This is a genomic window from Treponema sp. OMZ 803 (assembly GCF_024181165.1).
Taxonomy (GTDB): Bacteria; Spirochaetota; Spirochaetia; order Treponematales; family Treponemataceae; genus Treponema.
The window spans coordinates 1,959,992-2,075,334 of sequence record NZ_CP051195.1; the positions used below are offsets into that span (position 1 = coordinate 1,959,992).

General features: G+C 45.0%; 97 protein-coding genes, 2 tRNA genes and 3 rRNA genes (2 of these 102 running past the window's edge). 43 read left to right on the plus strand and 59 right to left on the minus strand.

Features of this window, described 5'->3' with window-relative positions; translation table 11 throughout:
- The 5 genes from ABH09_RS08920 to ABH09_RS08940 form a co-directional block, all read right to left on the minus strand.
- On the minus strand, positions 1-81 hold the 5' portion of the coding sequence (locus tag ABH09_RS08920) for a DUF5312 domain-containing protein (RefSeq protein WP_253714126.1). Its footprint begins 1,626 nt before the window's first position; 81 of the gene's 1,707 nt are visible here — the first part of the coding sequence; the start codon lies at positions 79-81; its stop codon lies beyond the left edge, outside the window.
- Between the two features lie 75 nt (positions 82-156).
- Positions 157-271: ribosomal RNA gene (rrf, locus tag ABH09_RS08925) — 5S ribosomal RNA — on the minus strand.
- 115 nt (positions 272-386) lie between these two features.
- Positions 387-3,354 (minus strand): 23S ribosomal RNA (locus ABH09_RS08930).
- A gap of 219 nt (positions 3,355-3,573) precedes the next feature.
- A tRNA-Ile gene (locus ABH09_RS08935) sits at positions 3,574-3,647 on the minus strand.
- Between the two features lie 86 nt (positions 3,648-3,733).
- Positions 3,734-5,284: ribosomal RNA gene (locus ABH09_RS08940) — 16S ribosomal RNA — on the minus strand.
- Together the 16S, 23S and 5S rRNA genes with 1 tRNA gene alongside form the textbook arrangement of a ribosomal RNA operon.
- A gap of 848 nt (positions 5,285-6,132) precedes the next feature.
- Between ABH09_RS08940 and ABH09_RS08945 the strand changes: the two genes are divergently transcribed.
- The 3 genes from ABH09_RS08945 (at position 6,133) to ABH09_RS08955 (ending at position 8,678) form a co-directional block, all read left to right on the plus strand.
- The gene (locus ABH09_RS08945; protein WP_253714127.1) at positions 6,133-6,744 is read left to right on the plus strand and encodes an HAD family hydrolase; all 612 of its coding nucleotides are present in this window, start codon (positions 6,133-6,135) and stop codon (positions 6,742-6,744) included.
- A 303-nt stretch (positions 6,745-7,047) separates the two neighbouring features.
- Positions 7,048-8,304, plus strand: a complete 1,257-nt coding sequence (gene pgk, locus ABH09_RS08950; protein ID WP_253714128.1) for a phosphoglycerate kinase — start codon at positions 7,048-7,050, stop codon at positions 8,302-8,304.
- Between the two features lie 11 nt (positions 8,305-8,315).
- Positions 8,316-8,678, plus strand: a complete 363-nt coding sequence (locus tag ABH09_RS08955) for a DUF1667 domain-containing protein (RefSeq protein WP_253714129.1) — start codon at positions 8,316-8,318, stop codon at positions 8,676-8,678.
- Between the two features lie 222 nt (positions 8,679-8,900).
- Here the strand turns inward: ABH09_RS08955 and thrS are convergent, their stop codons facing one another.
- Positions 8,901-10,661, minus strand: coding sequence for a threonine--tRNA ligase (gene thrS, locus ABH09_RS08960; RefSeq protein ID WP_253714130.1), 1,761 nt, complete (start codon positions 10,659-10,661; stop codon positions 8,901-8,903).
- A gap of 148 nt (positions 10,662-10,809) precedes the next feature.
- On the opposite strand from thrS, the gene ABH09_RS08965 reads away from it, so the two are divergent.
- Positions 10,810-11,853 carry a threonine aldolase family protein gene (locus ABH09_RS08965; RefSeq protein WP_253714131.1) on the plus strand — a complete coding sequence of 348 codons (1,044 nt, stop codon included), beginning with the start codon at positions 10,810-10,812 and terminating at the stop codon, positions 11,851-11,853.
- A 246-nt stretch (positions 11,854-12,099) separates the two neighbouring features.
- On the opposite strand, the gene ABH09_RS08970 is transcribed toward ABH09_RS08965, so the two are convergent.
- Positions 12,100-12,585, minus strand: coding sequence for a hypothetical protein (locus ABH09_RS08970; RefSeq protein WP_253714132.1), 486 nt, complete (start codon positions 12,583-12,585; stop codon positions 12,100-12,102).
- A gap of 320 nt (positions 12,586-12,905) precedes the next feature.
- Between ABH09_RS08970 and ABH09_RS08975 the strand changes: the two genes are divergently transcribed.
- The 14 genes from ABH09_RS08975 to ABH09_RS09040 all read left to right on the plus strand — a co-directional run bounded on the left by ABH09_RS08975 (position 12,906) and on the right by ABH09_RS09040 (position 23,184).
- Complete coding sequence (locus tag ABH09_RS08975; RefSeq protein ID WP_253714133.1) at positions 12,906-13,820, plus strand: DUF4349 domain-containing protein; 915 nt, start codon at positions 12,906-12,908, stop codon at positions 13,818-13,820.
- Between the two features lie 23 nt (positions 13,821-13,843).
- A complete protein-coding gene (locus tag ABH09_RS08980; protein ID WP_253714134.1) occupies positions 13,844-14,482 on the plus strand; it encodes a HEAT repeat domain-containing protein in 639 nt (212 codons plus the stop codon).
- Entirely contained in the window at positions 14,466-14,930 is a 465-nt protein-coding gene (locus tag ABH09_RS08985; protein WP_253714135.1) for a hypothetical protein, read from the plus strand. The genes ABH09_RS08980 and ABH09_RS08985 overlap by 17 nt, the downstream gene beginning before the upstream one ends.
- A gap of 33 nt (positions 14,931-14,963) precedes the next feature.
- The gene (locus tag ABH09_RS08990; protein WP_253714136.1) at positions 14,964-15,998 is read left to right on the plus strand and encodes a S66 family peptidase; all 1,035 of its coding nucleotides are present in this window, start codon (positions 14,964-14,966) and stop codon (positions 15,996-15,998) included.
- Positions 15,999-16,013: 15 nt separating this feature from the next.
- A complete protein-coding gene (locus ABH09_RS08995; protein WP_253714137.1) occupies positions 16,014-16,613 on the plus strand; it encodes a histidine phosphatase family protein in 600 nt (199 codons plus the stop codon).
- Between the two features lie 34 nt (positions 16,614-16,647).
- Entirely contained in the window at positions 16,648-17,721 is a 1,074-nt protein-coding gene (locus ABH09_RS09000) for a hypothetical protein (RefSeq protein WP_253714138.1), read from the plus strand.
- 139 nt (positions 17,722-17,860) lie between these two features.
- Positions 17,861-18,238, plus strand: a complete 378-nt coding sequence (locus ABH09_RS09005; protein WP_253714139.1) for a hypothetical protein — start codon at positions 17,861-17,863, stop codon at positions 18,236-18,238.
- A gap of 29 nt (positions 18,239-18,267) precedes the next feature.
- Complete coding sequence (locus tag ABH09_RS09010; protein WP_253714140.1) at positions 18,268-18,558, plus strand: transposase; 291 nt, start codon at positions 18,268-18,270, stop codon at positions 18,556-18,558.
- Positions 18,555-19,418, plus strand: a complete 864-nt coding sequence (locus ABH09_RS09015; protein ID WP_253714141.1) for an IS3 family transposase — start codon at positions 18,555-18,557, stop codon at positions 19,416-19,418. The genes ABH09_RS09010 and ABH09_RS09015 overlap by 4 nt, the downstream gene beginning before the upstream one ends.
- 103 nt (positions 19,419-19,521) lie before the next feature.
- Positions 19,522-20,805, plus strand: a complete 1,284-nt coding sequence (locus ABH09_RS09020) for an McrB family protein (RefSeq protein WP_371922108.1) — start codon at positions 19,522-19,524, stop codon at positions 20,803-20,805.
- The gene (locus ABH09_RS09025) at positions 20,792-21,136 is read left to right on the plus strand and encodes a hypothetical protein (RefSeq protein ID WP_253714143.1); all 345 of its coding nucleotides are present in this window, start codon (positions 20,792-20,794) and stop codon (positions 21,134-21,136) included. Before ABH09_RS09020 ends, ABH09_RS09025 begins: the two co-directional genes overlap by 14 nt.
- A 33-nt stretch (positions 21,137-21,169) precedes the next feature.
- Positions 21,170-22,189 carry a 5-methylcytosine restriction system specificity protein McrC gene (locus ABH09_RS09030; protein ID WP_371922155.1) on the plus strand — a complete coding sequence of 340 codons (1,020 nt, stop codon included), beginning with the start codon at positions 21,170-21,172 and terminating at the stop codon, positions 22,187-22,189.
- A gap of 10 nt (positions 22,190-22,199) precedes the next feature.
- Entirely contained in the window at positions 22,200-22,496 is a 297-nt protein-coding gene (locus ABH09_RS09035; RefSeq protein WP_253714144.1) for a hypothetical protein, read from the plus strand.
- A 331-nt stretch (positions 22,497-22,827) separates the two neighbouring features.
- Complete coding sequence (locus ABH09_RS09040) at positions 22,828-23,184, plus strand: hypothetical protein (protein ID WP_253714145.1); 357 nt, start codon at positions 22,828-22,830, stop codon at positions 23,182-23,184.
- A 4-nt stretch (positions 23,185-23,188) separates the two neighbouring features.
- Here the strand turns inward: ABH09_RS09040 and ABH09_RS09045 are convergent, their stop codons facing one another.
- A complete protein-coding gene (locus tag ABH09_RS09045) occupies positions 23,189-24,190 on the minus strand; it encodes a PDC sensor domain-containing protein (RefSeq protein ID WP_253714146.1) in 1,002 nt (333 codons plus the stop codon).
- 198 nt (positions 24,191-24,388) lie between these two features.
- The gene (gene ppdK, locus ABH09_RS09050) at positions 24,389-27,151 is read right to left on the minus strand and encodes a pyruvate, phosphate dikinase (protein WP_253714147.1); all 2,763 of its coding nucleotides are present in this window, start codon (positions 27,149-27,151) and stop codon (positions 24,389-24,391) included.
- 202 nt (positions 27,152-27,353) lie between these two features.
- On the opposite strand from ppdK, the gene ABH09_RS09055 reads away from it, so the two are divergent.
- Positions 27,354-29,018 carry a Na/Pi cotransporter family protein gene (locus ABH09_RS09055; RefSeq protein WP_253714148.1) on the plus strand — a complete coding sequence of 555 codons (1,665 nt, stop codon included), beginning with the start codon at positions 27,354-27,356 and terminating at the stop codon, positions 29,016-29,018.
- 55 nt (positions 29,019-29,073) lie between these two features.
- Positions 29,074-30,498, plus strand: coding sequence for an AMP-binding protein (locus tag ABH09_RS09060; RefSeq protein ID WP_253714149.1), 1,425 nt, complete (start codon positions 29,074-29,076; stop codon positions 30,496-30,498).
- A gap of 115 nt (positions 30,499-30,613) precedes the next feature.
- On the opposite strand, the gene ABH09_RS09065 is transcribed toward ABH09_RS09060, so the two are convergent.
- Entirely contained in the window at positions 30,614-30,997 is a 384-nt protein-coding gene (locus ABH09_RS09065; RefSeq protein ID WP_253714150.1) for a hypothetical protein, read from the minus strand.
- 222 nt (positions 30,998-31,219) lie between these two features.
- Here ABH09_RS09065 and metG point away from each other — a divergent pair, with 222 nt between their 5' ends.
- The 4 genes from metG to ABH09_RS09085 are packed head-to-tail and all read left to right on the plus strand — an operon-like array spanning position 31,220 to position 34,509.
- Positions 31,220-31,570, plus strand: coding sequence for a methionine--tRNA ligase subunit beta (gene metG, locus ABH09_RS09070; RefSeq protein WP_253714151.1), 351 nt, complete (start codon positions 31,220-31,222; stop codon positions 31,568-31,570).
- A gap of 57 nt (positions 31,571-31,627) precedes the next feature.
- Complete coding sequence (locus tag ABH09_RS09075; protein ID WP_253714152.1) at positions 31,628-32,857, plus strand: FprA family A-type flavoprotein; 1,230 nt, start codon at positions 31,628-31,630, stop codon at positions 32,855-32,857.
- Positions 32,858-32,893: 36 nt separating this feature from the next.
- A complete protein-coding gene (locus tag ABH09_RS09080; RefSeq protein WP_253714153.1) occupies positions 32,894-33,487 on the plus strand; it encodes a CYTH domain-containing protein in 594 nt (197 codons plus the stop codon).
- Positions 33,484-34,509: an alpha/beta hydrolase family protein gene (locus ABH09_RS09085; RefSeq protein ID WP_253714154.1), complete on the plus strand. Its 1,026-nt coding sequence runs from the start codon at positions 33,484-33,486 to the stop codon at positions 34,507-34,509. Before ABH09_RS09080 ends, ABH09_RS09085 begins: the two co-directional genes overlap by 4 nt.
- A 15-nt stretch (positions 34,510-34,524) precedes the next feature.
- Here the strand turns inward: ABH09_RS09085 and radC are convergent, their stop codons facing one another.
- From radC to ABH09_RS09125, 8 genes are all read right to left on the minus strand, one after another.
- Complete coding sequence (radC, locus tag ABH09_RS09090) at positions 34,525-35,193, minus strand: RadC family protein (protein WP_162664006.1); 669 nt, start codon at positions 35,191-35,193, stop codon at positions 34,525-34,527.
- 436 nt (positions 35,194-35,629) lie between these two features.
- The gene (locus ABH09_RS09095) at positions 35,630-37,624 is read right to left on the minus strand and encodes a tetratricopeptide repeat protein (RefSeq protein ID WP_253714155.1); all 1,995 of its coding nucleotides are present in this window, start codon (positions 37,622-37,624) and stop codon (positions 35,630-35,632) included.
- 11 nt (positions 37,625-37,635) lie between these two features.
- Positions 37,636-38,406 carry a hemolysin family protein gene (locus tag ABH09_RS09100; protein ID WP_162664008.1) on the minus strand — a complete coding sequence of 257 codons (771 nt, stop codon included), beginning with the start codon at positions 38,404-38,406 and terminating at the stop codon, positions 37,636-37,638.
- 2 nt (positions 38,407-38,408) lie between these two features.
- The gene (gene ybeY, locus ABH09_RS09105; protein WP_162664009.1) at positions 38,409-38,870 is read right to left on the minus strand and encodes an rRNA maturation RNase YbeY; all 462 of its coding nucleotides are present in this window, start codon (positions 38,868-38,870) and stop codon (positions 38,409-38,411) included.
- Between the two features lies 1 nt (position 38,871).
- Positions 38,872-41,304, minus strand: a complete 2,433-nt coding sequence (locus ABH09_RS09110; protein ID WP_253714156.1) for an HD family phosphohydrolase — start codon at positions 41,302-41,304, stop codon at positions 38,872-38,874.
- Between the two features lie 54 nt (positions 41,305-41,358).
- Complete coding sequence (locus tag ABH09_RS09115; protein ID WP_253714157.1) at positions 41,359-42,297, minus strand: PhoH family protein; 939 nt, start codon at positions 42,295-42,297, stop codon at positions 41,359-41,361.
- A 52-nt stretch (positions 42,298-42,349) separates the two neighbouring features.
- Positions 42,350-42,838 (minus strand): ferritin, encoded by a 489-nt coding sequence (locus ABH09_RS09120; RefSeq protein ID WP_230977663.1) that lies wholly within the window; start codon positions 42,836-42,838, stop codon positions 42,350-42,352.
- A 111-nt stretch (positions 42,839-42,949) separates the two neighbouring features.
- Positions 42,950-43,771, minus strand: coding sequence for a cytidylate kinase-like family protein (locus tag ABH09_RS09125; protein ID WP_162664012.1), 822 nt, complete (start codon positions 43,769-43,771; stop codon positions 42,950-42,952).
- A gap of 63 nt (positions 43,772-43,834) precedes the next feature.
- On the opposite strand from ABH09_RS09125, the gene ABH09_RS09130 reads away from it, so the two are divergent.
- Both ABH09_RS09130 and ABH09_RS09135 read left to right on the plus strand, forming a co-directional pair.
- Positions 43,835-44,410 carry an NUDIX hydrolase gene (locus ABH09_RS09130; protein WP_253714158.1) on the plus strand — a complete coding sequence of 192 codons (576 nt, stop codon included), beginning with the start codon at positions 43,835-43,837 and terminating at the stop codon, positions 44,408-44,410.
- Between the two features lie 523 nt (positions 44,411-44,933).
- A complete protein-coding gene (locus tag ABH09_RS09135) occupies positions 44,934-47,030 on the plus strand; it encodes a methyl-accepting chemotaxis protein (RefSeq protein WP_253714159.1) in 2,097 nt (698 codons plus the stop codon).
- Between the two features lie 123 nt (positions 47,031-47,153).
- Here the strand turns inward: ABH09_RS09135 and ABH09_RS09140 are convergent, their stop codons facing one another.
- The 3 genes from ABH09_RS09140 to ABH09_RS09150 form a co-directional block, all read right to left on the minus strand.
- Positions 47,154-47,870: a DUF4398 domain-containing protein gene (locus ABH09_RS09140; protein WP_162664015.1), complete on the minus strand. Its 717-nt coding sequence runs from the start codon at positions 47,868-47,870 to the stop codon at positions 47,154-47,156.
- A 3-nt stretch (positions 47,871-47,873) separates the two neighbouring features.
- Entirely contained in the window at positions 47,874-48,833 is a 960-nt protein-coding gene (locus ABH09_RS09145) for a hypothetical protein (protein WP_162664016.1), read from the minus strand.
- Positions 48,834-48,942: 109 nt separating this feature from the next.
- Positions 48,943-49,347 (minus strand): Fur family transcriptional regulator, encoded by a 405-nt coding sequence (locus tag ABH09_RS09150; RefSeq protein ID WP_253714160.1) that lies wholly within the window; start codon positions 49,345-49,347, stop codon positions 48,943-48,945.
- 157 nt (positions 49,348-49,504) lie between these two features.
- Here ABH09_RS09150 and ABH09_RS09155 point away from each other — a divergent pair, with 157 nt between their 5' ends.
- Positions 49,505-50,323, plus strand: a complete 819-nt coding sequence (locus tag ABH09_RS09155) for an Rpn family recombination-promoting nuclease/putative transposase (RefSeq protein ID WP_253714161.1) — start codon at positions 49,505-49,507, stop codon at positions 50,321-50,323.
- Between the two features lie 154 nt (positions 50,324-50,477).
- Here ABH09_RS09155 and ABH09_RS09160 read toward each other — a convergent pair whose 3' ends face one another.
- From ABH09_RS09160 to ABH09_RS09220, 13 genes are all read right to left on the minus strand, one after another.
- Entirely contained in the window at positions 50,478-51,071 is a 594-nt protein-coding gene (locus ABH09_RS09160) for a leucine-rich repeat domain-containing protein (protein WP_253714162.1), read from the minus strand.
- A 12-nt stretch (positions 51,072-51,083) separates the two neighbouring features.
- Positions 51,084-52,232 carry a 2-hydroxyacyl-CoA dehydratase subunit D gene (locus tag ABH09_RS09165; RefSeq protein ID WP_162664018.1) on the minus strand — a complete coding sequence of 383 codons (1,149 nt, stop codon included), beginning with the start codon at positions 52,230-52,232 and terminating at the stop codon, positions 51,084-51,086.
- 11 nt (positions 52,233-52,243) lie between these two features.
- Positions 52,244-53,569 carry a 2-hydroxyacyl-CoA dehydratase subunit D gene (locus ABH09_RS09170; protein ID WP_162664019.1) on the minus strand — a complete coding sequence of 442 codons (1,326 nt, stop codon included), beginning with the start codon at positions 53,567-53,569 and terminating at the stop codon, positions 52,244-52,246.
- A gap of 109 nt (positions 53,570-53,678) precedes the next feature.
- Positions 53,679-54,473: an acyl-CoA dehydratase activase gene (locus ABH09_RS09175; RefSeq protein WP_162664020.1), complete on the minus strand. Its 795-nt coding sequence runs from the start codon at positions 54,471-54,473 to the stop codon at positions 53,679-53,681.
- Between the two features lie 79 nt (positions 54,474-54,552).
- On the minus strand, positions 54,553-55,803 hold the full coding sequence (locus ABH09_RS09180) for a sodium/glutamate symporter (protein ID WP_253714163.1): 1,251 nt from the start codon (positions 55,801-55,803) through the stop codon (positions 54,553-54,555).
- Positions 55,804-55,911: 108 nt separating this feature from the next.
- Positions 55,912-57,669: an acyl-CoA carboxylase subunit beta gene (locus ABH09_RS09185; RefSeq protein ID WP_253714164.1), complete on the minus strand. Its 1,758-nt coding sequence runs from the start codon at positions 57,667-57,669 to the stop codon at positions 55,912-55,914.
- A gap of 20 nt (positions 57,670-57,689) precedes the next feature.
- The gene (gctB, locus tag ABH09_RS09190) at positions 57,690-58,487 is read right to left on the minus strand and encodes a glutaconate CoA-transferase subunit B (protein WP_253714165.1); all 798 of its coding nucleotides are present in this window, start codon (positions 58,485-58,487) and stop codon (positions 57,690-57,692) included.
- Position 58,488: 1 nt separating this feature from the next.
- Positions 58,489-59,454: a glutaconate CoA-transferase subunit A gene (gene gctA, locus ABH09_RS09195; RefSeq protein WP_253714166.1), complete on the minus strand. Its 966-nt coding sequence runs from the start codon at positions 59,452-59,454 to the stop codon at positions 58,489-58,491.
- Positions 59,455-59,582: 128 nt separating this feature from the next.
- The gene (locus ABH09_RS09200) at positions 59,583-60,725 is read right to left on the minus strand and encodes a sodium ion-translocating decarboxylase subunit beta (RefSeq protein ID WP_253714167.1); all 1,143 of its coding nucleotides are present in this window, start codon (positions 60,723-60,725) and stop codon (positions 59,583-59,585) included.
- Positions 60,726-60,735: 10 nt separating this feature from the next.
- The gene (locus ABH09_RS09205) at positions 60,736-61,131 is read right to left on the minus strand and encodes a biotin/lipoyl-containing protein (RefSeq protein WP_162664024.1); all 396 of its coding nucleotides are present in this window, start codon (positions 61,129-61,131) and stop codon (positions 60,736-60,738) included.
- Positions 61,132-61,156: 25 nt separating this feature from the next.
- Positions 61,157-61,468 carry an OadG family transporter subunit gene (locus ABH09_RS09210; protein ID WP_162664025.1) on the minus strand — a complete coding sequence of 104 codons (312 nt, stop codon included), beginning with the start codon at positions 61,466-61,468 and terminating at the stop codon, positions 61,157-61,159.
- Positions 61,469-61,653: 185 nt separating this feature from the next.
- A complete protein-coding gene (gene gltS, locus ABH09_RS09215; RefSeq protein WP_253714168.1) occupies positions 61,654-62,862 on the minus strand; it encodes a sodium/glutamate symporter in 1,209 nt (402 codons plus the stop codon).
- 52 nt (positions 62,863-62,914) lie between these two features.
- Positions 62,915-63,910, minus strand: coding sequence for a 2-hydroxyacid dehydrogenase (locus ABH09_RS09220; RefSeq protein WP_253714169.1), 996 nt, complete (start codon positions 63,908-63,910; stop codon positions 62,915-62,917).
- Between the two features lie 380 nt (positions 63,911-64,290).
- Between ABH09_RS09220 and ABH09_RS09225 the strand changes: the two genes are divergently transcribed.
- The 3 genes from ABH09_RS09225 to msrB all read left to right on the plus strand — a co-directional run bounded on the left by ABH09_RS09225 (position 64,291) and on the right by msrB (position 68,496).
- A complete protein-coding gene (locus tag ABH09_RS09225; RefSeq protein WP_253714170.1) occupies positions 64,291-66,393 on the plus strand; it encodes a methyl-accepting chemotaxis protein in 2,103 nt (700 codons plus the stop codon).
- A gap of 19 nt (positions 66,394-66,412) precedes the next feature.
- Entirely contained in the window at positions 66,413-67,270 is an 858-nt protein-coding gene (locus tag ABH09_RS09230) for an SPFH domain-containing protein (RefSeq protein ID WP_162664029.1), read from the plus strand.
- 119 nt (positions 67,271-67,389) lie between these two features.
- Complete coding sequence (gene msrB / locus ABH09_RS09235; protein WP_253714171.1) at positions 67,390-68,496, plus strand: peptide-methionine (R)-S-oxide reductase MsrB; 1,107 nt, start codon at positions 67,390-67,392, stop codon at positions 68,494-68,496.
- Here the strand turns inward: msrB and ABH09_RS09240 are convergent.
- The 8 genes from ABH09_RS09240 to ABH09_RS09275 form a co-directional block, all read right to left on the minus strand.
- Positions 68,493-70,385: a S1C family serine protease gene (locus tag ABH09_RS09240; RefSeq protein ID WP_253714172.1), complete on the minus strand. Its 1,893-nt coding sequence runs from the start codon at positions 70,383-70,385 to the stop codon at positions 68,493-68,495. The two genes, msrB and ABH09_RS09240, sit on opposite strands and share 4 nt — an antisense overlap.
- The gene (locus ABH09_RS09245; RefSeq protein WP_253714173.1) at positions 70,382-72,463 is read right to left on the minus strand and encodes a tetratricopeptide repeat protein; all 2,082 of its coding nucleotides are present in this window, start codon (positions 72,461-72,463) and stop codon (positions 70,382-70,384) included. The genes ABH09_RS09240 and ABH09_RS09245 overlap by 4 nt, the downstream gene beginning before the upstream one ends.
- Before the next feature lies 1 nt (position 72,464).
- Positions 72,465-73,916 (minus strand): tRNA lysidine(34) synthetase TilS, encoded by a 1,452-nt coding sequence (gene tilS, locus ABH09_RS09250; protein ID WP_253714174.1) that lies wholly within the window; start codon positions 73,914-73,916, stop codon positions 72,465-72,467.
- A gap of 84 nt (positions 73,917-74,000) precedes the next feature.
- Positions 74,001-74,639 carry a 50S ribosomal protein L25 gene (locus tag ABH09_RS09255; RefSeq protein ID WP_253714175.1) on the minus strand — a complete coding sequence of 213 codons (639 nt, stop codon included), beginning with the start codon at positions 74,637-74,639 and terminating at the stop codon, positions 74,001-74,003.
- A gap of 132 nt (positions 74,640-74,771) precedes the next feature.
- Positions 74,772-74,844: transfer RNA gene (locus ABH09_RS09260), tRNA-Gln, on the minus strand.
- A gap of 71 nt (positions 74,845-74,915) precedes the next feature.
- Positions 74,916-75,176: a septation regulator SpoVG gene (gene spoVG, locus ABH09_RS09265; protein ID WP_162664035.1), complete on the minus strand. Its 261-nt coding sequence runs from the start codon at positions 75,174-75,176 to the stop codon at positions 74,916-74,918.
- 47 nt (positions 75,177-75,223) lie between these two features.
- On the minus strand, positions 75,224-76,108 hold the full coding sequence (gene ispE / locus ABH09_RS09270; RefSeq protein ID WP_253714176.1) for a 4-(cytidine 5'-diphospho)-2-C-methyl-D-erythritol kinase: 885 nt from the start codon (positions 76,106-76,108) through the stop codon (positions 75,224-75,226).
- 273 nt (positions 76,109-76,381) lie between these two features.
- A complete protein-coding gene (locus ABH09_RS09275; protein WP_253714177.1) occupies positions 76,382-76,783 on the minus strand; it encodes an HIT family protein in 402 nt (133 codons plus the stop codon).
- Positions 76,784-77,184: 401 nt separating this feature from the next.
- On the opposite strand from ABH09_RS09275, the gene ABH09_RS09280 reads away from it, so the two are divergent.
- Positions 77,185-79,107: an AMP-dependent synthetase/ligase gene (locus tag ABH09_RS09280; protein ID WP_253714178.1), complete on the plus strand. Its 1,923-nt coding sequence runs from the start codon at positions 77,185-77,187 to the stop codon at positions 79,105-79,107.
- A gap of 506 nt (positions 79,108-79,613) precedes the next feature.
- On the opposite strand, the gene ABH09_RS12870 is transcribed toward ABH09_RS09280, so the two are convergent.
- Positions 79,614-79,742, minus strand: a complete 129-nt coding sequence (locus ABH09_RS12870) for a hypothetical protein (protein ID WP_256478588.1) — start codon at positions 79,740-79,742, stop codon at positions 79,614-79,616.
- 198 nt (positions 79,743-79,940) lie between these two features.
- Here ABH09_RS12870 and ABH09_RS09285 point away from each other — a divergent pair, with 198 nt between their 5' ends.
- Both ABH09_RS09285 and ABH09_RS09290 read left to right on the plus strand, forming a co-directional pair.
- The gene (locus ABH09_RS09285) at positions 79,941-81,503 is read left to right on the plus strand and encodes a 5'-nucleotidase C-terminal domain-containing protein (RefSeq protein WP_315442735.1); all 1,563 of its coding nucleotides are present in this window, start codon (positions 79,941-79,943) and stop codon (positions 81,501-81,503) included.
- An 88-nt stretch (positions 81,504-81,591) separates the two neighbouring features.
- A complete protein-coding gene (locus ABH09_RS09290) occupies positions 81,592-82,764 on the plus strand; it encodes a YibE/F family protein (protein WP_371922156.1) in 1,173 nt (390 codons plus the stop codon).
- Between the two features lie 127 nt (positions 82,765-82,891).
- Here ABH09_RS09290 and ABH09_RS09295 read toward each other — a convergent pair whose 3' ends face one another.
- The 3 genes from ABH09_RS09295 to ABH09_RS09305 form a co-directional block, all read right to left on the minus strand.
- On the minus strand, positions 82,892-83,284 hold the full coding sequence (locus ABH09_RS09295) for a type II toxin-antitoxin system HicB family antitoxin (RefSeq protein ID WP_253714181.1): 393 nt from the start codon (positions 83,282-83,284) through the stop codon (positions 82,892-82,894).
- Between the two features lie 16 nt (positions 83,285-83,300).
- Entirely contained in the window at positions 83,301-83,480 is a 180-nt protein-coding gene (locus ABH09_RS09300) for a type II toxin-antitoxin system HicA family toxin (RefSeq protein WP_253714182.1), read from the minus strand.
- Between the two features lie 177 nt (positions 83,481-83,657).
- A complete protein-coding gene (locus ABH09_RS09305; protein ID WP_253714183.1) occupies positions 83,658-85,625 on the minus strand; it encodes a RecQ family ATP-dependent DNA helicase in 1,968 nt (655 codons plus the stop codon).
- 151 nt (positions 85,626-85,776) lie between these two features.
- On the opposite strand from ABH09_RS09305, the gene ABH09_RS09310 reads away from it, so the two are divergent.
- A complete protein-coding gene (locus ABH09_RS09310; RefSeq protein ID WP_253714184.1) occupies positions 85,777-87,414 on the plus strand; it encodes a PAS domain-containing protein in 1,638 nt (545 codons plus the stop codon).
- 112 nt (positions 87,415-87,526) lie between these two features.
- Here ABH09_RS09310 and ABH09_RS09315 read toward each other — a convergent pair whose 3' ends face one another.
- Positions 87,527-89,626, minus strand: a complete 2,100-nt coding sequence (locus ABH09_RS09315) for a methyl-accepting chemotaxis protein (protein WP_253714185.1) — start codon at positions 89,624-89,626, stop codon at positions 87,527-87,529.
- 439 nt (positions 89,627-90,065) lie between these two features.
- On the opposite strand from ABH09_RS09315, the gene ABH09_RS09320 reads away from it, so the two are divergent.
- The 3 genes from ABH09_RS09320 (at position 90,066) to ABH09_RS09330 (ending at position 93,228) form a co-directional block, all read left to right on the plus strand.
- Positions 90,066-91,286 carry an alanyl-tRNA editing protein gene (locus tag ABH09_RS09320; RefSeq protein WP_253714186.1) on the plus strand — a complete coding sequence of 407 codons (1,221 nt, stop codon included), beginning with the start codon at positions 90,066-90,068 and terminating at the stop codon, positions 91,284-91,286.
- A gap of 138 nt (positions 91,287-91,424) precedes the next feature.
- Positions 91,425-92,255 carry a CPBP family intramembrane glutamic endopeptidase gene (locus ABH09_RS09325; RefSeq protein ID WP_253714187.1) on the plus strand — a complete coding sequence of 277 codons (831 nt, stop codon included), beginning with the start codon at positions 91,425-91,427 and terminating at the stop codon, positions 92,253-92,255.
- 385 nt (positions 92,256-92,640) lie between these two features.
- Positions 92,641-93,228 carry a histidine phosphatase family protein gene (locus tag ABH09_RS09330; protein ID WP_253714188.1) on the plus strand — a complete coding sequence of 196 codons (588 nt, stop codon included), beginning with the start codon at positions 92,641-92,643 and terminating at the stop codon, positions 93,226-93,228.
- A gap of 629 nt (positions 93,229-93,857) precedes the next feature.
- Here the strand turns inward: ABH09_RS09330 and ABH09_RS09335 are convergent.
- Together ABH09_RS09335 and ABH09_RS09340 are read right to left on the minus strand one after the other, a co-directional pair.
- Positions 93,858-95,204: an MATE family efflux transporter gene (locus ABH09_RS09335; RefSeq protein ID WP_253714189.1), complete on the minus strand. Its 1,347-nt coding sequence runs from the start codon at positions 95,202-95,204 to the stop codon at positions 93,858-93,860.
- Positions 95,205-95,391: 187 nt separating this feature from the next.
- Positions 95,392-95,985: a TetR/AcrR family transcriptional regulator gene (locus ABH09_RS09340; RefSeq protein WP_253714190.1), complete on the minus strand. Its 594-nt coding sequence runs from the start codon at positions 95,983-95,985 to the stop codon at positions 95,392-95,394.
- A gap of 157 nt (positions 95,986-96,142) precedes the next feature.
- Here ABH09_RS09340 and ABH09_RS09345 point away from each other — a divergent pair, with 157 nt between their 5' ends.
- The 3 genes from ABH09_RS09345 to ABH09_RS09355 all read left to right on the plus strand — a co-directional run bounded on the left by ABH09_RS09345 (position 96,143) and on the right by ABH09_RS09355 (position 98,654).
- Positions 96,143-96,463, plus strand: a complete 321-nt coding sequence (locus tag ABH09_RS09345; RefSeq protein ID WP_006189650.1) for a TfoX/Sxy family protein — start codon at positions 96,143-96,145, stop codon at positions 96,461-96,463.
- 168 nt (positions 96,464-96,631) lie between these two features.
- Positions 96,632-96,892 carry a type II toxin-antitoxin system RelB/DinJ family antitoxin gene (locus ABH09_RS09350; protein ID WP_206182024.1) on the plus strand — a complete coding sequence of 87 codons (261 nt, stop codon included), beginning with the start codon at positions 96,632-96,634 and terminating at the stop codon, positions 96,890-96,892.
- A 136-nt stretch (positions 96,893-97,028) separates the two neighbouring features.
- A complete protein-coding gene (locus ABH09_RS09355; protein ID WP_253714191.1) occupies positions 97,029-98,654 on the plus strand; it encodes an ATP-binding cassette domain-containing protein in 1,626 nt (541 codons plus the stop codon).
- On the opposite strand, the gene ABH09_RS09360 is transcribed toward ABH09_RS09355, so the two are convergent.
- Positions 98,609-99,826 carry an ABC transporter permease gene (locus ABH09_RS09360; protein WP_253714192.1) on the minus strand — a complete coding sequence of 406 codons (1,218 nt, stop codon included), beginning with the start codon at positions 99,824-99,826 and terminating at the stop codon, positions 98,609-98,611. The genes ABH09_RS09355 and ABH09_RS09360 overlap by 46 nt on opposite strands.
- Positions 99,827-99,831: 5 nt before the next feature.
- Positions 99,832-100,317: an FMN-binding protein gene (locus ABH09_RS09365; RefSeq protein ID WP_253714193.1), complete on the minus strand. Its 486-nt coding sequence runs from the start codon at positions 100,315-100,317 to the stop codon at positions 99,832-99,834.
- Between the two features lie 353 nt (positions 100,318-100,670).
- Here ABH09_RS09365 and ABH09_RS09370 point away from each other — a divergent pair, with 353 nt between their 5' ends.
- Together ABH09_RS09370 and ABH09_RS09375 are read left to right on the plus strand one after the other, a co-directional pair.
- Complete coding sequence (locus tag ABH09_RS09370; RefSeq protein WP_162664060.1) at positions 100,671-101,486, plus strand: transporter substrate-binding domain-containing protein; 816 nt, start codon at positions 100,671-100,673, stop codon at positions 101,484-101,486.
- A 16-nt stretch (positions 101,487-101,502) separates the two neighbouring features.
- Complete coding sequence (locus tag ABH09_RS09375) at positions 101,503-102,330, plus strand: substrate-binding periplasmic protein (protein WP_162664061.1); 828 nt, start codon at positions 101,503-101,505, stop codon at positions 102,328-102,330.
- Between the two features lie 46 nt (positions 102,331-102,376).
- Here the strand turns inward: ABH09_RS09375 and ABH09_RS09380 are convergent, their stop codons facing one another.
- Positions 102,377-103,660: an MFS transporter gene (locus ABH09_RS09380; protein WP_253714194.1), complete on the minus strand. Its 1,284-nt coding sequence runs from the start codon at positions 103,658-103,660 to the stop codon at positions 102,377-102,379.
- A 126-nt stretch (positions 103,661-103,786) separates the two neighbouring features.
- On the opposite strand from ABH09_RS09380, the gene ABH09_RS09385 reads away from it, so the two are divergent.
- Positions 103,787-104,473, plus strand: a complete 687-nt coding sequence (locus ABH09_RS09385) for a class II aldolase/adducin family protein (RefSeq protein WP_253714195.1) — start codon at positions 103,787-103,789, stop codon at positions 104,471-104,473.
- Between the two features lie 82 nt (positions 104,474-104,555).
- On the opposite strand, the gene rpsG is transcribed toward ABH09_RS09385, so the two are convergent.
- The 7 genes from rpsG to rplA form a co-directional block, all read right to left on the minus strand.
- Entirely contained in the window at positions 104,556-105,026 is a 471-nt protein-coding gene (gene rpsG / locus ABH09_RS09390; protein ID WP_044013319.1) for a 30S ribosomal protein S7, read from the minus strand.
- A 12-nt stretch (positions 105,027-105,038) separates the two neighbouring features.
- Entirely contained in the window at positions 105,039-105,413 is a 375-nt protein-coding gene (gene rpsL / locus ABH09_RS09395; RefSeq protein ID WP_016518396.1) for a 30S ribosomal protein S12, read from the minus strand.
- Positions 105,414-105,500: 87 nt separating this feature from the next.
- Positions 105,501-109,844 (minus strand): DNA-directed RNA polymerase subunit beta', encoded by a 4,344-nt coding sequence (rpoC, locus tag ABH09_RS09400; protein ID WP_162664064.1) that lies wholly within the window; start codon positions 109,842-109,844, stop codon positions 105,501-105,503.
- Positions 109,845-109,862: 18 nt separating this feature from the next.
- Positions 109,863-113,360: a DNA-directed RNA polymerase subunit beta gene (rpoB, locus tag ABH09_RS09405; protein ID WP_253715762.1), complete on the minus strand. Its 3,498-nt coding sequence runs from the start codon at positions 113,358-113,360 to the stop codon at positions 109,863-109,865.
- A 282-nt stretch (positions 113,361-113,642) separates the two neighbouring features.
- Positions 113,643-114,032: a 50S ribosomal protein L7/L12 gene (gene rplL / locus ABH09_RS09410; RefSeq protein ID WP_162664065.1), complete on the minus strand. Its 390-nt coding sequence runs from the start codon at positions 114,030-114,032 to the stop codon at positions 113,643-113,645.
- Between the two features lie 142 nt (positions 114,033-114,174).
- A complete protein-coding gene (gene rplJ / locus ABH09_RS09415) occupies positions 114,175-114,708 on the minus strand; it encodes a 50S ribosomal protein L10 (protein WP_253714196.1) in 534 nt (177 codons plus the stop codon).
- A 1-nt stretch (position 114,709) separates the two neighbouring features.
- Positions 114,710-115,343: the 3' portion of a 50S ribosomal protein L1 gene (rplA, locus tag ABH09_RS09420; protein ID WP_253714197.1), read on the minus strand. The gene runs 47 nt beyond the window's last position; 634 of the gene's 681 nt are visible here — the last part of the coding sequence; its start codon lies off the right edge, out of view; its stop codon occupies positions 114,710-114,712.

Below are 115,343 nucleotides of genomic sequence, written 5' to 3' on the forward strand. Positions count from 1 at the left end.
AATATGAGTGAGCATTGCCTGTGCTTCTTCCGTCGAAAGAGAATCAACCAACTTATCAAATGTAGAAACTTGAGGATTCATAAAGGAAATTATATACAAAACAGATAAAAAAAACTATAGGTTAGTTCCAAAATTTTGAGAGTTAAGTAAAAAAAAGCCCGGCAGCTACCTACTTTCCCACTCTGGATGAGCAGTATCATCGGCGTAATGAGAGCTTGACTTCCGTGTTCGGGATGGGAACGGGTATGACCTCTCCACTATGGCAACCGGGCAATAAAAGACGAAACAAAAAAGAAACGAAATTTATTAAATAAAGGGAAGCGCTTTATTATTGATAAGCGACAGGAAAGAAAGTAAATAAAAGAGAATAAAGAAGAGAAGATAATATGGTCAAGCCTCACGACTTATTAGTATTGCTCGGCTAGAACACATTACTGTGCTTAGACCTGCAACCTATCAACCTTGTAGTGTGCAAGGAGTCTTTAGCGGGGTTAAACCCCGAGGGATATGTAATCTTGAGGTGGGCTTCCCGCTTAGATGCCTTCAGCGGTTATCCCTTCCGAACGATAGCTACCCAGCACTTACCCTTGGCAGGATAACTGGTACACCAGAGGTTCGTCCACTTCGGTCCTCTCGTACTAAAAGCAGCCCCTCTCACATATCCAACGCCCATAGCAGATAGGGACCGAACTGTCTCGCGACGTTCTGAACCCAGCTCACGTACCGCTTTAATTGGCGAACAGCCAAACCCTTGGGACCTACTTCAGCCCCAGGATGCGATGAGCCGACATCGAGGTGCCAAACTTTCCCGTCGATGTGAACTCTTGGGGAAAATCAGCCTGTTATCCCCGGAGTACCTTTTATCCGTTAAGTGACGGCGCTTCCACTCGCGACCGCCAGATCACTAAGACCTACTTTCGTATCTGCTTGAGCTGTCACTCTTGCAGTTAAGCCTCCTTGTGCCTTTACACTCACTGCGTCGATTTCCAACCGACGTGAGGAGACCTTCGCGCACCTCCGTTACATTTTAGGAGGCGACCGCCCCAGTCAAACCGCCTGCCTACCACTGTTCCCATTCCGGCTTCACGGAACGGGTTAGAAACCTAATTCATCAAGGGTGGTATTTCACTTGGCAACTCCACTCACCCTAACGAGCAAGTTTCACTGTTTCCCACCTATTCTACACATGATAAACCAAGTCCCAATAGTAAGTTACGGTGAAGGTTCACGGGGTCTTTCCGTCTAACTATGGGTAACCGGCTTCTTTACCGGTATATAAATTTCACCGAGCCTCGCGTTGAGACAGCGCCCAGATACGTTACACCATTCGTGCGGGTCGGAACTTACCCGACAAGGAATTTCGCTACCTTAGGACCGTTATAGTTACGGCCGCCGTTTACCGGGGCTTCAATTAACAGCTTCGCATTACTGCTCACCGCTCCTCTTAACCTTCCGGCACCGGGCAGGTGTCACCACCTATACGTCTCATTACTGATTCGCAGATGGCTGTGTTTTTGATAAACAGTCGCCTGGGCCTGCTTTATGCTACCTCCACTCATTACTAAACAGAGGCCACACTTTTCCCTAAGTTACGTGTGCATTTTGCCGAGTTCCTTAACGCGAGTTCTCTCGAGCGCCTTAGATTTCTCATCCTACCTACCTGTGTCGGTTTACGGTACGGTCTTTTATAACCTAGCCTTAGACAGTATTTCCCGGCACCATGACTTACCCCGCTTCGCTTCTCTCATCGATCCACTCGCTGTCGCCTCTCACCTTGGATAGCGGATTTACCTACTATCCTTTATAACGGCTTGAAAGCTTCGACCGGAACAACCGTTCTCCGGCCGGGGTTCGCCTCATGCGTCCTGCCATCGAAATTATAAAAGGTATCGGAATATGAACCGATTTCCCATCGACTACGGCTTTCGCCCTCGCCTTAGGGGCCGACTAACCCTGGGCAGATGACCTTTACCCAGGAAACCTGAGGTTTTCGGCGGAAAGGAATCTCACCTTTCTTTTCGTGTACTTATACCTGCATTCTCTCTTCCATCCCCTCCAGTGCCCCTGTCAGGTACACCTTCATCAGTCCATGGAATGCTCCCCTACCGCCTTATGCTTTTAATACATAAGACCCGTAGCTTCGGTATACTGCTTAGCCCCGTTACATTATCTGCGCATGTATACTCGACCAGTGAGCTATTACGCACTCTTTTAAGGAATGGCTGCTTCTAAGCCAACCTCCTGGCTGTCTAGGTATCCACACTTCATTTCACACTCAAGCAGTATTTCGGGACCTTAGCTGACGGTCTGGGCTGTTTCCCTTTTGACTACGAACCTTGTCGCACGCAGTCTCACTCCTATACGTTGATTACCGGCATTCAGAGTTTGATTGGGTTTGGTAGGCGGTGAAGCCCCCTAGTCCATCCAGTGCTTTACCTCCGGTAATTTTGTATAAGGCTGTCCCTAAAGGCATTTCGGGGAGAACCAGCTATTTCCAGGTTTGTTTAGCCTTTCACTCCTAGTCACAAGTCATCCAAACCTTTTTTAACAGATTGTAGTTCGGTCCTCCACAGCGTTTTACCGCTGCTTCAACCTGCTCATGACTAGATCACTCTGGCTTCGGGTCTACGACATGCAACTCTTACTTCGCCCTTTTCAGACTCGGTTTCCCTCCGGCTCCGGAACTTCTATTCCTTAACCTCGCTGCATACCGTAACTCGCAGGCTCATTCTACAAAAGGCACGCTACCACCCATAAAGGGCTGTAACATCTTGTTGGTTTATGGTTTCAGGTTCTATTTCACTCCCCTCACCGGGGTTCTTTTCATCTTTCCCTCACGGTACTTGTCCGCTATCGGTAGCCAACTCGTATTTAGCCTTGGATCGTGGTCGACCCGGATTCCGACAGGATTTCTCGTGTCCCGCCGTACTCAGGTACTGCACCGGCAAGGCGACTGTATTTCGCGTACGGGGATTTCACCCTCTCTGTCAGGCTTTCCCAAAACCTTTCCGCTATACATTCGCTTTATCACTTGCTGTACGTAAGCCCGTGCAGCCCTACAACCCCCCGTTTAACGGGTTTGGGCTCTTCCAATTTCGCTCGCCACTACTTTCGGAATCTCTTTTTGATGTCTTTTCCTTGAGTTACTTAGATGGTTCAGTTCACTCAGTATTGCTTTACCTCTCTATTTTATTCAAGAGTGTAATGATAGAATCACTCCTATCGGGTTACCCCATTCGGCTATCTCCGGATCACAGGATATGTGCTCCTCCCCGAAGCTTTTCGCAGCTTATCACGGCCTTCTTCGCCGGTTGGCTCCAAGACATCCACCATAAACCTATTCTTCGCTTGACCATATTATGTTCTCTTCTTAAAACGATCATCTATTCAATAACCGTCAAGAATTCTTCTTTTCACCTTATTTTTCACTCTCCAGTTCATCCCTTTACTTTAAATAAAGAAAATTCACCTTCAAGCATTCTTTCTTTCCCTTCCCTAGCTTTTCAAAGATCTCTTCGTAATATCATACTTTAACAATATTACCATCAGCCGGCTATTCACTCAGCTGTAAAATGGGCCTGATTAGAGTTGAACTAATGACCCCTTCCTTATCAGAGAAGTGCTCTAACCAACTGAGCTACAGGCCCGTATAAAAAAGGGAGAGAAAGAAGAGGAGATAAGCGGACGCTTTGTGTACAACCTACAAAGCATTTAGTATTTACCTTTCTCTAAGAAAGGAGGTGATCCAGCCGCACCTTCCGGTACGGCTACCTTGTTACGACTTCACCCTCCTTACCAAGCGTACCTTCGGCACCGTCCTCCTTTGCAGGTTAGACAAGCGACTTCGGGTACCCCCAACTCGGATGGTGTGACGGGCGGTGTGTACAAGGCCCGGGAACGTATTCACCGCGCCGTGCTGATGCGCGATTACTAGCGATTCCAACTTCATGAAGTCGAGTTTCAGACTTCAATCCGAACTACGATTGCTTTTTTGCGGTTTGCTCCACCTTACGGTCTCGCTTCGCTTTGTAGCAACCATTGTAGCACGTGTGTAGCCCTGGACATAAGGGCCATGATGACTTGACGTCATCCCCACCTTCCTCCGATTTGTCATCGGCAGTTCCGCCAGAGTCCTCAAGCTTTACCTGTTAGTAACTGGCAGTAGGGGTTGCGCTCGTTGCGGGACTTAACCCAACACCTCACGGCACGAGCTGACGACAGCCATGCAGCACCTGTCTAGCAGGGTATTGCTACCCGGCCTTATCTCTAAGACCTTCTACTAGATGTCAAACCCAGGTAAGGTTCCTCGCGTACCATCGAATTAAACCACATGCTCCACCGCTTGTGCGGGCCCCCGTCAATTCCTTTGAGTTTCACCCTTGCGGGCATACTCCCCAGGCGGTACACTTATCGCGTTTGCTTTGGCACTGAAGCTCTTGCCCCAACACCTAGTGTACATCGTTTACAGTGTGGACTACCAGGGTATCTAATCCTGTTCGATCCCCACACTTTCGCATCTCAGCGTCAATTATCGGCCAGAAACCCGCCTTCGCCACCGGTGTTCTTCCAAATATCTACAGATTCCACCCCTACACTTGGAATTCCAGTTTCCCTTCCGTAATTCAAGCTATACAGTACCCAATGCTATTCTAGGGTTAAGCCCCAGGATTTCACATCAGGCTTACATAGCCGCCTACATGCCCTTTACGCCCAATAATTCCGAACAACGCTCGCCCCTTACGTGTTACCGCGGCTGCTGGCACGTAATTAGCCGGGGCTTATTCGTCGATTACCGTCATCAGATGAGCATTCCCTCTCACCCTTATTCTTCATCAACAAAAGGATTTTACAACTTTTCAGCCTTCTTCATCCACGCGGCGTCGCTCCGTCAGACTTCCGTCCATTGCGGAATATTCTTAGCTGCTGCCTCCCGTAGGAGTTTGGGGCCGTATCTCAGTCCCAATGTGTCCGTTCACCCTCTCAGGCCGGATACCCATCGTCGCCTTGGTGGGCCTTTACCTCACCAACTAGCTAATGGGACGCAAGCTCATCCTCAAGCGAAGCCGTAGCTTCCTTTCCTCAACATCTCTTGTGATATGCCGAGTGTATTCGGTATTACCTGCTATTTCTAGCAGCTATCCCCATCTTAAGGGTAGATTACCCACGTGTTCCTCACCAGTCCGCCACTCTAGGAGAGAAGCAAGCTCCTCTCTTGCCGTTCGACTTGCATGCTTAAGACGCGCCGCCAGCGTTCGTTCTGAGCCAGGATCAAACTCTCCATTATTTTATTTCAAACACCCCGAAGGGCGTCTGATCTCAATAATTTTGAAAGCAAGTCCCGTTTCTTTTATTTTAGGAACGTTGACCTTTAAGAGAAAGAAAAATAACAATGCAAAGCAATTATTCATCACCCCGCACACTCTCTTTCTCTCTCAATTCTTTGTTCTACGCTTATTTCCTTACCAAAGATTTTTCACTCTTTGGCTTTTTCTTCTTTCCCTTCCCTTTAATTTCAAAGACCAGTTTGCTTAACTGCGCTTCGCCTTGGCATCGCAGCAAGCGAAAAAGAATATATCAAAAAACCATTCGTTTTGTCAAGCACCTTTTGTTCTTTTTTATTTTTATTTTTTTAAGTTTTTTTCATACATCAAAACCGGAAAAATAAAAAACATCAACAACGCTTACCGTCTTTATACCGAAACATCAAAAAGAATAATCAACTTTTGCTGTTTTAAATACTGTTCGGTATCATCAACACCTACCTATAACAAACAGGTCTATTAGGTTGATAATAGAAGGAATTGGTAAACCCAAAGGCTTTTCATTCTTGCTACACTGCTTAGCTGCCCGACAGTCATGAAGTGCAACGGAAGAGATAGTATCACATATTACCTCACACTGTCAACTATCTCATGCTACTTTTTTTGATAAAATCTACTTTCTTTCTCTTTGCATTCTATTTCTGCGATTCACTTCGCTTTTCCACCCTTTCATGGTTATTGAAATAGTGAACATCGCTCAAGGCAAATGTGTTTTGAGGAGGAACAATTACATCTGAAAGATTGCATCTTCTACTATTCACATCATCATATTTCAGTATATTGTTGTACTCAATATCGCAAGGAGTCTCTTATGATTAAAGCACTGATTTTAGATTACGGCAATGTGATTTCTTTAACCGACACGAAAGCTATCGATGAAGCAATGGCTGCTGAAACCGGTATTCCGGTGGAAGCATTTGGAAATCTTTACAGCACGCACCGCAGCGATTTTGATCGGGGAGTCATCAACGGTGAGGAAATGTACAGACGCTTGCTGCAAAATAACGGCTATGAAGAAGCCGCTAAAGATACCGGACTACTGAAGAAGATGGTAGATATTGATTTAGCCGGTTGGCGAACTTTAAATGATGCGGTATGTGATTGGGCTTTAAATATTCAAAAACAAGGTTTCAAACTGGGGATTCTTTCCAATATGCCGTATCAATTTTTAGATCGATATGAAAAAGAAATACCTCCCTTTGTGGCCGCCGATTACGCATGCTTTTCATGCCGATTGCATCTAATAAAACCCGAACCTGAAATTTACCTCAATTGTCTTGAAGGTTTAGGTATCAGTGCAGATGAAGCTGTTTTTTTCGATGACATGGAACGGAATATCGAGGCAGCTCAAAAACTTGGATTTCACGCTTTTGTATGGACGGGATTGGCGCAAGCGCAAAAAGATTGGCTTTCTTGTCTGTAAACGACGAAAGATAAAAAATTGAATGTCAAGGAGGACTATGCTGCCTACAAGAATAAAAGCAATGAAATTGTTGGAGGAAGGATATAGGCGAAATCCGGACACATTGAAAGATTATACTCTGTTGCATTTTTTTATACAATAGAGTATATTTTTATCGGATATAAAGCTAATAGAGGGCATGCGGCGTTTCGAAAGATACAAAACAAACCTGTTCGGAAACTTTCGTTTCTGAACAGGTTACCTTGAAATGCTTCGAGCGCAGCAGGAGTATGAACACCGCCCCTAATATAATGGAGGAATGCAATGGTTAAAACGGTAAGAGATGTAGATCTTCACGGCAAGCGTGTTATCATGCGGGTTGATTTTAATGTTCCGATGAAGGACGGGGTTGTGCAGGACGATACGCGAATCGTTGCAGCATTACCGACTATCAAATATATTTTAGAGCAAAAGCCGCGTTCGTTGGTGTTGATGAGCCACCTCGGCGATCCTGCCAAAGATTCAAAGAAAGCTGAGGAAAAAGCGGCTAAGGACGGCAAGCCGTTTGACAAAGAGGCCTACATCGCCGGTAAGCATAAGATGAAGCCGATAGCGGCATATTTGGAAAAACTGTTAGGTATGCCCGTTCGGCTTGCCGATTCCTGCAAAGGACAAAAGGCGGTAGTCGATGCACTTCCCGAAGGCGGTATCTTGATGCTTGAGAATACGCGCTTCCATCCCGAAGAAACCTCGAAGGACACTGCAGAACAGGAAACACTTGCCAAAGAGCTTGCCTCCTACGGCGATGTATACGTCAACGACGCATTCGGAACTGCACACCGTGCTCATGCTTCTACGGCAACCATCGCGAAATTTATGAAGGTAAAAGTTGCCGGTTTTTTAATGGAGAAAGAAGTTAAATATATTGAACCGATGGTAAAAAATCCGCCCAAACCGATGGTCGCCATCATCGGCGGCGCAAAAGTTTCTTCAAAAATTGCCGTACTGGATAGTCTTTTGAAAAATGCCGCTGCGCTGATTATCGGCGGCGGCATGGCCTATACCTTCCTTAAAGCGCAAGGCCATTCAATCGGGAAGTCCTTAGTCGAAGATGATTTTATCGACACAGCAAAAAAACTTTTAACCGATGCAAAGGCAAAGGGCGTTAAAATAATCCTGCCGGTAGATCATATTTGCGCCGCTTCTTTTGCCGCCGATGCAAAACCGGAAAGCGTGGACGGCTGCGACATCCCCGATTCGCTTATGGGAATGGATGTCGGACCTAAAACCATCGAATTGTACAAGACGGAAATCTTAAACGCGAAGTCTATCGTGTGGAACGGCCCGGTCGGCGTGTTTGAATTTGAAGCTTTCTCCCACGGAACGGAAGCGGTTGCCCGCCTTGTGGCCGAAGCAACCGGAAAAGGCGCAGTAACGGTAGTCGGCGGCGGCGACTCCGTTGCAGCCGTCAACAAGTTCCATCTTGCCGATAAGATGAGCCATGTATCTACCGGCGGCGGCGCCTCACTCGAATTCTTGGAAGGGAAAACCCTACCGGGAATCGCCTGCCTCGATGCATAAACGAAGGCATCATGAAAGAATTTACCTGTGTTTCCTGCCCTATGGGCTGTAGACTCCGAGCAATTGAAAAAGACGGCGCCTACACAATAGAAGGATATAGCTGTAAGCGAGGGCTTGAGTACGGCTTGCAGGAAATGAAAGATCCTCGAAGAAATATCAGCTCGACGGTGCGCATTGAAAACGGCTTTTTAGCGGCACTTCCCGTCAAAACAGCAGCGCCTATTCCGAAAGGCATGATTTTTCAGGTGATGAAAGAGATCAACAAAATCAGGGTAACGGCGCCGGTGAAGACAGGAGCAGTCATTATTCCCGATGTGCTTCATACGGGCATCGACATTGTCGCAACCCGCGATATGCCATGCCGCGCTGAGTAGTTTATGATGCGGCGCCGGTTTTAACGTGCCGCTCAATCACGAACCTATAACAAAACGGCCGGTAATTCTTGCTGAACTACCGGCCGTTGTCATTTATACATACTAGACCTGTTCAGAAACGGAAGTTTCCGAACAGGTTTATTTTCGGTCGAACATCTCTAGGGCATCTGAAAAAAAACTCAGGTATAGCCTTTAGAGATGCTTCATCACTATATCTTTCCGTTAAAATTCTGCGCTTGTTGCAACAGTGTCGGTCTTGAGTTTTAAGAAAGCGGTAAATTCATCGACGGACATCGTTTTTTGCGCTCCTTTCAAAAGCCGGACGGTAACACTGTTGTTCTGCTTTTCCTTTTCCCCGACAACAAGCTGATATGGAATTTTTTGTTCCTGATACTTCCGTATCTTTGCATTCATACGGTCGGTATCAATATCAGCCTTTACGCGAAAGCCGGCTTTTGAAAGAGAGGCGGCGATACTTTCGGCATATTCGTTAAATACGGGCGCAACGGGAATAACCATTGCCTGCACCGGAGAGAGCCACGGGGGCAGCGCACCGCCGAATTGTTCAATCAAAATACCGATAAACCGCTCCAGCGAACCGAGCGCCGCGCGGTGCAGCATGACGGGCTGATGCTTTTGGTTGTCCTCTCCGATATACTCGGCATTCAATCGGTCTTTAGAGGGCAGTTGATAGTCCGCCTGTATGGTGCCGCATTGCCATTCACGACCGAGCGCATCGACAAGCGTAAACTCCAGCTTCGGCCCGTAAAATGCTCCTTCTCCGGGGGCAATCTCGTATTCAAGACCGGCGGCTTTACACGCTTCCGCAAGCGCATTCTCTGCCCTATCCCACGTTGCATCATCACCGACCCGTTTTTCAGGCCGCGTAGAAAACTTGACGAGTATAGCTTTATCGTCAAAGCCGAAATCTCGATAGAGCGATTTAAGCAGGTTACAGAACTTGCACACTTCGGAGGAAATTTGTTCTTCCGTACAGAAAATATGCGCGTCATCCTGCACAAAACCACGCACCCGCATAATCCCATGCAGCGAACCGGACGGTTCATTCCGCGTACAGGAGCCGAACTCCGCAATACGCAGCGGCAAATCGCGGTAGCTTTTAATTCCCTGTTTAAAGATTTCAACGTGCCCGGGACAGTTCATCGGTTTAAGCGCAAACACCCGTTTCTCGCTTTCGGTGATAAACATATTTTCCTTGTATTTTTCCCAGTGCCCCGACCGAAGCCAGAGACTCTGCGGCATAACAAAGGGGGTATTTACCTCAACATAGCCGTCTTCTTTAATCTTCTGGCGTACATGCTGCTGCACGGTTAAATAGAGCGTCCAGCCGTTCGGGTGCCAGAATACTTCGCCGGGATTGTCTTCTTCGATATGGAATAAATCGAGTTCCCGTCCTATTTTGCGGTGATCGTTTTTCTCCGCTTCCGCCTGCATCGTCAGATAGGTTTTAAGGTCATTGGGCGTTTCCCATGCCGTACCATAGATACGGGTCAGCATCGGACGTTTTTCATCGCCGCGCCAATAGGCTCCCGCAATTTTTTGCAGCTTAAAACTTTGAGCGTTAATTTCTTTTGAATTGGCAACATGCGGCCCTCTGCATAAATCAACAAAATTACCCGACCGGTAAATCGAGATTTCCGCATCTTGCGGTAAATCATTGATAAGTTCGCACTTATACGGTTGATCCTTAAAAAGCTCAAGCGCTTGTTGCCTACTGACGATTTCTTTTACAAAGTTCTGCGGAGTTGATAAAAGACGGCGCATTTCTTTTTCGATACGAGCAAGATCATCCTGCGTGATCGATGTCGGAAGGTCAAAATCATAATAAAATCCATGTTCAACGGCAGGCCCAATAGCGACCTTTGTGCCGGGGAATAAATTCATAACAGCTTCTGCCATTATGTGCGCAATACTGTGCCGTAGTAACGGTAATTTTTCTGATTTCGGTAATGAATACTTCATACACCCTCCCTTTTATATCTTCCATTATATAAATATAAGTAAAAGCATACCGCCGAATTTTTAGGCTGTCAAGATACCATAAAACTGTCTGCATAAATGCTAGTCAAAAAATCTTGCGCAAAAATCTGTTATCCGATAATCTTACGGTATGGAAACTCAGTATAAACTTTCTTTCGCTTCGGATTATATGGAAGGAGCACACCCTGCGATTATTCAGCGCCTCGTACAGACAAATATGGAACAAACGGCAGGCTACGGAACCGATGAATACTGCGAACGGGCTCGCTCCCTTATCAAAAAAGCGTGCGAATGCCCTGAGGCCGCTGTGCATTTTCTTGTCGGCGGTACTCAGACAAATGCAACGGTTATCGATGCACTCCTCAATCGGTATGAAGGCGTAATCGCGGCACAGACAGGGCATGTTGCCGTACACGAAGCGGGCGCGATAGAGTTCGGCGGGCATAAAGTGCTTTCTATTGCCTGCGACAAAGGTAAAATCACGGCCGCTTCGGTTAAGCGGTATCTACTGGATTTTTATGCGGATGGAAACTATGAGCACATGGTATATCCGGGGATGGTATATATCTCGCAGCCGACGGAATACGGAACGCTCTACAGCAAGCAGGAGATGACCGCAATCAGTGCAGTGTGCCGCGAGTATCATATTCCGCTGTATGTTGACGGAGCGCGGCTTGCGTATGCGCTTGCCTGCAAAGAAAACGATGTAACGCTTGCCGACCTTGCAACGCTCTGCGATGCTTTTTATATCGGCGGCACCAAATGCGGAGCCCTCTTCGGCGAAGCGGTTGTTATTCCCGATCCGAAACGCAGCCCGCATTTTTTTACCATTATGAAACAACACGGCGCCTTACTCGCAAAAGGAAGGCTACTCGGCATTCAGTTTGAAATGCTTTTTACCGATGACCTGTATCTTCATATCGGGGAAAATGCAATCCGTGCCGCCGATACTATCCGCGCTTTTCTTGCTTCACACGGGTATGAACAATATTTTACCGCCCCGACAAATCAGATTTTTATCGTCCTTGACAATACACGCTATGCAGAACTTTCAAAAAAAATCACATTCGGTTTTTGGGAAAAGAAAGACGATTCGCATACCGTTGTCCGCATCGCAACCGACTGGGCAACCACGCCTGAGAACGTAGAAAAGCTCTTACAAGCGCTTGCATAAACGACAAAGGTCTATGTAAAAAAGTCGATTAGATTTTTACTGCCGCCGCTTTGAATTGGATCGATTTTATCCTTGCCGCAACGGGAAAAATGAAAGATGGGGAGAAAAAATACATAAGCGAATGGTAAGGTGAATGTGCCTATGTTTAGAATTCAGTCATTGTTATACAAAAACTTAATTTTAAAGCCGCGGGGATGACGAAAAAGCAATCGACTTTTAAGACATCCCTGCGCGCTCACTCTAACTCTAATGTTTTATAATATCAAACTTAGCTGACGTTATTTTTATGTCGAAGTGCGCATTATCGAATGTTTTTAAATCACCTTTCTGCAGCCAACCGCTGGTATAATCGCTTGGGAAATGTGCGCCGCCATCGGAAGCTACTATTTTAATCAAATGGATATAATCACGACTCGACTTATTTGTTGTCCCACTTAAAAGGATACCGTTAATTGTGACTGTCTTTTTTTCTCCGACGTTTAAAGAAATGACACCGGATGTAGCGGTATCTTCTTTAGCTAATTTAGAATCGTTTGAAATACTGTTGGAGGCAATGATACTTACAACAACGCTGCATTGCACCCCGCTTTTATTCTCAAGTTCAAAAGTCATATCGGTTCGCTTATAAACAGGTTCGGTTTCATCAGCCTGACCTTTACAACTCGACATAAAAAAAACCATGCCGATCAGCGCAACGAATGCACCGATAATAGATACGTTCTTCCGTTTCATAAAAAACTCCTTTCCGCATATTTGTGCGGATTATCACAGAAATGTATGTAAACGAACCTCTGACATATAGAACAAATTGCTAACCCGCTCTAATATATGAGGGCGTTCACATTGTAAAATATCTTCTATATTACCCCCCCCCCCATAAATGTCAATACCCACAGCATAAAATACAGGGCTTCCGTATAGGAGCAGATTAGCTACTTACAAAAAAAATTGTCGAAAGAACATATCCATGCTATACTCGGCGTATGGATTTTTTACGGCGGACATTACCAACCGACACGAAACCGATATAAACCCAAAAGGAGTACCATTATATGAATCGTCATTGTATTTTTCTATCTTTTTTTATTATCTTTTCAGGAACTGTTGTCTTCAGCTCATGTGCTAAAAAAAGCGATTCGGTTTCAACTAGACAGGTATATGCCGAAGCTGAACATCCCGCAGGAGCGGTAAAAAATGCGGCATACGCAAAAGATGCAACCACAACTGATGTAGATACCGCCGATATGCAGCGTCCCTTAGACGGCACAGAGACTGCAAATACCGCTGCAATGCTCGAACGGCAGCTCATAAAAGAAGGCTCGATCAATTTTGAAACGCACGATATAGCGGAAACCCGTCAGCACATCGAATCACTCGTTCAAAAATACGGCGCGTATATCAGTCAAGAAGATGAGCGAGCAAGCTCTTCACGGATATATCAGAATATGACCGTCAGAATACCTAAGGCTCATTTTGATGTATTCGTAACGGAACTTTCCGGCGGCGTTAAAAAAATTGATGAAAAATCCATTACCGTACAGGATGTAACGGAAGAATTTATCGATAGTACCGCACGCCTTGCCGTCAAAAAAGAAACGGAACAAGGATACCTGCGGCTGCTCAACCAAGCAAAAACAATAAAAGATATCCTCGATATTCAAAATGAACTGCAGGATATACGGTCGGATATAGAATCGATAGAAGGCAGACTGCGGTATCTGAAAAATTCCGTTAATTTCAGTACGCTGCATATCAGCATGTACCAACAGATAGAAGTCGCATCGGAAACCGGTTCACTTTTTATGCCGGTATGGGATGCAATAAAAGGCGGAGTACAGGCCTTTGCCGCGGTCTGTATCGCACTGTTGTACGCCTGGGTATTTATCGCGTTGGGAATAGCCGCAATTATCATCATACTGCGTCTACGGAAACGGCGGCGGAAGGATAAGGCTGAGAAAGTACAATAGAAAATTTTATGTGACTAGGTATAATGATAGACAAAGAGATACTGAAAGAATTAAGCGTAATCACAAAAGACAAGGTGCATTGGAACACAGCGATTAATGATGTCGCAGCAAAACTCGGCGAACAGTATTCAGCGGATGTACAAGCAAAAGCGTTGTGGCTTCTCGGTGAAATGGGATTACAATATCCGTTATCGGTGCAGCCGTATATTGAACAAATTGCTGGCTATTTAAAAGACGGTAATCCGAAACTGCGGGAGCGCTCGATAAACGCATTGGGACGAATAGGCAGGGCAAACAAGGATTTGATTCTCCCTTATTTTGACACAATGATGAATATGCGCTCCGACACAGCAGAAGCGGTACGGCTTGCGTTTGTATGGGCTTGTGAAAATATTGCAACAGGCGCACCGGAACTTTTTTGCGACACATTGGATTTGTTCTATGAGTTGATATCGGATAAGGGAGAGCGCGTACGAATTGAGGCGCCTGAAATGTTTCGGGTAATGGGAAAACGGCTGCCGCATTCTGTAGAACCGTACTTGGAAAAACTGGAATGGTTTGCACAACATGATCCGCATCCTGTTGTCCGTATTCACAGCAGCGGCGCAATTCGCATAACGAAAAAAGCATTGGAGGAAAGTAAACATGCCGCAGATGAGTAAAGGTGGAAAATATATTTTCGGCTGGTCTGAGATACGGGAAGATGGAGCGCTCATCTTTCCGGTACCGGCAGTGGAAGAATATAAATTACACCAAGAGCAATATATTTACATCGTTTCCGGCAGTAAGCAGACGGGCGGATTTTGTGTGATGAGCGAGACTCTGCTTTCCCGCTCAACACTCAATCACATCTTAAAAGAAAACCCTCGTTTGGCGGATAGGACACTCAAAGAGGGTGAGTTAATTTCATATAAGGGAAGAAAATACGGCTGGCTTACCTTGAAAGATAATGGAGTTCACCTTTCAGAATCTTTAATGCAGATGTTGGATATAAAGACGGGAGATAAACTATTGGCAATTCGAAGCAGTAATATTGCTTTTACTATGGGTGCAAAAGGTTCATTAATACAAAAAGCAAATGAATATACTGGAGAAATAGAAGTCTTCTGAAAATATAGTAAGAAGCTACTGAGGAGAAAAACTATGACGGTAAAAAAGATAGCGATTATCAGCCTTTCACGGGGTTTGCTCGGCGAGCCGTTTATTAAGCACGGGGAAGAATTGGGTTTTAGGCGTTTACGCTCGTATGGAATAGAAGTTGTTACTACCGCGAATGCCTGTAAAGGAATTGATTTTCTTCAAAGTCATCCCGAAGCCCGTGCGCAGGATTTATTGGATGCTTTCTCCGATCCGTCTATTGATATGATTCTGTGTGCAATCGGCGGAGAGGACACATACAAGCTGCTGCCGTATTTATTTGAACATGATGAATTACGGAAGGCGGTACAGCATAGCAAAAAGATTTTTCTCGGATTCTCTGATACGACGATGAATCATTTTATGCTGCATAACGTAGGCGTGAATACTTTTTACGGTCAATCGTTTGTTGCGGATATCTGCGAACTTGAAGATGAAATGCTGTCGTATTCAAAAAAGTATTTTGAAGAATTGATTACAACCGGCACAATAAAAGAAATCCGCCCGAGCGATATGTGGTATAGTGAGCGTACGGCATTTGATGAATCACAGATCGGTGTAAAAAGAGTGCGGCACCAGAACAATGGATTTGAATTGTCGCAAGGGAAGTCCGTATTCTCCGGCGCTATTCTCGGAGGCTGCATTGAAACACTGTATGATATGTTTGACAACGCCCGTCATAATGACAGCCCTGCTTTGTGCCGCCGGTATAATCTTTTCCCGAGCATTGACGATTGGCAGGGTAAAATACTGCTTTTGGAATCGAGCGAAGAGCGTACAAAACCAGAGCTCTATCAAAAGATGTTACAAGCCTTAAAAGCAACCGGCATTTTTGAAGTTATAAACGGTATCCTTGTCGGCAAGCCTATGGACGAAGTATATTACGAAGACTACAAACGCCTTTTAATCAGCGAAATCAACAAACCGGATTTGCCGATTGTGTACAACGTTAATATCGGACACGCAACACCGCGGTGTATTATTCCCCTCGGCATTGAGGCAACAGTTGATGCGGATGAACAGGTTATACGGTTTGCATGAAAGAGGAGCTAAAAAATGACATATATTTATTTTGTGAGGCATTGTCAATCGGATCATACGAAAAGCGGCGATGAACAATTTCGGCCTCTGACGAAGGAAGGACTTGAGGACTCCCACGCAGTGTTGCATTATCTTAAAGATAAAAACATTGATGTGTTCATTTCAAGTCCATATAAACGAAGCTATGACACGATCGCAAAGGCTGCCGAATATTATCATCTACAAATAAAAACCGATGAAAGATTGCGGGAACGAAAATCAGGCAAAAACGGGAATACGTTTGAACTGTTTAAAAAGCGATGGGCGGATAAAAATTACGCGGAATCGGATGGGGAATCGCTTTATTCCGTGCAAAAAAGAAATATCGAAGCGCTTAAGGAAATAATAGAAATCTATCGGGATAAAAATATCGTAATAGGAACCCATGGTACCGCTTTAAGCACCATTCTCAATTATTATAATCCGGCATTTGGCTGCGATAGTTTTATGAGAATAATTGACTATATGCCGTATATTGTAAAAATTGAATTTGACGGAGCGCAGTACGCCGGAATGTCTGAGGAACTTATTATCAAAAAAGAATATAAACTACACACAGCACATGATAAAAATTGATATGAATTTTCAAAGACATAAAGGATTGAAGAAAATGATGAAAATACGAATTGCGATTGTTCTATTCCTCTACTGTGCTGCAACAACTGTTGTATATGCACACGGTAAGGCTGATGCAGATGCTGCACGCAATACTAATTATACCGGTACGATATATTTATACGGTGAACAGCACGGCGTTAAGAAAATAACGGATAAAGAACTGACACTATGGCGTGCATATTATACCAAAGGCTTGAGGCATTTATTTCTTGAACTACCCTCTTATACGGCAGAATATCTTAATATGTGGTTAAGAGAAAAAGATAATACCATCTTAGGAGAAGTATTCAATGATTGGAAAGGAACAGCTTTTCATAATCAACATACATATAACTTTTTTATGCAGATAAAAGAGCTGTGTCCGCAAACTGTTTTCCACGGTACCGATGTAGGGCATCAATACGGTACAACCGGAGAACGTTTCCTGCGCTACCTCGAAAGCAAACAGCAGCAGAACATTCCCGCATATCTCCGAGCGCAAGAGATCATACAACAAGGTATTGCCTATTATAACAGCAGCAATGCAAAGGCTATGGCATACCGTGAAAATATGATGGTTCAGAATTTTATTTATGAACTCAAACAAATTCAAAATGCCGATATAATGGGAATATACGGTTCTGCGCATACGGATACAGCTGCACTTGATTCTACCGGAGCCGTTCCCTGTATGGCGAATCAATTAAAATCAATCTACGGAACGAATCTCAACACAGAGAATTTAAGTCCGCTCGCTAAGGACATAGAACCTATCCGCATAGATATCATAACGGTAGCGCATACCGACTATCGTGCGTATTATTACGGCAAACAAGATTTGACCGGATTTAAAGACTTTGCATACCGCGAATTTTGGCAACTTGACGGCGCATATAAGGCGCTCAAGAATTCCGGCAAAACCGGTGATTGGCTCCCGGAATCAAATTACCCTATGAAGGTTGAACCCAATCAGGTTTATGTAATTGATTATACAAAAACCGATAATACAAAGATGAGACTGTATTATATTTCGGAAGGGGAGATACGGAACGGGCAGCTTATAACGGAAAATATTACGATGGAATGACGAACAAACGGGATGCGGTACAATAGCATATTTTGTACGGTTAGGTATATAATATATGCGAATGGATATGTACTATTCTAAATCTTCAAGTGTCCAATAAAGATATGCGATTATTATATGCAAAATAGGGAGAATAAATATGGATATTTTAAAAGATAACAACACGAACCCACACTTTTGGTCAGGCGGTATTTATTGGGGAGAAAAAGATAAAAAACTCGACGAATTTAAAAGGGACAGCTATTGGCAAATAGGATGGGATCAAGGTGCTGAGACAAGAGGCGCTAAACAAGCGTGGAATAATATTAAAGAAGTCGAAATTGGTGATTATCTTGCTTTTCATGGACACGGCGGAAAAAATATCCTAAAAATCTATCAAATTTCAAGAATTATAGACAAAAATGAAAATGAGGGAAAAATATTCATAGAACAACTGAATGATGATGAGGATGAACTCTTCCATGGAAAAGCTCCTAAAATGGGAAAAGGAAATTGGAAAGGTACGAAACTTGTATAATAAAAGTAGACAGGTAAAATGGAGAATATATGAGACGTGTTTACAAGAATTATACGAAGGAATTAAAAGAGCAGGCATGTAAGCTGGTTGTTGAAAAAAACATACCCGTGCGTATTGTGGCAGAGAAATTAAGTGTACGAGTACAGCTTTTATACAAATGGTTAAACCAATATGAAAGCTATGGACAGGAAGCTTTTGTCGGTTCAGGACGAGTAAGAAGTGCAGATGCGCAACTGAAGAAACTGCAAAAGGAAAACGAGTACTTAAAACTGGAGAATGAAGTACTAAAAAAAGTAGCGGCATACTTTGCGGAAAAGTGAGCGAATGCGTCAAAATAGCAAAAAAGTATTTTTCTCAAAGAAAAATAAGCACTGTATGCCGGATACTTGGCGTATCGCGTAGCAGCTACTATAGGCAAGCAAAGGAGCAGAAAGAAGAAGAAAAACAGCTTGAGCAGCGTATCATTTCTACATTTGCCAAACATAAGGGAAATTATGGGCGGATACGGATCAAAAAAGCGCTTGAGCGAGAGCATATCAAAGTGAGTGAATGGAAAATTGCTCGAATTATGAAAGAGAACGGATTAATAGCGAAAGGAGGCAGGAAAAAAGGGCGAGGAAAAAGGAGCAAAATAGTGCAACAGGAAAAAATAATTAAACAAAATGTGATTAAGGACAAATTTGCCGTGAAGGAAGTAAATAAGCTTTGGAGTTCGGATATCAGTGAATTTAAGATAACAGGAGGCAAGGTGTATGTTTGTGGGATAATAGATATTGCAAGCAGGGTGATTGTTGGTTGGTCAATCCAATTACATATGAGAGAAGTCATTGTACATCAAGCTCTGAAAATGGCTTGCGGCCGCCATGTGAATGTACCAGCTGAACGCTATATGCACACTGATGGCGGTAGCCAGTTTTGCTCAAAAAAGACAACGGAGCTGATTGAGAAAGCAGGTTTTATCAAAAGTATGTCAAGACCCGGAGTTCCGCAAGACAATCAGCCAATTGAAAGTTTCTGGAAGACCATGAAACGAGAGATGCCGAGTATTCGTCATATGAAATTTGAACAGGCGAAAGCAACGATAGTGGAATATATAGAGTTGTATTATAACAGTGAAAGACTTCATTCGAGTATTAATTATCGAATACCGAATGAAGCTTACCAACAATTATCAATTTAATGTGTCTACTAATACTTGACAAGTTTCTACTTTATTACAGGTAACGGGAACCGAGGCCATACAAACAATTTTCGGGAAATATATTACTGAGGACAATAAAACGATGGGAAATAATGAACTAAAAAAATATACGGATATTCTCCGTATGAAGAAAAATATCATTCTACAGGGTGCTCCCGGAACAGGAAAAACCTACACCACTGCAGCATTGGCGCTCAGCCTTATTGATGAAAATATCAGCTATTTCAATCATGATGTAGTCATGGAAAAATATCAAGAATATGTTGAAAAGGGACAAATAGCTTTTATAACTTTTCATCAGTCAATGGATTATGAAGACTTTGTTGAAGGATTAAAACCTCAACTCGTGGAAAACTCCGACGGAAATACAGCCGGTATTGCGTACCGTGTTGAAGACGGTATATTTAAGCGCCTCTGTAAACAAGCGATTAAAGATTCCGCCCTTGTATCAATGCAAGATAATTTTGAGTCCGTTTGGGGCAAACTTGTGGATGAACTAGATGAAAAAGATTTTATAGAAATACCTTTATTAAGTGGAAAAAACACATTTCGGATTGAATTAAATGAATACGGAACAGGACTAGCAACTCGCACGTATGAAGATGATAGTTTTCAAAAAGATCGATGGATAAGCGGGAAATCAAAGTTTTTCAGTAAAGAACAACTGTATAATGTATATCGCGGATTGCCCGGCACTCCAGCACGAGGCCACGATAACTATCGAAAAGCGATTATCCGATACTGCAAGGAAAATTTAGGTCTTATTGAATACGCTTTACCTTTAAACAATACACAATCCAACACTAATCCTTTCATTCTCATTATCGACGAAATAAACCGCGGGAATGTTTCGAAGATATTCGGCGAGTTGATTACCTTGCTTGAATCGGATAAACGCATAGGAAGTATGCATCCGATAAACGTACGGCTTCCCTATTCAAGAGAACTTTTTTCCGTGCCGCCGAATATCTATCTTATCGGAACAATGAATACAACCGACCGCAGTGTAGGAACCATTGATTACGCAGTCCGCCGCCGTTTTGCGTTTATTACATTAAAATCCGAAAAGTCAGCTATTGAAAAATTTTATGACAATGTACCGGGAGGTACAGATGCAGCATTAAAAAATAAAGCACTTGAATTATTCTCTTCAGTAAAACGCTTTATCGAAGAGAATAAAATAGAAGAGGATTTTGATGATTTAATGCCCGGACACAGCTATTTTATGGCAAAAAGCGATGCCGAATTGGAACAAAAGTTTATCTATGAGGTATTACCGCTTCTTCACGAATATCATAAAGATGGATTGCTTAAAGCCATTTTCGATGAAACGAAAATAAATAATCAAATTCATGACAACCAATAAGCAGCAGCAAGTTATATACTTTACAGAACATCAACAACCGGAACCGCACGATAGACAAGTGTTGGAACAGCTTACGCAAGATATTAATAATCCGATTGTGTTTTCAGGAAATCCCGACATGAACAAAGCTCCTGTCTATCTCGGAATTAACAAAGATTTTACGGCAAGTTACTATATAGGAACATGCTGGCTGCAGGAAGGTGAAATTGCCGCAGCAGTAATGCCGAAAATGGAATTGGACTATTTTGAGATGTTGAGGGCAGCACTTGCCGTTGATACCGAATATGAGCTGCAATATTTTTCAAAATGCTATGGTATTGATTTTGACTAGCCTGCAATACCGCTTAAACAAGATATCAATTATCTGACACCGCTTTTAATTGTACATTTTATTACTTTAACCGAAAAAATAATACGGAACGGTCTTAAAAAAGGATATGTGTATCGAGAAGAAAACTTAAAAAATAAAATCAAAGGAAAAGTATGGGTTTCAAAAACGATTAAAGAGAATCTTAGTAAATACGGATTGAACAAAAATATCTGCGCATTTCAAGAATTTACGACGGATATTCCCGAAAATCGGCTCTTGAAAAAAGCCTTGTTGTTTTGCAAAAAAATGATGAGCACATCTGAAAGCTTTACAAGGCATAGCGCCGGTCAAACGCTGGTGCAGAAACTCCCTCGTATATTACTCAGCTTTGAAACGGTTTCGGAATATATTCAGCCTTCCGAAATAAAACAATTCCGTGCAAGTAAATTATTTCCTCATTATCGTTCAGCATTGGAGCTTGCAAAATTCATTTTACGGCGATACGATTATTCGATAAACTCTATTTCGGCATTGGAACAGGAGACTGTACCGTATTGGATTAATATGTCCGGCCTATATGAATTATATGTATACGCTCAGCTCATTAAGAATTATGGGAAAGAGAATATCGGATTTCAAGTAAGCGGATATGAAAAAACTGCGGTTGATTTTATTAAAAAAGATGAACAGCTGATTATCGATGCAAAATATAAACCGCAATATGCTCATTCAGATGCAGGGATGCTTGATGATATACGGCAAATCAGCGGATATGCCAGAGATAAAAAAATATTGAAAGCGCTTGGTATCAGTGAGCATTCCCATGATGAAATAAAATGCCTCATCATCTATCCTGAACCACAAAACAAAACAGAGAGTAATAATAACCCTAGTCCGAATGAAAATAAGCTGAACGAACGATGCAATATTTTTATTGATGGTAACGATCAAACACTTATAGAGCAAGCCGTTGAAATTAAATATTTTAGAAACTTTTATAAGATCGGTATTCCACTGCCGTATAATCTATCTCAGATTATGATGCCGTCGATAATTAATGACTTACACTATTGAAAATGAGCGTATGAAATTAATCCAAAAAGCTTTTTTATACAAACTTGAAGCGGAAATACACAACGGAAAATTAATATATACACAAAAGAGGTTGCTTTCAAAAATTTCAAAGGAATGCAACCTCTATGATTTAGATGATGAAATATATGAATCGGTATATAAAGATTGGCGCATTGGAATTATTGCTGCTATACTTTTTTTCTTGGCAGGATTTATCATAATAACCATCTATGTTAATTCAAACACAATCGATAATTTCTTGTTTTATTCGTGCGGAGGGTTTAATACCCCGACGCTTGCGTCGTAACAAAGGGTATTAAAGCCGACTGCAACCACCTTATAGAACATACAGTGCGAAACGTTGAGCACTGTACCCCGACGCTTGCGTCGGGGTATGTTGATTTTATCCCTGCCGTAATTCTGACCATTCTCTTTTTTATTACGATGAGAAAAACAGTTTATATCAATTCAAGAGCCGGTATATTTGAATTTCTCTATACTGAAGAAGCTCTCTATTTTCTCAGCGGACTGATAAGTGAGTATGATACATTGTATAAAAATATAATATAAAAGAGTTTACCGGAAAATATCTTTCCGAACAATTAGAAGAGATAAAAAATGCAGTCGATTTAAAAAGTATGTCTAAAAAAGAAATAAAAGAAATTATTAATACTCATGCAGAACAGTTATTAGATTGTTTTTGTCCGCTATGCAATAAAAGAAAAGGTATAAATGCATTAACCATAAATACCGTCTTCAGTATATTGATTTTGACGTTCCGCCATACGAACATTGAAATCGGCTGCAAAGAGTGTTTAAAAGAAAAAGTAAAAAAAGCAAATATCATGTCTTTATGCTGCGGAATCTGGAGCCTTCCATTCGGCATTCCCGTAACGCTGTTTGCAATTTTTAAAAATATACATTCTTTGAAATATCTAAACATGGATATACCGACAAAGACATTAAAAAAATATGTATTAAAAGCGATAAAATAGCGAATTATACCATTTTCCGTATTGCTACACCAACAATAGTTATTGCAACTACGAGGAAAAGGACACTTGTCACAACGACCATACTAGTAAACTTTTTTGTAGCTCCAGTTAATTCCAACTCAGGAGCGTTAAGGACGACCGTCCATCCGGTAGTCTGCATGGTAGAGTATGCAGCTATACAAGGAAGATCCATAAACGTGTAGTGCCCAACCCCTGTTTGACCGGTTAACGCAGTCTCTATAAAAACCTTAAAAGATGCAAGACTTTCATCTGCTGCTGCTTCCGATATGATATTGTACTTATTTTCTACAAAATGTAGATCCCTATCAGCGATTATTATTCCCGTTGAACCGAGTACGGAACAATAGCCGGTATGTCCTACTGTTATGGATTCGATTTTTTTCGAGAAAAAATCCGATGAAACAATCATGCTGAGTACACCGGTAATTTTATCACCCATGTGGATAGGAACCGCAAAGATAAATGATACGGTATCTATAGACGAAAACACAGTTGGTTCTGAAACGAAATATTTCCCGCTTGCTGCTGCGCTAAACCATTCTTCATTTAAAGTAGATACTCGTTCACCGCTATTTATAAAGCCGTGCCCATCCATATCACAGAACATTATTCCACGGATTGCATCGTTAAAAGCAGCTTGTTCATACACGATCTTTGCTTTCTTACTATTGGGAATAGATCGATCATTAAGCACCGGCGCATGGGCCAGTACTTCGGCATATTGAAAACAAGCGGCCGTTTCTTTATCTAACATATCAGCGACCGCTTCCGTTTTATCAACCAGAGCTGTTTCGGCTTGTTCACGAACCATTCTTTTTACGGCTTTGACTGCAAACCGGCTTTGTACGGCAATACCTATAATCAGCATACAACTAACTACGGCTATCAGTTTTCTGCGCAGCCGTATTTTTTCCGTTTTACTTTTTTCAGCCTCATATCCGTCAGAATGTTGATTTTCGGGATATATTGTTCTATATCTTCCCATAATAATTACCTTGCTCGTATAACTACATCCGACTCTATTTCTACAATACTGGGCATCTCTAAAAAACTAACCGAGTTTTAGAGATGCCCTATCGATATATTATAATATCCGATATCAAACTATAAAGTAAAAAGGCTGCCCAAAAACTCATAGCTTCGGACAGCCTTCCGGTCGCAAGTTATATCAACTAACGATTATTTACTTCTTTTTTGTTGCGGTTTTAGCAGATTTTGCCGTTTTAGCTGTCTTTGCAGTTTTAGCCGCTTTCTTAGCTCCGGCCTTTTTATCCTCTATTGCAGCCTGTGCAGCAGCAAGGCGGGCAATCGGGACGCGGAAGGGTGATGCCGAAACATACGACATACCGGCGCGGCAGCAGAACTTGACAGATTCCAAATCACCGCCGTGCTCACCGCAGATACCGACCTTTAATTCGGGGCGGGTAGAGCGGCCTTTTGCAATACCGTCTTTCACCAGTAAGCCGACTCCAACCTGATCCAAAGACTGGAACGGATCGGCAGGGAATACTCCCGCTTTTTGTTCATCGACATAGGCAGGCAAGAATTTCGCAGCATCGTCGCGGCTGATGCCAAGCGTCATCTGCGTCAAGTCGTTGGTTCCAAACGAGAAGAACTCTGCCCGTTCTGCGATTTTATCAGCCAACAAGGCTGCGCGCGGAGTTTCGATCATCGTACCAACCGCGTATTTAATCTTAGCATCGTGTTTTTTAAGGATTGCATCGGCAACATTGCGGACTCTCGCTTCAAGGATCGCAAATTCTTTCGGATCGATGGTAAGCGGGATCATGATTTCCGGCAGTACCGTGATGCCTTTTTTATGCACATTGCATGCCGCAGTAATAATAGCGGTTACCTGCATTTCGAGGATTTCGGGATAGGTAATTGCCAAGCGGCAGCCACGGTGTCCGAGCATCGGGTTCGCTTCATGAAGCTGTTCAACCCGTTCCTTTACGCTTGCGAAACTGATATTGAGCGCTTCGGCCAATTTCTGCTGTCCTTCTTTATCATGCGGCACGAACTCGTGCAGCGGCGGGTCGATTAAGCGGATGGTAACGCCCTTTCCGTCCATCACTTTAAAGATGCCTTCAAAGTCCTTTGTTTGAATCGGGAGCAGCTTAGCCAAGGCTTTTTTGCGTCCTTCGGTGCTGTCTGCAACAATCATCTCACGAATCGCAAGGATACGCTTTTCGTCGTTGAAGAACATGTGCTCGGTGCGGCACAAACCGATACCTTCGGCGCCGTGTTCAAGGGCGACCTTTGCATCTTCGGGACGATCCGCGTTGGTGCGTACTTTGATAGCACGTGTCTCATCAACCCACTTCATCAAGGTCTTATATGATTCCGGCTGTTTTGCCTGTACCAATTTCAGCTCGCCGACATATACGTCGCCTTTAGTTCCGTCAAGGGTGATAAAATCGCCTTCTTTAAGAACCTTACCGTTATAGCTGCATTCGCCTTTTTCGTAATCGATGACAAGTTTTTCGCATCCGACGATACAGCATTTTCCCCAACCTCGCGCAACAACAGCTGCGTGGCTCGTTTTTCCGCCGGTCGCAGTTAAAATACCCTGTGCGGCATGCATACCGCCGACATCTTCGGGGCTGGTTTCCTTACGTACGAGAATTGCTTTTTCTTTCTTTGCAGCCAGCGCCTCTGCCTTAGCGGCGGAAAAACAGATTTTTCCGGCGGCTGCACCCGGGACTGCGGCAATTCCGCTGACAAGCAAGGCGGATTTCAAATTAGGCTGCTTATAGTCAATGGCAGGATAGAAGATACCTTCAATATCGCTCGCCTTAATACGCATAATCGCTTCTTCTTTGGTGATAAGCCCTTCATTTACCATATCGACGGCCATTCTGAACGCAGCGGCAGGAGAACGCTTACCGGTACGGCACTGGAGCATATAGAGTTTACCTTCTTCTACGGTGAACTCCATATCCTGCATATCTTTGTAGTGGTTTTCCAAAAGAGCGCGGACTTTACAGAGCTGATCGTAGGCTTTTTTATCTTCTTTTTCAAACTCGGAGAGTTTAATCGGCGTACGGATACCCGCAACGACGTCTTCACCCTGCGCATTAAAGAGATAATCGCCGTAGAATATGTTTTCACCGCTATTGGGATCGCGCGTAAAGCAGACGCCGGTACCGGAGGTATCCCCCTTGTTACCGAATACCATCTGCATAACGTTGACTGCAGTACCCTTAATCCCGACGAGATTTTCTACGCGGCGATAGGTAACGGCTTTTTCAGCCATCCAAGAATTGAACACTGCTCCGATAGCACCCCAAAGCTGTTCGATCGGATCCTGCGGGAAGTCTTTTTTAATTTCTTTTTTATACAGTGCCTTAAACTTTGTGATAACTTCTGCAAGCTCATCTTCATTTACATCGGTATCGCCGACTTTCTTACCCGCTGCAATGTTCAAGCGTCCGCGGGTATGCTTTTCTTTTATCTCATCAAAAAGGTCATCGAACTTTATGCGATCGATGCCCATTGCCGTTGAGCCGTACATCATAATAAAGCGGCGATATGCATCCAAGGCGAAACGGCGGTTAGACGTCTTTTTCGCCAAGCCTTCGACCGACTTATCGGTTAAACCGAGGTTCAAAATCGTTTCCATCATACCGGGCATCGAAACCGGAGCGCCTGAACGAACGGAAACCAAAAGCGGATCATTGGGATCACCGAGCTTCTTACCGGCACTTTTTTCCAGCTTTGCCAAGTTTTCTTTTACAGACTGCTCCAGACCGGCAGGATATTTTTTATTGTTCGAATAATACAACTGACAAACTTCAGTAGTAATCGTAAAACCTGCGGGAACGGGCAACTTTGCGCGAGTCATTTCGGCCAAGCCGGCGCCTTTACCACCCAGCAGCTGCTTCATTTCGCCGTTGCCTTCCGCCTTGCCGTTTCCGAAGAAATAGACGTACTTTTCTTCTGCCATGATTTCCTTCCTTAATTAAAGTAGATAAAAATAGATTAAATACCTATCATATAAATAATACAATTATTGTATAATGTACGATAGTTTATGTCAACGGTTCGATCATAGGCTCAATCAGAGCTGCGGGCAACATCATCAAACCGGTTTGATAAAAACCGTGGATATCATTGCAAAATACATGACCTTTTGCTATGCTGTCGGCATGAAAATAGTTGTAATCTTCCTGCAGGCTCTGGGGAGTCTTGGCTTCATTCTGTACGGCATGAAATTGATGAGCGAAGGAATTCAAAAAAGTGCCGGCGGAAGCCTTCACCGAATCCTCAATATGATGACCGGCAATCGGATCCTTGCCGTAATTACCGGTTTTGCAGTTACCGCTATTGTTCAATCATCAGGCGCAACCACCGTTATGACCGTTTCTTTCGTCAATGCGGGCCTACTCTCGCTCACGCAGGCAATCGGCGTAATTTTCGGCGCCAATATCGGTACGACAGTTACCGCATGGATTGTCGCGTTGGTCGGCTTTCAACTTAAACTCGCCGAAATCGCAATACCGGCATTCGGTATCGGCTTCTTCCTTACCTTCTTCAAAAGAATCCGTCAGGAAAGCCTTGGCGAGGGCATTATGGGGTTTGGGCTCCTTTTTACGGGACTCGGTATTCTCTCTTCCCTGATGCCGGATATCTCCGCCGATAACCTTCCATTTTTATCATTAGCTGCGGACGGCGGTATCTACAGCATTGCCATCGGTTTTATTGCAGGCTTCCTTTTAACGGTTATTCTGCACTCCTCATCGGCAACCACCGCTATTATTCTAACTATGGCGTACGGCAAGGTTATCGGCATTGAATTTGCTGCGGCAAGCGTACTCGGCAGTAACGTCGGTTCGACAATCGACGCAGTTATTGCGGCCATCGGCAGTAAACTCAACGCACGTAGGACGGCCATGGTACACGTACTGTTTAACGTATGCGGCGCGCTTTTGTTCTTAATCTTTTTTAAACCGTCGCTTGCGTTGTTGTATCGCCTAACGCCGGAAGGCAGCAGACTTGCAAACATAACCATCCGGCTGGCACTTTTCCACTCATTGTTCAATATCATAAATACCTTGATTGCACTCCCGTTTGTTTCGTATATTGCGCGTTTCGTAGAATGGCTTGTTAAAGATAAAGGAAATGAATCGCCGGAACGGTATCAGCTGGTTATGCCGAACGAAACGGCAATTAAAGAGAACATCGAAGCGTACATCCTACAGGCGGAACGGGAAATCAGCATGATGTCAACGGTCGTACGAAAGATGTTCGATACGATTCGCCCCTTATTGGAAGATGATTACAAAGGATCTGTTGAAGCCGTCATTGAACAGCTTGTACAGCAAGAAGACTATGCAGACCAAATGCAAGAAGAATTATCCCGTTTCTTAATTGCAACCTCCCGTTTGTCGCTCAGCGTTAAAGCGGAACATAATGTACGGCTGATGCTGACCATCGTCGATAACCTCGAAAATATGACCGATCATATCTATGAATTGGGGCTACACATCGAAAAGAGCAAGAAGAAAAAGCTCAATATTCCGAAAGAGGATATGGATAAACTGTTGCCTTATCTCGGCGTCGTCAATCAGTTTATTCACTTTGTACACGATCACTTGAATAAGCCACTAGCACAAGATCAATTGGCTCTTGCCGATGAAATGGAACAAACAATCGATGCAATGCGCAGCAATCTGAAAAAGCTCGCACGAAACCGTTTGGAAGAAGGCGGCAATGTTAAGGCGGAGCTTTTGTATATCGATATGGTACGGACAATTGAAAAGGTCGGAGACTGCGCGTTCAGTATTTCCGAAACACTCAGCAAAACGATGTAACAGTTTACCGGCAAGGTAATCCAATACAGTCATCCTATGGGTAATGAGGTGAAATATGGAATTGTTGAGATATGCTGAAGAAGATCCGCAGCGGGTATTGGCGATAACCGATAGCGGTAAAACATTACATTACAGCGAAATCAATACAGCTGCAGCAGCACTCCCGAAAGAAGCAGCCCATCAGCTGGTGTTCCTTCTCTGTAGAAATTCGCCCGGGACGCTGCTCGGATACCTCGGTTGCTTAAAGGCAGGCGTCGTACCGCTCTTGCTGGATGCACACATTGCACCCGATCTTTTACAACACTTAATTCAAACCTATACGCCCGCCTTTTATTATATCCCGCAAGACTTACCGGAAGAAACAAAAAAGATACTCCCGATGAATAAACCCGTTACAACAATAGCAGACAGCATACTGCTCCGTTCGGATAAAAAAGGGCCGGAGCTTTTTCAAGATTTAGCGCTGCTCCTCACCACATCAGGAAGTACCGGCAGCCCCAAACTCGTACGCTTAACGTACCGCAACATCTGTGAAAACGCACGGTCAATCGCAGAATACCTGCACATTACCGACAAGGAGCGGCCGGTAACTATGCTGCCGATGAGCTATTCATACGGAATGTCCATTATCAATAGCCATGTCCTTATGGGCGCAACCGTCATATTGACCGGGCACGATATCTTAACCGCTGCGTTCTGGGAACGGGTTAAACAAGAGAACGTCAGTTCGCTTGTGGGAATCCCCTATACCTATCAAATGTTCTCCCGTCTACGGTTGACCGAAATGGAGCTGCCGGCGCTCCAAACGCTGACGCAAGCGGGGGGAAAATTGCCGTATGAGCTACATCAAAAATTCGGCGAATGGAGCCTGAACACCGGACGGCGCTTTTTTGTGATGTATGGGCAAACCGAAGCCGCACCGCGCATGGCATATCTGCCGCCTGATAAGACAATGGAAAAATGCGGCAGTATGGGCATTGCAATCCCCGGCGGAGAATTAAAACTAATTGACGAAGCCGGTGCGGAAATTACCGCGTCCGATACTGTCGGTGAATTGGTGTACCACGGACAAAATGTTTCGATGGGATATGCGGAATGCGCTGCCGATTTAGCGAAAGGCGACGAGTGGCAGGGAACGCTGCATACCGGGGATATGGCAAAACGGGATTCGGACGGGTATTTTTTTATCGTCGGGAGGAAAAAGCGGTTTATCAAGATATTCGGTAATCGGGTTAATTTAGACGATACCGAACGGCTGCTGTCTGCCGCCTTTGCCGATACCGAATTCGCCTGTATCGGGCAAGACGACCTTCTCTGTGTTTATACAACGCTTAAAACTAAAGAACAGCATCGCGCAGTATCGGAGTATCTCGCACAAACGACACGGCTTCCGGCAAAGGTGTTCCATGTCTTTTTTATCGAGGCTATCCCTAAGAATCCCGCGGGCAAAACGCTCTATTCGCAGCTGGAGATACGCTAGGGCATCTCTAAAAACTCGCATAGCTTTTAAAGATGCCCTGTACAGTTGTCCGTACATACAAAAAACGGCTGCCTACCTGCACGGTAAGCAGCCGTTGTATTGCCCAGTCTATTTTTTAAAGGTCTTTCATCTGTTTTGCCGTAGGACTAGAAACCTTCTTTAATTTAAACGTCATTGCACCACCCTTTGATATTGTCATCGTTTCGCCGCTAATTTTATAATTACATTCAACAGCAGCTATATACGGAGCTTTAATTTTTCCGTTTTTTGCAGTATAGTCGCCTGAGGTTACCTTCGAAAGTGTACCCAACATCTTCTGGGCGACAATCATTTTGCCATTCGCACCAAAGTAAACATACTGTTCGAAAACTGGCGAGCCAGCAGCAGTGTCTGTCACCTGCCAAACAGAATCAGCCTGTACCTTTCCGCCGCAGCTGGTAACAAACAGGGCGCTTCCGATAAGAAGGGTGAGCATTGCAAGTAATGAAAGTTTTTTCATCTTTTGTTCCTTTACATAATGCAATAATACATTACGTTTCTGAAAATGCGTCCGCCATACGGCGAACGTAAGTTACACATTGCGCATAACTTCTTTTCTATATTGCTCTCCCTCTCCCCTTAAAGTCAAGCACAAATATTAAAAAAATGAAAAAAACCAGTCCGATGCAATTGCTATCTTCTCGGCTTGCAGTTTTCGGCTCTTTCTCATATACTGGACAGCATGAGTGAGAAAACAACTGAAATAATTACCTATGATGATTTTGCAAAACTGCAGCTGAAAGTCGGCAAAGTTTTGGAATGTGTAAAAGCTGAAAATGCGGAAAAACTCTACATTTTACAGGTAGACCTTGGCGAAGAAAAGCCGCGCCAAATCGTTTCGAGCCTCGTTGACTACTACACTGCCGAAGAATTGGTCGGCAAAGAGATTATCGTGCTTGCAAACCTCAAGCCTGCTAAAATGCGCGGGCATATTTCCGAAGGTATGCTGCTCTGCGCGGAAACTACGGATTCTTCGGTCTGCGTTCTGCTCAAACCTGAAGCACCGGTACCTGCCGGTACTAATATCACCTAACGCTCACCGAGCCGCAATTCAAATGAGAGTTTTTCCTTAGACGTTATGGAGGACACTATGAAAGCGCAAGAAATAAGTGCAGGCATCTATTGTATCCATGCGGATATTTGTGCACGCACGAGCCGTTTTGAAGGTTTGTGGATGCTTCCTCAAGGAGTAAGCATCAATTCATATATTGTAAAAGGTGAAAAGACCGCTTTGATCGATATTGTCCGTGATTGGGACGGCTCGTTAAAAAGCTATACGGAACAACTGGAATCCATCGGGCTTTCGTTCAAAGACATCGATTATCTTATTCTGAATCACCTGGAACCCGACCATTGCGATCTGATTGAATATGTCCATTCCTGTAATCCGCAGGCGGAAGTTATCAGTACGTCAAAAGGGCTGGCGATAGTCGAAAAGTTTTTTAAGGTGCAGGGAAATCTCCGCGCGGTTAAGACGGGAGATTGTCTTGACCTCGGCGGCGGAAAAGTTCTCCAATTTTACGAAACACCGAATGTACACTGGCCCGAAACAATGATGACCTATGACCCTGCCGCCAAAGTCCTTTTTTCCTGCGATGCTTTCGGCTCGTACGGCGCTATCGGCGAAAAGATCTTTGACGATCAGCATTCGGAGGAAGAACTGAAGTTTTACGAAGCGGAAGCGCTGCGCTATTATTCCAACATCGTCGCGAGCTTCAGTACCTTTGTCTTAAAGGCTTTGGACAAACTTGCAGCGCTGGATATCAAATGCATTGCGCCGAGTCACGGTCTTATTTGGCGTTCCCATCCCGACCGTATTTCTGCCCTGTACAAACGGTTTGCAGGTTACAACACCGGCGGCGAATGCGAAAAAGAAATCTGTATTATTTGGGGTTCTATGTACGGATATACCAAACAAGGGCTTGATGCCGTTATCAAAGGAATTGAAGCCGAACAAGTCCCCTACACTATCCACGACATACCCGACACGGACGTATCCTACATACTCGGTGATGCATACAAAGCGGCAGGCTTGGTGCTTGCGATGCCGACCTATGAATACAAGATGTTCCCGCCGATGGCGTACGTATTGGATTTATTTGAACGCAAGCACATTACCGATAAAACAGTACTGCGTATCGGAAACTGGGGATGGTCGGGCGGCGCAAAGAAAGAATACGAGCAAAAAATAGCCGCTCTGAAATGGAACCAGCTGGAGCAATATGAATGGCAGGGCAAGCTGCTCGACGCAGACATTCGGCTGCTTGAAGAACGAGGCGCCGAACTTGCTCGTGCAGTTAAAACAGGTACTCAAGAGTAACGTCAACCCGCTTTCCATATTGGCACAGATGAGCGTATGCACGAAATCGAATTAAAAGCGCATCTTGAACATCCCAAAAAAACCGAGGCGCTGTTATCCCGTATCGCAGATTTCTCACTCCGCTGCACCAAGACCGACCGGTACTGGACACTCGGAGAAAAAACGATACGGATACGGCGGGAACTGATTGGGGACAAGGAAACGGTTTTCATAACGCATAAGCAGAAACACTATACCGATACGATAGAAACCAACCGCGAACTCGAATTTGAGCTTGCAGCTGTGTCCGTACCGGTATTTACCGAAATGCTCAAAAGCCTCGGTATGACCTGTACCGCAGAGAAGCAAAAGGAGACAAAAGTTTTTGTTCCATACACAGATTTGTTCCCGGCTGGTATACTCGAAGGCACCTGTTCCGTATCGGTAGAGCTTTCAACAATACATCCGATCGGACATTTTTTAGAAATCGAAGTCCTCTCCCCCGATGAAGGTTCCGATACTGCCGCTTACGAACAGCATATCCGTAATGCGCAGGTTATTTTCGATACGCTGCTCACCGCTTTAGAGATACCGCAATCGGCTATCGAAGTGCGCCCGTATAATGAACTACTCGCTTGTAGGTGTTTATGAAAACATATAAAAAGATATTTTTATCGCGTATATTCTTCTTTTTTACTTTACTGCTTCTGTCGGACAAAACAGCCGCGCTATATGCACAAACCGTTGACGCGCTGCTTGAATACGAAGTTGCTGTCTTGAATCCTGAAACTTTAAAAAAATATAACCGCATATACAGCTATGAACCCAATCACGCTTTTGAAGCGCCGGACTTAACTGACGCGGTTATTTTAGATAGTCCTCTCACTGTTTTTTATCCGGTACTTGAGGGAACCTACCCACTCGTTATTATCAGCCATGGCTGGCAGGTTTCAAAAAAACCGAATGCAAGCCTTGCCCGTTATCTTGCCTCTCAGGGATATGTCGCAGCGATTCTGTCGGCAAAAGAGAAAAGTTATCCCGAAGAGTTTATCGCTGCGTTTGAGTCGGCCTATACACTTTTAAAAACGGCAAACGAAAATACTGAAAGCCGTTTATTTAAGCGGATGGATATGCAAAAAACGGCAGTCATCGGCCACTCGATGGGTGGGACGGCGGCACTGCACTTTTCGAAATCAAGTCCCGATATCAGTGCCGTTATTGCATTGAACCCGTATAATGGAGCCTCGTTCCTTATAGAACGAGTCGGCGGTAAAAATGAGGTACTCGGTACCGATCTCACCACTCTACAAATCCCTGTCCTTATTGTTACCGGAAGCAAAGATAATGTCGCGTATCCCGAAAAAACTTTTGAATTTTACAAACACTGCAATACATCCGCTCCGACAGCTTTTTTATCTATTAAAAACGGTGTCCACGGCAGCGGACTCGATAGCAAAGGCAATATGCTTTCAGGCTGGTTCGATATTGAACTCTATACACGTTACAGGCTTTTAATACTTGGCTGGCTTGACCTATTCTTAAAGCAGGAAATATCGGAGGCCTCTATGCCGTATTTACAACCGGCAGCGTTTGAAGCCATAAAAGACTGGTTTTACTCCGGCAACATAAAACGATACCCTGCTTACGCTTTTCGTAACTTTTTGCGCCGGTAAGTGCCAAGCATAACCCTAAATAAGAGGAAAACCAGCCTCAATAAAGCTCATGTACTCGCCGTTCGGCGACAGAATGATGTGATCCAACACCTCAATTCCTAAGAGCCGTCCGGCCTCACAGAGTCGCTTTGTCAAGTTTAAATCCTCAGCAGAAGGCGCCAAAGCTCCCGACGGATGGTTGTGGGCAAGAATAACTGCGGCAGCTCTATCTGCAAGCGAATCGGCGAATACCTCACGAGGATGAACCAGGGTATGAGTCAACGTTCCTACGGAAACCACACGGATCGCTAAAATTTCGTGAGCGCCGTTCAGCGATACACAGATAAACTGCTCTTGTTTACGCACCGAGTAGTGCCGCAAGAATGGAACAATATCACTGGGGTGCCGAACTTTTTCGCCTCCGACACCGTAATATCGCCTACCAAGCTCGAACGCCGCGAGAATAGTTGACAGCTTTGCTGCACCTATCCCATTCACAGTTCGTAACGCTGCTTCGATACTTTCCGCTTTGCGCGTATCGATATGCCGGACAATTTCTTCGGCAAGTTTTGTTACCGGCTTATTCGCAATACCGGTGTGTAAAAGAACTGCAAGCAAATCCGTATCGCTCAACCGTTCCACTCCACACTCTAAAAGGCGTTCCCGTATATCCGGTTTTTTACGCATATTCTGATGTATAGTCATACCTCGTATATAGCGCATGAGCAGGCATTTTGGCAAGAAAAATGAGAAAAATACGTCGAGGATTTTCAGTAGCGGTTTAGTAAAAACGCTTCGCCAGCGCCTTTTGAAATAGACGATGTAGATGCTAGGAGCGTACAAAAAACACCCGCAGGCACGCCAAAGAATGTACATCCTGTACATTCTTTGGCTGCGAGTTCGCATCGCGAACTCGATTCTGCGCGGAACCACGGACATCCCTGTCCGCTCTGATACGTTGAGGACACTTTTTTACCGTATGACGCAGTAGATGTGTCGTATATTTTTGAACCAGCGCCTTTTGAAAATAGACGGCGTAGATACGAGGCGCGAGCACAAATTAACCGCAGGCGTATCTTTGATACGTTGAGGACACTTTTTTACCGTATGACGCAGTAGATGTGTCGTATATTTCAAAAGGTTAGCGGATGCTTCGTAAGAGCGACAACAATTGCGACATCTGCTGCCCGCGCGGGTCGGTACCGTCGACGGTTTTTTCCGCCTTACTGCCGGTCTTTGCCGGATCGGTGTAAATGAGTACCGCCATATCGCCTTTCGTCATCCTATCGTAGTACCCCTTCCGCGTAAGCGTTCCTTCGGTAAGGTCTTCCGAAATGCGCCCTATCGTGAACGTCCCGAGTACGTCTTTTTCGTTGTACAAGAGCCCGATACCTTCATTCGCAATGGTGAGCGTTCCCTTCTTGACGATTTCGATAGTATAATCGGTAAAATCGCAGTCGCCCGAACCGATATCGATAACCGCTTCCGCCTGAGAACGTCCGGCGATGCTGCCGATAACCGGCATTGCTTGATTAAATAGACCGATGATGCGGCGGACAGCGTTGCCGAACCGGTCATTACCCGATCGGTACACCGTTAAAGTTTCCGCTTTTGAACCGGTACGCCCGACATAGAGATCAAGCGTAATCTGTATATCCCGCTCATTTTCCTGCAAATTGACAATACCGAAATAATCGTTTCCGGCAGTGCGCGCCTGTCTGAACGCCTCCGTATACGAACTGGGGCTATCCAAATGAGCGGAAACCGCAAAACGGCGATTGTAAGAAAGAATATCGTTTATCAGCGCCGCGGTGAGTTTTTCCGCTTCGGGGTGAAACACATTGGCCGCATTTACCTGATAAAAAAGCCCGACGGAAAGGTGCGCTTTGTTCAAATACAGCGGATCGATCTTCCAGCGGTTCCGCACCGAGTGGTCAAGCATCTTGCTGTAGGCCTCTACCGTGTCGTTGATCCGGGCGGTACTCTTTTCGATGGACTGAATAAATTCAAGCTGCTGTACAGCGCGCTCGTAAAAGCCCTGCCGCATCAGGATATTGGCATACGCTTGACGGCTTTCCGTGTCATACGGGTACACCTTGAGGGCGCGCCGGTATTCATATAAAGCTTGGTCAGTCATGTTGCGGTTTAAGAAAGCATCGCCCTTTATGCGGTGCGCACCGGCGAGTGTTTTTCGCTGCGTATCTTCAAACTCAAAGGTCTGAACGGCGATATCCTCAAGCAGGGTGCGCATCAGTTCGTTTTCGGTATCGACGGAAAGCCCGATTTGCGCAGCTTCAAAGGCTTGTTTTTTTTGCGCAAGCTTCATTAAGCAGAGCGCTTTTACATACCACGCATCGGCACGCTTACGGTCCCCCGCAATGCGCAAATCGGCTACGGACATTGCCTCGCGGTAACGGCCGGAGCTGTATAACAGCGAGCAGAGCAGCGCCCGTGCCTTGTCGTAGTCTTCGTCAATGGTAAGCGCCGCACGGATACGCCCTTCCGCTTCGCTCAGGTTGCCTGCAAGAGCGGAAAGGTAACCGGCAAAGTAATGCACCTGCGCGTTATCTCCGTGGTATTGCAGGGCGCGGCTGATGTAACTCTGCGCCGCTTTGTTATTACCCGTTTCGTGGCTGAGCAGTGCAAGCGACAGAAGCGCTTTGCGGTTCTCACTCTGGCGGCGAAGCGCGGCGGTGTACAGTTCCGAAGCATTGGTTAAGCGGCCGCCCGTTACCTCGATTTCCGCCATGCCGAAGCGGGCGTCGAGGTTGTTCGGGTAACGGTTCAGAATACTCGAAAAAATCTTTTGCGCGTCTTCGATACGCCCGATACCGATTAGGATAAACGCATAGAGGTTTTCGATATCGACATCCTGCGGGGAGTAACGGCGCGCCTTTTCCGCGTAGACAATAGCCTGATCGTATTCGCCCAGCGCGTAAAAACATTCGGCTAATCCCCGATACACGGCATTATAGGCGGGATTTTCTTTTAAGGCTTGTTGATAGAGTTCTATAGCGCCGTACCAGTTTTCATGGTATTGCAGCTCTTTTCCTTTCTCAAAGAGTTGGATAGGAGAAGCCAAAAGAGGCAGCGCGACGCAGAGCAGAAACACACTAAACAGACTATTTTTACGCATAAATCTTCCTTTTATTGATCCTCATCTTTAACCGCAGCGATCTTTACCGTGTTTATTTTATGCCCGTCCATATCCTGAACGATAAAATCAAAGTCCTTCCAACGCACCTTTTCGTAACGGACGGGAATTTTTCCGAATAAATCAAATACAAAGCCGCCGAGCGTTTCAAACTCATCGGAGGGAAGCTCCGTATGCAGAGCCTCCGCCAGATCATCCATATCGACACGGGCATCGCAGAGCCAAAGCCCATCGCCGATGGAAACGATATCTTCATCTTCATTATCGAACTCATCTTGAATGTCGCCGACAATCTCTTCGATAATATCTTCCATACACACGATACCCGAAATGCCGCCGTACTCATCGACCGCAATAGCAATATGCACATGACGGCGTTTAAATTCCCGTAATAGGCCGTCGATACGCTTGGATTCGGGCACAAAGAACGGCTTTCTGATAATTTTTTCCAAATCGATCGGCTCCTTTTTTGCGAATGAATTGATCAAATCCTTCACATACAGAACGCCCACTACATTATCGATTGATTCGGCATAGACGGGAAATCGAGAATGTCCGCTTTCAGCCACCCGTTTCAGTAATTCCTCCGTTTCCATATCCAACGGAATAAAGTCAACGTCAATACGCGGTATCATCACTTCTTTTACTGCGGTGTCGGATAAGTCGACCACCCCACGTATCATATCTTCTTTTTCTTCATTGAGCGCCTCCTGCAAAATCTCGGAAACCGCCCGCTTTTTTTTCAGTTTATCAAATATCCCCATATTTATTCCTGATAGACAACCGTATTACTATATTCCTTGAGTATTTTTTCCTGTAATTGCAGCATTTCCTGCTGCGGATCGTTATCACTGTGATCCATCCCACTCAGGTGTAAAATACCGTGTATCAGTAGTCGTTTCAATTCTTCATTCATCGTTACATTAAAAGTTTCGGCATTTGAGCGCAAACTATCGAGGCTAATTACGATATCTCCGGCATTAAAACGAAGATTCCCGTCTTCATCATCGTATTCATCGCCCTGCTCAAACGAAAGTACATCAGTCGGGGCATCAATCCGACGGTAGGTTTTATTCAGCTCATGGATAAACGCATCACGGCAAAACACGACGGATAAATCCCAATTTGTATGCTCAAGTTGTGCAAGTACCGCGTCTAAAAAGGGTAAAACCGCCCTCCCCCATTCGGGTTCGGGGACATCCTGCCATGTAATCGCAATAGTATTCATTTTATTCTTCCTTACTTTCCTTCCCGTCCGCGTTTTCGGATGCCGTTAATCCGAGGTCTATTTGCAGATAGTTTTTTACATCGGGAGAAATGCTTTTCTCAAGCGGCATTTCAGGCTGCGCCGATTTTTCGTCGGGAGTCTTTTCCGGCGAAGCATCCTGCGGTGCAGCTTTTTCGTCGGAAGTATTGCCGGTCGTACCGTCTTTTTCGTCAGGGTCTTTTTGATTCGGGTACTTGATACGCGAATGATAATATCCGGCGAGTGTAGTAACAAACGACTCTTGAATAATGTGCAGTTCCCGCAGCGTTAAATCGCAGTTATCCAGCTGTCCCGATTCCATTTTAGCCTTAACGAGCTTTGCAATAAACTTTTCGAGCCGCGGAACCGACGGGTGATCCAACGTCCGGCAAGCCGCTTCGCTCACGTCGGCAAGCATAACCACGGCGGCCTCTTTGGTACGCGGCGGCGGCCCCGGATACGAAAAGTCCTTGGGGCTGACATTGGGGTCAAGCTCTTTGGCCTTTGCATAAAAGTATTGTACCAAAGAATTACCGTGGTGCTGCCCGATAATATCGATCACTTCACGGGGTAACCGCATACTTTCCGCCTTTTCTACGCCGATTTTTACATGACTGCGGATGATGGCCGCCGAAAGCCGCGGGTTTAAATCCAAGTGCTTGTTATACGATGTCTGGTTTTCGACAAAGTATTCGCTGTTTGCCATCTTACCGATGTCGTGATAATACGCGCCGACCCGCGCTAACAGCGCGTCTGCCCCGATTTCGCGGCAGGCTGCTTCCGCCAATGTTGCAACCATCATCGTATGGTTATAGGTACCGGAAGCCGTCAATAACAGCTGCTTCATCGTCGGGGAGTTAAGGTCGGAAAGTTCCATCAAGCGGAAGCAGGTCGGCGTATTCAGCCGGTCTTCCAAGATGGGCAAAAAGCCGAGTACGAAGATACCGCTGATAAAGCCGTTAATGACTGAGCCGAGCAATACAAATACAAAGTCGCCATAAGAATTGGGGAATACCGTGCAGAGCACAAACGTGATAATCGGATGAATAACCGCAAGTTGGCACGCCGTTTTAATCAAATCCATCCGCCGTCCGGTCAGCTTCATCAACGAAACAGCCGATAAGCCGGAAAACAGTGCAAAGAGCGCCGGTTCAAGCTTAAATCCGGTCGCAGTCAGCACAATCAGCATAACAAGAAATACAATCCGTATTGCAACCCGTGTGGAAATAAGCGTTGAAACCAGCATAGCGGTCAGCGCGGCGGGAATAAACGGGATAATGTCGAGCGCTTGTACGAGGGGCAATGCCTTTGTCGTAAAAAGTACGATAAGATACACGGCAAGCGAAATCAGCAGCAAAAAGACCTTCCGGCTTTCTTTTAACTGATCGCTGATTGTCTGCGGCGACAGCATAAAAACACCGATTATATAGAGGCACAGAATAAAGGCGGAAAGACCGAAAAATTTATTCAGATCAAGATAGTTCCCCGCATCGGAATAGGCTTGCAGCTGCCGGTAATTTTCCGTAGTAATAATAAAGCCGCGCTTAATAATCTTTTGATTTTTTTGAATGGTTACGATAACCGGCTGAACCTGCTTCAGCGCTTCCTGTGCCCGCATTTCCGTTTCTTTTTCATCATAAATGACGGTCGGCTGCAAAAACGGCCGAATGAGCGCAGCCGTAATATCGATATCGAGACTTGCATCGAGCGACCGTATTGCGTTTTTAATGTATGAATCCAGACTCTCTTTTTTGATAACTGCAGTTCGCTGAATGTTAGTATATTCTCGGTTATTTCCTCGCCGCATCACCAGCGTGATTTCGGCTTGATTGAAACCTTCGAGCCCTTTTTCGGGAAATTCCGCAATACCGACCGCCATCATCTGTTTAACGATTGCCTGAGCAGCGGCTAGGATGCCGTCAAATTGTTTTGACTTTTTTAAATTTTTCAAAATCTGCACATCGAATAGCCCCGGATATTGTTCCTGCACACGCGCGTCAAAGGTTGCCTCCGCATCGTTATGCAAAGCGAGCATAAACGAAACAAACTCATCATATTTTTTGAGTGTCTCGGATACAAGCTCCGTATCCTGCATAAAGATAGGGGCAATTGTCTGTAAGCGGGCAGCTTTTCTGATCTCTGTCGCCGCTTGATCCGTATAAGAAATATCCCGACCCGCAACCACATCGCGCTCGGCTACCCGTCCCACAGGAAATTCATCAAGGTTGAAATAGGCAAGACCGCCGCGGTCAAGCGTCGTAAACAGCATCGCTGCGATAACGATAAAAAAACTTACAATAAAGAGAATAAAAAAAACTTTTTCAGCGCAAAAGCTGTCTTTCATCTTACGGAAAAAGCCCGCTACGGGCGGCAAAATAACCGATTTAATATATCCTGAATTGTTTTCGCCTTTCATTCGATGGCTCCGCTATTATCCGCAAGGATTGCATTATTCTTTAAAAATACGGTGTTATTGTTTTTCATACGCATTAATAATCTTTTGTACGAGAGAGTGGCGGACTACTTCATCCGCAGAAAATTCAACGGTTCCGATCCCGTCAATAGTACGGATTAAAGAAACGGCATGGACAAGCCCCGATTCCGATCTTCCGCGGATATCCGATTGGGACGGGTCTCCGGTAATAATCAATTTTGAACCTTCGCCCATCCGCGTTAAAAACATCTTCATCTGTTCTTTTGTGGTATTCTGCGCTTCATCCAAAATCACAACGGCATTGTGGAGTGTCCGTCCGCGCATATAGGCAAGCGGCGCCACTTCGATGGTATTGGACTCTTCCATACCGCGCAGTACATCGGCGGGCAGCAATGTTTCCATAATATCGAACAGCGGGCGCAGATAGGGATTTATTTTTTGGACAAGATCGCCGGGTAAAAAGCCGAGGCTCTCTCCGGCTTCCACCACCGGACGGGTTAAAATCAATTTACGTACCGTATGGGACAGCAACATTTTTAACGCAAGCGCCACTGCAATATAGGTTTTTCCCGTACCGGCGGGGCCGAGCCCGAATGTTATATCGTTTGCATAGATGGAATCGATCAGCGCCGCCTGTTTCCTGTTCTTAGGATAAACCGATTTTATGCCGCGTGGAATATGGATACACTGCGGGCAAAAAGCCCCCTGTTGCGGCGCACTGTTGGCGACGCAGGAGGCAATAAAATCGGCCGAACCGTCCGATGTAATTTCGGGGCTTTCCAAAAGAGTGTCAATGAGTTTTTGAAACCTTTTGCAAATCGCTTGATCGGAAGTTACAACCGTTACTTCGTTCCCCCTGCAGATAACGGGAACACCCAAATACGTTTCAAAAACATGCAAATTCTCATCATTCGCGCCGCATAGCGAAGACAGCACCGTTTGATCTTCCAACACGATTGTATATGAGGTATCCAAAAACACTCCTCTCTAACTTTTCAAATGTAACAACAGGATACTCACTGCAAGGTTATTCCCGTTTTCCGAGTTCTTTATCCAAAATAAGAAGCCCGGCATTGCCGTTGATATGTTTGAAGACATCGAGGATATTGCGATCGTTCTCCTCTTCTTCCACCTGCTCATTGATGAACCACTGCAGGAATACTTGAGTTTTATAGTCCTTTTCCGCAAGCGCAAGTTCATACAAGCTGTTAATCGAAGCCGTTACAAACTGTTCATGCTTGAGCACATCCTGAATAACTTCTACAGGATGCTTTGCGTAATGTACCGGCGCTTCTTCAATCGGTTTTAATACGGGCTTTGCATCAACTGAAAAGAGATAGTCATATATCCTCATCGCATGCCCTTGTTCCTCAAGCGCCTGCACCCGCATCCACTTGGCAAAGCCTTTAAGCCCTTCCGATTCAAAATGGGCTGCCATGCCGAGATACAAATAAGCAGAATAGAATTCTTTATTGATCTGCTCGTTTAACGCATCTTCCAATTTCTTGCTAATCATAGTTTGTCCCCTTCTATCCGGCGTTAGGTATTTTAGATATATATTCCCGCATCCGGCTATAATGGAATAAGTCTACAATGAAGATAGGGGATAGTCAAGAACCGCATCCGACTACGGATAAGGCTTATATTCGTTGACGATGCTGATCTGCGTAGATACCGAACGCCCCTGCGCCAAGCCTTCGGCTATTTTAATCGCTCTATCGATACACGCAACGGAGTCTGCAACCCCATGCAGTATAATCTGCGTATCGGACACTTCCGCATCCAAAAAATAAATGGGCAGCTCTTCTTTAAAAGCGATCACATTGACAATCCGCTGCCCCAATAACAGTTCGGCAATGCGCTTGAGTCCTTCTTGTTCTTCCGCTGGTAAAATAGCTTCCTTGCAAGCATGCGTGATAATACTCGCGGCAAGCGGCGCCGTAGCAAAATCGGTATTAATAACGAGGTGATAATGAGTAGGATCTTCCGGTTTCATATCAAAAAAACATCTGTGAAAGCCTTCGCGGTTGGCATCGCTCTCCGCCATCAGAGCGCGGGCTTTTTTTTCGGACCAATCGAACTCCTTCATTAACCGCCCGATTCGCACATCATCGGAAGCTACCAGCCGCACCGCATAGCAGCCGGGGATGCCGCGCAGTAATGCAAAACCGCCGCGCCCGATAAAGATGCTGTTTCCTTTCAGCGCATATCCGTAAACGATCTCCCGTAAATAATCAAAATAAGAATCTCGGTTGCGGGAAAGCGATGCCCAAAAGCCGGGTTTTCGTTCGTCATAGTGAGCAAGGCTCTCTTTCGAAATTCCCTTGTCAAGCAGATCTTTCTCTAGGTCTTTTTTATCGATAAACTCATAGCCGAGCGATTTTGCCAACTCTAAAGCCGTTTCATCGCCGTAAGAAGCTATTTGCCGTGAAATAGTGATAATTGCCATAAAGCCTCCTCTTCTATAGAATAAGGCTAAATACTCATTATGTCAAAGGAAGGTTCTCTTTTTATGCAAAAAAATTCTAATCTTTCATGGAAGCCCATCGCTGCAAAAGAAATATGCACCACACGGGTATTTACCGTTAACGAAATCACCAGTCTTTCGCCTGACAACGAAACAAAGACATTTTCTACATTGTCCGCACCGGAATGGGTTATCGTTATTCCCCGCATTACCGATGCAAACGGTCGGCATTATTTTTTGATGGTAAAACAATGGCGGCATGGATCGGCGCACCTGTCGATCGAATTTCCCGGCGGCGTAGTCGACGAGGGGGAAACGCCGGAGCAGGCGGCACGGCGGGAGCTGCTGGAAGAAACGGGGAAAACGGGACAGAACTTAACGCTGCTCGGTGAGGTATATCCCAACCCTGCGATTATGGGAAATAAAAGCCATATTTATTTTGCAGATTGTGAGGCAAATACGCAGGCGCAGCATCTTGATGAAGATGAATTTTTAGAAGCCGAGGCGGTACCCGTTGAAGAAGTGTTAAACAAGATGGGAACGGACCCCTACGACCATGCGCTTATGTGCACTGCGCTCTTTTTTTATTTACGGGAAGTTGCTAAAGACGTCAAATGTTAGAAACAACAGACATTTTTGTAAGCGATCCTGTGCGGCTGGAGATTTTGAAATTTATCGAAAAAAGTATTTGCAAAAAATATAAAGTTGTTGTAATATGGGCGAATATCTCTAAAAGTTTCAGCTTTTAGAGGTGCCTAAACCATATTCATTCTGATCCGGATCTAAATTGGGTCAGTAAGAATAAAAATATTTTGTAAAAAGTATTTAATGTCTTTTGTAAAAAAAGAGGTCTTAACAAAATGAAAAATGTTTATACTCACCCGCCAATTGATTAATAATTGTCAATTCATAATCAACAACCCCGACGCAGAGCATCGGGGTACAGTGCTCAACGTTTCGCACTGTATGTTCTATAAGGTGGTTGCAGTCGGCTTTAATACCCTTTGTTACGACGCAAGGGTCGGGTATTAAACCCTCCGCACGAATCAAAAATAAGATACGGAAACCACCTTTTTCTAATTGATAATCAACACATACAACGATAATTCATGATTTTTAATTATGAATTATATGGAGGTTCACAATGAAAAAACGTTTTTTTCTTCGCTATAAGCTCATGATTATTTTCGGTGCGTTAATTGCAGCAGCTTCTTTGGCTGAAATCATACTTGCCGTACATACGGCTCGTCTGGCTGTAACCAAAGGGATCGAAGATCATCTTATCGATAAAGCATCCGATACAGCTGGAATTATCGACAAGCAAGTTACCGCTTTTTGGCAATTATTTGAAGGTCTCGCTCGTACACCGATATTGCGGGATCCCGCTGTTTCGTATCAAGAAAAAACGGCATTTTTGGCAAAAGAAGCTGCATTCAACGATAATATTCACAGAATGGATTTATGCGACATGAGCGGCCGACGCCATACAAACACGGGGAAAATAATCGATGTTTCCGACAGAGCTTATTTCCAAGTTGCTGCACAAGGTAAACCATTTGTCGAAGAACCGGTTATATCCCGTTTGGATGAAGAACTGGTATTTGTATTTACAGTTCCCATCTATGACGATAACCGGACGGTGGTCGGCGTTCTTCTCGCAACGGTAAAAGCCGGTGTACTGTCAAACCAAATAAATGATATTACCATCGGTAAAAACGGTTACTGTTGTATACTCGGCACTACGGGAAACATTATCGCGCATCCTGATTTCAGTTTTGTAGAACAGATGACCAATCATAGCGAAAAAGCGAAGTCCGATGATAGTCTGAGTTCTATCGCTGCGTTTGAAAAAATGGCGCTGGAAACCAACCAATCTTCCGTCGGCTTCTATGAATTCAAAGGGATAAGCAAAATAGGTTCTTATGCCGTAATGAAGACAACCGGTTGGATTGTTATTATTTCAGCTCCGGTCGAGGAATTTATGGGGGTTGTTCAAACGTTGCGTATAACCATGCTCGGTCTCGGCATACTCATATTGATTCTCGCGGTTGTTATCATTTATTTTGTTACCCGTACGATTATAAAGCCGATACAAAGAGCAGTATACGCTTTAAAAAATATCGCCCAGGGCGAAGGCGATCTAACAGTAAGATTGCCGGTTATCGGTAATGACGAGATTACCGATATGTCAGAATACTTTAATGAAACGATCGCAAAGATCGGTGCTTCAATACAGGTTGTCGGTACAAATAGTAAAATAATGGAAGGAGTCGGCAATGAGCTTGCCTCCAATATGACCGAAACGGCCAGCGCCGTAAATGAAATCAGTGTAAATATCGACGGAGTAAAACAGCAAGCCCTTACACAGGCAGCGAGTGTTACCGAAACTGCAGCAACGGTAGAAGAAATTGTCCGCACCATTAAACAGCTTAATACCAGCATCGAAATGCAGACAGCCAGCGTCGCACAATCGTCTTCTTCCGTAGAAGAGATGGTTGCAAATATCGCTTCCATCGGGCAGACACTCAGCAAAACCGATGATGTTATCAACAATCTTACCGTTGCAACCGGTGACGGCAAAGCAACACTCGTAACCTCGAACACCGTAACACAGAAAATAGCCGAAGAATCGGGTTCATTGATGGAAGCGAGCAGTGTTATTCAGCATATTGCATCACAGACGAATTTGCTCGCAATGAACGCTGCAATCGAAGCCGCTCATGCAGGAGAATCGGGGAAAGGTTTTGCTGTTGTTGCCGATGAAATCAGAAAGTTGGCCGAAGAATCTTCCGTACAAGGAAAGACCATTACAACAACACTGAAAACCTTATCCGGTGAAATCGATACGTTATCCACTTCTTCTAAAACGGTGGAAGAGAAATTCAACATCATCTTTAACCTTGCTGAACAGGTAAAGGAGATGAGCAACCGCCTTACCGAATCGATGAGGGAGCAGGAACACGGCAGCAAGGAAGTACTTACGGCTATCAAAAATATCAATATGATTACAACAGAAGTACAAGCCGGTTCGGAGGAAATGCTCAAAGGAGGTGAGGGCGTCGCCGAAGAAATGCGGAAACTGGATAATTTAACCCGTGTGATCACTGATAGTATGAATGAGATGGCGTCCGGGGTAATGCAAATTAACAATACGGTACAAGATGTCCGCGAAATAACGCAGAAGAATAAGCGGAGTATTGAGAATCTGGCGAACGAGGTTTCCAAATTCAAAACCAATTAACAATTAAATAAAAGAAAACCTCTAAAAACTGTTTTGCAACTCGCATTAGTGGATATAATAGCTATCCCCTACAGAAAAAGCCGATAAGCTTGCAGTTTTTAGAGGTTCCTATCTGATTATTTTTTACTTTTTGCCGGATGGTAGCTTTTCATACGTTACCGCGGGATCGTACATACCGTCGCGTTTTTCACCGCGGAGACTCGGGATTGTCAAAATAATACCGGGCTCAACCCAATCAGGGTTATTGGGGTCAGGCAATTTATTCTTGTTTGCTTCATACAGTTTTCGCCACAGATACGGATTGTCATAAATAGCCTTATCTTTCGCAATATTCCATAAACAATCCCGTTCGCCGCGCCATGTGCGGATACGGTATTGAGCCGGAAGGGTTGCAAACGAAGATTCATCACCCGTAACCACAGCAAGCGCATCCAAAACTTTTTTCGCACAGACAACCGCAACATCAAAGTCTTTATTCCCAAATGCGGTATTTCCTGCCTGTAAAGCTTCGGTTGCCGTCTTAAATGCCTCAGGGTATTTCTCTTCAGCCTTGTTATTCTTCGCCCATGTATAGCGGGTACGTGCCCTATTCATTGCTTGTTCAGCTTCGACACGGGCGAGCATATACTGAATATAATCGGCTGATTTTTGGGCATTCTCTTCAGCGAGCCGTGAATACTCTATCGAAGCATCATAATCACCTTCACTATATGCCCGCCGCGCCAATTCGGAATAAGCTCGGCTTTTTCGTTGATATTCATTATTATCATAGGATACGGCAAACAGTAACACAGCTCCTAATACAAAGAATACGGTACAGAGAATAGCTGTCTTTTTCATAGGTTACCTCCCGTTACCGGATGACGCTGCATTGCCGGTATCTGTAGAACGCTGTAATTCATCAAGGTTAACCGGTTCTTCGGAAAAACCTTCCGCATTTTCCGGCAATGGCGCTTCGCGGTCGGCTTCTTTTGCAAGCTTGCTGCTGGCTTCCTGGCGAGCTTTTGCTCGTTCCATAGCGTCATTTGCTTGCGCACGTTTAACCTTTACCTTTTCATAGATATCGTTAAACTCATCGGAAGCAGTCATATACCCTGTATATGCTTGTTCGTATTTCTTATTGCCGGCAGCGATTCCTGCTGCACGATAACGATTCACCGTTTTTGCATACGGATCTTTCATCGCCACGGCTGCTTTAACCGAATCGGCACGGGAACGCGCTTCATCTGCCTTCTTTTTTGCATCGTTCATCATCGAAGCAAAACCGGCTTCTTTTACCTTTTCATAGTAACCCAGTGCTTCCTCAGAGGTTTCAAAAGCTTTTGCCGGATCGGGCTCATAAAGACCGGGTATCTTTGCAGATAAATCCTGCGCTTTTTTATAGCTGTCTGCATCATAGGCCGCAAAGTTATTTTTATCGATCTTCGACTTTAACTCGGATATCTTCATTCGATTAGTCAAAGTACGATACTGATCAGTAGCTCTCTGAGCCTTTTCCTGTGCTTCAGCAAGGTTATTTGATTCATAACTCTTTCTTGCTTCAGCCGCCGTATCGTCGGCTGATTTAAACTGCGTAGGATAAGTCGTATCTGCTTTGACGTTAACCGCTTCAGCGCGAGCCTTTGCCATCTCATCCAGTAGACGAGCTGTCTTTACCTGTTCTTCGTTTTTCTCCGAGTCAGCAGGCTTTACCGATTCAGGTTTTTGCTCCGGCTTAGGTTTGTTAGATGCACATGCACCGAAACCGAATAATAGAACACAAACACCAAGAATATAAAACAATGTTTTCAGTGTTTTATTCATTATAACCTCCATTTCTAAACGGATATTCAGACATTTAAAAAACTCATAGAGCTCTTAAAGAAGTTTGTCTAGTGCGAAAGCTTTTCGCATAGATAAATTACTATAGAACTCAATCATGTTCAAGACACTGGCACTCAGGGCAAAGTCCAAAAAAATCAAAACGATGTGAATCAATACGATAACCGCTAATCTCCGCAGCTTTTTGATCACAGTGTTCATCGGACGGCATAAAAGCATCTTCCACCTTGCCGCACCGTGTACAGATAACATGATTATGCACACTCATATCCGCATCAAAATGAGCAAAGGTGCCGTCAACATTGATGACCTTAATCCGTTTCTGTTCGGCAAGAATATTCAAATTGCGATACACGGTTCCTTGACTCAGATGTGGAAAATCCTTTCGCAGCTGATCATACAGCCATGCCGCCGTAGGATGCGTATTAGTAGAACTTAAAAGGTTGAACAGTGCTTCCCGCTGTTTTGAATGCTTGTATGACACAGCTTTTTTCATATACAACTCCTCACATCAAAGTATAGCGCCTAAAATTGATAATCAATATTACAATTTTAAAAGCGGTACTGTCAATATTCCGCGTATGATGAGTAATTATCCCCATTTTTCAAGCCAAAAATCTCCGAAAGTCATATAAGGATTGTAGGAGAAGTAAATGACACAAAAACCTTTTGAAGACTTAACTATTTCCGATGATTTCATGTTCTGTAAGGTTATGGAGTATGCGCCTATCTGTAAAGAATTTCTTGAGATTCTGTTTAGTGTTAAAATTGAGAAAATAACCTATCTATCGCCTCAGAATACCGTTACAACTAATTCCGAAGCAAAAACCGTTCGGCTAGACGTGCTGGTAAAAGACAAAGCGGGTACATCTTACGACATTGAGATGCAAGTTGGGAATGAATACAATATACCGAAACGGATGCGGTATTATCAGTCTGTGCTGGATGTCGCCTTTTTAGATAAAGGCTATTCTTATAAAGCGTTAAACGATAGCTTTATTATCTTTATTTGCCTATTTGATCCTATCGGTAGTAACAAAGCAATCTACACCTTTGAAAATATCTGTATTGAGGATAAAAGCGTCCCCTTACAAGATGGAACTAAAAAGATTATACTGAATGCGGGTGCATTTAAAGAAACAGGTAATGAAGAATTACGAGGTTTTTTACAGTACGTAAAAACAGGGAAAGTAACGACAGCATATACAGGGAGGATAGAACAGATGATACAGGCAGTAAAACGCAATGAGCAGCTGAGGAAAGAATACCACATATTACCCGCAGCACTGATGGATGCCTTTGATGAAGGCGAGGCACGAGGGAAATCGATTGGTCTTGCCGAAGGAGAAATACGCGGTTCTCGCCGGAAAGCGCTCGAAACGGCTCGATTGATGAAGCAAGCCGATTGTGACATATCATTTATCGAAAAAATGACCGGATTGAGTAAAGAAGATATCGAAGCTATCAACTAATTTACACCATTTGTGTACATCCCTCTTTTAGCACATAGAGCAGATAGTTAATACCGACGAAAAATCATAGTCCGGCAGAAAAATATGAAGATTGTCTTTTTCCCGACATACACGGATGCATATCGGGAAAAAGACATTGAAAGTAGAGTGCTTTTTATTTTTTTACTTCGGTAGTCGGTTCAAATGCATGTGCATGCAAAAATTCCACCGATTTGGGGATTTTCACTTCTTTGATGTTGTTCTTCAAAAAAGCATACATATTGATTTTCTTCACCGATGCAGGAATCTTGACTGCCGTCAGCTCATTCTTGTAGAAAGACGAAGTATCAATCAGCTCAAGGGTTGCAGGCAAGTTGAGTTCCGTCAACGCATTCAATGCAAATGCACTCGGCTCAATCTTTGTTTCCTTACCACCGAAGGTAACTTCTTTAAGACCGTTCCGGTAAAAAGCAAAGCCTTCGATATCCTTCAACGCGCTCGGCAGTTTAACCGAAGTTAATTTACACACGCCGAACGCATCATAGCCGATGCTCTCTACCGTGTCGGGGATAACAACGGAGGTTAAGCCCCTGCGGTAAAATGCATTGTCGCCAATCCGCGTAATAGGAGTTCCGTCCGGAGCAACCGCAGGGATAGTCAAATCGGTAAGCCCTTGCGTTTTTACCTTATCCTTTCCCTTCTGCGTCATGCCCTTTAATTCGGCGCCTTTAAAAATAAAATCATCATTTTCCCATACATTTTCACTCATACTGCTACCCCCTTACATCCGATTGAGCTGTACAATCTCGTTGAATGTTTCGAGCTGTGTTTTTACCTGCCCGAAGTCCGACATCTGCTGATCATAACCGACTTTAATCAACGGGATTTTTGCTTCACTGAATGCCTGCTTAAGCGAAGGATATTCCATCTCTTCCGTATCATCAAAGTTGAGCATAAAGAGGAGGCATCCGTCAGCCTTGTTGTCCTTTGCCAGTTTCACCACATACGCAGGACGCTTTGTCAAATCAGGATCATAGAGAAGCGGATCCTCATCCATACGGGCAAATTGATCGGCAAGTGCCAGCATCGGATCGTCGATAGAAAGATCGATATCAACCTTCAACGCACGGGATTCATGCGCAACGTCATCGGCAACAACACAGACCTTGTAGGAATCTAAGATATCCAGCAAGCCGGGGTTATCGGTAATAACACCGCTGGTAACCACCCGAACGCCGTCCCATTTTTCTTCCGGCAAGGCTTCGAGCAAGGCGTTCAGCTTTTTGAGCAGTTCGGTGTGTTCGTCTTTCAGCATGAAGTATGAACTTTTCAGCACATAGCAGCGGTCGGAAGCCTTTATGCTCTGCGGATGAGCCGCGGCGAGCTTGATAAACCGGCGCTTTTCAGCCCTGTTTTCGTTATACACTTTGAACGCTTTCTTTAAGTTCTCATCGGTTACTTTAACGCCGCAGATTTTTTCCAGCTCTTCCTTCGCCTTGGTAAAGATACGTGCGTTGTACTTCTTGCCGAAGTCCTCTTTACGGTGCTGACCGTGATTGATGAAGATCATCGGAATTTTCCGTCCGGCGCTCACCTTGTAGTTCTGAGAAAGCGGACGAAGGGTGTCATCCAGCGTTGTCAGCATTGAAGCGGAAAGCCCGTCGAGGGTACCGTCCAAGGCCATTTCCAAACAGCGCAATGCCAGCGAGTAATAGAATGTCGGGAAGTATTCCTTTGCCCGCTCGATGGGGCCCTGCCCTCCCCATACGCCGAACGGTGCGATACCTGCCGCATAGACAATCTCTTCGGGTGCGTAGTACGGGAAAATACCGACGGCTTTTTTCCCTGCTGCAAGGTATTTATCCAGCTGCTTCCGCGGATTGTTTGCCAAATATTTAAATTGTTCCAATAATTCTTTGATTGTTTCCATACTGTCCTCCCCTACTCCAACGTCGGCTTCGACCAATCGGTCTCTTTGGTGTTTTTAAAGTTGGTATAGACGTCCTCGCCCTTCGCCTGTTTCTCCTGCTTGCGCTCGTCCATAATTTCTACCAAGCCCTGTACACGTGTTTTATACTGTTCCGTAGAGAAGTTGCGTTCGTCAGCCTGATCGCCGTCGAAGTGGACGACCGGAATACCGAGGTCTTCCTTCCAGCGCCGTTCAATTTCGGGCATCGCGCCGCTCCACGGTTTACAGCTGCGGTTGTAGTTGACCAAAGCGCCGCTGATACCGTTTTCTTTTGCCATGGTCTCGCGCCATTCAACACCGGTTTCGATACAGACGGAACACGGTGCCTTGCAGTACGCGGCGGCCATTTCACGGATATTCGAATATCGGAAGCCGAATGCCGGAGCATATACGACAGCGGTTACGTTAACGCCGCTATCTTTTAAGGGGTCAAACAAGGGACGGAGCGCCGGCCAGCACGGAATACCTTCAAACAAGATACGGTGCTCTTCGGGATATTCCCATGTAGAGGTATTCTCTTTTACCGACTGTTCAAATTCCTGTGCCAACAGTTCAAAACCGACAGCGGCGTCTTCCTCACAGCGGGCGGCGACAATGTCTGCCATGTGGTTAAACAGGTCAAACCCGCTTAACGGAGACGGCTTATATGACATAAACGAACAAGCTTTCAGCCATGCCGCGGCGGTTCTGTTTGCACGCGCACAGGCATCCTCAAATTTCTTTTCATCGAATTTTTTACCGGTCAATTGCTCCAGCTGCTTGATGGCATAATCAAACTGCCCGAGCAAATAGTCCACTTTTTCTTCGGGAACATCCACCGTATTGGAGAATGGAATGTCGACCATGATGAGCGGAATATTATGCATACGCGCAATATTTTCGTACCACTTTGTCATCATATTGCAGATATTATTACAGCACAGCAAAAAATCCGGCTGCGGCATTCTGCGTGAATCGGTCGGTTCTCCTGCGGCATACGCAAGACTGATGCGAGCATACCCGCAAATATCATTATCGTAGCCCATATCCTCCGCGGCTTGGCAGAGACGTAAGCCGTCTTTCTTTGCAGCCGTCGACGCCGCGTGGTTTTCGGGATAAACAACGTTAAGATCAAAAGCTTTCGCTAATTCAATTGGAAATTTAGAAGAACTCCATCCGACTAATTCACCGCGCCGTTTTGCTTCCCACGCATTCGCATAGACCTTATCTACGACATCGCGTAACAGAGCTGCTGCGGGCTTATGCCCTTCAATCGGCCGTGGCGTTTTGTTGGGTAACTTTTCCATTTTTTGAGCCATTTGTTTCCTCCTCGTATCTCTCGGTCATCTTCCATAAAACCGGAAAGGGCATTGTGGAAGATACCGCGTAGACCGGCGCCGACCTTGCATTTACCGGCGTCGACCGTACTTATTTTGCTGCCTGCGCACACTTTTGATATGCAAACAGGGCGGCTCCAATTGCACCATTTAACTGGCAGTACTCACTCGTGTGAATTTTAAATCCTATATTTCTTTCTAATGCCCGGACCATTCCCTTATTCAGGGCAACTCCTCCGGTCATGACAACATCATCCTGAATGCCAACACGCTTGGCCAAACTACCGACACGGCTGGCAATCGCCGTATGGATTCCTTTTACGATATCGGGAATTTTTGCACCACTTGCCAGCTGAGAGATAACCTCCGATTCGGCAAAGACGGTGCAGGTAGAGCTGATGGTCAGTTCTTTGGTGGACTGTTCATCAAGCTTTTCCAGGTCTTCCAAATTGATTTCCAGAACCTTTGCGATAACATCGAGAAAGCGTCCGGTACCGGCAGCACACTTATCGTTCATAACAAAGTTTTCGAGCATACCGTTATCGCTGAGCTTTAACGCCTTTGAATCCTGCCCGCCAATATCGATAATAGTACGAACACGCGGGAACAAGAAATAAGCGCCTTTTGCATGACAGGACAATTCGGACATCTGTGCCGGGACTTCCTTTAACGAATTACGCCCATAACCGGTTGCAATAGCTCCGTCAAGCTGTTCTATCGAGGTAAAACCGACTTGATCCAATGCGCCTTTCATAACCCGCGCGGGCCCGCTGGTACCCGTTCCAACCGGAACAACCGCCGTTGCAACGATATCCTTTCCATCCTTGATAATAACACATTTGGAAGCTGTAGAACCGACGTCCACGCCCATTGTAAATATACTCATAACGATATACCCGCTCTCTTGCCGATTAAATCTAAGGGAAACCTCTAAAAACGGAAGTTTTTAGAGGTTTCCCTACATATTAAAGACCAAGCATGTGCTTTGCCAAATCCAAGAATTTCGTGATAATAATAGCATTGGTAATATTACTGATAAAACCGCCGATGACCGGCACGACAAAGAATGCCAACTTGGAATAGCGGTACTTGCGGCAGACCGTCTGCATCGTCGTCATCGAAACAGGCACTGCACCCAAGCCGAACCCGATGTGACCAACTGCCATAACCGCCGCATCATAGTTCCTCCCCAAGAGATTAAACGTAAGGAAGTAACAGAACACAACAATCAGCACAACTTGCACCAGTAGCAATACAATCAATGCGGTGCCTAAGCCTGCAAGCTGCCAGAGTTTCATAGAAATAATGGACATCGATACGAATAGAGCCAGCGAGAATTCACCGACGATATCGAAAGCTTCATAGAGTACGCTGTGTTTTGCCGGATTAGTTTTTGAAGTCAGATCAAGCAAAAGGCGTGTCGCAATTCCTCCAAACATGCAGCATACGTGAATCGGAAAGTTGATTTTGAAATACTTCAATATTAAAAACAGCACTTGCCCGACTCCGCATGCAATACAGAGCATAAACACCGCTTGCAGCATATTGTATTTGTCGACTAAAGCACCCGCTGTTCCGCCGGAACCTTCCGCCTTTAATTCCGCAGCTTCTTCCTTACCGTCCAGTTCGGGATTTTCGAGGTGAAAGCGCTTAACCATAAAGTTGCCGAACGGCCCACCGATGATACAACCTGAAATCAAACCGAAGGTTGCCGCTGCAATCGCTACTTCCATAGCCGCGGTTGCGCCCGCCTCTACGGCAATGGGCGCAAACGAAGCGGCATTTCCATGTCCGCCGGTCATCGGGATACTGCCCGTCATCATAGAGATGAGGGGACTGATATGGAAAAGGCTACCGACGGAGATAGCGGCAGCATTTTGCAACGCTGCAAGCAAGGCAGCCAGTACGGTAAAAATAATCACCAGCTTACCGCCTTTTTTCAGCAGCGCCAAACTTGCAGCAGCGCCGCTTGCAGCAAAGAATAAACAATAGAACAGTTGATTGACCGTTTTATAATCAAAATTCAATTCAAAAATATTGAGCGAATAGAGCAATAGCGAGAGGAGCGCAAACAAGGTGCCACCCACAACGGAAGCGGGTAAACAATATTTTTTGAGAACCGGAATTTTATTACGTAGAAACTCTCCCACATAAATTGCGATAACCGCAACCATGAGTGTTTCGAACATGCCCAATTTTAAAACAATTCTTTCCATAACTCGATAACTCCTGATAATGAATATTTTTTTGCGTAACCATCACGAGAATTACAATAGGGAACCTCTAAAACCTAAGATTTTTAGAGGTTCCCCGTAAGATCTTTTCTATTTTTTAACGAATGTATTATATTCTCTGATTGCCCTCGGAAGCAGCATTTGATGGAAAGCGCAGATTGCTTTCGGGTTCTGATAGACGGAATTCGCAAAGGCGATCATATACGCCCGTATATCATACAAACTGACGATTTCGTCGACCATACCGGTTTTGGCGCAATACTGCGGAACGGATTTTTCCTTATATTCATTAATCAGCTTATTCATCTTTTCAATGGTAGGCGTTAAATCCTTTCCCGCATCCTTGTCTTTTACTAAACGACGGCAATACATCGCAGTCGCAGCGGTTTCTCCGTTCATTACATTGATTTCGGTTGCCGCAGTACCGAGCGAGAACGCATTGGTATCGTTGCCTTGAGGCCCGCCCAACACATAGTGAGCCGCAGCAGTACCCTTTCGGAGCGTAACTTCCATCTGCGGAATATTGGAATTCTGAATGGAGTAAATAAGCGACTGTCCCAGACCGAGCAGTTCCGCTTTTTCCGCATCGTTTCCGACGTCGATACCGGTGGTATCCTGCAGCCAGATAATCGGAATCTTATCGCGAGCACAGAGTGTTACGAACTCATTCATCTTCATAAGCCCCTGCCGGTAGAGCTTACCGCCGATGCCGACTGCGCCTTGTTTGTATTCGGGATACTTCAGCAGCAAGCCTTGGAAGTTCGCGACAAGGCCGACTAACAACCCGTCAACTTTTGCAAGTCCGGTTACCATTTCGGGACCGTAGCCTTTTTTGTACTCGCTGAATTCGCTGTTATCTACCAGCCGTCCGATAATATCGTAGATATTGTATATCTTCTTCTGGTTCATCGGCAAAATGGAATACAGATCGTTCGGATCGAGCGCCGGTTCCCGCGGTTCGTCTACACGGAAAAATTCCAAATTGTAGGCGGGCAGGTAGTCCATATATTTTTTGATACCGTCTAATACGCCGATTTCGTCGCTGTACACCTCGCGGAAAAAGCCGGTTTCATTATAGTGAATGGAAACCGTTCCCGGTACATCGACGCCCTTGGATTTTTTGCTTGCCTCGATAATCTGCTCGGCGCCCTCTTCGTCGATATAGCCTTTCGGATTCATACCGCCGACGATGCCGGCGCCACCGACTGCCATATTCGCTTTCTCATGTGCGATAAGGATGGTCGGACTAATACTGTGATAGCCGCCGCCCGCGGGGTTTGTTCCATAGATACCGACGATAACGGGAACACCGAGCTGCTGCAGTTCTACGTTCCGATAGAACGGAGTACCACCGCCGCGCCGGTTCGCATAAACTTTTTCCTGCTCGTCGAGTTTAACTCCGCTACAGTTCAGTACATACACGAGCGGAATGCGCAAGCATTTTGCCGTGTCGGAAGCCCGCAGTAAGTTTTCCGCCTGCCCGGGAACCCACGCGCCGACAATCTTCTTATTATCGGAAGCAACGATGACCGCCCACTTTCCGTTAATCCGTCCCAAGCCTTTGACGATACCGGTCGCGGTTTCAAAGTCCTGCGGATTATAGAGGCTGTTCAACGGACACCATGTACCTTCGTCAATCAGGTCGGCAATCCGCTGCAGCGCAGTCATCTGCCCTTTTTCGTTGATAGCCTCCGTCGGCGTTCCTGCTTCGTGGATTTCATCTATCAGTTTGCCGATTTCTTCTTCAACGTCTTTAATCAGCTTCTCATTTTCTTCATCAATATGTGCCAACTCCTTTCCAACTTGTTCCATATTTTGGAAATAGTTCGGCATCGAATAATCACCCATGTCTATTCCTCCAATACTACTTACTCTTCTACGGGAACTTTGATAAACGCCTGCCCGGGATCGATTTCCTCGCGGATCATCTTAATAACATCTTCGCTCGGCGCCTCAAGCAGAACAGCTTTGGAAACATCGAGGTCAAAACCGGTATTTTCCAGTACGTCTTCGGGGGAAGAGGTCGGATAGTAACCCGCTAAGTACATCCGCTTGGTCTTATCATCAAATTTGAGAATACCGCGGTCGGTAACAACGGCGATCGGACCTCTGTTTCCCGGAAGACCGAGCTTCTCACGTCCGCCGGGGCCGTCTCCCCATCCGGCGCTGGTGATGTAGTCGATTTTATCGATAAAGCGTCGTTTTTCGTGCTGCATCATAATAACGGTGTTGGAATAGGTTGCGATACCGTTTGCACCGCCGGAACCGGTAAACCGGGTAATAGGGTTATGATAGTCGCCGATACAGGTTGAGTTTACGTTGCCGAAAGGATCAATCTGTGCACCGCCGATAAAGGCGATCATACGATCGTTATCATTGAGCCATTCGTTTGCTTCAAACCCGATAAAGCGGACGTTCGGCCACTGTACACCGCAGTGAGCCATCAGCCGGTTATCGCCGACACTGCGGGGTACTTCAACCGGAGCGCAATCCATCAAACCGCTTTCCACAATCAACTTACAATGCGGAGCAAAAATCCGTTTTGCCAACGATGCTCCGATTAAAGGAAGACCGGTACCTACAATAACAATCTGGCCGTCTTTGATAGTCTTTGCGATTGTAATTGCCTGCATTTCTTTATTGGTATAATTTTTATAATTTGCCATCTTACTTATCCTCCTTTACAAGCCGTGCCGCATAACCGAATCCCGGTACAACCTTCAATTTTGCCAATCTGCTTGCACCGAGTTTATCGATATATTCGGTATGATCTTTTACGCCGTATACCCATTCCTGTAGATAAGCCTTAAAATCTTCTTCGGTTTTGGTAACGCTGTCATACATTTTAAAGAAGTTTGCATCGTAGTCATAATAGTTATAGCACTGAGCGGGATGAGCACCGTAAGGGGTATGCACAACTGCATCGACACAAAATTCGGGTATCGAGTTTTTAGTCGGATCCTTTCTGATCTCTTCCTCGGTTACAAGCTCTTCGCATGTTACGATACACTTTTTTGCGGCAATCGCGATATCGATATCATGGAATTCATCACCCTCTATGGAACAGGTTCCTTCGATAGAAGCCTTTTGCACGTGGATGATTGCAGTATCTAAGCGCGGCACAGGAACGGCAACAACCTTTTCACCGGGATTGAAGGGGTTTTCCACCTCAACCAATTTATCATTGGGAAGGCGCGGATCTTTTGCACGCTCTTCTTTACTGATACCCCATTTGTTTACCAAGTCAGTGCCCTGCATCAGCCGTACCGGAAGATACGGGAGTCCGAGGGAAGATGCATGAAGCATCAGCATCAGTACATCTTGCGAATAGTCTTCCAGCAGCATTTTTTTGTTTTTTTCTATTTCGTGGCGGAAGCGGCGCGCTACGTTTGTATAGCCGGAGTTTGCAATATAGCAGTTGATAAAGGCCTTTACCCTTCCTTCACCGATCAGCATATCCCAGTCGCCGCCTGCCGGGCCGGAGTACCCGATAAAATTGCCTAAGCCTTGCCGCAGAATTTCGTTTACCGCAGCATACGGCTTACGATTCGTCGTAAAACCGCCGAAGCAGAGGACATCGCCCGATTTTACATATTTTTTAATTGCGTCGTGCAATGACATAACCTTACTCATAATACATCTCCTTCCAACTATATGTACGTTCTAATGAAATAGAGGCAATCGCAAAAATTATTTTCCAGCGATAAGCTCCATTCATACAGAGAGGGAACGCCGATAACATCGGTATTCCCTCTGCATTATTACTTTCCAAAGATCAACATAAAATAACCGGCCGCAACCGCAGAACCGATAACACCGGCCACATTCGGCCCCATCGCATGCATGAGCAAGAAGTTCGTCGGATTTTCGGATGCGCCTACCGTTTGCGAAACACGCGCAGCCATCGGCACGGCGGAAACACCGGCAGAACCGATTAATGGGTTGATTTTTCCACCGGTAACAACATACAAAAGCTTTCCGAGCAAAACACCGCCGACCGTCGACATGCAGAATGCAAACAATCCCATAAAGATAATACTAATCGTTTGCACTCGCAGAAACAACTCTCCGTTTGCCGTAGCGCCGACGGTAACACCAAGCATAATCGTAACAATATTGATCAATGCGTTTTGAGCCGTATCGGATAAGCGCTGTACAACACCGGATTCTCTAAAGATATTACCTAACATCAGCATGCCAAGCAGTGGAGCAACCGAAGGTAGCAACAACGAGGTAAATAAAACCGTTCCGATCGGGAATACAATTTTTTCCGTCTTACTTACCTTCCGCAACTGTTTCATCTTAACAGCACGCTCTTTTTTGGTGGTTAATAGCTTCATAATCGGCGGCTGAATCAACGGAATCAGCGCCATATACGAATACGCTGCAACGGCGATCGGCGCCAGCAGTTCGGGAGCTAAGTTGTTTGCAATATAAATAGAAGTAGGACCATCGGCGCCGCCAATAATAGCAATAGCGGCAGCCTGCTTTGCCGTAAAAATCGGTAAAGCACTGGCAGCCATAAAGGTGATATAAATGCCGAACTGCGCCGCCGCTCCGAGCAACAAGCTAATAGGGTTGGCGATAAGCGGCCCGAAATCGGTCATTGCGCCTATCCCCATGAATATTAAGCATGGGAAGAGGTTACTCTTGATACCGCTATAAATAATCCGCAGTACACCGGACGTATACCAAGGCTCTGCTTCCTTCATCAAATCCGCTAACGGTAAATTCGTCAAAAACATACCGAAAGCAATCGGCAACAGCAGCAACGGTTCAAACTGCTTGACGATAGCTAAATAAATTAAAACGAACGAGATGAGAAACATCACAAGCTGCTGCCATGTCAACGCAGCAAAGCCTGATTGTTGCATCATCGCCCCTATAACCTTAATGAATTCCATGCAGTGCCCCTTATTTAACCTCTACCAATACGGTATCAGTATCGACGGCATCTCCTTTCTTTACCCTGACAGCAGCCACGGAACCGGCAACTTCGGATACGATTTCGGTTTCCATCTTCATGGCTTCCAAAATAACAACCACTTGACCGACGGAAACTGCATCGCCTTCTTTTACTTTTACATCAAGGACGGTGCCGGGCATCGGGCTGACTACGGAACCGGCAGAAGCTGTGGGAGCCGACGTAGGTACCGCGGGTTGCGGGGTAACAGGTTGAGCAACGGGAGCTGCTTGAATGGCGCGAGACACCCGCTCTGGAGGACGCCGTGATAAAGATGAAGAGCCGCTCCCGACTCTTTCCACTTCAACTTCATATTTCTCACCGTTTACAGTGACTACATAATTCATACGAAACACTCCTTCTCTTTATGATCTATAGTTTCTTAATACTCGTAATTACGAATGAATTCAAAGGCTCGCGCCTTTCTTCGCTAATAGCGGCTGCAATAACTGCAACTTTTACCGCTTCGGCACCCGCTGAAGACTTTGTATTCACGGCTGTAGGGGTCGCTGTTGCAGGGGCTGCTTGAGGTTTGGTAGGTAATTTTTTCTCTAAGCCCGAAATAACTTTCGAAACAATCATAACGTAAATCGCTAAGAAGATTAGAGATAAAAACACAATACCAAGCCCAAGCAAAGATGACAACAAGCTCGTAACAAAGCTTATGTACTCTGTTGTGATCATTCATACCTCCTATAAGGAATAAATAGCTTGAAAAAGCATCCCGGATAATAGCTTTATCACTATCATAATACAAAAAGTGCTTCACTGTCGAGACAGCAAAGCACTTTTCATCTGTTCTAGGGTATCTCTAAAAGTTTGGTTCGATTTTTAGAAGACCCCTCACAATAGATAGGTTCCCGTCAAAATTATCCGACGAAGATGCTGGTAAAGGTCTGAATAATAAACGCATTAACAAAGTCGATAAACAGCGAACCTACGAGCGGAACAGCCAAGAAAGCCTTCGTCGAGAAACCGTTTACGGAAGTAAAGGCTTCCATGTTTGCAATAGCGTTCGGAGTAGCTCCCATACCGAAACCGCAGTGGCCGGTTGCCATAACCGCTGCATCGTAATCCCGTCCCATAAGGTTGAAAGTAACGAAATAGGCAAACAAGCCCATAACAACAGTCTGCACCAGCAGGATAACGATAAGCGGAATTGCCAAGTCTGCCAACTCCCACAACTTCATTGACATCAATGCAATAGCCAAGAAGAAGGAAAGGCATACGCTTCCGATAATACCGATTTCGTCGATAGGCGTTTTGTTAGGCGTTGCATCTACAATATTACGCATAATAGCAGCAAGAAGCATCGGAATAAGATATGCCGGTAAAGACAATCCCGCTTTTTTAATAAGCGGCGTAATAAGACCACCGACACCCATTGCAATACCGATCATACAAGCTGCTTTAAAGAAAGATTTCTCGGTCATAGTAGCTTTCCGAGCGAGAGTCTCTTCATTCTCAGCTTGCTGTTGAGCCTCTTTTGCGTTTCCTTCTTTGCACACAAGGTTGTGCTTATCCTTTAAGCGTTTTGCAATCGGCCCGCCGAGTAAACAGCCTGCTACCAAGCCATACGTTGCCGAGGCAATTGCGACAACCGTAGCGCCTGAAACACCCCGTTCTTCCAAATAAGGGCCGAAAGCGCCCGACGTACCATGTCCGCCTGTCAACGGGATTGAACCCGCCGCCAAACCGATACCGGGATTAAGCCCGAACACTTTTGCCAAAGCGATGCCGACACCGTCTTGCACAACACAGAGCACTGCCGCTGCGGCCAAGAACAGGAGCGTTGCAATGCCGCCCTTTTTCAATGCGGAAACACTCGCCAAAAATCCGACGCTGGTAAAGAACACAACCATAAAGAAATTCTTTAAATTTCCGTCAAAAGTAAATGTAAACAGTCCCAGATTATGGCCTATCAACATTACAATTGAAAACAGCGTTCCTCCGATAACCGGCGCAGGAATATAGTATTTCTGCAAAAACCCGACTTTTGCTTTAATACCGCTTCCCAACAGGTACAGTATGATCGCCAGTCCCAACGTTAGATACATATCAAACGTAAATGTAATCATCTTTATTACCTCCTCATACAGATGCATTTACTGTAGCACACTATGCAGCGAATTACTGGATTTTATTTTTACAATCTCCGGTGTCGAGATATTCTTTTATGTTATCAAAAGTTGTTTCGATCATATTCAATGCAGCCTCATCGGTATAGGAACCTACGTGCGGCGTAATGATAACTTTCGGATACATATCGATCAGTTTTTCGAAAGCAGGCACAGGCAAGGTCTTACCTTTGAAATCTTTAAAGAAGATTTCAACCTCATTTTCCAACGTATCGATACCTGCACCATATATCTTTCCACTTTCCAGCCCTTCGACCAGCGCATCGGTATCGACAAGCTCTCCCCGTCCTGTATTAATAAGGATGACGTTATTCTTCATCTTAGCAATTGCTTCTTTCGTGATGATCTTCCCGTTTTCCTTAATATACGGAGCATGGAGCGTGATAATATCGGACTTTGCAAGCACTTCATCCAGAGACATCTGCGTTACGATGTCCTCCACCCCGGTTTTCGGGAAAATATCAAAACCGATAACATTTGCACCTAAGCCCTTAAACAGTTTGGCTGCCGTCATACCGATTCGTCCCAATCCGAGTACACCGACCGTACAATTCCGTACTTCGCGCGAGAACATCTGCTTGTCGACGATAAAGTTCTTATCTTTTGTTTTGTTTCCGGTATAGGTAACATTCCTCAATAGCGTCATTGCCAAAGTCAGTGCCAGTTCCGCGATTGCATTTGGAGAATAGAACGGCACATAAGCCATTTTAAAGCCTAGTTCTTTTGCGTATGGTATATCGATATGGTTAACACCCACCGTTCGGGTCAATACGTATTTAACGCCAAGCTCTTTGTAGATATCTAACCGCTCCTTTGTCGCAAAGCAGTTTCCGCGTAATACGACAACGTCATGCCCTGCTGCCTTTTTGGCGGTCGCCTCGTCGGTTAAATATTCGGGAATTAACGTCATTTCGTACCCGAATTTCTTATTTACCGCCTCAAAGATAGGCCGTTCGACATCACGCACGCCATAAAAAATAATTTTCATGTTACAGTGCCTCCTTATATTACATACACCGAAAAAAGCGCAACCACCATTCCGTCAATCAATAGTAAACACACTTATCCATCTATCGATAAATCTATAAATGAAAACACTAACTGCTTATATATATTGATATAGCGAATTATGATGTTCATACTCATTCCGGTATTGTTTAATCTTACAATGCCTCTATTGAGTTGTCAAGAAAATAAATAAATTTATTTTTATATGACCGACAATATCAAGACTATTCTAAACATTTAGTGTTGTATTACCATGCAGAAGCATAGACAGCCATAAGCAAAAGGACTAAAATACATCCGATGTAGTCGGATCATGTAGATACAAAATTACACCCACGTTTGGAAAGGAGCCCTACCCTTATGGAAAAAACAGCACCGAAACGGTTTCCAATCCGCTATAAGCTCATCCTTATTTTCGGTCTTTTGGTAGTAGTTGCCGGCATTACAGAGGCAGTCCTTGCTATTCACATCGCACGCAAAGCCGTAACCGAGAGAGTCGAAACACATTTAACAGACAAAGCGGTAGACATTGCGAATATTATCGACGGAAGAATAACCGCACTCTATCAATTCCTTAACGGCATTGCCCGTATGCCTTTTTTAACCGACCCCGCATATTCGTATCAAGAACGAGTTGTACTCTTACAAGAAGAGGCTGCAGCAAACAGTAAAATTATTGAATTAGATATAACCGATCCCAATGGTACATTCTATTATGCGGGAAATACCGTTCAAGTAGGCGACAGGGTATGGTTCCAAACAGCCCTTTCGGGAACCCCCTTTATTTCAGAACCGTATAGAGAACGAGCCAAGGGAACACTTGTCATCACGCTTGCAGTTCCCATATTCGACGAAACCCATCATGTACACAGCGTTCTTTCGGCAGATGTCAGCGGATTGCTCCTTACACAAAATATCGAAGATATTGCCGTCGGCAAAAGCGGGTTTTGTTATATTATCGGTTTAACGGGAACTACCATTGCCGATAGGGACGCTTCTTTAGTGGAGTCGCTGTTTAATGCTTCCGAGTCGGGGAAAACCGATACAAGCTTGGCCAGCCTCGGAACATTTGAACAAATTGCTCTAAAAGCGCAAAAACCTGCTATTGGTCATTATGAATATAAAGGAATTTCAAAAATAGCCGCATACGCAAAAAGCAATATCTCAGGATGGACGATTGTTGTTAATGCGCCTTATAATGAATTTATGGGGACAGTCAATTCGATGAGTATCACAATGATGACTATCGGTATTTGTATATTTATAACGGCTCTTATCATCGTCTATTTTGTCGCTCTTAAATTGGTAAAACCTGTTCAGACAGCAGTCTATGCATTAAAAGATATCTCGCAAGGTGAAGGAAATTTAACGGTCAGACTACCGATTACGGGTAATGATGAAGTGACCGACATGTCCGAATACTTTAACCAAACCATTGAGAAAATCGGCAATTCGATCAAATCCATCGGAATAAGCAACGCCGAAATGGAAGCTATTGGTAATAAGCTTGCAAGTGATATGGTACAAACTGCAAGTGCAGTAAATACAATCAGCTCCAATATCGAAGGCGTTAAACAACAAGCACTCACGCAGGCGGCAAGCGTTACCGAAACGGCAGCAACCGTTGAAGAAATTATCCGTGCCATAAAACAACTTAACAGCAATATCCAAACTCAAGCGACGAGCGTTGCGCAGTCTTCATCTTCGATCGAGCAAATGGTAGCAAATATCGCGTCCATTACCGGTACGCTCGAAAAGGCAAACGGAGCGGTAAAGAGCCTCGCAACCGCAACCGATGACGGTAAAACAACACTCGTAACGTCAAATACCGTAACACAAAAAATTGCCGAAGAATCCGGTTCGCTGATGGAAGCCTCAAGTGTTATTCAGCATATTGCATCACAAACAAACTTGCTTGCAATGAATGCAGCCATCGAAGCGGCTCATGCGGGAGAGGCGGGGAAGGGTTTTGCCGTTGTCGCGGATGAAATTAGAAAGCTAGCGGAAGATTCCGCCATGCAAGGAAAAAACATAACAACGACGCTTAAAACACTCAGCGGTGAAATCGAGACGCTTTCCGCCTCTTCCAAAACCGTAGAAGAAAAATTCAATGCTATCTTTCATTTAGCCGGGCAAGTAAAAGATATGAGCGATACACTTACCCACGCAATGCGCGAACAGGAGAACGGCAGCAAAGAAGTACTGGCTGCTATTAAGAATATCAATATGGTGACTACGGAGGTACAAGCCGGATCCGAGGAGATGCTGAAAGGAGGGGAAAGTGTCGCAGAAGAAATGCGGAAGCTCGATGATCTTACCCGCATCATCACCGATGGCATGAACGAAATGGCTGCGGAAGCAGTACAGATCAATAATGCCGTTCAAGAAGTAAATGACATAACACAGAAGAATAAACGAAGTATTGAAAATCTAACAAAAGAAGTAGGCAAGTTTAAAGTCTAACCAGCAGAAGAGGATAAATATGAAGAAGGTATGTATTATCACGGTAATTGTACTCGCATGCGCGACATCGGTGTTCTTTTTCGGGTGGACACAATTTTCGGTTCCTGCAGGGAAATACGGTATCATGCTGTCGAAGTCGGGGGGATATTATCCCCAAGCGATTATGCCCGGGAATTTTACCTGGCGATGGGAGCGGATTGTTCCCACAAATGCACAGATACTGGTATTTGACCTTACGCCGCGGCAAGTAAATTATGCGGCAGACGGTATGCTCCCGTCGGCAGACCGATACGCCAAAGTATTGAATACAAAAGACGATTTTTCATGGGCGTTTGGTATCGATGCTCTCGTTACCCTGAAAGCCGAACAGCTGGTACCGGTTGTGGAAAAAAATACTATCCAAACGCAGGAAGCGCTTGAATCGTACATCGATTCGCATATACGTGCAATACTGCAAACAATTATGTATCGCTATATTTCGGAACTGATCGACAATCCCTACGAATATCAGCAAGTAAAAACCGATTATCATCTGCTTTCAGAAAAGCTCAGAGGCGAACTTGTAAAAACAATCGGTCAAGATTTCTCCGTCGAAGCTGTTACTTTAACGAAACTCACCATTCCCGATATCCATACCTATAAGATTGCGGAACAAGCTTATAACACGTATGAACAACAGCGCGAAATGCTTTTGGCGGAAACAGCCGCAAAAGAAGCACAATACGCAGCATCGGAGCAGTTCCAGATAGATCGGCTGACGAAATGGGGAGACTTTCTGGCGAAATACCCGAATATCATCGAACTGATTGCCGTCGCACAACAGGATTCCAAAGCAGCGCTCAATGCTTTAAAATCCTTAGAAAAAAAACAGGAATAATTACGAATTTGTAACTCAATATTATAGCTTTTTGTTCATTATAAGACTGCCGTTTGGTAGGTCATACCGACCTCCCGAGCGGATATTTCCAATCGAATATAACAAGGAGCTAAAAAATTATGGTTCATAAACGTATTCATTTAGCAGTACCACTCTGCATTGCCCTGACCCTCTGCAGCTGCGGGAAAGCACAAGCCGAAGAAAAGCACAAACTACGAGACGAAAGTAACACACAGCCAACGAAAAACATCGGAAACGGAGGTTCATCTATGGTAACGGCAGGAAACATAAAAGAGATTTACTTGGCCGGAGGCTGCTTTTGGGGTGTTGAAGGATACTTCCGCCGGATTGCAGGCGTCGTTGAAACCGATACCGGATATGCGAACGGCACAACCGATACAACCGATTATCAGCGCATACATGGCACCGATCATGCCGAAACCGTCAAAATAACCTACAATACCGGCGTTATCGCACTCGAAGAGCTGTTGGAGCACTATTTCCGCATTATCGACCCGCTTTCCGTAAATAAGCAGGGAAATGACGTCGGCAGGCAATACCGTACCGGCATTTACTACACCGATAAAAAAGATGCACCGGTTATTCAAGCGTTTCTAAAACGGATGCAGGCAAAGTATGCACGCCCGCTTGCAGTAGAAACGGAACCGCTGCGGAACTTCGTATTGGCAGAAGACTATCATCAAGATTATCTTGAAAAAAATCCCAACGGCTACTGCCATATCAACTTAAACCTTGCCTCCGTACCGCTCCACGATGAAGCAAAATTCCAAGCACCTGATGCAAAACAGATTAAAGAACGGCTGACACCGCTGCAATATAGTGTAACACAGGAGAAAGCAACCGAGCGACCGTTTACCAGCGAGTATGATAAGTTTGAAGGAAAGGGAATTTACGTTGATGTTGTTACGGGAAAGCCGCTTTTTTCTTCGAGCGATAAATACGATGCAGGCTGCGGATGGCCGAGCTTTACCAAACCGATTACCTCGCAGGCGGTTGATTTTACGCCCGATGGCAGTCACGGTATGAACAGAGTTGAAGTTACCTCAAAAACCGGCGGCGCACATTTAGGCCACGTTTTTGACGACGGCCCGCAGGATAAAACAGGCTTGCGCTATTGCATCAACGGAGCATCACTGCGGTTTGTTCCCTACGAAGAAATGGATGCCGCCGGCTACGGAGACTATAAACAATACGTAAATCCCTAAAAGTATGACGGATTGTCTAGGTATGCCCAGATGTCCATAAAGGTATCGAGATAGGCGGACTTCCGGCGTTTGGTATAAATCCGGGTGAACAGGGCTTCTTCGGCTTTTTGCACTTCCATCTTATGGATTTCAAGGTAGTCTCCGGCGGAAAAACCTGTTTCATCGGCGTAGCTGCCGGGAATAACTTCCGTTATCCGAAAAGATTTTTTTCCACCGGCGCTTTCAAGATACATTCCATACGCCGGCAGCATAGCCCGCGCGCGACTATCCTTACGATACACCAGCTCGGCTGGCTGTTCGGGGCGGGTTTCCAGCTGTACATACCAATCCTGCCGCGTTTTTTCCCAACGGTGCTCCTTCCGTTCCGCCCCGTCCATATTGTCGGCGGCATCACTCGTAGCGCCCGCCGTATCGCCGGTGCTGATATGTGTGGTACCGACCGCGCTATTACCCGAGCTGCCGATTGCATCGGGAGCAGTGCTGACATTTGCATTTCCGGTAGTGCCTGTTGTATCGGCGCCCGGACCGGAAGGACGAGCATCATTCGTAGAAGAAGTATGCAGGGGGGCATAGCCTGAAACTTTAACGATAGTACCGGCGCTCAACCGCATCAGTTCGGCCTGCAGTGCTTCCAAACAGGGAACCGCCCGACCATTCAGATGAGTAATAACGGCACCGGCGGGAATAACAGACGCAGACGATCCCGGCACTGCATAGACCAGTTCCGTTCCTGCCGCCTGCTGCGGCGACTCCTTTACGGAAACCCCATAGCAGGACATCCATGCATGAACGGTTTCGCCGCCTGCATAGAGCTGAGGCAAGATAAGCCGCAGCAGTTCCACCGGTATTGCAAAGTTTAAGCCCTCGTTGCGCTCAAGACCGGCAAACACAATTGCCTGTACCCTGCCCGCCTCGTCGATAATCGGCCCGCCTGAGCTTCCATGATTAACGGGCGCATCAATCTGCAATACGCTGCCTAAAGACAGAAGCCGCCGGTTTTGCGCCGACACGATACCGGAAGTAAGCGTCTGTTCCAATCCGGCGGGCGAGCCGATCGCATAGATTCTACTACCGATGTTTAAGTCTTCCGAAGAGCCGAGCTGAAAATACACTTCGGGATTTATCTCCGTTTTAAGAAGCGCGAGGTCGAATGTCGTATCCCAGCCGACTACCTTTGCCGGTATCCGCACCGTAGGATTTTCCGCACGCTTGATGTACACACGGGAAAATCCTTCGTATTCGGGATCAACTTCGCTTTGAATAACATGATAGTTTGTAATGAGATAGCCGTTAGCGTCGATAAAAAAACCCGAACCGATCATCCGGTCGGCTCTCCCCAACCCTTTTTCAATCGTCATACCGCGGTCAACCCACACCGTTACGGTTCCTTTCATCATTTTTCGAACCGTTTCCAATGACGGCGCATCATGTACTCCGCCGGATAATCGGGCAGTATCCTGAATCAGTGCATCAAATTTTTTTTCCTTCCATTTATCCCGCTGCGCCGCTATGAGTTTTTGCTCACTCCACTGCGCAGGCGTATGCCCTAATACGGTGAGCGATCGGAATATTTTGAGCGCTTCATCCCATGTACCGTTTTCGACAGCCTTAAAAAACACTTCTTCAACAGCGCTTTTGGAGTCTTGATACAACGTGTTTATTTCATCGGTATGTTCGGTATACAGCGTTAAACGCTTTGCCCGCAATAGGGCCTCGAGCGGTTTTTCTGCGATAAGGCCGCGAACAGCTTCAATCTCCCGTGTTACGCTGCGACCGTCCGCGTAATTGACACTTTGCGAAAAAGAGGGTGTAACAGAGGTACAGGCGCCGAAAGTAACCAAAAGTACAATCAGTGCGGATATGTTATACAAAAACCGACCCAATCTCACTTTTGTCCCTCAACTTTCACAGGAGCTGCCCGATCGGGAATGCGCAACATTTGAACAAACACAGCGCCTTCGGAACGGACGGCATAGAGCTCATAACTTCCGATTAATATTGTCCGCGCTTCCACATCGGAATCGGTATCCTTGAACAACGCTGTCAGTTTTTCAGCGACTTTATCGGAAAAAGCGGGGCGCATTTCGAGCCAATATACATTATATGAAGGATCTTTTATCAGCGGCATACTCGTTTTGCCGATAGTCAAGCGTTCCGGGATTCCTTTTTTATAGTATACCGACACCGGCAGCCCCGAATACCGATGTTTCCACACCGTCTGAGCATTTCCCGACGGAAACTGCGTATACTGAATTTCCGGCGTTCCGTCTTCATTTTCATCCCAATTTTTTATAACCGTCCCATCCGTCTTGTAGAGTTCGTAATATTCAAACAACTTATTTTTATTGATATCAACCGAAATCTTATCGAGCTTTCCCTGTTTGCCATATTGCTCCAGCACTTCAAAAAATCCGTCGCCGTCATAGTCATACTCTTTTTGTGCAAGAACGCCGTTCCGGTACCGAGCAAGCGCAAGCGTTTGCGTCCCCGTCTTTATTTCAGCCGAAATAATCCGGCCATCTTCAAAGTGCATCCGCATAACCGCATTTGTATCAAACGGTGAAGGTTCTTCACTGTATAACACCGAAAAGATAAAATCATGCTCTTGCAGCAGGCGGGCATTGTTGCGTAACCGCAGCGTAAAGAAAGCCGGAGCTTCCGCATCGGTATCGCGCAGTCTTAAATCAAGTTCGGTCTGAGCAACCGGCTCCCATCGAAGTGCAAGCGGACGCATGATATACTCCCGCTTTTCCGCCTTTTGTACAATAGAATGTACTGCCGGATAGCTGTCATATTGGACGGCATAACCGTTCTTCGCCGTAACAATAAGATCGGGGGCGCCGAAATTGCACTGTATCTGATATTCATACACCTCATCCTGATTCAGATCGAAAAAGGCCGATACGGGGCGTCCCTGTTCAAAGAAAACAGCCGCGTTGGAAATCCCGTCACGGTTATCGTCCTCTAAAAGTACGCCGCTAAAGATTTTAAGACGATTGCCAATCTCTTTTCGCATAGCATCCGTGCCGGTCAGCCGACATAACTCGATAAGCTGATCGGAATACAAGGCGGACACGGGTGCTTTAATATTTGTCGTTTGAGGTAGGTGGTCGGCAACAGTGGTACCAAAAAATTCTTTGACGGCGACCTTTTCATCGATAACGCCGTACCGGAGCTCCGCGAGCACCGCGGCAAGCTGCGTCCGTGCATCAAGCTTTTCACTGTCTGCCGCATGCATATTACGGTACACTTTTAAACGGCGGCTGTTTTCCTGCGGGTTAGGGTCAAAGGGAGCTGCATACACTGCCAGCGACGGCTCCTGTTCAATCCAGACATAGAGTTGCTGCAAAAGAGAGTCGGCAAGTTTTTTCCCCGCGCGGGTCATCGCTTTATCCCGCTCCTGTAAAAAGAACAGCCGAGGGAACCGAACGTCAAAACTCCAACGGTTTAACGCAGTTTCGATTACCTCCCGCGCCTGCCCGTCACGCCCTAACCCATAGAGCGCAGAAGCGCGGTAAAAGTCACGGTCGGCGGAATCGAAGGCAAGTGAATCCAATACTTGAAGTGCTTCGTTATAGCGTTCGGTTTCAGTATAAAGGCGGGCAAGGAGTAAAACGAGCTGGTTCCGATTATAGATACGCAGCTTTAATCCCTGCGTCAGAGCTGTTTCCGCAGCATCGAGGCATTGTGCGCGCGTGGCATTCAACCGGATAAGGCATTGAGCCTTTAAATAAAAGAAGTCTGCAAAAGAATCGTCAAACGTCATGCCTTTTTCGACATATTCAAGAGCTTCCGCATAGTTTGCATCGGTATAGAGCGCGGCGGCCTTTTGCAAATATTGCAGCGCATACGAGGTATTCATTTGCTGTAATTCACGGTTTACCGTTTGCGAATACACTGCCGTTGCAGGTAGTAAAAATACCAGCAGCGTTTCTATTAAAAGGATCCGCTTTATAGTCTTGAGCATTCTATTGTTCCTCCACAAACCAGTCTTTATATCCAAGGAAGCTGCCATACAAGGCGCGTATACGAGTACGCCTCCGAATACAAGTGTCCTCTATGATAATCGGCAAAAGTTCGCGAGCAAGTGAATCAACCTGCCACTCATTTAAAATTTTTTTTACTTCTTTTAAATTCCCCGATTTCATTTGAATCCGATCGCTGCCGCGCCTGGACCTAACGGAAATGGGAAGTGTAAAAGGACCTACTCCGTTGCTTTTATCCTCGCTATCTCGTACAAAAATACCGTCGGCCGTATGATAAACTACCAACTGCCCCAAAGGATACGCATACTCGCCGCATTGTGGAATAGTCAGGATGTATGACTTTTGATTATACAGCGTAAGATAGGCCGTGCTGTCAAAAAGCAGGATACGATCACCGCGGCGTTCCAAGCGGAGAGCGCCGGCAGCAGTAATCTTTGATCGAGTATCCGGTTGCTTTTCCATATGAGAAGCCACACATTCGGATGAAAGCCGAAGGAGTATGCCAAGCGGAACCCGTGTCCCGATACCGAGCCGGCGACACCCTTGTTCAAGTACCCTGAGCCGCAGCGCAGGATGAAGCGAATCGAAGAAATCCGCCGCGATTACAAGCGCACCGTGCTTGCATTGCGCCCAATTTGCCGCGTCGGCCACGCTGCTTGCATTGTCGGCCATACCGGTAAAGGTTTCGCGCGCAGTGGCCAGCGATTCCTCGCAAAATGAACGATCCAAGGCTATCCGTTGCAAAGTTTTATCCAATCCGGTGCGCCATCCGCCGAAGGTCGCAGCCAATGCCGGTACTAGATGGTGCCGGATTCGGTTGCGCAGATACGTATCTTCCGCATTGGTGGAATCCTCACGCCATCCGATACCCTGCTGCCGTAAAAATGCCTTGATATCGCTCCGTTCTACTGTAATAAGCGGGCGTAAATACCGTCCGCGCCGTATCGGCATTACGGATAAACTCGCCGTGTTGCCGCCTTGGAAGAGCCGCATCAGTGCTGTTTCATATACATCACTGCGGTTATGCGCCGTTACGATATAGTCGGCACCAACGGAAGCGGCGGTTTCTTCAAAAAGCCGGTACCGCAGCGCACGTGCGGCATCTTCGGTTCCACGATTGCGTTCTTTTGCATAACGCGCCACTTCTCCGGCGGGGATTTCCGCAATAACACAGGGTACCGGCGGCTCTAAACGGCTGCACAATTCGGCGACAAAGGCTGAATCGGCAGCGCTTTCTTCCGCACTGCGGATATTATGATTAACCGTAACGGCGGTTAATCGGCAGTGGAGCCGCGTCTGTAATTGATGAAAAGCTAATAGCAATGCCGTAGAATCCGCACCGCCTGAACACGTAAGAAGGAAACTATTCGGGTTATGTGTCAAAAATGATTTAAGATTATCAAAGACGGCATTGATAAGCGGATGAGAATACATACAATGAGAAAATAAAACGTTTTTGAGGAAAAGACAAGAACAGAAAAAAAGTGCAGGTGTAAAACCTGCACTGTAACGAGAAAATTAGGCTTTTGCGTCCGGGGTCGCAGCATCCGCGGGGGCGGCACCCTCTGCAGAAACAGCTTCTTCTGTGGGTGCGGGAGCTTCTTCTTTGGCAAATTTAACCATTGCAACCGCCAAATCGGCATCCGTTAAAATTTTAACGCCTTCGGGAACTTTAATATCACGAACGTGAATTGCTTCGTTAGCACCGAGTTTTTCAACATCGACAACAATTCGTTCAGGCAAGTCGCGCGGCAAGCATTCAACTTCAAGTTCCGCAATACCGGTTTCCAAAACAGCGCCTTGACGGCATGCTTCAGGAGATCCTGAAAGTCGGATCTGAATTTTAGTCCGCAACAGTTGGCCACGTTCAACGGCATAGAAATCAGCATGGAAAACTTTATCGCTTACGATATCATATTGATAATCTTTGATAAAAACTTCAAACTCGTCTTTCTCGTCAACCTTGACGGTAATAAGGGTACTCTCAGTAACTGTTTTGAATAATTTTTCAAAATCGCGATAGGGAACTTCAATAGCTGTTGAACGACCGGCATTATCATAAATAACAGCGGGTAAACGATTGGCTCTACGGCATTTTGCAGCAGCAGCTTTTCCAAAACCTGTCCGACGACAGGCTGTCAAAACTCTCTCTTCCATAATCAGGAACTCCTTTGCATATAAAGCAAACAAGAGGCTCCTTCCGTACGAAAAGCCCCTTTTTTTCTATTTACATTCATATAAAGTCAACACGGATTATTTTGCAACAAAATAATCCGTCTTTCCTTCAGACTGGGACGGTAGGATTCGAACCTACGGAATGACGGCACCAAAAGCCGTTGGCTTACCACTTGCCGACGTCCCATTATAAAAAACTGTACGTTTACGTACAGCAATTTCCAAATCTTTTACAAACCGATCTGCATAACGCCGATTTCAACTTTCAGCAGAAGTCTCGTATGCGGAAAGTATCTTTTCTTGCAGTACCGATCGGAATTCAGGCGTTATCGGATGCGCAATATCTTTATACGCCCCGGTCTTCGTTCTGCGGCTTGGCATCGCAACAAAAACACCCTTTTCTCCTTCAATCAGCTTCACATTGTGCAATACGAAGCAGTCATCAAAGGTAACGGTTGCATAAGCCTTTAATTTGCCTTCAGCTACAGTCTTCCGAATTTGGACATCAGTGATTGTCATACTATGCCCCTCCTTACGGTAGACTTATTATACACCGCAAAGTATTCTTAGGCAAGTAAAAGGAACGGTTTACACCAGCTCCATCTTTTTGCCAAGACTTGGAAAGCGGAAGCCATAAGGCTCTCAGAGCTAAACAATCCGAAAACAGCCGAACCCGACCCGCTCATTTGCGCAAATGCTGCACCTTGTTCGCAGAGTTCTTTACGCACACGACCGATAACGGGGTAGCGCTGCTCAAGCACCGGCTGAAAATCATTTACAAAACGCCATGTTTTAAACGGAGCCATATACTGTGCAGCAAGCTTTTCATATCCCCACGCCTCACACTCGTGGGATAACGCTTCTTTTTGGTTGTCCAGCAGTTCATACGCTTCTTTCGTTGAGCTCTGTACATCCGGCCAAATCAATATGCCGAAACAATCAGTACGAGCCCGTATCGGTTCAAAGACTTCACCCCGTCCTGTAACAATTCCTGCCGAACTTTTTAGAAAGAACGGCACATCGCTTCCAACCTGTAAGGCGAGTGTTGTAAGCTCGGAATCGCTCAACGGCATCGCAAAAAGCTCATTTGCCGCTTTCAACAAAGCGGCCGCATCGGAAGAACCTGCCCCCAAACCACTCCCTGCAGGGAGATTTTTTATCAGCCGCACCCGAACACCGGTATCAACATCCGACACATTACAAAATGCTTTCCACGCTTCGGTTAAAGTGTTGCCCACCGGTAAAGGCATCAAAGGGGATTCAACCGTACAACTACGTGAATCGCTCGACTTTTCTAGAGAAAGATAATCCGCTATTGAAATACGCTGAAAAATACTTTCGAGGTTATGGAAGCCGTCTTTTCTTTTTGCCAGAACCTTTAGATGAATGTTAATCTTTGCATAAGCACAAAGACTAACCGCATCGGCACTCATGCTTGAAGCATTATTCATATAATATGAGTTTTGTCAATACTGCAAATTCAGGACAAACTGCATCAGACACTTTCTTGACTATTCCCGTAAAATAAAGAGGCTGTTCAACCAAAGTTGAACCACTTCGCGGTTCAAATGGTCTCACAGCCTCTTTATTTTACGATTTTGATCTATATTGTCTGATGCAGTTTGTCCTTCTTCTAAAACAAACCGTTCGAAATTTTAAGTAAAATTTCGAACAGAAGGAAGGCAACCGCTAAAAATATTTTCAATGCGGTTGCCCTGATACTCTTAGATTTTGAGCTTTTTGTAGGTTTCTTCGAGCGGGTGTACGGCACCACCGAATTTCGGGAAGCTCGGCACGGCATCACCTGATTTTCGCGGAATCAAATGTATATGCAGGTGAAAGACCGTCTGCCCTGCACATTGATTATTTGCATTGAGCATATTGACACCCTCGTATCCGCAGTCAGTCACGCAATGGTTGGCGACCTTTTTTACCGTATCCATTACATGATGGAGCGTTGCTTCATCCGCATCCAAGATATTTGTAACATGTTTTTTGGGGACGACCAGCATGTGACCGTCAACATCTTTTGCAATATCCATAAAGACAATCGTATATTCATCTTCATAGATTTTCATGCACGGAATTTCGCCTTTAATAATCTTACAAAAAATACAATCATCCATCGTTAGCTCCTGTTATTTATTGTAAGAGGAAACCTCTTTGCCGTCAATCATACGTCTTTTAAAAATATACGACACATCTACTGCGTCGTCTATTTTTAAAAGGCTTACGGAAAGTTTTTCTTTTCCATTAGCAGGGTAAACGCATCAGGCAGATATAGATAAGAATCGCAAAATAAAGAGGCTGTGAGACCATTTGAACCATCTTCAACTGCTGTACATCCGTGTACATCAGTTGAAGGCGAGTTTTGTGCACGCACAAAACATCGCTGCTGTATGGAACCACTGCCATCCTTGGCAGTTCTGGTTGAACGGCATCAATTATTCTGCGGGGATATCCGGAAACCATCTGATGAGGCTGCCTTTTACTTGACTGATTTTTTCTTTTATGCTAGCGTTTTGGCATGAACGACATCACAATGCCGCAATTGTTGCAACAAATTACAAAAAAATATCCGAATATTGCCGCTCAATATTCCAAGAATGAGCAAGGCGATTTTAATCCGCTCTCCTACACTGATGTTTTTGATCGGGTATTGAGTTTTGCAGGCGGACTGTTATCCCTCGGCATCACGCGGGGAGACAGAGTCGGCCTTATCGCAGATAACAGGAAAGAGTGGTACCATGCCAGCATGGGGATTATGACGATCGGAGCAGCCGATGTTCCGCGCGGCTGTGATGCAACCGAACAGGATTTGATACGTATTTTGTCCTTTGCCGAATGTACGGCTGCTGTCATAGAAAATCGGGATCAATTTATAAAAATTCTGAAAAATCAGCAGCAGTTTCCGCTGCTCAAAACGCTCATTGTGTTTGATCCTTTCGATATTCACGATGAAGAGCTCAAAACAAAGGGCAACACTTCCCGCTTTACAATGTACAGCTATGATGAGATTATCGAACGGGGTATGGCATATCGGAAAGAACACCCCGAAGCGGTTGAACGGGAGCTGGAAAAAGGCAGCGATACGGAAGTTGCTACGATCATTTTTACCTCCGGTACGACAGGAGAACCCAAGGGTGTTATGCTGACACATAAGAACTTTATTGTGCAGCTGGATGACCTTAAAACGAGGGTTATCCTCTATCCCGGCGAAAAGGCCATTGTGGTACTGCCGGTATGGCATAGCTTTGAGCGGCTCTGCGAATACGTTATCTTAGCTTCCGCCGCGGGGATGGTGTACTCCAAACCGGTGGGAAGCATCTTGCTTGCAGATATCGCAAAAACCAATCCGGCGCTGTTCCCATCGGTGCCGCGTATCTGGGAGTCCGTCTATACCGGTGTTTTTAAGGCAATGAAGCAGGCAGGCGGTATTAAGCAAAAACTGTTCAACTTCTTTGTCGCGGTAGGCTTGTTCCATGCACACCATGCACGGAATGTTAAAGGGCTTAATCCTCATTTTGTCTTTTATACGAAGATCACCCGTCCGATTGTTTCCTTTATACCGTATCTTCTCACCCTGCCGCTCTATGCGCTGGGCAATGCGCTTGTGTTTAAAAAGATCCGTACTAAACTCGGTACCGGCTTCCGGCAAGGGGTTTCAGGCGGAGGAGCACTACCGCCGAATATCGACGCGTTCTTCTGGGCTATCGGTGTAAGCGTTACCGAGGGCTACGGTTTAACCGAAACGGCACCGGTTGTGTCGGTTCGCCCACTCGGGCGCCCCGTATTCGGTACTATCGGGAAGCCGCTGTCATGTACGACGGTAAAGATTGTCGATGACAACGGGAAAGAGCTGCCGGTAGGTCAACTCGGTACCGTAATGATCCGCGGCACCAGCGTTATGAAGGGGTATTACAAGCGGCAGGATTTAACCGATGCGGTCATCGACAAGGACGGTTGGTTCGACAGCGGCGACCTCGGATTAAAAACGCTTGACGGCGAACTTATCCTACGTGGCAGAAAAAAAGATACGATCGTACTACGCGGCGGAGAAAATACCGAGCCGGTACCGATTGAAATGAAGCTGCAGGAATCACCATTCATCGCGCAAGCCGTAGTTCTCGGGCAGGATCAGCGCTTTTTAGGCGCACTCATTGTCGCAGACGAAACCGAGGTTAAAAGCTATGCGGCAGAGCAAGGGATATTGGCAGACTCATTTGAAGACCTGCTGGCAAAACCGGAAATCAAGAAACTTTTTGAGCGACAGATCGCTTCGCTGATAAACCATGAAAACGGCTTTAAACTGTTTGAACGAATCAATCGTTTTGTACTCCTTGCCAAACCTTTTGAAGCAGGCGTAGAACTCTCGGCAAAGCAGGATGTAATGCGCTATAAGATCACGTCGTTATATAGTAATCAAATTGATAGTTTATTCGCTGATTAAATAGAAAGGCTTTTCCATCGCAGCCGCGATCTGTAACGTTAGAGATTGTATCAGCTTCTTTGGCCGAAAACGACCTTCATATTCTATAGTGAGCCTCAATTTCTTGTAAGATATTTAATGAGTACATATCTTTTGCGAGTTTTTCCTTCAAAATATAAAGGTTTTGAAGGAAGCCTTTAGGGATTTCTGTGGTATCACTTTTTCGTATAAGTGAATACAAAAGCTCAATACATTCGGTACATAAATAGGGGTTTGTTTCAGACTGTATAAAAAACACAACTTCCATTATAGCGCTAAAGGCATCTTCTGCAGTAAATGCAGTATCTATTTTATCCCGTGCTTTTGCAAAAAACCATTCCTATAAATTCGACAACCACAGCCTTTATCAAAAGGCGAGGATTGGCGAATTGCCGCACTTTTGCAACGAAATGAAAAAGTGCAGTCAATAGGCGACGTTTGCGCTTACGCAAACTCGCAGCGTTTTTAGACAATGCCAACTGCATTGTCTAAAATAAGCCTTCATCTTTTTGCAGCTCTGTTTGCCAATTGAGCTGTAAATCTTTAAGCACTTCATTTATTTTCATGTTTATTCCTATATATGCGGTATTATACAGCATATCATTCTTAATTAACATAAGAAATCCAATCATTATACAACAGCGTCATATCTTTTTATTTACGCCATGGTTTATAGAGGTTTTCCTTATAACTTTTTCTCTCTTTTTTCCTTGCATTTTTTCTGTATCCGTTTTACACTACAAAGTACAAGGAGTATGCAAATGACGCAGAAAAAAGTTTTTAAAACGCTGTTTGTTGCATTGGCGGCTGTATTTATGCTGTTCTCGTCGTGTAAAACGACTGAGCCGGAACATATTCCCGCACCCGTACCGATGCAATACAGCGCTATTGAAGCAACAGCGCCGGCTAATCAGGTGGATGTGATCTTGTTTAACGACTTCCACGGTAACGTTGCAGAAGATGCCCGTCCCGGTAAAGGAAAAAATGCCGGTATGGCAAAGCTGCTCGGCTATGTGCACACCGCACAAAGGGAAAACCCGAATACGATTGTCGTAGCAGGCGGTGATAACTATCAAGGTACTGCAATTTCCAATTTGACCTACGGTGCACCGGTTTCCGCAATGATGAAGGCAATGGGCGTATCGGTATGCGCAGTCGGAAACCACGAATTCGACTGGGGCGTAACGCACATGAAGGAATGGCAGAAAGACGGCAATTTTACCTTCTTGGCGGCAAATATCGTCGACAAAAACACCAAGAAGCCTGTCTCGTGGGCAAAGCCGTACGCGATTATCACTAAAGGCGGTTATAAAATTGCGTTTGTCGGTTTAGCTCATCCCGATACGGTCAGTTTAACAAAAGCGGAACATGTCAGCGGTTTAGAGTTTACCGATCCCGTTAAAGCCGGACAGCAATGGGTTGATTACCTATTGGCCGGAAAAGCAAAAGAAGGGAAACCGGATGCCATTATCGCATTAACTCACATAGATTCCGATCAGAAGGGTGAAGAAATCACTGGAAATGCAGTCGCGCTTGCTCAAATTAAGGGCTTAAACGCGATATTGTCAGCTCACAGCCATCGACCGGTACAGGGCGCTGTAGACGGTATGCCGATTATGCAAGCTTACTGCTACGGACGCGCAGTTGGAAAACTCAGCATCACCTTTGATGAAAATAAAAATATCGCTTCGATCACTCCTACCCTTGATGAAATTTGGAAGCACAAAGACACTATCGTCGAGGATGAAGCTGGAAAAGCTATTTATGCGAAATACGATGCAGACTTGAAACCGATCTTGAGCAAAGTAATCGGTACCGCAGCCGGTGAGTTTACCCATGAAAGAAAGGATAAGGGCAGCAATACCTTGCTCGGCGTATGGGCAGCAGAAGTACAACGGAAAGTTGGAAAAGCCGATATTGCTATCCAGAACGGAGGCGGATTACGCAGAACGCTTGCAGCGGGAAATATTACCGTCGGCGATCTGTACGAAATCATGCCGTTCGACAATTTCTTAGTCACCTTCGACCTTAGCGGAGCGGAAATCAAAAAGGCAATTGATCACGGTATTATGAACCCGAATATCACAGACGGACAGTTTGCGGGATTAAAGGTTGAATACGACGGCACCAAACCTTTTGAAAGCAGAGTCACTTCTATCGCATTAGCCGATGGAACTCCGCTCGATATGAACAAAACATATAAGGTTGTTGTCAATGACTTTATGTTTACCGGTGGTGATAAATACGATTTCTCGAAGGCAACGAACGTCGTCGAAACATATATTCCGATTCGTGATGCCCTAATCGACGAAATTAAAGCGGCAAAGACTATTACGCCGAAGGCTCCGGATTACATCAAAGATATCAGCAAAAAATAAAAGGAAGTCCTTATACACAATGGAACAAGCAATGTATGTTCACATACATTGCTTGTTTTTCTTTTTGGTATTCGTCATGCAGCAAAAAATCAAACGATTTTGTATTTTTCTTTTTTTCATCCTTACAACTATGCTTACAGCGCAAATCCCCGTATTTGCAGAGGCAGACACCGATTCAAAAGATGCCGGATTGGCGGAATATTACGACACGCAACTTAATTTGCCGAAGAACCAGGTGGTAAAAGCGCGCGTCATTGAAATCGTATATGATGACCTCGCGGAAAGTAGGCCGGATGTTCCGATTGAATCCGACTTCCGGTATCAGCATTTAAAAATAGAAATTTTAACCGGCAAGCATAAGGGCGAAGTTTATACCGTCCGCAACACTATTGAACTGGCAATTCCGTACCGGCTTATCTTCCGGCTCCATGAAAAAATGATACTGCAGGTGGACGAAGATGAAGAAACCGGAAAGATAATAAACTTAAAAATCTATGAGCGTGCACGGGACACAAAAGTCTATGCACTCATCGTACTCTTTGCAGCGGCGCTTATTATCGTCGGCAAAAAAAACGGTCTCAAAGCATTGATTACGCTCGGCATTACCGTAGGCCTTATTTTCGGTATTTTTCTCCCGTGCATTATACGGGGTTTTAACCCGATCTTATTGGCGCTTGCCGTATGCAGTTCTGCAACGGTTATCACGCTGCTGATCATCAGCGGCAACAATAAAAAAACATATACAGCCATCATAGGTACAATCGGCGGGGTTATCATTGCAGGAGTATTCGCATTTATTGCCGGTAAGATACTCATGCTGACAGGGCTTGGAAACGAGGACGCACAAATGCTTGCCTTTATACCGCAGCACCGTAGGATTGACTATCAGGGGTTGTTGTTTGCAGGTATTATGATCGGTGCGCTCGGCGCGGTGATGGATGTGGCAATGTCCATCTCATCGGCAATGTGGGAGATTATTTCCGTAAGTCCCGATATATCAAAAAAGCAACTGATAAAATCCGGCATGAATATCGGCCGAGACATTATCGGCTCAATGTCGAACACACTGATTTTGGCCTATGTCAGTACCTCCATTCCGGTACTGCTGCTGTTTATTCTATTCTCCAACGGATTTACCGAAATCATCAACCTCGAACTTTTAGCCTCCGAAGTGTTGCGTGCAGTCGCCGGAAGTATCGGGCTTATCTGCACCATCCCGATTACGGTGCGCCTTGTCGGGAGATTTCATCGTACATCATGAGGCGATTACCGGACGGGGAAGCGTACTAGGAAAATTTTGATTAATACGATTACTTTTTATTTTTTTACTATTACAAGCAACAGCCCCGACGCAAGCGTCGGGGATTAACCTCTCCGCACGAATAAAATTACAATGCAATTTGCAACCGCTGTTTCAATGCGTTTTGTAGCTCTTGTGAAAAATTAACCCCGGCTTCTTCCGCTTTATAATTGAGCCATGCCGGAATAGTAACAGTTTTCTTTATTGCCTTTTCAGAAAACTGTTTGCGCCAAGCATCAGTGTCGGCTATTACATAATTCACAAATCCGTTTTTTATTTTAATTTTAGATATATCACTCGGTTCCGGTATCTGTTGCCGATGATCTTCATAATGAGCAAGCATCATAGCTATGGCATCCTCTGCCATTTCTATTGCTTCCGTGATTGTTTCTCCAAATGTAAAACAGCCGGAAATATCAGGAACTCTTACACCTATTTTTCCATCATCGTATTCAAAAATAACGGGATATGTATATTTCATATTATGCCTCCTTTTACTATTTTAAACCTGCTTCTTTGAGAATATTATGCGCTGTTCCAGTCGGAACATCGCCTTTATGCCGAGGTATCGCAATCATTTTACCTGTCTCTTTATGGATTGCTTTATCGTGTTTTGCTCCGGCAGTAATTTCATAACCGGCTTTTTTTAATAGTTTTATAATCTCATCTGCTGTCATAGCATCACCTTATGATACAATTATAACACGTATAAGCACGTATTTCAAGGTATCGCGATTTACAAAATAATTGGAGAAGTTTCAAAATCTAAAGATTTCCTTAATTGCTGTATTTTAAAAAACGATTTTTCAGCAGCCTGCTCCTCTTCTTCGCAAATTCTTTTTGCCCACCCACTGCTACCTCCCCGTATTTTCCACAAGACGCAAAAGCGCCGAGCCGAATTTTTCCGCTTTTATTTCGCCGATACCGAATACGTTCAGCAGTTCACGTACCGTACGCGGCTTTTTAAAGATGAGGTCTTCGATTGTTCTATCGCCGAATATAACGTAAGGCGGAACGTTTTCTTCCTCGGCAGCGTGTCTGCGCCAGTCTCTTATCGCTTCATACAACGCTACGTCATCTTCATTCAACGTGCGCAAAAATTCATCTCGCTTATATTCACTTTTTTTATGCACGGCACCGGCCTTTTTAGAATCAATACCGTCCTTTTGAGATTCTGCTTGATTCACCCCACTCTGCCCGATAAGCTCGATCGGGAGTTCGACTTTTGCGCGGGATGCAAGCGTCCGTTTACCGTTCTCGGTTATGATGAGCACATTGTAATCACCGGTTTTTTCGACAAGTCCCGCATAGATGAGCGCATCGGAGAGCGCAAACCAATCCTCTTTTGAAAGCTCTTTCCCGATTCCCCATGTTGAAACTTTATCATGCCCGTTTTCAATAATCCGCTTTTGCTTTGAGCCGAGCAGCACATCAACAATATACGAAAGTCCGAACCGTGATTGCGTGCGGTATATGCAGCTCATAAACTTTTGCGCCGGGATGGTAACATCTGTCAGCGGAGACGGAGGCGCGGCACACACATCGCAGCATGGAAAAGGACATCTTTGTCCGGCAGCGCTTTCGGATTCACTGCCGATGCCTTCCGGTTCTGCATCAGGGCTTTCGGGTTTTTCGTTAGCTGCCGCCGGAACAAACTGCTCTCCAAAATACGACAAGAGGAAATGACGGCGGCATGTCCGGGCGGAGGCAAACTTGAGCATTGCCTGCAAGAGCCGTTCAGAGTTGGCGCTGTCCGCTGCCTCTTCAAAAAACGAACGGATTTTATGCGCATCGCCTGCGCTGTATAAAAGCAGGGCGTGCGAGGCAAGTCCGTCACGTCCAGCTCGTCCAATCTCCTGATAATATTCTTCGAGCGACTTGGGTAAATCATAATGGATAACAAAGCGGACGTTCGGTTTATCAATTCCCATACCGAATGCAACCGTCGCAACCATAATCCGCACCTTATCACGGATAAATTGCTGTTGATGATTTCTCCGCTCTTCGTCGGAAAGCCCTGCGTGATAATTGAGCGCCGCGTAGCCGGAATCCGTGAGCTGTTCGGTGAGCTTATCAACTTGCTTGCGCGAAAAACAATAAATGATTCCGCTTTCACCGCTGTGTTGTTCAAGACAGGCTAGAACCTCGCGCAGCGCATTCCGCTTGGAGCGTACTTCAAGAAAAATATTTGCGCGGTTAAAACCCGCGACAAAAACTTCCGGCGTTTTCATACGGAGATTTGCCGTAATATCTTTTTGTACCTGTGCGGTTGCCGTTGCCGTAAGCGCAAGGAAAACCGCATCCCTAAACTGCGCACGGATATTCGAAATTGCCAAGTAGTCGGGACGGAAATCATGCCCCCACTCGCTAATGCAATGAGCTTCGTCAATGGTAATACAGCTGACCGGTAGGTTTGCATCATGGAGTATAGACTGCGTGCGATCCGCCGCAAGCGCTTCCGGAGAAAGGTATACCAATTTGACACTTCCGGACTTAATACGCTGCACTGCATCAAGATAGTCGCCCCATTCAAGCGAACTATTCAAAAACACTGCACTCACACCGTTTTCTACAAGGGAAGCAACTTGATCCTGCATGAGTGAAATCAGCGGAGAAACAACAAGCGTAATGCCGCCGAACAAAAGCGCAGGGATTTGATAGCACAACGATTTTCCGCCGCCGGTCGGCATAACGGCAAGCGTATCACGCCCCGACAGCACGGAGGCAATCACTTCCTTTTGCATAGGACGGAACTCATTGTAACCGAATGTCGTTTTAAGCACAGCATGCGCTCGCTTTAGCAGTTCATCGTGTTTTTCCATAAAGCGATTATATCCATTCCATGCGGCTTGCAGAAGAGATTGACTTGACGCATCTTAGATATTTCCTTATCTTCATTGTAAATAAAGACTAACAGATATCTCTTATCGCTTCCGGGAATAAGAAACTACAGTCTTTATACGGAGGACACCTATGGAAATGAAACGCCATTTAGATTCAGTAAATGATGCAAAGATAAAAACGGTTCTTCAGCTGAAGAATGACTATAATGCAGGCAAAATAGGTTTAGCGGATGCCAAACGGATATTAAAGGAAAAAGTCGGTTCCTTAAAACCGTACGAGATCGCCCTCGCAGAGCAGGAACTTAAAGAGTTTGACGAAAATGAATGCCAAAAAGAAGACATTCAAAAAATGCTTGAGCTTTTTGAGGACATTATGGATACGAGCCGCCCCGACTTACCCGACGATCATCCTATCATGTGCTATTACCGTGAAAACGATGCGCTCAAAAAAATCCTATTGGAAATTGAAGACCTCGTTCAATATCCGCTTATCAAAAATCAGTGGCTCGGCATATATGACCGGCTGGATCAGTTCAGAATACACCTGTCCCGCAAACAAAATCAGCTCTATTCCATTTTGGAAAAAAAAGGCTTTGACCGACCTACGACAACAATGTGGACGCTGGATAATTTTATCCGTGATGAAATACGGGATGCGCGAAAGCTGCTGGAAGAGGATGCCGACGATCAATTTATTGCGGTGCAATCTTCGATTGTTGCCGATGTGCGTGACTTACTGCAAAAAGAAGAAGCAATTTTGTATCCTACTTCGCTTGCGATGATCACTGAAAAAGAATTTGAAGAGATGAAATCGGGAGACAAAGAAATCGGCTTTGCGTGGATAAACGACACTGCAAACGGCACACCTGATAAAAACGCTTCCGGACACACAGCACAGAATACGCAAGCGTCGAGCACTGCAGGACAAGCTTCTTCCTTGACGGAGGATTTAGCCGCAGTATTACGCAAGCACGGTTTAAATGTCGGCGGCGGAAACAGTTCAGTTTTTGACGTGGCAACCGGTAAGCTGACACTCGAACAAATCAATTTGATTTACCGACATCTGCCTGTCGATCTTTCGTATGTAGACGAAAACGAAATCGTTTGCTTTTATTCCGATACGGAGCACCGCGTGTTTCCGCGCAGCAAAAACGTCATCGGGCGGAATGTTAAGAACTGCCACCCGCGGGCAAGCGTGCATATCGTCGAAGAGATTATTGAAAAGTTCCGATCGGGCGAACAGGACTCTGCGGAATTCTGGATCAATAAACCCGGCATCTTTATCTACATTCTGTATACGGCAGTCCGCGACGAACACGGTAAATTCCGCGGCATCCTCGAAATGATGCAAGACTGTACACATATCCGCAGCCTAACCGATTCGCAAACGCTGCTCACGTGGAAAAAAGGCGGCGAAATAAGCGGTCAAACCGTTATCCAAGAAAACTCAAATGAATCTCATAACGGCGATCCCGTCGATGCGAAATGTGCAGCCGGTACGTCACATACACAGAGTTCCGAATCTCCGCAGCGGGATAAAAAACTTTCCGCAGCAGATATTACCGCCGATACGCTTTTAAAAGATATTTTCGAAGATTACCCTGCATTAAAAGATAAAATGGAAGAAATCAGTCCCAAGTTTAAAATGCTGAAAACACCGCTTGCACGGATCATGCTGCCGAAGGCGACGATTGAAATTGCGAGCGAACGCACCGGCGTTGAACTGAATACTTTAATTGCGGAAATAAAAAAACGGCTTGGAAAATAGAGCATACAAAAACGTCTCTTGAGTAATTATGCCGCATAATTACTCAAGAGAAAATATGCATAGAATCCTTAAAAGCTACCCGAGTTTTTTCAGATACCCTAAAGCCTCTCTTCTATATTTTAAACTTGGATACTTCCTGTGCCAAATTTTCGATACTTCGTTTGTTCTTATTGGTGATTTCTTTTACGCCTTGGATTGCATTATTGATTTGCACTGCCGCTGCCGCCATTTCTTTCATACTCGCAGCGATTGTGTTGGTCAGCCCATCGAGTTTTTTCATTTCGTGCGCAACTCCTTCTCCGCCTTTCAGCATATCGCCTGATCCGGCTTCTACTTCAACAGTTACCTCGCTGATGTTTTTAATTGCCTCCAATACCTCGCGGCTTCCGTCTTCCTGTTCCCTCATCGACTCTGTTAAACGGGTACTCATATTTTTTACCTGATCGGAGAGCGTAAAAATAGTAGCAAATTTTTCACCTGCAACTTTCGAAGAAGTAGAAAGCCCTTCAATTTCTACAGTCAACGTTTTAAGCGTCGCAGTAATTGTTTTACCCTGCGCGGCGGAATCTTCTGCAAGTTTGCGGATTTCGTCAGCAACAACCGCAAACCCCTTTCCGGCTTCACCGGCATGAGCTGCTTCGATAGCGGCATTCATTGCAAGTAAGTTCGTTTGAGATGCAATGTGCTGAATCACACTTGAAGCCTCCATCAAACTGCCCGACTCCTCGGCAATCTTTTGAGTAACGCTGCCGGTATTCACGATAATCTCCCGTCCGCCGGCGGTTGCTTCCGCAAGCGTTTTAATAACCCCGTCCGTCTTTTCAAGCGTATCGGTAATCGATGCGATATTGGCAACCATCTCTTCTATCGCAGAAGAAGAAATAGATACGCTTGCCGACTGGCTTTCTATGCGGGTATTTAATTGCCGTATCGTTTTGATAATTTCTTCAACCGTTGCTGCCGTTTCTCCGACGCTTGCAGTCTGTGTCAACGCTTGCTGTTTTACACCGTCGATATTTTCATTTATTTTATGGACAGCTTGTGCAGTCTCGGTCATATTCTGAGCGAGCTCATCGCCAATCGATCGCATTATTCCGGCATTGCTGTCGATAGATTGTATGGAAGAACGAATCTTTTTAATCGTCTCATTAAAATATTCCGATAGCCGCGTTACCTCATCATTACCGATAAGAGGAAGCTGCACGGTCAAATCGCCTTCCCCTTGCGAAATATCTTTCAGCGCATTAACCGCTGTCTGGACGGGAGCCACCATCTTCGCCGCAATAAAAAATACAATTGTCAGCGTTACAGCCAATATGATAACACCGATGATAATGATCATTTTACGAAAATCCGTAATTGCGCCGAGAAACTCTTCCGCTGGAGCAGCGATAATAATTGTCCACTTCGTATCCGGCATTTTCGTATAGGCTGCAATATGCTTTTTACCGTCATAAGTGTAATAACCGATACCGTCGGAAGAACTTGAAATCGCTTGTCGTTGAAATTCTGCGATAGATGCAAAGGAGCGGTCAGTCTTTGCCAGTTCCATTGTATTCTGTTGCGATTCAACGATTGATGTATCCTTATGGGCAATAGTTGTTCCGTCCATCCCTAAAATATGGCAATTTCCCGTTTTACCGATTGTGATCTCCGATATGGTATCGCAAATAACGGTTCCCCCCAGCCCTGCAACCAAAACCGCAATAACATTATCATCATTATCTAATAGCGGAACAGCCAAAATAACTTCCAGTTTTTTAGTGAGCGTTGAAATATGAGGTTCGGTGATAAAAGAAACTCCACTCACCGCGCTCTTATACCAATCCGTATCCCCGACAAAGCTAACCGTACCGTCGGCATAATAGCTGTTTCCCTTAGTATCGCATATATTAAAAAAACTGAGAGTGTCTGCATATCCGATATCGTCACGCACAATTCGCGTTTTTTCCGTAAAAGACACTGAAGGATCCTTTATTGCCGGATTACGCATAAAACCGCTTAAGAAACTGAAGTCCCCTTTAATATCGCTACTGATAAATAAGGCGATATCGTTTACCTTGTCAATGAGATGCGCATTGACCCGCGCGGTAAGCGCCCGCTGTGCAGTGTACCGCGATAAGGAACCTTGTATAACACCGGCTACCGTAATCAATGTTCCGAAAATGATAAGCAACTTCTTACGAATAGAAAAAATTTTCTTTTCCCGCATAAAGAGAAATCCCTCCGCATACCGAGCTTCCCTAACAACTCGCTTGGTTTTTAGAGACGCCCTTGCCTTGTCTATAATAATAGAGTTACTATATCTGAGTTTAGCAGAGATGACAATACATATTCGATATCAGGATAAACGCATCATGCCGTTTTTTAGTAACCCCGCAGAAGCAATGGGGTTGTTCAACCAGAGTTGAACCTCTTCGCGGTTCAAATGGTCTCACAACCCCATTGCTTCTGCGCTTTTTATCTACTCTACCTGATGCGTTTATCCTTCTTAAAAAAAATAGCACAAAATTTTATGCAAAATTTTGTGCAAACGGAAGGTAACCGCATCAGATAGTTTTAAGCGTTTACCTTATATTCAACAGATAAAAGATGATTGGATTTATTGCCGTATCGGAGTATAATGAACTTACTCGATACAAGGAATATTTATGGAAAACTTTAGTGCACTGTATTATCAAAAACCGTATATCAAAGAATTCGATGCGACGGTAACCGCTTGTTCAAAAACCGAGAGAGGGTATGAGATAGAACTGTCGGATACGGCATTTTATCCCGAAGGGGGCGGACAGCCCGGCGACAGGGGCAGCCTTGTTGCGGAAGGACAACCTGAGAAGACTGTCCGAATATCTGATACGCAATTTGCAGGTGAACGCATCATTCATATTGCCGATGGAGAGCTTGCTGCCGGAACAAAAGTTCACGGAGTATTGGACTGGGTAAGCCGCTGCGACAATATGCAAGGACATTCGGGCGAGCATATCCTTACCGGCATCCTCGCACAAACCTACGGGTACGAAAACGTCGGTTTCCACATGGGAGAAAGTTTTATCACCATCGACTTTAGCGGTCCGTTGACTGACGAGCAAGTACTCGATGCGGAACAGCGTGCCAATGAAATTGTCCGTGCAAATCTTCCGATTCAAGAAAGCTTTCCGAACGATGAAGAACGTAAGACAATGCAATACCGCAGCAAGAAAGAACTGTCGGGTACCGTACGCATTATCACCATTCCGGGACTTGATGCCTGCGCCTGCTGCGGCACACATGTTACAGCAACCGGCGAAATCGGCCTGATTAAAATCCTCAACTTTACGAACCGAAAAAAGGGAGTCCGTTTGGAAGTGCTCTGCGGCAGAAAGGCGGTTCTTGCATACGAACAAGAAACGGCACAAGTACGGGCTATCTCCCGCTGCTTATCGGCAAAGCCATCCGAAGTGCAGGATGCGGTGGAAAAATTAAATGCCGAAAAAGGAAAACTCCAGCAGCAACTCCATGAAATGACCGAAAAATATCTAAAACAGAAAGCGGAGTCGGCGGCAGATACTGAGAGCGCACCTCTTTATTTTGAAGATAATCTCAGTATCGAATATCTGCGCTCGTTCTGCAATCTGCTTCTAGCAACAGGAAAAATGCACACTTGCGCAGCATTATCAGCGGTTGCCGTTGAACCGGAAGGACTACAACCGACAGCATACAATTACGTCATCGTCAGCAATGCCATCGATTTAAAACCGCACATAAAAACATTAAACCAACAGCTCAACGGCCGCGGCGGCGGAAGCAGTTCTGCCATTCAAGGAACGTATTTTGCGGGGAAGGAAATTATTGAGGAAACGCTTACCGGCTTGTTGAGCAGGGCACGAGGATAGTATCCTGTATAGCTAGATGAATCAGCCATAGGGGAGGAGCACTTTGAAAAAGAGATTAACACTATCATCATGGAAAGGCAGATTAACTGTCATTGCCGATAAGAATGAAGATGAAGAAATCATGGGAGAAAATAAGAGATGACGAAAATCAATAAACCTTTGTTTGCCGTTCTTGTGATTTATATATTGTGCTTTATATTCCGATTTATAGAGTATTTTATTATTCGTACGGATCAAACATTTTGGGGAGAGGCATTTTTACACAAACTTTTGGGGATAGTTGTTTTATTCATAGCAGCTAGATTATATAACTTTAAAGCGCAAGATATCGGATTTAATAAAAATAGAGCTGTAAAATATACATTGATGGGATTGCTGTTTGGAATTTGTATATATGTATTAGCTTATAGTATAGAGATTGTTATAGCTGTTTCAAATAAAAATTTTCAATCATTACAATTATATGTCAGTTCTTATTCTGTAGATAAAAATATAGGAAATCAAACTTCACTACTCTTTTTTGTAATTTGTATTATCGGGAATATCATTAATGTGATTATGGAAGAAGGGATATTCAGAGGTCTGTTTACAAAAATGCTTGAGAAAAATCATACATTTTTTGTATCTGTGCTTATTACTTCTGTTTTGTTTGGATTATGGCATTTTATCGGACCTGTAAGAAACTATTTTGACGGCAGCAGCAGTATTGAAGGTATGTATGTAAATATTATTCTGTTGGTTACTGCGTCCGGATTTATCGGATTTAAATTTGCTTTATTAACAAAATTGACCGGCTCTATTTATATGGCAATGGGTGATCACTTTATAAATAATACAATCATCAATATTTTTCATATTGTTTCTTCTACAGGATGTGATGAATTGATGTTTTTAAGAATTGCAATTGCCCAATCCGTGTCATTTATAATTGTTCTATTTGTCTATCTGCATAAAAAAGATTGTAGGTAGTAGGTAAGAACTGTATATCCCATCATTTATTGTACAACATGGGCGATGCAGTAACGATTCTGTTGGTTACGCAGTTGCTATCCTTTTTACAAAAGGCAGTGTTTCAAATGTCTGATTTTCCAGCATACTGATTAAGCGGCATGCGGTACCGGTTGGGCGATTTGTTCCTTTTTCCCATATAAAATACGGCGAATCGTTCTTAGAAATGCCCTATTATCCATTATTGACTTTTCACCCTCTTTTATATATCGTTAATGTCTCGTTCTAATAGATTCTAACAGAGCATATTCTGTTACACTGACTATCTCCGGTGGTGCTGCAAAAAGATTGATCCTCAACACACACAAAGCACACTGTAGCGGGAACACATGAGGTATGCACCATAATGCTTATTTTGATACGGCATGCACACGTGCTTTTTAATTGGGAAAAGAAATATACGGCTGAGGGCTTTGCTCAGGCACAGGCTGAGTATGATGAAGCACCGATAGAACAGATCAACGATTCACAGCTTCGGTCTATCAGAGATGAATTACCGGAGCATTTTGAACTTTATACGAGTACGTTAAAAAGAAGCATTGACACGGCGGCACTGCTCTTTCCTGATAAAACACCGATGCGGTTACCGGAGCTTTCGGAAATACCGATTTATCCGTATCGAGATTCTGATAAGCCGCTTTCGCTATGGCGATGGCTATTCTGGGGACGGGTGCAGTGGTTTTGCAACAATCCGCGGCAGGAAAGAACAAAGCGGATGGTCAAGCATGAAATCGAAGCATTGATGTCTTTAATGGAAAACAAAAATGCGGTGATTGTAGGTCACGGATTTCAGATGCGGACAATGCTGAGCATACTTGCACAGCGTTATCCCGTTCAAAAACCGATGCACATAAAAAATTTAGACATAGTGAAATGTTTTGTTTATGAGAAAGATCAAGAGTATTTGAGTTTTCTGAGAAAAAGCGGTAAATAAATTTACACAAAGAATATATAATTAAATTGATGGAATTATGAACATACAAGATTTTTTGAATGCAGTATTAAAATAGGATGCCGAGCGTTTACGCACTTACTTTTCCGATTCGGCATATATCAACTGGCATTGTACCAATGAGCATTTCACGGTTGAAGAATACATACAAGCAAATTGCGAGTATCCGGGAACATGGGACGGAACAATCGAAAGAATAGAACAAACCGATGATTTAATCATCACCGCTGTCAACGTATATAGTGTTGATAGAACAAGTTCTTTTCATGTGGTATCGTTTATAAAACTAAAAGATGATAAAATCATTGCGATGGATGAGTATTGGGGAGATGACGGTTCCCCACCGCAGTGGAGATTGGAGAAACGGCTTGGGAGAAAAATACATGGGAACCTCTAAAAACTTCAGTTTTTAGAGGTTTTCCTTAGATTTTGCGATGTTTTTTGATAAGTCATAAAAATGTAAAGACTTATCAAAAAGACTCGTCGGGCATCTCTAAAAATCTAACCGAGTTTTTAGAGATGCCCACATATCTAATGGCTCATTCTTTGCAACCCTGTCATTGAGTATCATCTCCTATAAAAAGTTCATTGTTTTAAGATTAAGGAATCCCTTAAACGGCTTCCTTTTCCATTTTTCTCATTACGTTAAGCATTAAAAACAATCCGGCTATAATCATTGTAAAATCTACAATAGGTTCCGCCCACCAAACAGCTGACGCTCCGAATAATTGCGGCAACAGAAGTATCGCCGGAATAAATAATACCAATTGTCGCAACAGTACAATAATTCCTGCTTTTTTACCGTCTCCAATGGATTGGAAAAAGGTCAGTGTCATAATCATAATTCCGTATAAAATAAATGTGGAATAAAACATCTTAAAGTTTTTAACACCGGCTTCAATAATCTCATATCTTACACTGAATAAAGACAGTAATGTATCGGAACAAAACATTGACGGTACCCAAGAAGCTGCCGCAAGAATAGTTGCTCCATACATAAAAATCTTCATCGTATCTTTTACTCGTCCGTATTGCTTTGCTCCGAAATTTGCTCCTATAACAGGCTGCAATCCTTGACTCATTCCCCACAACGGAATAAATGAAAACATATATAATCTCATTGTTGCAGACATCAAAATCCCCCAGTTATCTCCGCCATATACAAAGGCTTGCTTAAATAAAAATGTTTGCTGCACCGCAAATAAAATTTGCATCATCATTGCCGAACTGCCGATACTAAACATTTCACGGTAAATTGCTTTGTACTTTTTGACTTTATGGATTTTCACAAATGAACTCTTCTTTGAAAAATAGTGAAATGTTAATAAAGCTTGTACGATCTGAGATAATACGGTTGCGATAGCAGCTCCTTCAATAGCATATTCTCCCATGAGCTTCATAAGAATAGGGTCTAAAATAATGTTGAGTATGGCTCCCGTTCCCATAATCATCATTGATTGTTTTAATGCCCCTTCGCCGCGCATTGTCATATTACCCGCTTGAGCGAAATTAACAAATAGAGATCCAAAGAACACAACCCGCAAATATCTAACACCAAGCTCTTTGATATTTCCTTTAGCACCAACCATGTCTAAAAAATGAGGTGCGAATATCAAACCTACTATTGTGATAATTGCAGAAAATAAAATAACCCAATAACAAAAATTGCCGAATATTTTATCTATTGTTTCTTTATCACCCTTACCGATAGCTCGTGATAATATCGATGCACTGCCTACGCCTATCAAAGCCGATATTCCGCCATTTATGATTGTTAAGGACATAGATACACTAATTGCCGACATCGCATAGTCCCCAATAAGCCGCCCGGCAAATATCCCATCCATAAACGGGTACAGGCCGATAACCAGCATTCCGATTATTCCCGGGATGGCTAACTTGAATAACAATTCTTTAGGACTTTTAGTTAATAGCTGTGTTTTCATATCTTGTTTCATTGCAATTCACCTCTTAAAATATTATTCGTGCGGAGGGTTTAATACCCCGACGCTCTGCGTCGTAACAAAGGGTATTAAAGCCGACTGCAACCACCTTATAGAACACACAGTGCGAAACATTGAGCACTGTGCCCCGACGCGAGCGTCGGGGTATGTTGATTTCTCATTTTCAAATATCCCTATTGGTTTAGTTATTTTTTTCAAGATCAATAATGTATTGTATGATTGTTTCTTTTATATACTTCTTATGCGCGTCAAAAGAATTCCGTGCATTAAGCACTTCCGAACTCACTATTAAACTATTAATGTAATGAACTAAAAAGCCATCCTTAAAAATATGTGCCGTAATTCCCAGTTTCTTTGCAATGAGATCAAGCTCTTTAGTTGTATGCAATTTTAGTTCTTGATATAAATCCTCCAAATCCTGATTATAGTTTTTTGCTTGTAAAAGAAGTGCGTACAGCTTCATTAAATCGGTTTTTGCTAATGCCTTACTTGTTAAAATATCACCCATTTGCTGATATTTATCTTTGCTCCGATTATGCGCTAAATATTCAGTTATCAAGCTATTTCTGTATTCATTTCCATCAAGCATTAAGTCTTTAAGCATTTCCGTTGTACTTGCATAATGATGATACACGCCGCCTCTACTCATACCTATTTCCGTAATAATATCTTCCATTGTTGTATTCTGAAAACCTTTATTTAAAAAGCATCTTTTTGCAGCTTCTCGAATTTCTCTTTTTCTCATCTGTCCGACTTTTTGTTTTTCTTCTTTCAAAATAAAGTCTCTCCTTGCCTAGCAAAAACCGACAGTATTGTCGGTTTTTAATATAGCGTTATTATCAAGTGGTGTCAAGTAAAAAAAACACTTTGCAAACAGCGCGAAATGAACAGTATAGACAAATAATAGTTAAAAACAGTAGACTTTAGTAATTATGGCATCGAGTAAAACATATTTAGATTTTATTTTGGAGCAGTTATCTGAATTGCAAGACATACGCTATCGCGCAATGATGGGAGAATTTATCATTTACTATCGAGATAAAATTGTGGGCGGTATCTACGATGACCGCTTACTGGTAAAAGCGGTCCCGTCGGCAATTGCGTATATGCCGAACGCTTCCTACGAATTGCCGTATCAAGGCGCAAAAGAAATGCTTTTAGTAGACGAAGTTGATGACAAAGCATTTATAACGGGCTTGTTTAATGCAATGTATGATGAATTACCGGCGCCGAAAATGAAGAAGAAAAGATAAAAAGTGTGCGGTATTTATACTATGGAGCTGCTCCACATTAAGTTTTAGACTGAAAGTGATGTTAAAAATAATCAACACCCTCTCCGCACGAATAAATCAAATTTTTAACAGACAAGATACTTGATTTTTAGAAGCTCATGTATTACGCTGTAGTAAGAGGTATTATAAATGACTACAATATCAGCAAAAATTACACAGAGCGATAAAATAAGTTTTGAACGAATCTGTGATTCTATGGGAATCAATATTTCTTCGGCTATCAATTCTTTTGTAAAGGCCACGATTCGAGAAAATGGCCTGCCCTTTGCACTGAAAGCATCCGAGGATCCGTATATTTATTCGGAAGAAAATATGAAATATTTGCGTAAAAGTATACATCAGATTGAAACCGGAAAATGTCAAATTCATGAACTGAAGGAAACTGATTGATGGTAAAAGTTTGGTCTGATAAATTATATATTGTTCAGTGCGGTACACATTATCATCAATAAAAAAATCGTAAGGAATCGGTAATTATGGCATCGAGTAAAACATATTTAGACTTCATTTTGGAGCAGCTATCGGAATGATAACACTACAAGATATTTCTTTTTCATATCCGGATTCTGCGGAGACATTATTCGACGGATTCTCCGCAGCGCTTGGAGGAGCATCCCATTGGACATGTATTACCGGTGCAAACGGCTGCGGAAAAACGACATTACTCAAATTAATCGCAGGGATGCTTCCGCCGCTTTCAGGGATAATTAAATGCGAATCGGCAGTATACTGTGCGCAAAACAGTACAGAACTGCCCGATACCGCGTATACATTGTTCTGGGATGCGGATAACGAAGTGCGTCGCTTTTTCTCGCTGCTTAATATTACGGCAAAACAGCTTGAACGCTGGGAAACACTTTCGGGCGGAGAAAAGAAGCGGCTGCAAATTGCCTGTGCTTTAGCGGAGCGTCCTTCGGTTCTGCTGCTTGACGAACCGACCAATCACTTGGATGCCGTTTCAAAAGAGCTCATTATAAATGCCTTAAAACTGTTTACCGGCACAGGGCTCATTGTCAGTCATGACCGCGCCTTTGCCGATTCATTATGTACCGCTACCTTCTACTTATATCGGGAATCAGCAGCGTTCGCAGACGGAGCCGATTCAATCAGAGGTAAGCTCTATGCTGCGAATGTAAGTACAGCGCTTGAACTTTGGGACACAGAGAGAGCTTCCTGCCTTTCGGAATGGCATAAAGCTGATGCAGGGGTTTCAAAAGCAAAAGCACTTTCCGATATGTGGCAGCGCGAGGCAGAACATTCTAAGAACCGCCTGAGGAATGTGTACGGCAGCAAAGACCACGATGCAGCACAAAAAATCCGCCTTGCCATTGTTACCGGTAAAGACCGTACGCCGGGCATCGTAAAAAAATGTTTTGACAGCCGCCGTGAACAAGCCGAAAAACGCCGCGATACTCAAGCAAAACCGCTGAACCGTAAGGAAGGGTTTTCACCGGCGCAAGCAGACACGTCAGTGTTCATTCCAAAGGTACTCATACACCTGCCGCCTCAAATCATCAGTGCAGGAGAAGATGGCAGTTATACCTTGCAGATTCCCGAATTGACGGTGCAAAAGCAGTCCCGCATTGCGCTGACGGGAGCCAACGGAACAGGAAAGACATTACTCGCACATACAATATTAAACCGGATACGGGAAGCTGATCTGCAAAAGAAAAGCGATGGAGAAAGTCTTTCATTTTATCTGCCGCAGGAAATTCCGAAAGCAGAAGAACAAGCAGTGTTAGCACACTTCTTCTCGCTCGATAAAGAACTGCGAAGTGAAATTCTTTCTACGGTGTACCGCATGGGATCGAATCCCAAAACGCTGCTTACCTTTATTGACAGCAAGCGGATCAGTCCCGGCGAACTTCGCAAGCTCATGATTGCACTTGCAATGTCAAAACCACTCAAAGTTCTTATTTTGGACGAACCGACCAATCACTTGGATATTCTTTCTGCCAGACTTCTCGAAACTGCCCTTGCAAAAATATCATGCGCACTCATTATTATCAGCCATGACAGTGTTTTCCTGCAAAATTGCAACTGCACGGAATTGTGGCGGATTATCAAAACCGGCAGTTGCGGAATGTTGGAACGGATAGATAATCCCTACCCTTGCAGCTGTAACGCAGGCTCTTGTTTGGCAAATCCGTGAATTGTTTTGAGTGCGGCAAGCGGGCCGATAACCGAAATAGCCGATAATGTTAAAAAGGCGCACAACAGTATCCACAAAACCGGCGGCGTAAGAAAGGGCATTTTAAGACCGGCGATAATTGCCTGATTAAACAAGAGGACAATTAAGCAGGACAGTACCGTTCCAATTCCCGCACCTGATGCACTGATGATAAACGCTTCGGCAGAAGCAAGCTGCGCAAGTTTTTTCTTTGTACCGCCGATAATCCGCAGCATTCCGAATTCTTCTTTCCGTTCATGGAATATCGAAGAAAACGACACCGCAAGTACAATGAACGACAAAAGCCAGAGCAGTGCAAGCAGCACATAAATATACACATTGAGGTTTGCGATACTTGCGGAAATATTGGTCATCATCCGCTTGGAAATAAGAGGATAAATCTGTTCGCCTTCAAACTCAGTGAGGATGCGCTGAGCGACTTTTTTGACATCGGCATTCGGTTTGATACGCACCATAACGCTGGAGATAAGATCCTCGTCCTGCGCAACGGGATGTTCCATAATCCGCTCATATTCTTTTGCAAGCCGCTTTGCATTTTCAATTGTCATAAACACGGAATTGTCGAAGCCCATACCGGTTTTCGCGAGCCGTCCCGTAATCACAAAAGGCTGATTAAAAAACTTAACTTGGGACTGCGTATCCCCGACGATGTTACTGCCCACGACAATCTGGTTATCGGTAAGCGGTAACCGAATCTGTCTTTCGAGCCACGGCTTGATATTAAAATCGGAATCAAAATCGATGCCGATTACCTGCAACGGAAACGAACAGCATCCGGCGGAAAGGGTTGCGATAAAAAGCTGTGGAGAAGCGAGATCAACACCTTCAATCTTTTTAAGGCGGTCTACAACCTCGGACTTAAAGTAAAAGCTGTTCGGTTCACCGCGAAGCAGTGCGCTTTCGATTTTTGAATCATAGCCCTGCGGCACGACAATGATGTCTGCACCCAGCCGGTTCGACAAGGACTGCATTCCGCCGTTCAAACTCTTGACCAAAAAGCTGCCTGCAAAAAGACTGAACGCCAGCACCGCGGTCAGCACAATCAAACTCACCGTCCTAAACGGCTTGCGTTTAAGGTTCTGTTTCGCAAGTTCGATAACCGTTAATTTTTTGACCGGTTCGGAAGCTGCCATCGTTACTACTCCGCCTTCGCCTGTTTAAGCGCAATACCGACGACGTTCTCAAACAGTTCATAAGATACAGTCGCTCCGGCAATCGCATCCACTTTATCAAGCTGCTGCGTTTCAACCAGTTTCGGTCCATACTTTTCGGCATTCTTAATTGCGTTCTGCGCAATTTTGTATAAACCGGCATTCTTAATCACTCCGTCGGTTTTGCCGTAGTCCTCGCCTTTCAGCGTTCCGTCCTTCTCGTAAGACAGAAATTCACAGTCGGTTATTTTACCGTCTTTAACGGTTATCGTTACCTCAGCATACCCGCCCCAATCATCCTTAATACCGGAAACAGCTTTGTAAACGCCGTCCTTATACCGTACCGCAGTCTGCGTTTCCTGTACCGATTGTCCGGCCTGCTGCGCCGCCCCTTCATTTTTACTGCACCCTGCGAAACAAAACGCCGCAAGTGCCAATGTAATTGTGAATATACGCAAAGATATTTTTTCCATTCTTTATCATTCCTCCTTATAAATCCATATCACAGGATATCTCTTTTCAGAATGCATTAAACGGTGCACTATAACACGATTATCCGAAAATTTCAATGTTACAGTATAACTTTTCACGGAAATCAATTTTTACCCTTTTCATATTCGTGAAATCAATAATTTTTCAATTTTGTAAAATAGAACTCATCAGTAAGAGCAGCCTAATGCGATTCCATCAAACGGACATGAACAATTTACCCTGAACACTCTGAACAATTTCTCTTTACAGGACTCATAAAAAGTGTTAGTCTGTGGCCACAGAAGTATTAAACTCACCGTGCGAAAAATTGTTGTTGAAGGTTGTAAAGATAAATATGAAAAAACGGGTAACTGCATGTGCAGTATTATGTATACTATGTATTTTATTTTCTTCATGCCGCAGTAATAAACTTGAATATATTGAAGATCCGTCTTGGTCAAAGGTTCAGGTAAAAGCCACACTGGTCATCGGTGTTTCAGATTTTGTTCCCATCCTCTCTTTTAGAAATGAAAAGAACGAAATAGTGGGATATGATATCGATATATTAACGGAATTATGCCGCCGCCTCGGCATTCATCCTATCTTTTATCCGATAGATTGGACACAAAAAGAGATTCTTTTGAATACGGGAATAATTGATTGCATTGCGAGCGGCTTCAGCCTTACGGAAGACCGGAAACAGCACTATCGGATGTGTACGCCATATCTTCAAAATGCGAAAATTGTCGTAGCTCTTGCAAGCAAAGAATATCAAACGTTGGCACAGTTACGAGATAAAAGGATAGCAGTTGAGGTGGGAACAGCAGGAGACGAAGCTTTGTTGGATGTAGAAGTGTTGAAAGACCATGTGAGCATCCGGCAGCTTGACTCTATTAATCACCTGTATGAAGCCCTCGATGCAGGAACATGCGATGCTGCTGTATTAGATCTTATTTACTCATGGAATATGCTCGACAAAAATCCACGATACCGTATTATCAACGAAGCCATTGCCACCGAATATTATACGTTTGCATTTCGAAAAACGGATAAATCGCTTGTAGCTAAAATTGAATCTGTTTTGATTGAAATGAATGGAGATAATACTATCCCGAACTTTTCAAAGAAATGGTTCGGTTCTAATTTGTCAATACTGAATACCAGATTCTAATAGTACTGAGGTAAAAATGAAAGTAAAAATTTTTTTTGGTATTCTTTTGCTGTTTACAATTCTTTCCTGTACCGAGCAGCGAACAAATGAAGAAGGTATAAACGATTCTTCATTGGCAAGAGTCATTGTCAAAAACGAACTCGTAGTCGGCGTCGACCCGTCAATTCCTCCGCTCAGTTTTTTTTCCAGTACGGGTGAAATCATGGGATACGAAGTAGATATAGCCAAAGCCGTTACCGAAAAGCTCGGAGTAAAGCTGCGGCTTGTCCCCATTACATCCCAAAACAGAATTGCAGAACTCGAAAACAGAAGAATTAATTATATCGCAAGCGGTTTCATCAATAATGAGGCCAATGCCGAACGCTTTTTACTAAGTATACCGTATTTACGCGATGCGCTGGTCGTTGTTGTGCTACAAAGTTTTAGTGGTGAAGTACAGTTCCGCCAATTTACCGATTTACGGAATAAGCGAATTGGTATGCTGTCCGATGAGGAGATGCGTAAAATTGTCATGAAGTCCCCTCTTTATATTAATAACGGACGCCGGCCATATCTTTATCCCCGACAGGAGATCATGCTAACTGCATTGGATTATGGACAACTTGACGCTGCCGTCATGAACTTACTAACATATTACAATAAAACCACAATAGAAAAGAAACCTTACGAAGTAATTGGAGATCCGATCAATATCGCGACTTATAGTTATGCATTTAGGAAAGAAGACGAAGAGTTGGTAAAAGCGATAAATATTCTTCTTGTCGATATGGCGCAAGACGGAACCCTTCGGAGAATATCCGAAAAATGGTTTGGTGTCGATGTGTCAATCGCTGGGAAATACTGATGAATATCTCTAAAAACCGATTCGCAATCCACGCTTAGAGGGAGGTTCAATTGCTTTTTTGCCACAGGCACAGAAGACAAAAGCCGATACCGATAGCAGGGAATACGCTAAACAATAAAAAAAGAGCCTGATACCCCATATATTCGATAATATATCCGCCGATCACACTGCCGAGTACATAGGCGACACCGTTTGCTGCAGTAAAAAAGGTCATCGCAGTTACTGTATTGCCACGGCTATGCAAAACGCAGAGCAGCACGCTCAACGGATGGAATAAGCCGAAACTAAGCGAATGCAAAAGCTGTCCTACGACAGCGCCTGCCATGCCGGGGATAAAAATATAACAGCAATTCCGTACGATGATACTAAATAAACAGACAGCAAGGAGCCGCTCTTTGTCAAAATGCCGGATAAGCTTTCCGGAAATAAGAAGCAACGGTATTTCTGCCATTGCCGACAAAGCCCATAAACCGGCAGATGCTTCTATTTTGATATATTCTTCTACATAGAGCGAAAAAAAACGTTGGCAGGGAACTAACCCTAAGAATGCGAGAAAAATCAACAATAGGTATTCCCAAAATAACTTAGCAAATACGGCAGGTGCCCTCCGCTGTCCTGCGGGCGTTACAGTCTCCTGTGCATTCAGTTGTATCAAATCCTTTGGGAACTGCTCTACCACAAGAGGTTCCGCACCGTCCGGCAACACCGTATTCCTTCCGGTCAGACTTTCCGCACCATTCTTTTTATCTGCCCGAACTTGCAACGGATCATATAAATCGGGCACCCATCGGAGCATTGCCACAAACAACAGTGCCCCCGTACTAATGCTCAGCATCATTGAAATGGGTCTTTTTCCCGAAATAAGCGGATGCAGTTGCAAAAATAGATTCATTCCGACAAAGCCGACAGAACCGAGCGCTCGAATTTTCCCATATTGGGCATTATGCTGTCCAAGCGCTTTTGTTGTGAATCCGTCTAATACCGGTACCATTCCCTTAAAACCTATGGCAAAAATACCAAGGCAGATCGCCGTAACAAAAAAAGAATGGGAGTGGAGGAGCGGTAACAGCAATAGCGCAATATCAAACCCGAATATGCACATGACCAATCCGTAACGACCGGTTTTATCAAGTCGGCGCGTAATAAAGAAAGGTGCACATACACCCGCTATTTCGATAACACCGAGCAGAATACCGATCTGTGCCGTTGAAAACCCGAGTGTTCTAAGCATAATCGGCAGATAGGTATTGACTATCGCATATATTGAAAACAACAAAAAATACGGCATACCTCTGCGCACTATCAGCGGCCGTGTTATCGCCTTTTCCATAAGGTTTATACTCCCCATAATCGGATCATACGAATAATACAAATATGCGAAGGTTTTGTCAAAAAATTTCTATAGTTTTAGCCATTTTAAATTGACAGAAGAGCATTCCGCAGTATACTGAACGCTATGAATATTTCAGAGATTAAAGATCAGATGTGCGACATCTGCCATAAAATGTGGCAGCTCGGCTGGGTAGCGTCAAATGACGGAAATGTATCGGCCAAGTTAGAAGATGGGAATTTTTTGGTAACGCCGACAGGTATCAGCAAAAGCCTCATCACTCCTGAAAAACTGCTGATCATTACCAAGAATTGCGAAATTATCGAAGGAGCTTCCGGTTATAAGCCCTCATCGGAAATTAGAATGCACTTACGCTGCTATCAAGATCGCGATGATGTCGGCGCTGTAGTCCATGCGCATCCGCCTGCCGCAACGGCCTTTGCAGTCGCGCACCTACCGCTGGATCGCTATACAACCATTGAATCGGTTATTACCATCGGTTCGGTACCGCTTACCCCTTATGGAACGCCGTCAACCGACGAAGTTCCCGAAGCGATTGCTCCGTATTTACCCGAACACGACGTGCTTCTTCTCGAAAACCACGGCGCGCTTGCCCTCGGCCGTGAGCTTTTAACCGCATATTACCGAATGGAGACCCTGGAGCTTTCGGCAAAAATCAGTATCTACGCCCATATCCTCGGCGGTGAAAAAGAAATTTCTCGCGAAAACATAGACCGCCTCTGCCGTATGCGCGCCGACTATAAGGTATGGGGTAAACACCCCGGATACAAGCATTATCGGAAAGATGAATAAAAAAAGCCTTGAAACATATTGTTTCAAGGCTTTTCGCTCTCTGCTGCATTACCGATAACGATCGGTACCGGCAGATATAAAACTACCAGCGGTAGTGCGCAAAGGCTTTGTTCGCTTCCGCCATACGGTGGGTATCTTCCTTCTTTTTGAAGGCGGTACCGGTATTGTTGTAGGCGTCAATGACCTCGGCAGCCAAACGTTCGGACATTGCATGACCGTTCCGGCTGCGGGCAGCGCCGATAATCCAACGCATTCCGAGCGCCTCGCGGCGGGATTCGCGGATTTCGATCGGTACCTGATAGGTGGCGCCACCAACGCGGCGAGATTTTACCTCGACAAGCGGCTTAACGTTTTCAAGTGCTTTGGTAAATACGGTAAGCGGATCCTCGCCGGTCTTCGATTTAATTACATCAAAGCTGTCATACAAAATAGCCGTTGTAACGGATTTTTTTCCGTCAAGCATCATACGAGCAATAAACTTTGAAAGCACGACGCTGTTATAGCGTGCATCCGGCGCAATCGGTCTATTGATAGTCTTCTTTTTTCGTCCCATAATAAACCTCCCTTACGCCTTGGGCTTCTTCGCGCCGTACTTTGAACGGCCGCGCTTACGATCGGCAACCCCGAGCGTATCCTTTGTTCCACGGATGATGTGATATCGCACACCCGGTAAATCCTTAACACGGCCGCCGCGGATTAACACAACGGAGTGTTCCTGTAAGTTATGTCCAATACCCGGAATGTAGGCAGTTACTTCGATACCGTTGCTCAAACGCACACGGGCAACCTTCCGCAATGCGGAATTCGGCTTTTTCGGCGTAACCGTCATTACACGGGTGCATACACCGCGCTTCTGCGGGCATGACTGCAATGCAGGGCTCTTGGTTCGCGAGACGACCGCTTTACGCCCCTGCTTTATCAATTGATTAATTGTAGGCATTTGCCCTAACTCCTTATATCTCTCCGCCAGCACTACGGATTAAGTTATAACAACAGCTGTTTATTTTAATGCACTATATGCAGACTGTCAATCCTCAAAATCCCCAGCATCTCCTGCAGGTTCTTCACGAGGCTCTTCATCATAAGAAGTTTCGACGGACTCCGTATCATCATAGCCGAGATCGTCATCCGTATCAAAATCTTCTTCATCCATCTCCGCTTCGGCTTCGGCAGCTGCCGCTTCTTCCAGCTCGCGTCTGCGCCGCTCGAGAATTTCATTGACCTGCTCGTCCAAGTCGCTCATGTTCTTATCAAAGAGCTTAACCGAACGATACTGCGGCATACCGGTACCGGCGGGAATAAGATGTCCGATAATAACGTTTTCCTTTAAGCCGCGTAGTTCGTCGGTTTTTCCGGCAATAGCGGCATTCGTCAAAACCTTTGTCGTCTCCTGGAACGAAGCAGCCGAGATGAATGAGTCGATATTCAATGCCGCTTTGGTAATACCTTGGAACATCGGACGAGCGATAGCCGGCTGACCGCCTTCCGCGGTAACGCGCTTATTTTCCGCATGGAACTGATACTTATCAACCTGCTGACCGTAGATAAAGCGGGTATCGCCGACGGAAACCACCTCAATCTTACGGAGCATCTGGCGGACAATAACGCCGATGTGCTTATCGTTGATGGAAACGCCCTGCATTCGGTAAACGTCACGGATCTCATTCATCAGATAATTCTGAAGTGCATTTTCACCCAAGATTGCAAGAATATCATGCGGATCAAGGTTACCGTCGCATAGCCGCTCACCCGCTTCAACCGTGTCGCCGTCTCGGACAAGCAGTCGCTTAGACATCGGAACCAAGTGCTTATAATCCTTGCCGTAATGGTCGCGCACAATAACGATGCGCTTACCTTTCAGCAAGCCTTTAAACGAAACGGTACCGGCGACCTGAGCCAGTACTGCAGGCACTTTGGGACGGCGAGCTTCAAAGAGTTCCGAAACACGGGGAAGACCGCCGGTAATATCCTGCGTTCTCGCAGCGGCTTTTGCAAGTTTTGCGATAACGGTACCGGCCTTAATCTGCGTATCTTCTTCGACCATCAGCTGAGCGCCGTCCGGTAGATAATAGAAACCGAGCGCATTACCGGATTCATCAGAAATAAATACACGGGGCTGTAAGGTCATATCCGATTTTAATTCGGAAATATGGCGTTCCACGACGCCGGTTTCATCGTTGACTTCTTCTTCGAGGGTCGAACCGGGGATAATATCCTCAAACCGGACAAATCCGTCCTGTTCCGCAAGAATCGGTTCATTATACGGATCGAAGGTTGCAACAATCGAGGTAGCCGGGACGTAATCACCCTTTTTAATAACAACGGTAGAACCGTTTCTGATTTCGGTCTTCTGTTCGGGCGCCGTCAAATACAACGTCGAACCCTTCAAATAAGCAAAAGCGTTCAGCGGGCTCTTTATAACCGTGCCATCCGCAGCGGTATACAGCACGTCGTCGCGCAGAATGCGAACACCCGTTTCCACCGCAACGGAATCCCCTGCCGCAAGCGTATACTCTTTAAGTACCTTCTCAAACAGAAGCGTACCGCGCCGGGTAAACAAGAGATTGCCGTCATCCAGCGGAATGGATGTTCCCAAAATATCCTTGATGATGACGGGATATTTAAAGGTGATATGATTCTCTTCGGTCGTGCTGCTTGCCGTACCTCCGACGTGGAAGGTACGCATCGTGAGCTGAGTACCCGGCTGACCGATGGACTGTGCGGCGATGATACCGACCGCCTCGCCGATTTCGACAATCTTATTGCGGGCAAGGTTGCGGCCATAGCACTTGACACAAACGCCGTGTTTGGACTCGCAGGTTAATACCGTGCGGAGCTTAACGGTCTGGACGCCTGCTTCTTCGATCTTCGCAGCAATCTCATCGGTGATATATTCGTTTACATCAATTAAGAGCTCATGCGAAATCGGGTGCTCAACCCGCTCGAGCGTATACTTACCGACAATCCGTTCGCTCAAAGATTCAATAACCTCGTCTCCGGATTTTACCGCCGAGTATTCAATACCGTTGATGGTGCCGCAATCTTCTTCATTGACAACAACATCCTGTGCAATATCGACAAGACGACGTGTTAGATAACCGGCATCAGCAGTCTTCAACGCGGTATCGGCAAGACCCTTTCGGGCGCCGTTCGTAGAAATAAAGAATTCGATAACGTTCAAACCTTCTTTGAAGTTCGAACGGATGGGTAACTCGATAATATCGCCGCTCGGCTTAGCCATAAGACCTCGCATACCGGCAAGCTGACGAATCTGGTTACGGCTACCACGAGCACCGGAGGTGGCCATCATATAAATTGTGTTGAAGCCGTCCTGATCCTTTGCGAGCGTATCCATCATTATCGTGGTCAACTCTTCGTTTGTCTTTGACCACACTTCAACAACCCTGTTATACCGCTCTTCCTGCGTAATATGACCGCCGCGATACTGATTATATATAGAAAGAACTTCGCTGTTTGCTTTTTCAAGCATAGCCGATTTTTCCGCAGGGATAATGATATCGTCCATACTCAACGTCGCGCCGAAGAAAGTCGCATAGTAATACCCGACGGATTTGAGCTTATCGAGCATCTGGACGGTAACCCATGTTCCCTTCGTGCGGTACACGGTTTCAATCAGCTTGCGGATTTGCTTATCATCCAGAGCGGTATTGACAAACGGAACTCCTTCCGGCATCTCTTCGTTAAAGGCGAGGCGGCCGGGCGTCGTTTCAACCTCTTCACCGCGGTACTTAATCTTTATCAGTTCCTGCCAACCGATGGAACCGGCCTCTGCGGCCATCATCACCTCGGCAACTGAAGAATACCGGCGAACATGCTGACCTTCCTTTAATGAACGCTGCTTGGTTAAATAGTACAAACCGAGAACCATATCCTGTGACGGATATACGATTGTCTTTCCGTTTGCAGGGTCGAGCAAGTTTCTGCTTGAAAGCATCAGCGTCCAACATTCCATCTGCGCCGCCTGTGTAAGCGGTACGTGAATAGCCATCTGGTCACCGTCAAAGTCCGCGTTGAAGGGTTTACAAACGAGCGGGTGCAGCTTAATAGCCTTCCCTTCAACAAGAACCGGTTCAAAGGCCTGAATACCGAGCCGGTGCAAGGTCGGTGCACGGTTCAGCATAACAGGATGTTCGCTGATAACCTCATCGAGAATGGCAAAAACCGGAGCGGCCTCCTGCTCAACCATAATCTTTGCTTTCTTGATATTGGAAACGATTTCTTTTTGCACGAGCTTTTTCATAATGAACGGCTTGAAAAGCTCCATTGCCATCTTGGTGGGCAAGCCGCACTGCCACAGCTTTAATTCGGGCCCGACGACGATAACCGAACGTCCCGAATAGTCAACGCGCTTACCGAGCAGGTTCTGGCGGAAGCGCCCTTGCTTGCCTTTGAGCATATCCGAGATGGATTTAAGCGGGCGGTTTGACGAACCTTTAATGACACGCTTCCGCTTCGAATTATCGAACAAAGCATCTACCGCTTCTTGCAGCATCCGCTTTTCGTTGCGGATAATGATATCGGGTGCTTTTAAGCTCATCAAGCGAGTTAAACGGCTGTTCCGATGAATAACGCGGCGGTACAAATCGTTTAAATCCGAGGTTGCAAAGCGTCCGCCGTCCAACTGTACCATCGGGCGCAAATCGGGCGGAATAACCGGAATAACGTCAAGGATCATCCATTCGGGCTTATTGTTTGACGTTCTAAAATGCTCGACAATTTCGATGCGCTTTAAAAGCCGCTTATCGCTTTTTGCACCCTTTTCTATCATCTTCATTCTGAGCTGAGCAGCGAGCTCATCCAGATTTAAGTTGCTTAATAAGGTTTTAACGGCTTCCGCTCCCATATTTGCGGTAAAGGCTCCGCCGTACCGTTCCTGAGCATCGCGATATTCGTCTTCGTTTAACAGCTGATTTTTCTTTAAATCCGTTCCACCCGGCTCAATAACGATGTACTTTTCGTAATACAACACCGAACGGAGCGCCGCAACCGGTAAGTCCAGCAAAAGCCCCATTCGGCTCGGCACCGACCGATAGTACCAGATATGAGAAACAGGTGCTGCCAATTCGATATGCCCCATACGCTCGCGGCGTACTTTAAAATGAGTAACCTCGACACCGCAGCGGTCGCAGATAACGCCCTTGTAGCGGATTGATTTAAACTTACCGCAATAGCATTCCCATTCTTTTGTAGTACCGAAAATACGCTCGCAGAAAAGCCCTTCCCGCTCAGGACGCAGGGTACGGTAGTTAATTGTTTCGGGTTTCTTTACTTCGCCGTACGACCACGCGCGGATCGCTTCGGGCGAAGCTAATTTAATCATAATATTGTCGAAATCTTGTATATCTCTCATAGCCCATCCTCATCTCAATTAAAACTTGGAGCTGTTTTCGGTGATTAATTCTTCATCACGCTCGGTCAGCGGGATTTGCTTTCCTTTTTCATCGTAAATTGTGAAGTCCAACGCCAAACCGCGCAATTCCTGTACCAATACGTTAAACGATTCGGGAATTCCGGCGGCAGTGGCGGCCTGTCCCTTCACGATAGACTCATATATCTTGGAACGTCCGTGCATATCGTCCGACTTAATGGTTAAAAGCTCCTGCAGCGTATTGGCCGCGCCGTAGGCTTCAAGCGCCCACACTTCCATTTCTCCCAAGCGCTGACCGCCGAACTGAGCCTTACCGCCGAGCGGCTGCTGAGTTACCAACGAATACGGGCCGGTGGATCGGGCATGCATCTTGTCGTCAACAAGGTGAGCGAGCTTCATAAAATAAATAACTCCGACAAATACGTCGTTCTGGAAGGGCATACCGGTTCGTCCGTCACGCAGCTTTACCTTTGAGTTGGCGGGGATACCCGCTTCAACCAGTTTCTTCTCGATTTGCTCATTGGTCGGCGACTGGAATACGGGCGCTTCGTACCATTCGTCAAGGCGCAAGCCCGCGAGGCCGAGTTCCGACTCCAAAATCTGACCGATATTCATACGAGACGGAACACCGAGCGGATTTAAGCAGATATCGAGCGGCGTACCGTCTTCCATATACGGCATGTCTTCTTCCGGCAAAATGCGGGCAACGATACCCTTGTTTCCGTGGCGGCCGGCCATCTTATCACCCTCGCGCAACTTACGTTTTGTCGCGATGAGAACTTTGATAAACTCATCAACACCCGGATTAAGATCATCACCCTGAGAACGCTTCAAGCGCTGTACATCGATAACCGTACCTTCAACACCGTGCGGTACGCGCAATGAGGAGTCGCGAACATCCTTTGCCTTCTCACCGAATATCGAATTAAGCAGCTTAAACTCAGGTGTCGTCTCCGACTCGTTTTTAGGCGTAATCTTTCCGATTAATATATCGCCGGAGCGGACTTGCGCACCGATGCGGATAATACCTTCCGCATCAAGGTTATCGAGGCTTTTTTCAGACTTATTGGGAATATCGCTGGTAATCCGCTCCGAACCGAGTTTGGTCTCACGGACTTCCGTCGTAAACTCTTTAATATGCACCGACGTGAACATATCTTCTTTCAGCACGCGACGGGAAATCAAAATAGCGTCTTCGTAGTTATACCCGTTCCACGGCACAAAGCCAACCAGAATATTGCGGCCGAGTGCGAGCTCTCCCTGATAGGTTGCAGGCCCGTCGGCAATAACATCACCGACTTCTACATGCTGTCCAACGGCAACGATCGGTCGCTGATGATAGCAGGTATCCTGATTGGTACGCTGATATTTCAGCAGCGTATAGTCGCGAACCTTTTCCTCCGTTCCTTCCGGCGCGTCCGATTCAATGGAAATCTTCTCGGAGGAAACGAACGTAACCGTACCGCTCCGCTTTGCTTTGACTAACACACCCGAATCATACGCGCACTTACCTTCCATACCGGTACCGACACGAGGCGGTTCGGGGAATACGAGCGGTACACCCTGCCGCTGCATGTTTGAACCCATGAGCGCACGGTTTGCGTCGTCATGCTCAAGGAAGGGAATGAGCGATGCAGACACGGAAATAATCTGTTTGGGCGACACGTCCATGTACTGTACTTCTTTTGAATTACGCGTCGTGTAGTCTCCCTGATGGCGACATGCAATCTGTTCTGCTGTAATCGTGCCATCGCTCTGCACTGCAGTGGACACCTGTGCAATGTAATATTTATCTTCGTCCATCGCCGAAAGGTATTCAACCTCTCGGGTTGCAACACCGTTGACAACCTTGACATACGGTGCTTCCAAAAAGCCGTAGTCATTGACATGCGCGTAGCTTGCCATCGATACGATAAGACCGATATTCGGACCTTCCGGTGTTTCAATCGGGCACATCCGTCCGTAATGGGTGTAGTGAACGTCGCGGACTTCAAAACCGGCGCGATCGCGAGAAAGACCGCCGGGGCCTAATGCGTTCAGACGGCGTTTATGGGTAAGCTCCGCGAGCGGATTAACCTGATCCATAAACTGTGAAAGCTGACTTGCCCCGAAAAATTCTTTAATGGTTGCCACGATAGGCTTTATGGAAATAAGCTCTTGCGGCTTAATCGTTTCAATTTCTTTTGACCCCATCCGCTCGCGCGCAATCCGCTCCATACGGAGGAACGCGGTTTTAAGCGTATTGGTCATCAGCTCACCGACGGAGCGGACACGTCTGTTACCGAGGTGGTCGATATCATCGATTGAAGCGTCTCCGATGTAAACCTGAATGAGATACTTCATCGTATTTACAATATCGTCGAGGATAAGCGTACATTCTTCAACGGAATGCTCGTAATCAAATTTTTTATTCAGTTTGTACCGCCCCACACGTCCGAGATCATATCGACGAGGAGAGAAAAACATCGAGGTCAAATCTTTCTCGGCAGCTTCTACTGTCATAGGATCGCCGGGCTTTAAAGCGGCGTAAACAACAGACAGCGCCTCTTCCTTCGTCGGCTCCTGCCCTTTTGCAGTATCGGCAAAACGGATTTCCTCCCGTTCAAAGCAGTTGATGATAACGGGGGAATCAAGGCTGCCCTCTTTTTTGAAATCGATAACGGTAACTTCGGCAATATGATTTTGCCGAAGCTCATCGACAACGTGCGGATGTATTTTTTCACCGGCTTGATAGAGTGTCCGTTCTCCGGATTCGTCGGTCACGGTAACCCGCTTGGCAAGCACACGACCTACCAGCTTATCGTATTCCGTTGCCCCTTCCGCAATCGGCAACACTTCGGTTTTATAGAAAAAGTCGATAATCTGTTCGCGGGTTTCATATCCCAGTGCCCGTAAAAACAGGGTTCCTAAGATACGTTTTTTCTTATCGAGCTTTGCATAAATCAGATCTTTTTTCTGGTCAATTTCGAATTCAAGCCAGCTTCCACGATAGGGAATAATCCTGCTTGAATAGACGCCTTTATCATGAGAAAAAATAACGCCCGGAGAGCGGTGTATTTGAGATACGACGACGCGCTCGGCACCGTTGATGATAAAAGTACCGCGTTCGGTCATCAACGGAATATCACCCATATAGATGCTCTTACGGCGGATTTCACCGGTTTGGTTAAATACCAAATCTATCTGAGCCTTTAACGGAATGGCATAAGTCAAGCCTTTCTGCTTGCACTCGTATTCGCTGAATTTAATATCATTTTCATCAAGCGTATACGATTGATACTCCAACGTCATATCGCCATTCGGGCTTTCGATCGGGAAGGTTGTCCGAAACACATCCTCCAAACCGACTTCCTCCGAAGTATTCCCGCTTTGGTGTGTTCCGCGGCGCAAAAATTTTTCATACGATGCGAGCTGAATGTCAATTAAATTAGGCAGCTCCATAAAATTTTGGATATTTTTTCCGATATATTGGCGATTAACCGTTTTCCGCACAGGCATCCCGTTATCCCCCTTCTCTCGCCCGAGCAGTTCCGCGTCTCTATCAAAACTTAGAATGAGCACAACGTACTGCACAGCACATAGTATACAACCGTCTTACAATCGACCCATTTTTTAAAACAGACTTTTTAAGCAGCTTTTTATTTTTACTACCATATTTTTACCTGTTTAAACTACAAAAGCCTCCCCTATTCACGAGGAAGCTTAACATAGTGTTTGAGAAAAAATCAGAGAATCAAACAATAGCCGGTTGCATAGCACAACCGGCTCATATTAAAAGAATTAAGCAATCGTAATCTCTGCACCGGCAGCTGTCATAGCCTCTTTAATCTTCTGAGCTTCTTCTTTAGAAACATTCTCCTTCAATACTTTCGGAGCGCCTTCTACAAGTTCTTTTGCCTCTTTAAGACCGAGACCGGCAATAACGTTTCTAACCTCTTTGATTACGCCGATTTTCTTGCTGGGATCTGTCAAACCTTTCAGCGTTACGGTAAATTCAGTCTGCTCTTCAGCAGCCGCCGCACCGCCTGCAGCGCCACCGGCAACAACTGCAACCGGAGCAGCAGCTGTTACGCCGAATACTTCTTCCATCGACTTAATCAATTCGGAAAGCTCAAGGATTGTTTTCTCTTTGATTGCCTCAATAATTTGTTCGTTTGTTAATGCCGCCATATTATCTTCTCCTATAAATTAAAATTTCACAGCTTATACAAGCTGCAGTAACGGCAGACAGGAAGACAGCGCATGAAGCCTGACTGCCGCATTCAAAAATCGGGAATCTCTAAAAAACCAACGAATTTTTAGGGATACCCGGTTATGCTTCAGCTGATGCAGGAGCAGAGCCGGAAGCACTGCCTTCTTTATCAACGATAGCTTGAAGGGTACGCACAAACTTTGCAGTCGTTGCATTAACCGTAGACATAAACATTGCAATAAGCTCTTTTTTGCCGGGTAATTTTGAGAATGCTTCAATCTTTGCAGCATCGTAGAATTCCCCGTCAACTACTGCGCCCTTTACCACTAACGCAGGAGTTTCTTTTGCAAATTCAAATAATGTTTTCGCCGCGGCGTTAGCATCTTCGCTCATCATTGCAACCGCAGTAGGACCGACCAAATAGTCTTTAACGTCCAAATTAACGGAATCGAAAGCGATGCGTGCAAAATTATTGCGCACAACTTTGTAGGTGCAATTATTTTCGCGAAGCTTTGCGCGCAACTGTGTAATCTGCTCGACAGACAACCCGCGGTATTCCGTAAAAATGAAAGACGAAGCAGCTTTTAACTCATTCGTAATATTTTCGATAGCAGCCGTTTTTGCAGGCTGCGGTTTATGTGCTCGCAGTGCCATCTTATTCTCCTACCTTATAGTCAAGCCAGACTCCCGGCCCCATCGTAGAGCTGATGGAAACCGACTGAATAAAATCAGCCTTTGCATCAGCGGGCTTTTTTCGTCCGATTTCAGTTAAAAGGATTGTAATATTCTCGGCAATTTTATCCGTATCCATCGAAACCTTACCGATTGCAAGATGCACAACACCAGTTTTATCGGCACGGAATTCAACACGCCCCTTTTTAAGCTCATTGATAGCGGCACCGATATCAGCGGTAACCGTTCCCGTCTTGGGGTTTGGCATCAAGCCTTTCCGACCAAGCACCATACCAAGTCGCCCGACATCCTTCATCATATCAGGAGTAGCAACGGCAATATCGAAATCAAGCCAACCGCCTTTAACCTTTTCGATATACTCGGCAGCACCGGCATACGCAGCACCGGCCTCCAAAGCTTCTTTTACGCGATCTTCTTTACAGAATACCAATACCCGTTTCTCACCTCTAAACTGATGCGGTAAAACAACGGTATCACGAACGCTTTGGTTTTTACCAAGTTTCAGGCTCACATGCACTTCAACCGTCTCATCGAACTTCGCAAACTTCAGCTCTTTCACCAACTCCACAGCTCTAGGAATAGAGAAAAGAGCAGCG

Bases quoted from the DNA above. Each gene is read 5' to 3' on its own strand.
- ABH09_RS08945 (WP_253714127.1), top strand. From the start codon at position 6,133: ATGATTAAAGCACTGATTTTAGATTACGGCAATGTGATTTCTTTAACC.
- pgk (WP_253714128.1), top strand. From the start codon at position 7,048: ATGGTTAAAACGGTAAGAGATGTAGATCTTCACGGCAAGCGTGTTATC.
- ABH09_RS08955 (WP_253714129.1), top strand. From the start codon at position 8,316: ATGAAAGAATTTACCTGTGTTTCCTGCCCTATGGGCTGTAGACTCCGA.
- thrS (WP_253714130.1), bottom strand. From the start codon at position 10,661: ATGAAGTATTCATTACCGAAATCAGAAAAATTACCGTTACTACGGCAC.
- ABH09_RS08965 (WP_253714131.1), top strand. From the start codon at position 10,810: ATGGAAACTCAGTATAAACTTTCTTTCGCTTCGGATTATATGGAAGGA.
- ABH09_RS08970 (WP_253714132.1), bottom strand. From the start codon at position 12,585: ATGAAACGGAAGAACGTATCTATTATCGGTGCATTCGTTGCGCTGATC.
- ABH09_RS08975 (WP_253714133.1), top strand. From the start codon at position 12,906: ATGAATCGTCATTGTATTTTTCTATCTTTTTTTATTATCTTTTCAGGA.
- ABH09_RS08980 (WP_253714134.1), top strand. From the start codon at position 13,844: ATGATAGACAAAGAGATACTGAAAGAATTAAGCGTAATCACAAAAGAC.
- ABH09_RS08985 (WP_253714135.1), top strand. From the start codon at position 14,466: ATGCCGCAGATGAGTAAAGGTGGAAAATATATTTTCGGCTGGTCTGAG.
- ABH09_RS08990 (WP_253714136.1), top strand. From the start codon at position 14,964: ATGACGGTAAAAAAGATAGCGATTATCAGCCTTTCACGGGGTTTGCTC.
- ABH09_RS08995 (WP_253714137.1), top strand. From the start codon at position 16,014: ATGACATATATTTATTTTGTGAGGCATTGTCAATCGGATCATACGAAA.
- ABH09_RS09000 (WP_253714138.1), top strand. From the start codon at position 16,648: ATGATGAAAATACGAATTGCGATTGTTCTATTCCTCTACTGTGCTGCA.
- ABH09_RS09005 (WP_253714139.1), top strand. From the start codon at position 17,861: ATGGATATTTTAAAAGATAACAACACGAACCCACACTTTTGGTCAGGC.
- ABH09_RS09010 (WP_253714140.1), top strand. From the start codon at position 18,268: ATGAGACGTGTTTACAAGAATTATACGAAGGAATTAAAAGAGCAGGCA.
- ABH09_RS09020 (WP_371922108.1), top strand. From the start codon at position 19,522: ATGGGAAATAATGAACTAAAAAAATATACGGATATTCTCCGTATGAAG.
- ABH09_RS09025 (WP_253714143.1), top strand. From the start codon at position 20,792: ATGACAACCAATAAGCAGCAGCAAGTTATATACTTTACAGAACATCAA.
- ABH09_RS09035 (WP_253714144.1), top strand. From the start codon at position 22,200: ATGAAATTAATCCAAAAAGCTTTTTTATACAAACTTGAAGCGGAAATA.
- ABH09_RS09040 (WP_253714145.1), top strand. From the start codon at position 22,828: ATGTCTAAAAAAGAAATAAAAGAAATTATTAATACTCATGCAGAACAG.
- ABH09_RS09045 (WP_253714146.1), bottom strand. From the start codon at position 24,190: ATGGGAAGATATAGAACAATATATCCCGAAAATCAACATTCTGACGGA.
- ppdK (WP_253714147.1), bottom strand. From the start codon at position 27,151: ATGGCAGAAGAAAAGTACGTCTATTTCTTCGGAAACGGCAAGGCGGAA.
- ABH09_RS09055 (WP_253714148.1), top strand. From the start codon at position 27,354: ATGAAAATAGTTGTAATCTTCCTGCAGGCTCTGGGGAGTCTTGGCTTC.
- ABH09_RS09060 (WP_253714149.1), top strand. From the start codon at position 29,074: ATGGAATTGTTGAGATATGCTGAAGAAGATCCGCAGCGGGTATTGGCG.
- ABH09_RS09065 (WP_253714150.1), bottom strand. From the start codon at position 30,997: ATGAAAAAACTTTCATTACTTGCAATGCTCACCCTTCTTATCGGAAGC.
- metG (WP_253714151.1), top strand. From the start codon at position 31,220: ATGAGTGAGAAAACAACTGAAATAATTACCTATGATGATTTTGCAAAA.
- ABH09_RS09075 (WP_253714152.1), top strand. From the start codon at position 31,628: ATGAAAGCGCAAGAAATAAGTGCAGGCATCTATTGTATCCATGCGGAT.
- ABH09_RS09080 (WP_253714153.1), top strand. From the start codon at position 32,894: ATGCACGAAATCGAATTAAAAGCGCATCTTGAACATCCCAAAAAAACC.
- ABH09_RS09085 (WP_253714154.1), top strand. From the start codon at position 33,484: ATGAAAACATATAAAAAGATATTTTTATCGCGTATATTCTTCTTTTTT.
- radC (WP_162664006.1), bottom strand. From the start codon at position 35,193: ATGACTATACATCAGAATATGCGTAAAAAACCGGATATACGGGAACGC.
- ABH09_RS09095 (WP_253714155.1), bottom strand. From the start codon at position 37,624: ATGCGTAAAAATAGTCTGTTTAGTGTGTTTCTGCTCTGCGTCGCGCTG.
- ABH09_RS09100 (WP_162664008.1), bottom strand. From the start codon at position 38,406: ATGGGGATATTTGATAAACTGAAAAAAAAGCGGGCGGTTTCCGAGATT.
- ybeY (WP_162664009.1), bottom strand. From the start codon at position 38,870: ATGAATACTATTGCGATTACATGGCAGGATGTCCCCGAACCCGAATGG.
- ABH09_RS09110 (WP_253714156.1), bottom strand. From the start codon at position 41,304: ATGAAAGGCGAAAACAATTCAGGATATATTAAATCGGTTATTTTGCCG.
- ABH09_RS09120 (WP_230977663.1), bottom strand. From the start codon at position 42,838: ATGATTAGCAAGAAATTGGAAGATGCGTTAAACGAGCAGATCAATAAA.
- ABH09_RS09125 (WP_162664012.1), bottom strand. From the start codon at position 43,771: ATGGCAATTATCACTATTTCACGGCAAATAGCTTCTTACGGCGATGAA.
- ABH09_RS09130 (WP_253714158.1), top strand. From the start codon at position 43,835: ATGCAAAAAAATTCTAATCTTTCATGGAAGCCCATCGCTGCAAAAGAA.
- ABH09_RS09135 (WP_253714159.1), top strand. From the start codon at position 44,934: ATGAAAAAACGTTTTTTTCTTCGCTATAAGCTCATGATTATTTTCGGT.
- ABH09_RS09140 (WP_162664015.1), bottom strand. From the start codon at position 47,870: ATGAAAAAGACAGCTATTCTCTGTACCGTATTCTTTGTATTAGGAGCT.
- ABH09_RS09145 (WP_162664016.1), bottom strand. From the start codon at position 48,833: ATGAATAAAACACTGAAAACATTGTTTTATATTCTTGGTGTTTGTGTT.
- ABH09_RS09150 (WP_253714160.1), bottom strand. From the start codon at position 49,347: ATGAAAAAAGCTGTGTCATACAAGCATTCAAAACAGCGGGAAGCACTG.
- ABH09_RS09155 (WP_253714161.1), top strand. From the start codon at position 49,505: ATGACACAAAAACCTTTTGAAGACTTAACTATTTCCGATGATTTCATG.
- ABH09_RS09160 (WP_253714162.1), bottom strand. From the start codon at position 51,071: ATGAGTGAAAATGTATGGGAAAATGATGATTTTATTTTTAAAGGCGCC.
- ABH09_RS09165 (WP_162664018.1), bottom strand. From the start codon at position 52,232: ATGGAAACAATCAAAGAATTATTGGAACAATTTAAATATTTGGCAAAC.
- ABH09_RS09170 (WP_162664019.1), bottom strand. From the start codon at position 53,569: ATGGCTCAAAAAATGGAAAAGTTACCCAACAAAACGCCACGGCCGATT.
- ABH09_RS09175 (WP_162664020.1), bottom strand. From the start codon at position 54,473: ATGAGTATATTTACAATGGGCGTGGACGTCGGTTCTACAGCTTCCAAA.
- ABH09_RS09180 (WP_253714163.1), bottom strand. From the start codon at position 55,803: ATGGAAAGAATTGTTTTAAAATTGGGCATGTTCGAAACACTCATGGTT.
- ABH09_RS09185 (WP_253714164.1), bottom strand. From the start codon at position 57,669: ATGGGTGATTATTCGATGCCGAACTATTTCCAAAATATGGAACAAGTT.
- gctB (WP_253714165.1), bottom strand. From the start codon at position 58,487: ATGGCAAATTATAAAAATTATACCAATAAAGAAATGCAGGCAATTACA.
- gctA (WP_253714166.1), bottom strand. From the start codon at position 59,454: ATGAGTAAGGTTATGTCATTGCACGACGCAATTAAAAAATATGTAAAA.
- ABH09_RS09200 (WP_253714167.1), bottom strand. From the start codon at position 60,725: ATGGAATTCATTAAGGTTATAGGGGCGATGATGCAACAATCAGGCTTT.
- ABH09_RS09205 (WP_162664024.1), bottom strand. From the start codon at position 61,131: ATGAATTATGTAGTCACTGTAAACGGTGAGAAATATGAAGTTGAAGTG.
- ABH09_RS09210 (WP_162664025.1), bottom strand. From the start codon at position 61,468: ATGATCACAACAGAGTACATAAGCTTTGTTACGAGCTTGTTGTCATCT.
- gltS (WP_253714168.1), bottom strand. From the start codon at position 62,862: ATGATTACATTTACGTTTGATATGTATCTAACGTTGGGACTGGCGATC.
- ABH09_RS09220 (WP_253714169.1), bottom strand. From the start codon at position 63,910: ATGAAAATTATTTTTTATGGCGTGCGTGATGTCGAACGGCCTATCTTT.
- ABH09_RS09225 (WP_253714170.1), top strand. From the start codon at position 64,291: ATGGAAAAAACAGCACCGAAACGGTTTCCAATCCGCTATAAGCTCATC.
- ABH09_RS09230 (WP_162664029.1), top strand. From the start codon at position 66,413: ATGAAGAAGGTATGTATTATCACGGTAATTGTACTCGCATGCGCGACA.
- msrB (WP_253714171.1), top strand. From the start codon at position 67,390: ATGGTTCATAAACGTATTCATTTAGCAGTACCACTCTGCATTGCCCTG.
- ABH09_RS09245 (WP_253714173.1), bottom strand. From the start codon at position 72,463: ATGCTCAAGACTATAAAGCGGATCCTTTTAATAGAAACGCTGCTGGTA.
- tilS (WP_253714174.1), bottom strand. From the start codon at position 73,916: ATGTATTCTCATCCGCTTATCAATGCCGTCTTTGATAATCTTAAATCA.
- ABH09_RS09255 (WP_253714175.1), bottom strand. From the start codon at position 74,639: ATGGAAGAGAGAGTTTTGACAGCCTGTCGTCGGACAGGTTTTGGAAAA.
- spoVG (WP_162664035.1), bottom strand. From the start codon at position 75,176: ATGACAATCACTGATGTCCAAATTCGGAAGACTGTAGCTGAAGGCAAA.
- ispE (WP_253714176.1), bottom strand. From the start codon at position 76,108: ATGAATAATGCTTCAAGCATGAGTGCCGATGCGGTTAGTCTTTGTGCT.
- ABH09_RS09275 (WP_253714177.1), bottom strand. From the start codon at position 76,783: ATGGATGATTGTATTTTTTGTAAGATTATTAAAGGCGAAATTCCGTGC.
- ABH09_RS09280 (WP_253714178.1), top strand. From the start codon at position 77,185: ATGAACGACATCACAATGCCGCAATTGTTGCAACAAATTACAAAAAAA.
- ABH09_RS12870 (WP_256478588.1), bottom strand. From the start codon at position 79,742: ATGTTAATTAAGAATGATATGCTGTATAATACCGCATATATAGGAATA.
- ABH09_RS09285 (WP_315442735.1), top strand. From the start codon at position 79,941: ATGCTGTTCTCGTCGTGTAAAACGACTGAGCCGGAACATATTCCCGCA.
- ABH09_RS09295 (WP_253714181.1), bottom strand. From the start codon at position 83,284: ATGAAATATACATATCCCGTTATTTTTGAATACGATGATGGAAAAATA.
- ABH09_RS09300 (WP_253714182.1), bottom strand. From the start codon at position 83,480: ATGACAGCAGATGAGATTATAAAACTATTAAAAAAAGCCGGTTATGAA.
- ABH09_RS09305 (WP_253714183.1), bottom strand. From the start codon at position 85,625: ATGGAAAAACACGATGAACTGCTAAAGCGAGCGCATGCTGTGCTTAAA.
- ABH09_RS09310 (WP_253714184.1), top strand. From the start codon at position 85,777: ATGGAAATGAAACGCCATTTAGATTCAGTAAATGATGCAAAGATAAAA.
- ABH09_RS09315 (WP_253714185.1), bottom strand. From the start codon at position 89,626: ATGCGGGAAAAGAAAATTTTTTCTATTCGTAAGAAGTTGCTTATCATT.
- ABH09_RS09320 (WP_253714186.1), top strand. From the start codon at position 90,066: ATGGAAAACTTTAGTGCACTGTATTATCAAAAACCGTATATCAAAGAA.
- ABH09_RS09325 (WP_253714187.1), top strand. From the start codon at position 91,425: ATGACGAAAATCAATAAACCTTTGTTTGCCGTTCTTGTGATTTATATA.
- ABH09_RS09330 (WP_253714188.1), top strand. From the start codon at position 92,641: ATGCTTATTTTGATACGGCATGCACACGTGCTTTTTAATTGGGAAAAG.
- ABH09_RS09335 (WP_253714189.1), bottom strand. From the start codon at position 95,204: ATGAAACAAGATATGAAAACACAGCTATTAACTAAAAGTCCTAAAGAA.
- ABH09_RS09345 (WP_006189650.1), top strand. From the start codon at position 96,143: ATGGCATCGAGTAAAACATATTTAGATTTTATTTTGGAGCAGTTATCT.
- ABH09_RS09350 (WP_206182024.1), top strand. From the start codon at position 96,632: ATGACTACAATATCAGCAAAAATTACACAGAGCGATAAAATAAGTTTT.
- ABH09_RS09355 (WP_253714191.1), top strand. From the start codon at position 97,029: ATGATAACACTACAAGATATTTCTTTTTCATATCCGGATTCTGCGGAG.
- ABH09_RS09360 (WP_253714192.1), bottom strand. From the start codon at position 99,826: ATGGCAGCTTCCGAACCGGTCAAAAAATTAACGGTTATCGAACTTGCG.
- ABH09_RS09365 (WP_253714193.1), bottom strand. From the start codon at position 100,317: ATGGAAAAAATATCTTTGCGTATATTCACAATTACATTGGCACTTGCG.
- ABH09_RS09370 (WP_162664060.1), top strand. From the start codon at position 100,671: ATGAAAAAACGGGTAACTGCATGTGCAGTATTATGTATACTATGTATT.
- ABH09_RS09375 (WP_162664061.1), top strand. From the start codon at position 101,503: ATGAAAGTAAAAATTTTTTTTGGTATTCTTTTGCTGTTTACAATTCTT.
- ABH09_RS09380 (WP_253714194.1), bottom strand. From the start codon at position 103,660: ATGGAAAAGGCGATAACACGGCCGCTGATAGTGCGCAGAGGTATGCCG.
- ABH09_RS09385 (WP_253714195.1), top strand. From the start codon at position 103,787: ATGAATATTTCAGAGATTAAAGATCAGATGTGCGACATCTGCCATAAA.
- rpsG (WP_044013319.1), bottom strand. From the start codon at position 105,026: ATGGGACGAAAAAAGAAGACTATCAATAGACCGATTGCGCCGGATGCA.
- rpsL (WP_016518396.1), bottom strand. From the start codon at position 105,413: ATGCCTACAATTAATCAATTGATAAAGCAGGGGCGTAAAGCGGTCGTC.
- rpoC (WP_162664064.1), bottom strand. From the start codon at position 109,844: ATGAGAGATATACAAGATTTCGACAATATTATGATTAAATTAGCTTCG.
- rpoB (WP_253715762.1), bottom strand. From the start codon at position 113,360: ATGCCTGTGCGGAAAACGGTTAATCGCCAATATATCGGAAAAAATATC.
- rplL (WP_162664065.1), bottom strand. From the start codon at position 114,032: ATGGCGGCATTAACAAACGAACAAATTATTGAGGCAATCAAAGAGAAA.
- rplJ (WP_253714196.1), bottom strand. From the start codon at position 114,708: ATGGCACTGCGAGCACATAAACCGCAGCCTGCAAAAACGGCTGCTATC.